This is a genomic window from Tepiditoga spiralis (genome assembly GCF_014701195.1).
Classification (GTDB): Bacteria; Thermotogota; Thermotogae; order Petrotogales; family Petrotogaceae; genus Tepiditoga; species Tepiditoga spiralis.
In genome coordinates this window covers 683187-798529 of sequence record NZ_AP018712.1, presented here as the reverse complement: position 1 = coordinate 798529, position 115343 = coordinate 683187, and the positions used below count along the sequence as shown (strand labels likewise).

The 115343-nt window shown below is 26.7% G+C and carries 96 protein-coding genes, 7 tRNA genes, 4 pseudogenes, 1 CRISPR repeat array and 1 riboswitch (1 of these 109 only partly in view); of the genes and pseudogenes, 69 read left to right on the top strand and 38 right to left on the bottom strand.

Going from position 1 to position 115343, the window contains the following annotated elements:
• Positions 1-117 precede the first annotated feature (117 nt).
• A CRISPR array of direct repeats spans positions 118-3211; the repeat unit is 30 nt; unit sequence GTCCTTATCTATCCTTAGAGGGTTAAAAAC.
• A gap of 341 nt (positions 3212-3552) precedes the next feature.
• The 5 genes from IGS63_RS03625 (at position 3553) to IGS63_RS03605 (ending at position 9090) form a co-directional block, all read left to right on the top strand.
• The gene (locus IGS63_RS03625) at positions 3553-5079 is read left to right on the top strand and encodes an ATP-binding protein (protein WP_190615652.1); all 1527 of its coding nucleotides are present in this window, start codon (positions 3553-3555) and stop codon (positions 5077-5079) included.
• Between the two features lie 166 nt (positions 5080-5245).
• Positions 5246-6091, top strand: a complete 846-nt coding sequence (locus IGS63_RS03620) for a 50S ribosomal protein L11 methyltransferase (protein ID WP_190615651.1) — start codon at positions 5246-5248, stop codon at positions 6089-6091.
• Entirely contained in the window at positions 6058-6585 is a 528-nt protein-coding gene (locus IGS63_RS03615) for a DUF501 domain-containing protein (protein ID WP_190615650.1), read from the top strand. The genes IGS63_RS03620 and IGS63_RS03615 overlap by 34 nt, the downstream gene beginning before the upstream one ends.
• A gap of 1 nt (position 6586) precedes the next feature.
• Positions 6587-8308 carry an excinuclease ABC subunit UvrC gene (gene uvrC, locus IGS63_RS03610; protein WP_190615649.1) on the top strand — a complete coding sequence of 574 codons (1722 nt, stop codon included), beginning with the start codon at positions 6587-6589 and terminating at the stop codon, positions 8306-8308.
• 2 nt (positions 8309-8310) lie between these two features.
• Positions 8311-9090, top strand: a complete 780-nt coding sequence (locus tag IGS63_RS03605; protein WP_190615648.1) for a DUF4895 domain-containing protein — start codon at positions 8311-8313, stop codon at positions 9088-9090.
• A 42-nt stretch (positions 9091-9132) separates the two neighbouring features.
• Here the strand turns inward: IGS63_RS03605 and IGS63_RS03600 are convergent, their stop codons facing one another.
• From IGS63_RS03600 to IGS63_RS03585, 4 genes are read right to left on the bottom strand one after another with little or no spacing between them, the layout of a single operon-like run.
• Positions 9133-10425, bottom strand: coding sequence for an ABC transporter substrate-binding protein (locus IGS63_RS03600; protein WP_190615647.1), 1293 nt, complete (start codon positions 10423-10425; stop codon positions 9133-9135).
• A 19-nt stretch (positions 10426-10444) separates the two neighbouring features.
• Positions 10445-11047 (bottom strand): dephospho-CoA kinase, encoded by a 603-nt coding sequence (gene coaE, locus IGS63_RS03595; protein WP_190615646.1) that lies wholly within the window; start codon positions 11045-11047, stop codon positions 10445-10447.
• Entirely contained in the window at positions 11044-12417 is a 1374-nt protein-coding gene (locus IGS63_RS03590; RefSeq protein WP_190615645.1) for a glucose-6-phosphate isomerase, read from the bottom strand. The genes coaE and IGS63_RS03590 overlap by 4 nt, the downstream gene beginning before the upstream one ends.
• A 22-nt stretch (positions 12418-12439) precedes the next feature.
• Positions 12440-12952, bottom strand: a complete 513-nt coding sequence (locus tag IGS63_RS03585) for an adenine phosphoribosyltransferase (RefSeq protein WP_190615644.1) — start codon at positions 12950-12952, stop codon at positions 12440-12442.
• Positions 12953-13150: 198 nt separating this feature from the next.
• Here IGS63_RS03585 and IGS63_RS03580 point away from each other — a divergent pair, with 198 nt between their 5' ends.
• From IGS63_RS03580 to IGS63_RS03550, 7 genes are all read left to right on the top strand, one after another.
• Entirely contained in the window at positions 13151-14347 is a 1197-nt protein-coding gene (locus IGS63_RS03580) for an MFS transporter (protein WP_190615643.1), read from the top strand.
• A gap of 153 nt (positions 14348-14500) precedes the next feature.
• Positions 14501-14576: transfer RNA gene (locus tag IGS63_RS03575), tRNA-Pro, on the top strand.
• A gap of 9 nt (positions 14577-14585) precedes the next feature.
• Positions 14586-14661, top strand: a tRNA-Gly gene (locus IGS63_RS03570).
• Positions 14662-14671: 10 nt separating this feature from the next.
• Positions 14672-14748: transfer RNA gene (locus tag IGS63_RS03565), tRNA-Arg, on the top strand.
• Positions 14749-14787: 39 nt separating this feature from the next.
• Positions 14788-14863, top strand: a tRNA-His gene (locus IGS63_RS03560).
• Between the two features lie 214 nt (positions 14864-15077).
• Positions 15078-17909 carry a hypothetical protein gene (locus tag IGS63_RS03555; RefSeq protein WP_190615642.1) on the top strand — a complete coding sequence of 944 codons (2832 nt, stop codon included), beginning with the start codon at positions 15078-15080 and terminating at the stop codon, positions 17907-17909.
• Positions 17910-18010: 101 nt separating this feature from the next.
• Positions 18011-18559 carry an acetate uptake transporter gene (locus tag IGS63_RS03550; protein WP_190615641.1) on the top strand — a complete coding sequence of 183 codons (549 nt, stop codon included), beginning with the start codon at positions 18011-18013 and terminating at the stop codon, positions 18557-18559.
• 28 nt (positions 18560-18587) lie between these two features.
• Here the strand turns inward: IGS63_RS03550 and galE are convergent, their stop codons facing one another.
• Entirely contained in the window at positions 18588-19595 is a 1008-nt protein-coding gene (gene galE, locus IGS63_RS03545; protein WP_190615640.1) for a UDP-glucose 4-epimerase GalE, read from the bottom strand.
• A 107-nt stretch (positions 19596-19702) separates the two neighbouring features.
• Here galE and IGS63_RS03540 point away from each other — a divergent pair, with 107 nt between their 5' ends.
• Positions 19703-20413, top strand: a complete 711-nt coding sequence (locus tag IGS63_RS03540; protein WP_190615639.1) for a tetratricopeptide repeat protein — start codon at positions 19703-19705, stop codon at positions 20411-20413.
• A gap of 436 nt (positions 20414-20849) precedes the next feature.
• Here IGS63_RS03540 and IGS63_RS03535 read toward each other — a convergent pair whose 3' ends face one another.
• Complete coding sequence (locus IGS63_RS03535; RefSeq protein WP_190615638.1) at positions 20850-21587, bottom strand: hypothetical protein; 738 nt, start codon at positions 21585-21587, stop codon at positions 20850-20852.
• Positions 21588-21803: 216 nt separating this feature from the next.
• Between IGS63_RS03535 and rpmE the strand changes: the two genes are divergently transcribed.
• From rpmE to IGS63_RS03480, 11 genes are all read left to right on the top strand, one after another.
• The gene (gene rpmE, locus IGS63_RS03530) at positions 21804-22019 is read left to right on the top strand and encodes a 50S ribosomal protein L31 (RefSeq protein WP_190615637.1); all 216 of its coding nucleotides are present in this window, start codon (positions 21804-21806) and stop codon (positions 22017-22019) included.
• A 186-nt stretch (positions 22020-22205) separates the two neighbouring features.
• On the top strand, positions 22206-22571 hold the full coding sequence (locus tag IGS63_RS03525; protein ID WP_198423078.1) for a S1 RNA-binding domain-containing protein: 366 nt from the start codon (positions 22206-22208) through the stop codon (positions 22569-22571).
• A gap of 99 nt (positions 22572-22670) precedes the next feature.
• Positions 22671-23936, top strand: coding sequence for a histidine--tRNA ligase (gene hisS / locus IGS63_RS03520; RefSeq protein ID WP_190615636.1), 1266 nt, complete (start codon positions 22671-22673; stop codon positions 23934-23936).
• A 10-nt stretch (positions 23937-23946) separates the two neighbouring features.
• On the top strand, positions 23947-24783 hold the full coding sequence (locus tag IGS63_RS03515; protein WP_190615635.1) for a hypothetical protein: 837 nt from the start codon (positions 23947-23949) through the stop codon (positions 24781-24783).
• 10 nt (positions 24784-24793) lie between these two features.
• Positions 24794-26059: a DegT/DnrJ/EryC1/StrS family aminotransferase gene (locus IGS63_RS03510; RefSeq protein WP_190615634.1), complete on the top strand. Its 1266-nt coding sequence runs from the start codon at positions 24794-24796 to the stop codon at positions 26057-26059.
• On the top strand, positions 26037-27887 hold the full coding sequence (locus IGS63_RS03505; RefSeq protein WP_190615633.1) for a nucleoside-diphosphate sugar epimerase/dehydratase: 1851 nt from the start codon (positions 26037-26039) through the stop codon (positions 27885-27887). Before IGS63_RS03510 ends, IGS63_RS03505 begins: the two co-directional genes overlap by 23 nt.
• A 4-nt stretch (positions 27888-27891) precedes the next feature.
• Complete coding sequence (locus IGS63_RS03500) at positions 27892-28797, top strand: glycosyltransferase family 4 protein (protein WP_190615632.1); 906 nt, start codon at positions 27892-27894, stop codon at positions 28795-28797.
• 10 nt (positions 28798-28807) lie between these two features.
• Complete coding sequence (locus tag IGS63_RS03495) at positions 28808-30019, top strand: hypothetical protein (protein ID WP_190615631.1); 1212 nt, start codon at positions 28808-28810, stop codon at positions 30017-30019.
• 48 nt (positions 30020-30067) lie between these two features.
• Positions 30068-30670, top strand: coding sequence for a hypothetical protein (locus tag IGS63_RS03490; protein ID WP_190615630.1), 603 nt, complete (start codon positions 30068-30070; stop codon positions 30668-30670).
• Between the two features lie 12 nt (positions 30671-30682).
• Positions 30683-31114, top strand: coding sequence for a flagellar export chaperone FliS (gene fliS / locus IGS63_RS03485; RefSeq protein WP_190615629.1), 432 nt, complete (start codon positions 30683-30685; stop codon positions 31112-31114).
• Between the two features lie 49 nt (positions 31115-31163).
• Positions 31164-32861: an LVIVD repeat-containing protein gene (locus tag IGS63_RS03480; RefSeq protein WP_190615628.1), complete on the top strand. Its 1698-nt coding sequence runs from the start codon at positions 31164-31166 to the stop codon at positions 32859-32861.
• Positions 32862-32883: 22 nt separating this feature from the next.
• Here the strand turns inward: IGS63_RS03480 and IGS63_RS03475 are convergent, their stop codons facing one another.
• Genes IGS63_RS03475 through IGS63_RS03465 form a run of 3 tightly spaced genes read right to left on the bottom strand, consistent with a single transcriptional unit; the run spans position 32884 to position 34144 of the window.
• A complete protein-coding gene (locus IGS63_RS03475; RefSeq protein WP_190615627.1) occupies positions 32884-33270 on the bottom strand; it encodes a hypothetical protein in 387 nt (128 codons plus the stop codon).
• Positions 33263-33490, bottom strand: coding sequence for a YdbC family protein (locus IGS63_RS03470; protein WP_190615626.1), 228 nt, complete (start codon positions 33488-33490; stop codon positions 33263-33265). The genes IGS63_RS03475 and IGS63_RS03470 overlap by 8 nt, the downstream gene beginning before the upstream one ends.
• A gap of 6 nt (positions 33491-33496) precedes the next feature.
• Entirely contained in the window at positions 33497-34144 is a 648-nt protein-coding gene (locus IGS63_RS03465; protein WP_190615625.1) for a class I SAM-dependent methyltransferase, read from the bottom strand.
• A 158-nt stretch (positions 34145-34302) separates the two neighbouring features.
• Here IGS63_RS03465 and IGS63_RS03460 point away from each other — a divergent pair, with 158 nt between their 5' ends.
• From IGS63_RS03460 to IGS63_RS03440, 5 genes are read left to right on the top strand one after another with little or no spacing between them, the layout of a single operon-like run.
• A complete protein-coding gene (locus IGS63_RS03460; protein WP_190615624.1) occupies positions 34303-34962 on the top strand; it encodes an HAD family hydrolase in 660 nt (219 codons plus the stop codon).
• Positions 34962-35651, top strand: a complete 690-nt coding sequence (locus IGS63_RS03455) for a hypothetical protein (RefSeq protein ID WP_190615623.1) — start codon at positions 34962-34964, stop codon at positions 35649-35651. Before IGS63_RS03460 ends, IGS63_RS03455 begins: the two co-directional genes overlap by 1 nt.
• A complete protein-coding gene (locus IGS63_RS03450; RefSeq protein ID WP_190615622.1) occupies positions 35651-36217 on the top strand; it encodes a thymidine kinase in 567 nt (188 codons plus the stop codon). The genes IGS63_RS03455 and IGS63_RS03450 overlap by 1 nt, the downstream gene beginning before the upstream one ends.
• Positions 36210-36758: a macro domain-containing protein gene (locus IGS63_RS03445; protein ID WP_190615621.1), complete on the top strand. Its 549-nt coding sequence runs from the start codon at positions 36210-36212 to the stop codon at positions 36756-36758. The genes IGS63_RS03450 and IGS63_RS03445 overlap by 8 nt, the downstream gene beginning before the upstream one ends.
• Positions 36759-37850 carry a hypothetical protein gene (locus IGS63_RS03440; protein ID WP_190615620.1) on the top strand — a complete coding sequence of 364 codons (1092 nt, stop codon included), beginning with the start codon at positions 36759-36761 and terminating at the stop codon, positions 37848-37850.
• 36 nt (positions 37851-37886) lie between these two features.
• On the opposite strand, the gene IGS63_RS03435 is transcribed toward IGS63_RS03440, so the two are convergent.
• From IGS63_RS03435 to IGS63_RS03425, 3 genes are all read right to left on the bottom strand, one after another.
• On the bottom strand, positions 37887-38987 hold the full coding sequence (locus IGS63_RS03435) for an aspartate-alanine antiporter-like transporter (RefSeq protein WP_269777952.1): 1101 nt from the start codon (positions 38985-38987) through the stop codon (positions 37887-37889).
• Between the two features lie 100 nt (positions 38988-39087).
• The gene (locus tag IGS63_RS03430; RefSeq protein ID WP_190615619.1) at positions 39088-39924 is read right to left on the bottom strand and encodes a succinate--CoA ligase subunit alpha; all 837 of its coding nucleotides are present in this window, start codon (positions 39922-39924) and stop codon (positions 39088-39090) included.
• Positions 39921-40928 (bottom strand): ATP-grasp domain-containing protein, encoded by a 1008-nt coding sequence (locus IGS63_RS03425; protein ID WP_190615618.1) that lies wholly within the window; start codon positions 40926-40928, stop codon positions 39921-39923. Before IGS63_RS03425 ends, IGS63_RS03430 begins: the two co-directional genes overlap by 4 nt.
• 54 nt (positions 40929-40982) lie before the next feature.
• Positions 40983-41156, bottom strand: a riboswitch (cobalamin riboswitch).
• Positions 41157-41412: 256 nt separating this feature from the next.
• On the opposite strand from IGS63_RS03425, the gene IGS63_RS03420 reads away from it, so the two are divergent.
• Complete coding sequence (locus IGS63_RS03420) at positions 41413-43833, top strand: ATP-dependent Clp protease ATP-binding subunit (RefSeq protein ID WP_190615617.1); 2421 nt, start codon at positions 41413-41415, stop codon at positions 43831-43833.
• A 27-nt stretch (positions 43834-43860) separates the two neighbouring features.
• On the opposite strand, the gene IGS63_RS03415 is transcribed toward IGS63_RS03420, so the two are convergent.
• The gene (locus tag IGS63_RS03415; protein WP_190615616.1) at positions 43861-45456 is read right to left on the bottom strand and encodes a hypothetical protein; all 1596 of its coding nucleotides are present in this window, start codon (positions 45454-45456) and stop codon (positions 43861-43863) included.
• A gap of 244 nt (positions 45457-45700) precedes the next feature.
• Between IGS63_RS03415 and IGS63_RS03410 the strand changes: the two genes are divergently transcribed.
• Together IGS63_RS03410 and IGS63_RS03405 are read left to right on the top strand one after the other, a co-directional pair.
• On the top strand, positions 45701-45949 hold the full coding sequence (locus tag IGS63_RS03410) for a hypothetical protein (RefSeq protein WP_190615615.1): 249 nt from the start codon (positions 45701-45703) through the stop codon (positions 45947-45949).
• Positions 45946-47307, top strand: a complete 1362-nt coding sequence (locus tag IGS63_RS03405; protein WP_190615614.1) for an SUMF1/EgtB/PvdO family nonheme iron enzyme — start codon at positions 45946-45948, stop codon at positions 47305-47307. Before IGS63_RS03410 ends, IGS63_RS03405 begins: the two co-directional genes overlap by 4 nt.
• A gap of 17 nt (positions 47308-47324) precedes the next feature.
• On the opposite strand, the gene IGS63_RS03400 is transcribed toward IGS63_RS03405, so the two are convergent.
• The 8 genes from IGS63_RS03400 to fabF form a co-directional block, all read right to left on the bottom strand.
• A complete protein-coding gene (locus tag IGS63_RS03400; protein ID WP_190615613.1) occupies positions 47325-47765 on the bottom strand; it encodes an OsmC family protein in 441 nt (146 codons plus the stop codon).
• A 333-nt stretch (positions 47766-48098) separates the two neighbouring features.
• A complete protein-coding gene (locus tag IGS63_RS03395) occupies positions 48099-48956 on the bottom strand; it encodes a DUF4382 domain-containing protein (RefSeq protein ID WP_190615612.1) in 858 nt (285 codons plus the stop codon).
• Positions 48957-49061: 105 nt separating this feature from the next.
• Positions 49062-49940 carry an ACP S-malonyltransferase gene (fabD, locus tag IGS63_RS03390; protein WP_190615611.1) on the bottom strand — a complete coding sequence of 293 codons (879 nt, stop codon included), beginning with the start codon at positions 49938-49940 and terminating at the stop codon, positions 49062-49064.
• Positions 49940-50860, bottom strand: a complete 921-nt coding sequence (locus IGS63_RS03385) for a nitronate monooxygenase (protein WP_190615610.1) — start codon at positions 50858-50860, stop codon at positions 49940-49942. The genes fabD and IGS63_RS03385 overlap by 1 nt, the downstream gene beginning before the upstream one ends.
• A complete protein-coding gene (locus IGS63_RS03380) occupies positions 50841-51728 on the bottom strand; it encodes a 3-oxoacyl-ACP synthase III family protein (RefSeq protein ID WP_190615609.1) in 888 nt (295 codons plus the stop codon). Before IGS63_RS03380 ends, IGS63_RS03385 begins: the two co-directional genes overlap by 20 nt.
• A gap of 12 nt (positions 51729-51740) precedes the next feature.
• Entirely contained in the window at positions 51741-52157 is a 417-nt protein-coding gene (gene fabZ / locus IGS63_RS03375) for a 3-hydroxyacyl-ACP dehydratase FabZ (RefSeq protein WP_190615608.1), read from the bottom strand.
• Between the two features lie 12 nt (positions 52158-52169).
• Entirely contained in the window at positions 52170-53012 is an 843-nt protein-coding gene (locus IGS63_RS03370; RefSeq protein ID WP_190615607.1) for a DegV family protein, read from the bottom strand.
• The gene (gene fabF, locus IGS63_RS03365; protein WP_190615606.1) at positions 53012-54247 is read right to left on the bottom strand and encodes a beta-ketoacyl-ACP synthase II; all 1236 of its coding nucleotides are present in this window, start codon (positions 54245-54247) and stop codon (positions 53012-53014) included. The genes IGS63_RS03370 and fabF overlap by 1 nt, the downstream gene beginning before the upstream one ends.
• A gap of 175 nt (positions 54248-54422) precedes the next feature.
• Here fabF and IGS63_RS03360 point away from each other — a divergent pair, with 175 nt between their 5' ends.
• Complete coding sequence (locus IGS63_RS03360; protein ID WP_190615605.1) at positions 54423-55832, top strand: basic amino acid/polyamine antiporter; 1410 nt, start codon at positions 54423-54425, stop codon at positions 55830-55832.
• Between the two features lie 45 nt (positions 55833-55877).
• Here IGS63_RS03360 and IGS63_RS03355 read toward each other — a convergent pair whose 3' ends face one another.
• A complete protein-coding gene (locus IGS63_RS03355) occupies positions 55878-56873 on the bottom strand; it encodes an Rpn family recombination-promoting nuclease/putative transposase (protein ID WP_190615604.1) in 996 nt (331 codons plus the stop codon).
• Positions 56874-57040: 167 nt separating this feature from the next.
• On the opposite strand from IGS63_RS03355, the gene sufC reads away from it, so the two are divergent.
• The 7 genes and pseudogenes from sufC (at position 57041) to IGS63_RS03320 (ending at position 63119) form a co-directional block, all read left to right on the top strand.
• Positions 57041-57796 carry a Fe-S cluster assembly ATPase SufC gene (gene sufC / locus IGS63_RS03350; protein WP_190615603.1) on the top strand — a complete coding sequence of 252 codons (756 nt, stop codon included), beginning with the start codon at positions 57041-57043 and terminating at the stop codon, positions 57794-57796.
• Positions 57797-57800: 4 nt separating this feature from the next.
• Positions 57801-59207: a Fe-S cluster assembly protein SufB gene (gene sufB / locus IGS63_RS03345; protein ID WP_269777947.1), complete on the top strand. Its 1407-nt coding sequence runs from the start codon at positions 57801-57803 to the stop codon at positions 59205-59207.
• A gap of 12 nt (positions 59208-59219) precedes the next feature.
• Entirely contained in the window at positions 59220-60407 is a 1188-nt protein-coding gene (gene sufD, locus IGS63_RS03340) for a Fe-S cluster assembly protein SufD (protein WP_190615602.1), read from the top strand.
• Positions 60385-61581 (top strand): SufS family cysteine desulfurase, encoded by a 1197-nt coding sequence (locus IGS63_RS03335; RefSeq protein ID WP_190615601.1) that lies wholly within the window; start codon positions 60385-60387, stop codon positions 61579-61581. Before sufD ends, IGS63_RS03335 begins: the two co-directional genes overlap by 23 nt.
• 4 nt (positions 61582-61585) lie before the next feature.
• The gene (sufU, locus tag IGS63_RS03330; protein WP_190615600.1) at positions 61586-62020 is read left to right on the top strand and encodes a Fe-S cluster assembly sulfur transfer protein SufU; all 435 of its coding nucleotides are present in this window, start codon (positions 61586-61588) and stop codon (positions 62018-62020) included.
• Positions 62016-62387 (top strand): annotated as a pseudogene (locus IGS63_RS03325) (CoA-binding protein). Before sufU ends, IGS63_RS03325 begins: the two are co-directional and overlap by 5 nt.
• 147 nt (positions 62388-62534) lie before the next feature.
• Complete coding sequence (locus IGS63_RS03320; protein WP_190615599.1) at positions 62535-63119, top strand: hypothetical protein; 585 nt, start codon at positions 62535-62537, stop codon at positions 63117-63119.
• A 31-nt stretch (positions 63120-63150) separates the two neighbouring features.
• On the opposite strand, the gene rpoD is transcribed toward IGS63_RS03320, so the two are convergent.
• Positions 63151-64386, bottom strand: a complete 1236-nt coding sequence (rpoD, locus tag IGS63_RS03315) for an RNA polymerase sigma factor RpoD (protein WP_190615598.1) — start codon at positions 64384-64386, stop codon at positions 63151-63153.
• 184 nt (positions 64387-64570) lie between these two features.
• Here rpoD and IGS63_RS03310 point away from each other — a divergent pair.
• Both IGS63_RS03310 and IGS63_RS03305 read left to right on the top strand, forming a co-directional pair.
• Positions 64571-64644 (top strand) — tRNA-Gln (locus IGS63_RS03310).
• A gap of 39 nt (positions 64645-64683) precedes the next feature.
• Positions 64684-64758: transfer RNA gene (locus IGS63_RS03305), tRNA-Gly, on the top strand.
• 22 nt (positions 64759-64780) lie between these two features.
• On the opposite strand, the gene IGS63_RS03300 is transcribed toward IGS63_RS03305, so the two are convergent.
• On the bottom strand, positions 64781-65560 hold the full coding sequence (locus IGS63_RS03300) for a type I phosphomannose isomerase catalytic subunit (RefSeq protein WP_190615597.1): 780 nt from the start codon (positions 65558-65560) through the stop codon (positions 64781-64783).
• Between the two features lie 78 nt (positions 65561-65638).
• On the opposite strand from IGS63_RS03300, the gene IGS63_RS03295 reads away from it, so the two are divergent.
• The 8 genes and pseudogenes from IGS63_RS03295 (at position 65639) to IGS63_RS03245 (ending at position 76441) form a co-directional block, all read left to right on the top strand.
• A complete protein-coding gene (locus IGS63_RS03295; RefSeq protein ID WP_232521289.1) occupies positions 65639-66658 on the top strand; it encodes a mannose-1-phosphate guanylyltransferase in 1020 nt (339 codons plus the stop codon).
• Between the two features lie 213 nt (positions 66659-66871).
• The gene (locus IGS63_RS11680; RefSeq protein ID WP_198423076.1) at positions 66872-70636 is read left to right on the top strand and encodes a beta-alanine-activating enzyme beta-propeller domain-containing protein; all 3765 of its coding nucleotides are present in this window, start codon (positions 66872-66874) and stop codon (positions 70634-70636) included.
• Positions 70637-70874: 238 nt separating this feature from the next.
• The gene (locus IGS63_RS03275) at positions 70875-71114 is read left to right on the top strand and encodes a hypothetical protein (RefSeq protein WP_190615596.1); all 240 of its coding nucleotides are present in this window, start codon (positions 70875-70877) and stop codon (positions 71112-71114) included.
• A pseudogene (locus tag IGS63_RS11725) lies at positions 71063-71769 on the top strand (IS256 family transposase); the annotation flags it as partial. The gene IGS63_RS03275 and the pseudogene IGS63_RS11725, both read left to right, overlap by 52 nt.
• Positions 71770-71825: 56 nt before the next feature.
• Positions 71826-72182 (top strand): annotated as a pseudogene (locus tag IGS63_RS03260) (transposase); the annotation flags it as partial.
• A 79-nt stretch (positions 72183-72261) separates the two neighbouring features.
• Positions 72262-73479: an IS256 family transposase gene (locus tag IGS63_RS03255; protein ID WP_190613348.1), complete on the top strand. Its 1218-nt coding sequence runs from the start codon at positions 72262-72264 to the stop codon at positions 73477-73479.
• A 245-nt stretch (positions 73480-73724) separates the two neighbouring features.
• Positions 73725-74273: pseudogene (locus IGS63_RS03250) on the top strand (transposase); the annotation flags it as partial.
• A gap of 380 nt (positions 74274-74653) precedes the next feature.
• Positions 74654-76441, top strand: coding sequence for an AAA family ATPase (locus tag IGS63_RS03245; RefSeq protein WP_190615593.1), 1788 nt, complete (start codon positions 74654-74656; stop codon positions 76439-76441).
• 93 nt (positions 76442-76534) lie between these two features.
• On the opposite strand, the gene murJ is transcribed toward IGS63_RS03245, so the two are convergent.
• Genes murJ through IGS63_RS03230 form a run of 3 tightly spaced genes read right to left on the bottom strand, consistent with a single transcriptional unit; the run spans position 76535 to position 79670 of the window.
• A complete protein-coding gene (gene murJ, locus IGS63_RS03240; RefSeq protein WP_190615592.1) occupies positions 76535-78037 on the bottom strand; it encodes a murein biosynthesis integral membrane protein MurJ in 1503 nt (500 codons plus the stop codon).
• 38 nt (positions 78038-78075) lie between these two features.
• Entirely contained in the window at positions 78076-78705 is a 630-nt protein-coding gene (gene upp / locus IGS63_RS03235; protein ID WP_190615591.1) for a uracil phosphoribosyltransferase, read from the bottom strand.
• The gene (locus IGS63_RS03230; RefSeq protein ID WP_190615590.1) at positions 78702-79670 is read right to left on the bottom strand and encodes a glycosyltransferase; all 969 of its coding nucleotides are present in this window, start codon (positions 79668-79670) and stop codon (positions 78702-78704) included. Before IGS63_RS03230 ends, upp begins: the two co-directional genes overlap by 4 nt.
• 102 nt (positions 79671-79772) lie before the next feature.
• On the opposite strand from IGS63_RS03230, the gene murB reads away from it, so the two are divergent.
• The 4 genes from murB to IGS63_RS03210 all read left to right on the top strand — a co-directional run bounded on the left by murB (position 79773) and on the right by IGS63_RS03210 (position 86562).
• Positions 79773-80654, top strand: coding sequence for a UDP-N-acetylmuramate dehydrogenase (murB, locus tag IGS63_RS03225; RefSeq protein WP_232521287.1), 882 nt, complete (start codon positions 79773-79775; stop codon positions 80652-80654).
• Between the two features lie 221 nt (positions 80655-80875).
• A complete protein-coding gene (gene malE / locus IGS63_RS03220) occupies positions 80876-82078 on the top strand; it encodes a maltose/maltodextrin ABC transporter substrate-binding protein MalE (RefSeq protein ID WP_190615588.1) in 1203 nt (400 codons plus the stop codon).
• Positions 82079-82234: 156 nt separating this feature from the next.
• Positions 82235-83956 carry an ABC transporter permease subunit gene (locus IGS63_RS03215; RefSeq protein ID WP_190615587.1) on the top strand — a complete coding sequence of 574 codons (1722 nt, stop codon included), beginning with the start codon at positions 82235-82237 and terminating at the stop codon, positions 83954-83956.
• Positions 83956-86562, top strand: coding sequence for a sugar ABC transporter permease (locus IGS63_RS03210; RefSeq protein ID WP_190615586.1), 2607 nt, complete (start codon positions 83956-83958; stop codon positions 86560-86562). Before IGS63_RS03215 ends, IGS63_RS03210 begins: the two co-directional genes overlap by 1 nt.
• A 41-nt stretch (positions 86563-86603) precedes the next feature.
• On the opposite strand, the gene IGS63_RS03205 is transcribed toward IGS63_RS03210, so the two are convergent.
• The 3 genes from IGS63_RS03205 to IGS63_RS03195 are packed head-to-tail and all read right to left on the bottom strand — an operon-like array spanning position 86604 to position 89196.
• A complete protein-coding gene (locus IGS63_RS03205; protein ID WP_190615585.1) occupies positions 86604-87299 on the bottom strand; it encodes a LytR/AlgR family response regulator transcription factor in 696 nt (231 codons plus the stop codon).
• Positions 87300-87302: 3 nt separating this feature from the next.
• The gene (locus tag IGS63_RS03200; protein WP_190615584.1) at positions 87303-88925 is read right to left on the bottom strand and encodes a LytS/YhcK type 5TM receptor domain-containing protein; all 1623 of its coding nucleotides are present in this window, start codon (positions 88923-88925) and stop codon (positions 87303-87305) included.
• Entirely contained in the window at positions 88912-89196 is a 285-nt protein-coding gene (locus tag IGS63_RS03195) for a hypothetical protein (protein ID WP_190615583.1), read from the bottom strand. Before IGS63_RS03195 ends, IGS63_RS03200 begins: the two co-directional genes overlap by 14 nt.
• Before the next feature lie 122 nt (positions 89197-89318).
• Here IGS63_RS03195 and IGS63_RS03190 point away from each other — a divergent pair, with 122 nt between their 5' ends.
• Positions 89319-91346 (top strand): alpha-amylase family glycosyl hydrolase, encoded by a 2028-nt coding sequence (locus IGS63_RS03190; protein ID WP_190615582.1) that lies wholly within the window; start codon positions 89319-89321, stop codon positions 91344-91346.
• Positions 91343-91990: a 2-phosphosulfolactate phosphatase gene (locus IGS63_RS03185; RefSeq protein WP_190615581.1), complete on the top strand. Its 648-nt coding sequence runs from the start codon at positions 91343-91345 to the stop codon at positions 91988-91990. Before IGS63_RS03190 ends, IGS63_RS03185 begins: the two co-directional genes overlap by 4 nt.
• A gap of 25 nt (positions 91991-92015) precedes the next feature.
• Here the strand turns inward: IGS63_RS03185 and deoD are convergent, their stop codons facing one another.
• The 4 genes from deoD to IGS63_RS03165 all read right to left on the bottom strand — a co-directional run bounded on the left by deoD (position 92016) and on the right by IGS63_RS03165 (position 95311).
• Complete coding sequence (deoD, locus tag IGS63_RS03180; protein ID WP_420856921.1) at positions 92016-92726, bottom strand: purine-nucleoside phosphorylase; 711 nt, start codon at positions 92724-92726, stop codon at positions 92016-92018.
• Between the two features lie 108 nt (positions 92727-92834).
• Positions 92835-93770 carry an ABC transporter ATP-binding protein gene (locus IGS63_RS03175; RefSeq protein WP_190615580.1) on the bottom strand — a complete coding sequence of 312 codons (936 nt, stop codon included), beginning with the start codon at positions 93768-93770 and terminating at the stop codon, positions 92835-92837.
• 10 nt (positions 93771-93780) lie between these two features.
• Entirely contained in the window at positions 93781-94548 is a 768-nt protein-coding gene (locus tag IGS63_RS03170; protein WP_190615579.1) for an ABC transporter permease, read from the bottom strand.
• Between the two features lies 1 nt (position 94549).
• Positions 94550-95311 (bottom strand): ABC transporter permease, encoded by a 762-nt coding sequence (locus IGS63_RS03165; RefSeq protein WP_190615578.1) that lies wholly within the window; start codon positions 95309-95311, stop codon positions 94550-94552.
• Between the two features lie 303 nt (positions 95312-95614).
• Here IGS63_RS03165 and IGS63_RS03160 point away from each other — a divergent pair, with 303 nt between their 5' ends.
• Both IGS63_RS03160 and IGS63_RS03155 read left to right on the top strand, forming a co-directional pair.
• The gene (locus IGS63_RS03160) at positions 95615-97348 is read left to right on the top strand and encodes a Na+/H+ antiporter NhaC family protein (RefSeq protein ID WP_190615577.1); all 1734 of its coding nucleotides are present in this window, start codon (positions 95615-95617) and stop codon (positions 97346-97348) included.
• Positions 97349-97614: 266 nt separating this feature from the next.
• The gene (locus IGS63_RS03155; protein WP_190615576.1) at positions 97615-98994 is read left to right on the top strand and encodes a pyruvate carboxylase subunit B; all 1380 of its coding nucleotides are present in this window, start codon (positions 97615-97617) and stop codon (positions 98992-98994) included.
• 86 nt (positions 98995-99080) lie between these two features.
• Here IGS63_RS03155 and IGS63_RS03150 read toward each other — a convergent pair.
• Positions 99081-99155 (bottom strand) — tRNA-Asn (locus tag IGS63_RS03150).
• 74 nt (positions 99156-99229) lie between these two features.
• Positions 99230-101104 (bottom strand): sensor histidine kinase, encoded by a 1875-nt coding sequence (locus tag IGS63_RS03145; protein ID WP_190615575.1) that lies wholly within the window; start codon positions 101102-101104, stop codon positions 99230-99232.
• Between the two features lie 36 nt (positions 101105-101140).
• Between IGS63_RS03145 and IGS63_RS03140 the strand changes: the two genes are divergently transcribed.
• The 10 genes from IGS63_RS03140 to IGS63_RS03095 all read left to right on the top strand — a co-directional run bounded on the left by IGS63_RS03140 (position 101141) and on the right by IGS63_RS03095 (position 112416).
• Positions 101141-101881, top strand: coding sequence for a threonine/serine exporter family protein (locus IGS63_RS03140; protein WP_190615574.1), 741 nt, complete (start codon positions 101141-101143; stop codon positions 101879-101881).
• 4 nt (positions 101882-101885) lie between these two features.
• Complete coding sequence (locus IGS63_RS03135; protein ID WP_190615573.1) at positions 101886-102350, top strand: threonine/serine exporter family protein; 465 nt, start codon at positions 101886-101888, stop codon at positions 102348-102350.
• A 13-nt stretch (positions 102351-102363) separates the two neighbouring features.
• Entirely contained in the window at positions 102364-104976 is a 2613-nt protein-coding gene (locus IGS63_RS03130) for a valine--tRNA ligase (protein WP_190616091.1), read from the top strand.
• Positions 104973-106277: a bifunctional folylpolyglutamate synthase/dihydrofolate synthase gene (locus tag IGS63_RS03125; RefSeq protein ID WP_190615572.1), complete on the top strand. Its 1305-nt coding sequence runs from the start codon at positions 104973-104975 to the stop codon at positions 106275-106277. The genes IGS63_RS03130 and IGS63_RS03125 overlap by 4 nt, the downstream gene beginning before the upstream one ends.
• On the top strand, positions 106271-106828 hold the full coding sequence (gene ruvA, locus IGS63_RS03120) for a Holliday junction branch migration protein RuvA (RefSeq protein WP_190615571.1): 558 nt from the start codon (positions 106271-106273) through the stop codon (positions 106826-106828). The genes IGS63_RS03125 and ruvA overlap by 7 nt, the downstream gene beginning before the upstream one ends.
• 83 nt (positions 106829-106911) lie before the next feature.
• Positions 106912-108252 carry a bifunctional UDP-N-acetylglucosamine diphosphorylase/glucosamine-1-phosphate N-acetyltransferase GlmU gene (gene glmU / locus IGS63_RS03115; RefSeq protein WP_190615570.1) on the top strand — a complete coding sequence of 447 codons (1341 nt, stop codon included), beginning with the start codon at positions 106912-106914 and terminating at the stop codon, positions 108250-108252.
• A gap of 5 nt (positions 108253-108257) precedes the next feature.
• Positions 108258-109205, top strand: a complete 948-nt coding sequence (locus tag IGS63_RS03110) for a ribose-phosphate pyrophosphokinase (RefSeq protein ID WP_198423073.1) — start codon at positions 108258-108260, stop codon at positions 109203-109205.
• A 43-nt stretch (positions 109206-109248) separates the two neighbouring features.
• Positions 109249-109848 (top strand): 50S ribosomal protein L25, encoded by a 600-nt coding sequence (locus tag IGS63_RS03105; RefSeq protein WP_190615569.1) that lies wholly within the window; start codon positions 109249-109251, stop codon positions 109846-109848.
• Positions 109849-109851: 3 nt separating this feature from the next.
• Positions 109852-110427 carry an aminoacyl-tRNA hydrolase gene (pth, locus tag IGS63_RS03100; RefSeq protein ID WP_190615568.1) on the top strand — a complete coding sequence of 192 codons (576 nt, stop codon included), beginning with the start codon at positions 109852-109854 and terminating at the stop codon, positions 110425-110427.
• Positions 110428-110544: 117 nt separating this feature from the next.
• Positions 110545-112416 (top strand): sensor histidine kinase, encoded by a 1872-nt coding sequence (locus IGS63_RS03095; protein WP_190615567.1) that lies wholly within the window; start codon positions 110545-110547, stop codon positions 112414-112416.
• Positions 112417-112444: 28 nt separating this feature from the next.
• Here IGS63_RS03095 and IGS63_RS03090 read toward each other — a convergent pair whose 3' ends face one another.
• Positions 112445-114163, bottom strand: coding sequence for a transcriptional regulator (locus IGS63_RS03090; RefSeq protein ID WP_190615566.1), 1719 nt, complete (start codon positions 114161-114163; stop codon positions 112445-112447).
• 199 nt (positions 114164-114362) lie between these two features.
• Between IGS63_RS03090 and tmk the strand changes: the two genes are divergently transcribed.
• Positions 114363-115040 carry a dTMP kinase gene (tmk, locus tag IGS63_RS03085; protein WP_190615565.1) on the top strand — a complete coding sequence of 226 codons (678 nt, stop codon included), beginning with the start codon at positions 114363-114365 and terminating at the stop codon, positions 115038-115040.
• Between the two features lie 15 nt (positions 115041-115055).
• On the opposite strand, the gene IGS63_RS03080 is transcribed toward tmk, so the two are convergent.
• A protein-coding gene (locus IGS63_RS03080; RefSeq protein WP_190615564.1) for an S-layer homology domain-containing protein crosses the window boundary here: on the bottom strand, positions 115056-115343 show its end. 642 nt of this gene lie beyond the right edge of the window; 288 of the gene's 930 nt are visible here — the last part of the coding sequence; the start codon falls outside the window, past its right edge; its stop codon occupies positions 115056-115058.

Sequence of the window (115343 nt, the reverse complement as noted above, 5' to 3'; positions counted from 1 at the left end):
AAGATTTTTTTGTAATATTAAGTTTCTTTTTTGTAATAAAAAAATGTAGTATTATTTGACACCAAAAATTTGGTGTGTTATAATTTTAATGCATATTTTAAAAGAAATATAGTTACTGTCCTTATCTATCCTTAGAGGGTTAAAAACTCGAATACTAAATAATAAATAGCATTATTATCTTTTTGTCCTTATCTATCCTTAGAGGGTTAAAAACGTTATTAGCAGAACTAAACTGCTTATCATCCATACTAGTCCTTATCTATCCTTAGAGGGTTAAAAACTCTTTTCGTAACTATTCATTTCAAGCATGTTCTATAAATAGTCCTTATCTATCCTTAGAGGGTTAAAAACCATTTCACTTTTATTAAGTATTTGTTACTGGTTATTGTCCTTATCTATCCTTAGAGGGTTAAAAACTTCGAAAATCTTTTTTTTATTTTCTTCTTTTGAAATAATTGTCCTTATCTATCCTTAGAGGGTTAAAAACTAAAATCGCTGTATGAGGCTATAAAGGGCTTAGAATTGTCCTTATCTATCCTTAGAGGGTTAAAAACAGGAACTGCACCTCTTGGAGCAATTCTTGGTGGAACAAGTCCTTATCTATCCTTAGAGGGTTAAAAACTTAAAATTTTCAAAATTTATATATGAAAATTCTACATCGTCCTTATCTATCCTTAGAGGGTTAAAAACAAAAACTTTTAAAGGTGGATGATTTAAATGTATAAAGGTCCTTATCTATCCTTAGAGGGTTAAAAACTTTTCTCCTCTATATTTTTAATTATAACATGTTTTGGTCCTTATCTATCCTTAGAGGGTTAAAAACATGCGGTACTATCTTTCATTTCAATTGCTTTTAAATTCGTCCTTATCTATCCTTAGAGGGTTAAAAACTGATTACTTAGTGAATTAACTTTGTTGTTAAATACTTGTCCTTATCTATCCTTAGAGGGTTAAAAACCATTGGATTGTAAAATAAATCTTCTGCTACATGTTCTAATGTCCTTATCTATCCTTAGAGGGTTAAAAACCATTTTGATGACTGAAGAAACATCCCAATTTCCGATTGGGTCCTTATCTATCCTTAGAGGGTTAAAAACTCCTTTATGAATATTTATCATTAATGTATCCATTTTTGTCCTTATCTATCCTTAGAGGGTTAAAAACTAACTATTTTGGAGATTAGCAACTATCTTATTAGCAATAGTCCTTATCTATCCTTAGAGGGTTAAAAACTGGGAAGTATTTAATAGATGCAGTTGAAATCTTCCCATGTCCTTATCTATCCTTAGAGGGTTAAAAACCAAAATTTGATGTACCAATACAAATTAATTTTGAATGGGTCCTTATCTATCCTTAGAGGGTTAAAAACTCTCTTTTTTGTAATTGTTCTTCTAAGTGTACTTTTGGTCCTTATCTATCCTTAGAGGGTTAAAAACTATACCAATAAGAGAATCATCAACTTTAAACATTTTTTGTCCTTATCTATCCTTAGAGGGTTAAAAACTAAAATGAATTTTGTTGTCATGCATTCCATTTCTTTGGTCCTTATCTATCCTTAGAGGGTTAAAAACTTTTTAAATTTTTTTATAGTGCTTGTCAAAATGTATGCACGTCCTTATCTATCCTTAGAGGGTTAAAAACTTAATAAATAACGGTATAATAAAAACAAGGTTGGAAATTGTCCTTATCTATCCTTAGAGGGTTAAAAACTTCTCTATTTTAAAAGTAACTATCGTATAACTTTTTTTTGTCCTTATCTATCCTTAGAGGGTTAAAAACTTATAAACCCTTTGCATTCGTGTAAATGTGTTTCTGTGTCCTTATCTATCCTTAGAGGGTTAAAAACTTTGCTTTGGCAAGAGCGTATGTTCCTAGGAACACAAGTCCTTATCTATCCTTAGAGGGTTAAAAACTCAATATCAAAGTAAGTTTGAGCACTATTTATAATTTGTCCTTATCTATCCTTAGAGGGTTAAAAACAAACTTCTTCTGGAATTTGTTGATGAGACCAGAAAATATCGTCCTTATCTATCCTTAGAGGGTTAAAAACAATATATGTATTGGAAAAGTACTATAAATTTAAATTTGTCCTTATCTATCCTTAGAGGGTTAAAAACTTTTAATAAAGCTACCATATCAAGTATTTCCTTTTTGTCCTTATCTATCCTTAGAGGGTTAAAAACTTTGCAAACATAAAACTCATATATTCAACTTTACTAACATGTCCTTATCTATCCTTAGAGGGTTAAAAACTTTGCCCAAGCTTGGGCATAACGGCTATTGCCGTTATACGTCCTTATCTATCCTTAGAGGGTTAAAAACTTTTTAAAATTTTTTATAACTGCAGAGGATATTATTGTCCTTATCTATCCTTAGAGGGTTAAAAACTTTTTTAGCCTCCTTTTTTTTATCTTCCTCATCTAAGAGAGTCCTTATCTATCCTTAGAGGGTTAAAAACACTCTTCCATGGTTTCAGCATTTGCCGTATATTCGCTACGTCCTTATCTATCCTTAGAGGGTTAAAAACTAATAATCTCCGGCTCCAAAATAATTTCCGTTGCAGTAAGTCCTTATCTATCCTTAGAGGGTTAAAAACATTATTTAACATGTTGTAAGGTAACTTTTTCAATGTTTCGTCCTTATCTATCCTTAGAGGGTTAAAAACAAAATATTTTGTTGTTTGTTTATTTAGAGTAAAATTTTGTCCTTATCTATCCTTAGAGGGTTAAAAACTTGGGGAAATATTCCCCCGTTTCCAAACGTAGTACTCAAGTCCTTATCTATCCTTAGAGGGTTAAAAACTAAGGTGTAATTGCCTTACCTCTTAATGTAGATACAGTCCTTATCTATCCTTAGAGGGTTAAAAACTTGTGCGTTTTGCATAATTTGTTGTTTTTCAACTTCGTCCTTATCTATCCTTAGAGGGTTAAAAACTTCAGTAACCCCTAATTGGTTTGCTGACACGTTTATATTAGTCCTTATCTATCCTTAGAGGGTTAAAAACTCATATTTACTACTACGTTTTAATAAAGCTACCATATCAGTCCTTATCTATCCTTAGAGGGTTAAAAACCTCCTGTTGTCATTTTAAACTCTGCGTCTTTTGTTAGATTGTCCTTATCTATCCTTAGAGGGTTAAAAACAAAATATTTTGTTGTTTGTTTATTTAGAGTAAAATTTTGTCCTTATCTATCCTTAGAGGGTTAAAAATTCATTTTTTATTTTTGGTAAAATTTCTTCTCTAAAAAAACTTTCTTAAAATAAAAAAAGGGAATGATAACTTATGAATTTAAAAGATGTTGTTATAGTTTTAGAATTGTTATTTGCTGTGTGGTTAACAATTCATTTTAACTTAAATATTTTTACGTTTATTTTTTTATTGTGTTTTTTATATTACTTCACTTTACCTGTTTTATTTATTTTTTTAGTTTTGTTTTTTGCAATATTTTTTTAAAATGGTTAACACTTTTTTTGTGAAAAAAATATATATAGAATATTCTTTTATTAGAGATTATGATATAATAAAATGAATAAAGATTAGAGGTGATAAAGATGAAAAAACTACCAATAGGAGTACAAGACTTTAAAGAATTAATAACAGATTATATATACATAGATAAAACAAAATATTTATATGAATTAATAACAAGTGGAAAATTTTATTTTTTATCTCGACCAAGAAGATTTGGAAAGAGTTTAACGATATCAACACTGTACTATCTATTTAAAGGAGAAAAAGACTTATTTAAAGGAACATACATATACGACAAATGGGAGTTCAAAGAGTATCCAGTAATAAGGATAAACCTTTTAGATGTAGCAACAGATAATGTGGAAAGAATGAAAGAAAGTCTAACAAAGATAATAAAATTAGAAGGAAAGCGAAATGGAATAGAAATAACAGAAACAGACTATAAGTTTGCATTCAATGAACTAATAATAAAACTATCCCAAAAAGAAAGAGTAGTAATATTAGTAGATGAATATGAAAAACCAATATTAGACAATATAAACAACAAAGAAAAAGCAGAAAAGTATAGAGAAATATTGAGAGACTTTTATGTGAGCATAAAATCAAAAGATGAATACATAAAGTTTGTATTCATGACAGGAATAACAAAGTTCACAAAAACAGGAGTATTTTCTGCATTGAACAACTTAAATGATATATCGTTGAATAAAAAATACGCACAGATGTTGGGGTATACACAAGAAGAGTTAGAAAGTAACTTTAAAGAGCACATAAAAGAAACAGCAATTGAAATGAAGATGGAAGAAAAAGAGTTATTAAAAAACTTAAAGATGTACTACAATGGATTTTCATTTGATGGAGAAGATAGTGTATACAATCCATTTTCAATATTAAGATTTTTTAATGAAAGAAAGTTTCAAAACTATTGGTTTGAAAGTGGATCACCATCATTCTTGTACGAATACATAAAAGGGAAGAAGATAAGATATGAAGACTTAGTGAAGTATCCAGTGAGCGAACTCGATTTTTCAACACGAGAAATAGAAGAAGCAAATGCAAGTATATTCTTTACACAAGCAGGATACTTGACCTTTAAAGGAATAAAAAGATTAGGATTGAGGGAAAAGTACATATTAGACTATCCAAATATAGAAGTAAAGAACAGCTTTTCAAAGATAATATTAGAAGCAAACTATGGAATAAGAGAAATAGAACAAATAGAAACCACAATATATGAAAGAATATATGAAAAAGACATAGAAGGAATAATAAAAGAAATAAAAAGAATAATAAGTGCAATACCATACAACTTGCATAAAAAAGAAGAAAGCTACTATCACTCATTGATATACACAATACTTGCATCAGCGGGACTGAACGTAACAGCAGAAGAATTAACGAACTTAGGAAGAAGCGATATAGTAATAGAGGAAGACACTATATACATAATGGAAATAAAGATAGACAAAAGTGCAGAAAAGGCTTTGAATCAAATAAAAGAAATGAAGTACTATGAAAAGTACAAAGGGAAAGAAATTTACATAATAGGAATAAACATAAACTCAGAAAAGAGAAATATAAACGAATACAAAATAGAAAAAATATAATCCCTGTAGCTTTGGGATTATATCTTTTTATAAATAAATTTTTGCTTAAAAATGCTAATATTAATATTAATATTAATAATAAAAAATTAGAAATAAAGTTTGATTAATAGCAAATTTTTCTGTATAATTCTTTTATACATAACTATAATGTGCATGGAGGGAAAAAATGAAAATGAAATTTCATGAGTACATATTTTTGTTAAATAAAGAAATGGAAGATAGCATAATAGATGAATTTTTAACAAGAAACTTTGATGAATATTTTATAGATTATCAAGTTGATGAAAAGTTAATAACACTCAAATTTTATATGTCTTATGATAATCCAGATGAAGAGTTATTAAAAATAATAATAGAAAAATTTAATCTTGAGATACTCAGCCATAAGATAGTAGAAGAAAAAAATTGGTTAAAGGTTTGGTTAGATACTTTGAGCCCATTTGAATTTGTTGAAGGTGTTTGGGTAAATCCATTTCCAGAAAAAAAATTAAAAAAAGATATTGTAATAAATATAATTCCCGGAACAGCATTTGGAACGGGGCTTCATAATACAACAAAGCTTGCTGGTAGAATGTTACAAAAAACTGATTGTTTCCAAAAAGATATTCTTGATGTTGGTTGTGGAACTGGAATTTTATCAATTTTATCTAAAAAACTTGGAGCGAATAAAGTTGTTGGCGTTGATTATGATCCTTTAGCTGTTGAAAAAGCCCATGAAACTTTAGAAATAAATGATGTTAATGTGGAAATAAAACAATCTGATTATTTGTCTAATGTAGATGGAAAATTTGATATATTAGTTTCAAATATGGTGGCAGAAATATTGATGGGATTGTTAAAAGATAATAAATTTGATGATGTGTTAAAAGATAATTCTTTTGTAATTTTAACTGGAATAATGAATGAAAAAGAACAAATGGTAAAGGATGAAGCAAAAAAACACAATCTTTATCCTGTTGAACGAATGGAGGAAGATATATGGGTAGGTTTGAAATTTCAGAAAAAGATTTGAGTGTAATAGAAAAACAATTAAATAGAAAAATAATAAATGATATAAAGGTTGTAAAAAGATGTTCATATGGATATCCACAGGTAATAAAAAATTATCCATTAAAAGATAAAAAACCATTTCCAACATTGCATTGGTTAAGTTGTCCATTTTTAATAGAACAAGTATCTAAAATAGAAGAAGTTCATTCAATAAAGTTATTTGAAAAAGAGTTGATGGAAGATAAAACCCTTCAAGAAAAAATGGATAAAGCACATAATCAAGAAATAAAAGAAAGATTAGAAATATTAGAAAATGAAATAACAAGTTTACCAGAAAATATGCAGAAAAAATTAAAAACAGTTGGAATAGGTGGAATACAAAATTTTAAAACTATCAAATGCTTGCACTTACATTTAGCTTCATATCTTGGTGGAATAGATAATCCAATTGGAAAAAAAGTTTGGGATAGCTTAAATGAAAAGGAGTGTAGTAACTGCATTTGTGGGAGAGAGTAGTATGCTTGAAAGAGAAGTTTTAAAAGATGTGCCAAATAAACCTGGTGTGTATATATATAAAAATAAAAAAGAAAAAATTATTTATGTTGGAAAGGCTAAAAACTTAAAAAAAAGAGTGAGTTCATACTTTAATAAATCCAATCAATTAAAATCAGAAAAAGTTTTTAATATAATGAAATATGCTGAAACAATAGATTATATAGTAACAACGAGTGAAGAAGAAGCATTAATTCTTGAAGGGAATTTAATATTTGAATACAAACCAAAGTACAATGTTTTATTAAAGGATACTAAGGTTTATCCATACATATTAGTTACAAATGAAAAGTATCCAACTTTAAAATATGTAAGAAATAAGAGTGAAAGAGGAAAGTATTTTGGGCCGTACTCAAACGTATATTTTGTAAAATCAGTAATAGAAGTATTGCAAAGAGTTTATGGTATAAGAAATTGTGAAAGAAATGTTGAAAAAAAGAGTAAACCATGTTTTTTATATCATTTGGGAATGTGTTATGGTCCATGTTATAAGGAAGTAGATTTTCAAGAGTATCAAAAAAGTGTTGGAAAAGTAATAAAATTTTTAAATGGAGATGTTGAATCAGTAAAAAAATATCTTGAAGAAGCAATGAAAAAATATGCTAAAGTACTTAATTTTGAAAGAGCTGCTCAAATGAGGGATACATTATTTAAATTAGATAAATTATTTATACCTCTTGGAGTTGAATTTAAAACAAGTAAAAATGTTGATATAATAATGTATGAAGACCCTATATATGTATTGTTGAGAGTAAGAAGAGGGTATTTGATATCAAAGTTAACCTTTACGTTGAGCGATGAAATTAATGAGTTTTTAAAACAGTTTTATATAGTTAGAAAAAATCAATTGCCAATAGAAATAATGACTATGTACGATGAAAGTATAAATGAAAGTGTATTAGATCTTTTGAAAAAACATGGTTTAAAAAGAATTACAACAATAAATAAAAATAATAATATATTTAAGATAGCATTTAAAAATTTAGAAGAAGAAATAAAGAGATATACAAATCTTGGAAATATTTTAAAGCAAGCAAAAGAAATATTATCATTGAAAAAAATACCACAAAAAATAGAAGGAATAGATATTTCGCATCTTCAAGGAATGTATACAGTGGCTTCTTTAATAAGTTTTGAAGATGGAAAACCAAATAAAAATAATTATAGAAGATATAGACTTGATGAATTTAAAGAACCAAATGACTTTGAAAGTATAAGAACTGTAATAAAACGAAGATATTCAAAGCATGAACTTCCTGATTTGTTATTTATAGATGGAGGAAAGGGGCAAGTAAACTCTGCAGTTGAAGCATTAAATGAAATTGGTTTTACTTTAAATGATGTTGATGTTGTTGGAATAGCAAAAGAAGATGAAAGAATAGTATTTCCAGGGGATTTTAATGACTTACACTTACCACTTGATCACCCTGTTTTAAGACTTTTAATATATATGAGAGATGAAACTCATAGGTTTGCAATAGGATTTAATAGAAAGCTTAGAAGTAAAAGGTTTGAAAAAACAAAATTAGATGAAATAGAAGGTATAGGCCCAAAGAGAAAAAAACTTTTAATTCAAGAGTTTGGAGGATTAACTGGCATAAAAAATGCAACAGTAGAAGAAATAGATAAAATAATAAAAAATAAAAAGCTTTCAATGAGAATAAAAGAAAGTTTTGGAGGAAAGTAAAAATGGATGAGTTAATAAAAGAGTGTGTCAGTCATTTAAAAAATAATAAAGGAAAATTAGCAGATGAGTTTCAACACCTTGTTTATATAACAGTTCATGATAAAGATGATAAGTTTCCGTATATTACTTATTATATTGATGAAGAAGGGCGTTATTTAAAGGTTTTTGGTCCAGATTCTCCTAAATCTGTAATGAGTACTATGTTTAATATTGTTTCTAAAAATACAGAAAAAATAGAAAAAGATTATGTGAATATAGCTGAAAATTATGGTATAAGTGTAAAAACTGAAATTATAGGTGGAATATGTCAATCACCTTTTAAAGTATATGCTTATAAACTAGAGGGTAACGAAACTTTAATAAAAAAACTTACTTTTTCTGAAAAAATACGTGGTGAAAGGTACTTTTCACTGTATAAGTATATGACTGAAGAAAAGGTTAACTTTATAGTAAAAAATTATAAAAAGTGGAATTCTAATGTGTTTTTTTATCCATTTAATGGAGAAGTAAATATAGTATTTTTAATGCCTAAAAAATATAGTTTTTCTCAAAAAGCTTTGGCAACAGAGATTGGATCAATATTCAAAGATAAAATTATTTTAAAGTATGAAAATATACAAAAAACATACAAAGATCCAGCAATGAAGATAAATCAAAGAATACTATCGATTTTTAAAGTAAAAGTAGAAGATATTTTAAAGTATAATTTTTTGGAGTTATATGTGGATTTTATTAAAAAAATAGATAAAATAATTGAGGATATTGAAAATATTAATTTTTAATAAAAAAACCGGTTGTTTATACAACCGGTTTTTTGTTCTTGTTTATTTTGCTAATTCATTGGTTTCATCTAACATAGTTTTTAATGATGTAATCATTCTGTTGTAAGCTTCTTCAGCACCAAATTGATCGTTTAAATAATTAGTAAAGATGCTTCCGAATTCTTTTCTTATATCATACCATGCAGCTGGTTTAGGATCTGCAACAGCTGTTTTAAGAGTATTTAAAGCTATTACTGGTTTTTCATCATTTGCTACATATTTTTTCCATTGTTCTGTTTCAACAACATCTTTTCTAACAGGAACGTAACCAGAATTTATTGCCCAATAAGCTTGATTGATTGGATCTAACCAATATTTCATGAATCTCCAAGCTGCGTCACTTTGAGCTTTTGTTCCCCAATTAAACATGATTAAATCTGTACCAGCAATTGGTGAATGTGGTTTTCCATCAACTGATGGCAAGTAAGCCCAATTCCAGCCATGTTTTCCTCTTGATGATTTATCAACATATTTTTTTCCAGCTATTGTACCCATGTAAGCTGCTATTTGTCCTGATCCAAATGGATCATTTAAATATCCACCTTGCATTATTGCTAAATCGTTTGCTTTTATATTATGAAGCATTTCAAGAGTTTTTATTGTTAAATCTTTATCTAAAACTATTTTGTATTGTCCATTTCCTGCATAATCTAAAACTTTTCCATTCATTCCATACAAGAAAGTTTGAAAATCATCAACAGTTGTTCTAATACCTATACCATATTGATCGATTTGACCATCGCCATCAATATCTTCATTTAAAGTGTTTAAAGTATCCATAAAGTCTTCATATGTTTTTGGTGGTTCTATACCATATAAGTCAAATAAGTCTGTGTTGTAATAGTAGACATAGGTTGATTTATTGAATGGAATAGCATATATTTTATCTCCCCACATTGTCATATCTTTAAATACATCATAAACTTGCGTATCCCAAACTTTTTTCATTTGTGGATCGTCTAAGATATAACCATTTAAATCTTGAATAACTTTTGAAAATAAAAATTTTGCTGTCCAGTTAGAATAAGATTGTGCAATAACTGGAAGACCATCTTTAGATCCTTGGTTGTAAGCTGTTATAGTAGAAAGTAACTTTTGGTTTAATGCACCATAATTTCCAACGTAAATAGGTTTGATTTCAATATCTGGGTTTTCCTTGTTGAAATTTTCAACTAAAGTTTCTAAAGTTTCACCAAGTCCTCCACCCATAGCATGCCAGAATTCCAAAACTACTTTATCGGAAAAGGCAATAGATACTACCAATAATGCTAATAAAACTACCAATAACTTTTTCACCAACTACACCTCCCTGAATTTAATTTAATATGTTGGCAACAATTTTTTTTAAGGTTTGTTTGTCACAATCATTAATAATTTTATAATCAAAAAATTCAAATAACATATTTTTTTGTGATTTAACAATACTTTGTGCTGTATTTAAAGGTAAGTGCCTGTTTTCTACAAGTCTTTTTATTCGTAATTCTTTGGGGGCAGTTACATAGATTATTTTATTACACAATTTACTTAATCCTATTTCATTTAATAAAGCAGCGTCAATTACTATTATATCATATTTTTTTAATAAAATTTTTATATTATTTTTAATTTCATTAAAAATAACGGGATGAACTATGGCATTAAGTTTTTTTAAATTTTCTTTATTAGAAAAGACTAATTGTCCCAATTTTTTTCTGGAAATATTTTTTTGTAATAATTCTTTTTCAGATATTTCTCTATAACATTCAAATATATCACTTCCAAAAACTTTTTTCAACTCTTGTTTAACAAAAGAAAGGGTGAGTACGTAGTGTCCCACCCTATCAACATCAATTATTTCAACATTTTTATAATTTTCTTTTATTATGTTAGAAACAGTAGACTTTCCAGAACCAGCTGGTCCAGTAAGTCCTATTATCATATTATAACCTTCTTTTTTTCACTTAACTTTTTATTGACATCACTTGCCATTTCTTCATAACCTTTTCTTCCCATTAAAGCATAAGTTACTTTTTTACCCAATTCAACACCAGGTTGATCATAAGGGTTTATTTCTAGTAAACTTCCCATAACTGCGGTTGAAAACTCATACATAAATAGGAATTGACCTATATTATATGCATTTATTGCAGGGAATATTATTTTCATATTTGGTCTATTGTGTTCAACCAAAGCATATTCAGTACCAGTTAATTCTGTATTTAATAGTTCAGAAAGTTTCTTTCCTCCAAGGTATTTTAATGCTTCAATATCTGAATGAATTGAAGGAATAGTTATATCTCTTTCAAAGTTTTCTAATTTTAAGAAAGTAATAATCTTATCATTAGGTCCTTCATTGTACAATTGAACTTGTGAATGTTGATCTGTTGCACCAAGTGCTTTTATAGGTGTTTGTCCAACATTTACAACTTCACCTTTTAAATTAACTTTTTTTCCAATGCTTTCTGCCCAAAGTTGACGATACCAATCTGCAAGTAGATATAATCTATTTGAATAAGGCATCATTACAGACATAGAAAATCCTTTTTTATTTAAAATAAAGTGTATTAAAGCATTTAATGCAGCAGGATTTTCCCATACATTTTTATTATTTAGTATTTTTTGCATATCTCTTGCACCATTAAATAAATCAATTATATCAATATTTCCAGCCATAGCAGAGAGTAAGCCAACAGGAGTTAAAACGCTAAATCTTCCTCCAACATTTTGAGGTATTTCTAAAGTTCTAATATCTTCTTCAATAGCTATTTTTCTTAAAACTCCATTTTCTGGATCGGTTGTAAATAAAAGATGTTTTGATGGATTTAATCCATAAGTATCTATTAATCCTCTTGCTATTAAATAGTTAGACATGGCTTCAGCGGTTGTTCCAGATTTTGATATTACATTAAATAAAGTTGTTTTTGGATTTATTTGATCTAAAATTGAAGAAACAAAATCAGGATCAACATTATCAATAATAAAAACTTTAGGAGATTTTCTTTCTTCTTTACTCATAGAGTTGTAGTTTAATGGGTTTAAAGCAGTTTGTAAAGCTTGATTTCCAAGAGCTGAACCACCAATTCCAAGAATAACAACACTTTCAAATTTTTGAACCCAATTTTTAATATCTAAAACACTATCGGTCCATTTTCTTGTAAAAGGAACATCTAAAAATCCTGGTTTTTCTTCAAAAATATTTTCTATTATTTTTGTTATTTCTTCTTTGTAATCATCTATTTCAGCTTCTGTAACCCCGGAATTTACATTAGGCTTAAATAAATTTGTAAAATCAAACTTTATACCTTTCATAAATAATCCCTCCCTCATAAATTTAATATTCTATTAAAGAACCTACTTTTATATCATTTAATTTTTCTCTTGGATTTAAGAAACTCAATTCAGCAAAATTATAAACACCTTCTACTATTCCGCCAGCTTTTTTAACTAATTCTACAATGGCAGCGGTTGTTCCGCCTGTTGCAAGAACATCATCAACGATAATGACTCTTTCGCCTTTTTCAATAGCATCAATATGCATTTCTAAGGTGGCACTTCCATATTCCAAATCATATGATGCGCTTATTTTTTTATAAGGAAGTTTTCCAGGTTTTCTAACAGGAACAAATTTTTTCCCCATTTTATAAGCAAGTGGTGCAGCAAAAATAAAGCCTCTTGCTTCTGGACCAATTATAGTATCAAAGTTCCAATCTTTAATATCTTCTATCATACCATCTATAACAAATTTGAATACTTCAGGGTTACTAAGTACAGGGGTTATATCTTTAAAAATAATACCTTCTTTTGGAAAGTCTTTTACGTCTCTTACATATTTTTTTACATCCATAATTTTTCCTCCTTAAACTTTTTATACTATAAATTTTATCACAAAAATATTATATTTTGTTTATAAAAAAATTTGTTGATTTGATTCTAAAATTTTTTTCAACAAAGTTTACAAAAAGATAATAAAAATTAAATAGTTATTATCTTTGTATATATGCTATAATAAAGTTAGCTATCCTAATTAAAATGAGGTGATGAAATGCCTAAAAGAATGAAGAATATACTTTGGTATTCGTTTTTAAGTAGTGCATCTTGGAATATGTATCAAATAATTTTTAATTTATATTTAAGAGATTTAAATATGGATAATGTTTTTATAAGTGGATTGATGTCTTTACAACTATGGGGATCAGCAATACTTGGAATGATATTGGGTATGTTTGGAGATAAGTATGGAAGAAAAAAAATGCTTTTAATAACTTCATATATTTCAGGATTAGTTATTTTAATAAGAGCAATTTTTCCATTTGAAACATTGTTATTGTGGTTAGCCTTTTTTAATGGAGGTTTGTTTGCATCACGAATGATACTATTAAATACTTTTATAGTAGAAGTTACAGATCATAGTAACAGAGCAAAAGCCTTTGGATATAATTTTGGAATAATGATGGGTAGCGGTTTAATAGGTAATATGATTGGTGGAGTTATGGGAGATACTTTTGGATTAAAAAACACATTGATAGTTTCATCTATAATATATATACTTTCAACAACTACATTATTAAAAGTTGGAGATGTTAAAATAAAAAAGAAACAAAAATTTTCAGAATTATTTAATTTTAAAACTATACCTAAAAATGAACTTCATATATTAAAGGGATATTTATTATCAACATTTTTAATAGGATTTGGTGCAGGACTATTCATACATTTTGGAAATTTAATTTTTAAAGATTTGTTTTCTATGTCACCTACAATGATAGGAGTAGCTATTTCTATAGCTCAGGTTGGAACAGCATTGGGATCTTTTGCTTCTCCATATCTCTCTAAAAAATTTGGACCACTTGAGTATACATTGTTTTTACAATTTTTAGTTGTTCCATTAATTCTTGCATTTGCATTTGTTAGAGAACCATATATTTTTACAGGATTATATGCTTTAAGATTTTCATTTATGAATATGACTATTCCAGTTATTACAACTCTTGTTATGTCGAATCTTCCTTCAGATAAAATAACAACAATAAATAGTTTGAATAATCTTTTAAATAATTCAACGAGAGCAATAGCTACTGCAATGTTTGGATTTATTGTTGGAACTACTAATGGATATAGAAATTTGTTTTTAATAAGTACAGTTTTTTATCTTTTGAATTTTTTTGTTTATTTGAAATTTTTTTATCCATTAAGAAAAGAGAAAAAAACTTTGAATTTATATAAAATAAAAAAAGGATAAAAAATCTTATTTTATTGATTAAATAAGTGTTTTTTTGATTTTATAAAAATAACAAATAAAAACAGTCACTTAAAGTTAACGAATTTTATAAGAATTTGAAAAAAATAACTGTTGACAAAGTACCTAAACTGTGATATTATATATTCCGTAAGACGGAGCGTAGCGCAGCCGGTAGCGCGCCGGTCTTGGGAACCGGAGGTCGCTGGTTCGATCCCAGTCGCTCCGACCACATGAACATGCGGCAATAGCTCAATTGGTAGAGTATCGGCCTTCCAAGCCGAGGGTTGCGAGTTCGAGTCTCGTTTGCCGCTCCATAAAAAGTACGGGCCTATAGCTCAACAGGATAGAGCATCGGATTTCTAATCCGGGGGTTGGGAGTTCGAGCCTCTCTAGGCCCGCCACTTTTTATATTTTTTACATTAATTTGTAAATTATGAATGGTGGCTATAGTTCAGTTGGTAGAACATCGGACTGTGACTCCGAATGTCGTGGGTTCAAATCCCACTAGCCACCCCAAAAAGACGCTTAAAAGCGTCTTTTTTTTATTAAAATTCATAAAAAAAATACTCCTTTCGGAGTATAAAATGGGGATTTATTTATTTCAAAGGGGGATTACACTAATATTATAAAAAACTAAACTTAAAGTTTGCTTATAAATAGCTTAGATTTTTCTTAAATTAATAAATTTTTGATATAATGAAAAAAACACAAAGAAGGAGTTTGAAAATAATTGGAATTAAAAAAAGAATTTTTGCATGATTTTTCTACTCATTTTGAAGATGTTATAAAAATACAAAATGCCGATGATATAAAAGAGTTAGTTAATGAATATGTTATTACAGATAACATAAAGAAAAATTTAGTAAAATTTTTTAATAATTTTAATAAAAGAGTATCTGGAACTTGGGTTTCAGGTTTTTTTGGTTCTGGTAAATCGAATTTTGCAAAAATAATTTATAATATTTTTTTAAATAATGGAGTTTTTAAAAAGTTATTTTTAGAAAAAGTTAAAAATATGAAAGATCTTTATACATTAGTGGATAAAATAGAAGATGATGTATTGGCAGTTGCAATAGATCTTTCGACATTTGCAGGAAGCAATAAAAAAATAAGTGATATTTTATTAATTGAATTTTTAAAAAATATAGGATATGGTGGAAAATTAGAATGGAATGAATTTCAAAAAGATTTATTTGATTTTATAAAAAAAGATAGTATGGAATTAATAAATACAGACGAGTTATCAGATATTATAGAAGAATATTTAAAGAGCAGTTTGAATATTAAATATAAAAGAGTAATTTTTATTTTAGATGAAGTAGAACATTTTATTACAGGAAATAATGAAAGAATATTAGAGTTACAAGGGTTGCTTCATTCTTTTGATAAGTATAAAAACGTACATTTATTAGCAATTTCTCAAAGTTCATTAAATGACGATAAATTCTCTATTATAAAAGATAGATTTAAAACTAAGTTAGAATTAACTGCTGAAGATATAGAATATATAGTTTTAGAAAGATTTTTAAAAAAGAAAGATGAAAATTATTTTAAGGTTATTTATAAAGAAAATTCAATAGATATACTTTTAAATACTCTTGATAAATTTGAATCTTTTAATGAAAATGATGTTGAAGAATCTTCAAAGTTGTTTGCAAAGTTTTATCCTTTTTATCCTGAAACTATAAAGTTAATAACAGAAATATATGAAAATTCAGATCTTGAAAAGAGAAATATACTTTATATCTTTAATTCTATTTTAAATAAAGAATGGAAAGTAGGAGATATAATTTCAATATATGAATTTTATGATTTTATAGTTGATTTTCCTTTGAAAGAAAATGATTTAATGAAAATAAACTTATTAAAAATCTTAAAATTGACAGAAAAAACAACAACTTTTAAAAATGGAATTAAAACAATTGAACTGTTTAAATTATTAACTAATTCAATTAAATATAAAAATAACAAAAAAGAAGTTGAAGAAAAATTAAATGAATTAAAAGATGAAAATATTGTTTATAAAAATGGAGACATTTGGAAATTGTTGTCTAAAAAACAAAAAGAAGTTTTAAAAATAGTAAAAAAAATGTATGAAGAAAAAGAATTTTTTAGAAATAGAAAAAAGAATTTAAAAAAATTAATATCAAAATCATTACCAAATGATTTGTCATTTAAAATAAATGAAGTTCAAAGAACATTTAATATTTTAATAGATGGAGAAGAAGTAAAGAAAACAAAAGATACTGAAATACGAATTAATATAATAACTAAAAAAGAAGATATAAAAAAAATATCAATAGAAGATAAGTATACTGCTTATGTAATGATAAATATAAACTTTCAAAAAGATTTAGAAGAGTATACTGCTTTGAAAATGGCTGAAAATTTTGAAAAAGATGAGTATTTAGAGATTTTAATTTCAGATTTAGAAAAGAGAATTTTAAAGAAGATAAAAGATGCTTTAAATGATTCAAAAATATTTTATTATAGATATGGAGAAAAAAAGATAAAAAATTTTAATGAATTCATAAAGAAGTTCGTTAAAAACGAAATGTTTGAAACTATATATACTTCTTTTATAAATTTTAAAATAAAAGAAGAAGACATAAAAAAAGTATTTATAACAGATAAAAGGAAGTTATTGCAGTATAATATTGAAAATATTGAGATTCCAGAAGGAGAAATAAAAAACATATGTGAAGAGTTAAAAAAATCTCCATATGGTTGGAAAGAAATAACTACTATATTTATAATTTCAGTACTATATAAATTAGGAAAAATAGAAATAATAGGAGATACAAAATCTATTGAAAGAAAAGCGTCTATTGCTTATTTAAAAAAAATGAGTATAAAAAAAATAAAAGAAAAAGAGCTTAATATTAAGGAATTATCAGCTTTAATTTATAAATTAAAAAGTTTGGGGATAATAGAAAAAAATAATCATATGGTAGAGAGTATAGATGAAATATCTTATTATCTTAATAATTTTTTTATAAAAGAAACAAAAAGAATACTAATAATAAAAAATCATCTTATGAAGTATAGTTCTAATAAAAAAATTATAGAAAAAACAGAAGAATACATTAAATATTTTTCAAACTTGAACTCTAAATTGTCAGAAGAATTAAATATGAAAATAACAGCTTTAAGGTATATATTAAATAATTTTGAAGAATTTAAAAGTAAGTTCTTAGAGTTAAAAAAATATGAAAAGAAAATTAGTCTTTTTGAAAAAGAAAAAGATAAATATAATTTATTTTTAGAAAATCTCATATACGAAAAAAATAGTGTAATAAATGATGAACAAATAATTAAAATAATAAAAAAAGCAGAAGCTTTAAATTTTCATAAAAATGATATAGATTACTTTGGCTTTTTTAAAAATGAGTGCCTAGTTTTATGGAGAGAATATAGAGATATTTATGAAAAAAAAATAATGGAATTAGATAAATTAAATGAAGAAATTTTTGAAAGAAAAAGATTAGAGGAACTTGAAATTTCTATAAAAAATAAAACTTATACATGGCTTTTGCTTTTAGAACATTTTCTCAAAAAATAATTAAACTTAAATAAAAAGATACACAAAGCAACAAATATTTAATTTAAAGTATAGACTCAATGAGTAAAATGAATTGAAAAAAACTTTGGGAGGGAAAATTTATGAATAAAAAAGCAAATCCAGCTCCATTAGGATTAATGGGATTTGGAATGACTACGGTTTTGTTAAACTTACATAATGCAGGATTTTTAAAATTAAGTGTAGTTATAATATCTATGGGAATTTTTTATGGTGGATTGGCACAGGTAATTGCTGGTATAATGGAATTTAAAAATGAAAATACATTTGGAGCATTGGCCTTTACATCTTACGGATTATTTTGGCTTTCTTTAGTTGGAATATGGACTTTGAATGGTATAAATATGGGTCCTTTAGCTGACGCAAAATCAGTAGCTTGGTACTTATTGTTATGGGGAATTTTTACTTTATATATGTTTATTGGAACACTAAAACAAAATAAAACTAATCAAGTTATCTTTGGTTCTTTAACAATCTTATTTTTCTTATTAGCTGCTGGAGATTTTACAGGAATATCAGTTATAAAGACGATTGCTGGATATGAAGGTATTTTCTGTGGATTTTCTGCAATTTATGGAGCTATGGCACAAACATTAAATGAAGTATACAATAAAAAAGTTTTACCATTATAATTAAAAAAAGCATCGTAAGATGCTTTTTTTAATATCCTTTTGGATTGTTTTTCTGCCAATTCCAAGAATCTCTACACATATCTTCGAGATTTTTTTCTGCTTTCCATCCAAGTTCTTTTAATGCTTTTTCTGGATTAGCATAACATTTATCTATATCTCCAGGGCGTCTTTTTGTTATTATATAAGGTATTTTTATATTATTTGCTTTTTCAAAACTTTTAACAACATCTAAAACACTGTATCCAGTTCCAGTTCCTAAATTGTAAGCATCTATTCCTTTTGTTTTCATTATTTTTTCAAGAGCTTTTAAATGTCCTTTTGCTAAATCAACAACGTGTATATAATCTCTTACACCAGTTCCATCATGAGTGTTGTAGTCATTTCCAAATACACTCAACTTTTCTCTTTTACCAACAGCAACTTGAGTTATATAAGGCATTAAATTATTAGGTATTCCATTTGGATCTTCTCCTATCCTTCCACTTTCATGCGCTCCTATTGGATTAAAATATCTTAAAAGTGCGATACTCCAATCATTATCTGAAATATATAAGTCTCTTAATATTTCTTCGATCATTAACTTTGTTCTTCCATAAGGGTTTGTTGCATGTAAAGGGAAATCTTCAGAAATAGGTACTGATTCAGGATCACCATAAACAGTTGCAGAAGAACTAAAAACCATTTTTTTTACATTATATTTTTGCATTACTTCATTTAAGATAAGTGTTCCAGTTATATTATTATGATAGTACTTTAAAGGTATAGCAACTGATTCTCCAACTGCTTTTAAACCTGCAAAATGTATGACTGCTTCTATATTATTTTCTTCAAATACTTTTTCTAATTCGGTTTTATTTAAAATATCGGTATGATAAAACTTTAAAGTTTTTCCTGTAATTTGTTCAACTCTGTTTAAAGATTCTTTTTTACTGTTAGAAAGATTATCTACAACTACAATATCATAACCAGCATTTAAAAATTCAACACATGTATGACTTCCAATGTAACCAGCTCCACCTGTTATAAGTATAGACATAATTTCACATCCTTTTGTATTTTTTTACTGATAGTACAATAGTATTATACAGTAAAATCGTAAAAAGAGTGTAAATTATGATAAAATATTTTTAAGGGGGTGGATTTATGAAAAAAATTTTTATAAGTTTATTTTTTATTATTTTAGTGAGTTTAAATTTTACACAAGATTATCAAAAACTATTTTTACATGCAAACAGTATTAGAAGTGTTGAAGAAATGAATTCTTTAATAAGAATTCTAAATACTGCTACTAAAACTTCTGAAAATCTTTCAATACTCTGTCAATCTTTAACTGAATTAGCAAATTGGGGTATAAAAGATGAATCTGAAAGAATTAAAACATATGAAAAAGCAATAGAATATGGGAAAAAAGCAGTTAAGCTAAATCCGAAGAGTTATTATGCGAATTATGTAACGGGAACTGCAATTGGAAGGTTGGCTCAATTTAAAGGAATAATAGAGAGTTTATTTATGCTTGGTGATTTTGATAAATATTTAAAGAAAGCATTGGAATTGAATCCAAATTATAGTTATACATATATAGCTCTTGGTATGAGATATAGAGATGTTCCTTGGCCATTAAATAATATGAATAAATCTGAAGAATATTTAAAAAAAGCATTGGAATTAAATCCAAAATATTCAAATATTCATTACGAACTTGGTATTTTATATGAAAAAATAAATAAAAAAGATTTAGCAAAAAAAGAATTTGAAAAAGTTTTAACAATGGATTTTCATCCAGATTGGATTGCACAAGGAAAAGAAACTATTGAACTGGTAAAATTAGAGTTAAAAAAATTAAATGAAAATTAATTAAGAGAGATGAACATTAAGTTCATCTCTTTATTATTAAATAATGTTTTCGAAGTATGCAATAATATTTCTTTTATTTCTTTAAAATAAAAATAGACATAGCACTCCACTATTTACAAACAATTTACCAAAAAATTAGTTTTTTTAGTATTGACATGCAGTAAAGACCACGGATTATACTATAAATGAAAATAAAAATAAAACAACTTAAACGGAGGCGATGTCAATGATTAAAAAAATTAAAAACACATTATTTGGAACAAAAGTAAACTTAGTAAATGAAGAAAGATTAAATAAAGAAACTATTTTTGCATACGAATACAAAATCTTTTTTTAAAAAGATATAATCTCCCCCATAAATAAAGAATCGACATAAGTCGATTCTTTATTATTTTATACAAATAAAAATATTTTAAGTATAATTGAAACTTTATGATTATTTTAAGTAAATTGGATTACGTATTCCACCAAAGGACCAATTGTAAGGGTGTGGAACATTTATTATTTTGTTTGTATTTATACAATTATTAACTTCATCTTTTAAATCATTTGTACAGCCGTTTATTATTAATAAAGGTTTGTAGATAGTTATTCTTGAGATAAAATCATTTTTTAATTCATTAAATAATGATTTCCATAAATTATTTCTTAAGTTTTTATTTAATTTTTTAGTAAAACTTCCTAAAGATGCTTGATATTGAACGGGATTAACTAAAAGTATTGGTGATTTTTCTATAATGTTTGTTTTTTTTAGTAAGTCTTCAATTGTTAGATATTTTAAGGTTTTTGAGCTGTTCCTATCTTTAAACTTTTCTATTGCTCTACCAGTTGCACCTTGTGCTGGAGCTATTGGAATAAAGTTGTTTTTTTGATATTCATCTTTATGAGGTGATTCTAATAATAAAATTATTGAGTTTTTAATGTCAAGTGGAATTTTTTTATCATTAAATTTAGAATTAAAGTCTGAGGTTTTGTTATTAATAACGCCTTTTTCTGGAATATAATTGTATCGCCAAACATCTTGAACCTTTTTATCTTTAGTAAATAGCTTTAAATTTAATTCGTTTTTTTTAACTAAGTTTTTATCCAATAGTTCTTTGTATTCTTGTGAGTTTACATCAAAAAAAATTTCTTTCATTTTATTATTTATTTCTATGTAAGTTTTTATAGTCATATATACTTCCTTTCAAAACTTTAATTTTTTTAAATTCTAACATATTTTTATATAATATACAATATAATTGGTAAAAGTTATTTGTTATATAGTTCAATATAGTGAATGATAAGTTAATTTAATATTAATTAATATTTTTAGCCTTGACACTATAAAAACGAATATGCTATAATAGCAGGGAAATAAAACTAAATATACAAGAGGTGGATTGAAGCTATGAAAAAAGGAATACATCCTGAAATGAAGTTAATAACTGTTAAATGCGCATGTGGTGCAGAACACAAAATTTATTCTACAGTTGAAAACATGAGACTTGATGTGTGTTCAAAATGTCATCCTTTCTATAAAGGTGAAACAGGAGCACAAATACTCGATACTGAAGGTAGAGTACAAAGATTCAAGAACAAGTATAAAAAGTTCCTTGAAAACTAAATAAAAAAAATAAAAAGTTTTTAAAGCATCTGATCCTTGCATTTTCTTTAAGAAATTTTCAGATGCTTAATAATAATTATTTTTTCGGAGGTGAATACCGTAGCCTGGACCCGGGCCGCCATTGGCGAAATCACGGCTTAGCAAGGTTCATGTGAGAAATTCTTTTTGAAAGGGCTGGTTATATAAGTGAGTGAAGGTATAGTTCAGGGCACTGTTGTTAAGGTAAAAGTAGTTGATATTAAAAAATTCGGAGCATTTGTCAAAGTAGAAAACAGTGGCGAGGATGGTTTTGTACATATATCTAAGGTTTCAAAAAATTATGTAAAGAACATCACTGACTTTTTAGAAGTTGGAAAAGTTGTTGAAGGTAAGGTTATAGGCAAAACAAAAGATGGAAAACTTGAAATTTCATTAAAAGATATAAAAAATGATGCGCCTGTAAAAGATGACAACTTTGAAAAAAGACTTTCTATGTTCTTAAAGGACAGCGATAGAAAAATTTCAGAGTTTAGAAGATCTAGAGATAAAAAAAGAGGCGGAAAAAAGAGATAAAAAACAATCAAGGAGCCAAAGGCTCCTTTTTGTTTATATATATTTATGGTAAAATAGTTTGAAGAGAAATAGTTTTTTTAAAAATAGGAGGAATTTAAGTTGGCTAAATATAATAGAATAAAAGGAACTCAAGATATATATGGAGAAGAAATGAAGTATTGGAGTTATATTGAAGAAACAGCAAAAAAAGTATTAAAAAAGTATGCTTTTAATGAAGTTAGAACTCCTATAATTGAAAATACAAAGTTAATTTTAAGGGGAGTTGGTGAAACAACTGATGTAGTTCAAAAAGAAATGTATACTTTTGAAGATAAAGGTGGAAGATCTATAACATTAAGACCAGAAGGAACTGCACCAATAGTTAGAGCTTATGTTGAAAATTCAATGTCTTCTTTTGGATCTCCAACGAAGATATTTTATATGGGTCCAATGTTTAGATATGAAAAACCTCAAGCTGGAAGATATAGACAGTTTCATCAAATAGGTGCTGAAATTTTTGGTGCCAACACACCAATGGCTGATGCTGAAATTATAAGTATGAATTATGATTTTTTAAGAGAACTTGGATTAAAAAACTTTAAAATAAAAATAAATAGTATAGGTTGTGAAAATTGTAGAGCAGAATATAAAAATGCTTTAAAAGAATTTTATGAACCTCTTCTTCCTCAATTATGTGAAGATTGTAATAAACGTTTTAATACAAATATAATGAGACTTTTAGATTGTAAAAAAGATCTTGATAAGTCAAAAAATGCTCCTTCAATATTAGATTATTTAGATGAAGGATGTAAAGAGCATTTTGATAAACTAAAAGAATATTTAGACGAATTTAAAATTCCTTATGAAGTAGATTCGAGGATAGTTAGAGGATTAGATTATTATAACAGAACGGCTTTTGAAATAGAACACCCAATGCTTGGATCACAATCTGCAATAGGTGGTGGTGGAAGGTATGATGGATTAGTCAGTGAAATTGGTGGAAAAGAAACACCATCAGTTGGAATGGCTTTTGGATTAGAAAGATTAGTATTAGCATTGAAAGCAGAAAAAGTAGAAATACCTGAAAATGATGAAATAGATGTTTATATAATTTATTCTGGAGAAGGTACCCAAAAAGAAGCAATAAAAATAGCTAAAGATTTACGTGAAAAAAATTTAAAAATATTTTTAAATATTTCAAAAAGAAATTTTGGTGGTCAAATGAAGCATGCAAACAAATTAAATTCAAAATTTGCTGTTATAATAGGCGAAGATGAAGTAAAAAATAATATTGTTTCTTTTAAGGATTTAAAAACTGGTGAACAAATACAAGTTGAAAAAGGTTGGTTTATAAATTTAATTACAGAAAAATTAGAAAACAAGTGAGGAAAAAAATATGATTTTGTTAAAACCGTTCATTATTTTAATAGCATTAATATTTTGGTATATACCTTATTTACAATTTATAGGTATGGCAATAATACTTTTTGTTTATCATACGTTAATAAAAAATAGAAATGAACATATAAAGAAAATGAAAGAAATTTATAATGCAAATAATTGGGATTTTCCAATTAAAAATATAAAAATGAGTTATATACCATTTATTTTATACATTATTTCGGCACTTGTTATAGCTTTTTTGAGTATAGATATGACAAATCAACTTATTGATATCAATCCTTCGGAATACTCAAAAATAGTAGAAACTTATCCTTTATGGAAATCTATAACTTTTATAATTTCACTTACAGTTACATGGATTTCTTATGTTTTTATGATAAATGGAATAGTAAAAGATCAATGGCATATGCAAGAATCAGAACTACATAATAAAATAATAAAAAGTAGATTTATAAGACTACGCGAAGGAAATGTAGCTATGATTTTTAGAATAATAACACTGAATTTTTATGAATGGTTACTTTTGTTTAATCTTATAAGGGAAACTGATATGTGTTATATTGCAAATGGTACTGCAAGTGGAGATTATACTAAGTATGTACAAATTCCAAAAGAAGAAATAAAGGAAGACATAAATACTTTAATAGATAATTTATATATTAAAATAACAAATGAAATAGAAAAATTAAATGAAGATGAAAAATATAGTAAAATTTTTTCAGAAGTAACCGCTTTAAAAAAAGAAACTGCAAAAAAAATATTACAAAGATTATTTGATGAAGAAAAGATAAATAAAGAAGATTATGATAGAATAAAAACTTTTATATAGGGGGCGCACTGTGTTTGTTCCTTTATCAAAACCATATATAACCAACGATGAAAAAAAATATGTAAACAATGTTTTAGATTCAAACTATTTAGCACTTGGTCCGTACTTAAAAAAATTTGAAGAAAGCTTTATTGAATTTACAAAATCAAAGTATTGTGTAGGGGTAAACAGTGGTACATCAGCATTACAGTTGATACTTAAGGCAACTGGTTTTACTAAAAATAATGGAATGATAGTAACGCCATTTACCTTTATATCTTCTTCAAATGTAGCAATTTATGAAAATGGACATCCAGTGTTTGTTGATATTGATCCATATACTTATAACATATCTATTGAAGAGTTAAAAAAATTAATAAAAAATGGAAATAAGATAACAAAAGTCCCATACAATGAGATAAAATCATTTATGGGAGTTGACATTTTTGGACAACCTATAGATTGGGATGAAGTTTATAAAATTCTTCCAAATAATATTGATATAATAGAAGATTCTTGTGAAGCTCTTGGTTCTGAGTACAAAGGGAAAAAAACGGGAACTTTTGGAATTGCAGGAACCTTTGCATTTTACCCAAACAAACAAATAACAACAGGTGAAGGTGGCGTAATAATAACAAATAATGAAGAAATAAGTAAACTATGCCGTTCAATGGCTAATCAAGGTCGTGGAGATTCAATGGAATGGCTTGAACATGTTAGGATTGGCTATAATTATCGTTTAGATGAAATGTCAGCTGCTATGGGATATGCTCAAATGAAAAAAATAAATGAAATTTTATTACTTCGTGAAAAAGTAGCTGATAATTATCATAATTTATTTAAAGATGAAAGTAGAATTATTTTGCCAAAAATAGAAAAATATACAACAAAAATGAGCTGGTTTGTTTATGTTATAAGATTAGATTTAAACTGGATTTCTAAGTTTATAAAAATACCTAATTGGGTTAAAGAATTTAAAGTGTCAGAAAAAATAGATAAAGAAGAATGGAAAAAACTAATTTATAAAATAAAAGAAATACATAAATTATTTTTAAAGAAGTTAAATGAAAAAGGCGTTCAAAGCAAAAATTACTTTAGTCCAGTTCATTTACAACCGTTTTATAAGGAATTATATGGATATGAATATGGTGATTATCCAATAACAGAATTAATATCTTCGTTGACTGTTGCCATTCCTTTTTATTCTAATATATCTATTCAAGAACAAGAATATGTTGTTTTAAAAATAAAAGAAGTTTTGGAGGAGATTGAAAATGAAATATCTTACAAGGCGTAAGATTATACTATCTTTAGTTGATATTTCAATATTTTTTATTTCTTATATATTATCATTAGTATTGAGATTTCAATTTAATATGAATGAAATGGATAAATATTTTTCTTCTATTTTAATTTTACCTTTTATAATGATACTTGTATATTATTTATTTGGGGTTTATAATTCGATTTGGAGATTTGCAAAATTAACTGATTTAATGGTTGTTTTTAATAGTAGTATTATAGGTTTTTTATCTTCTTTTGTTTTTGTGGAACTTTTAAGAAGGTATGTTACTGATTTTTTCCTTTTACCGTTTAGTATTTCAGCAATGACAGCACTAATAGGAACTTTTTTAATTGTATGGAGTAGAATTTTTTGGTTTGCTAAAAGTAATGGATACTTTAAAAAGAAAAACATAAGTTCAAAAAACATACTTATAATTGGTGCTGGAGAAGCTGGAACAGAGATTTTAAATGAATTTGAAAGGCATCCGGAATTTGGTATTGTTAGAGGATTTCTTGATGATGATAAAAATAAAATAGGAAGAAGTATACATGGTTATAGAGTTTATGATGATACATCAAATATTATGAAATACGTAAAGGAACTTGAAATAAATGAGATAATCATTTCGATTCCAAGTGCTTCTTCAAAAGAAATAAAACAAATTTTTAATAAAATAGATAATAAAAAAGTTTTGGTAAAAACTCTTCCAAGTTTTTATGAAATATTAAGTAATAAGCTTTCTTTAGGATTTTTAAGAGATGTAGAAATATCAGATTTATTGGGAAGAAAAGAAGTAAATGTTGATTTTAATCAAATAAAAGAATATATAAATAAAAAAAATATATTAATTACTGGAGCTGGAGGAAGTATTGGTTCTGAAATATGTAGACAAGTTTGCGCCTTAAACCCAAAAACATTATATATCTTGGGTCGTGGAGAAAATAGTATTTTTAAAATAAAAAGAGAGTTAGTAGAAAGATTTCCTGAATTAAAAATAGAAGATATAATATGTGATATAACAAATAAAGAAAGAATGGAAAGTGTTTTTAAAAAATTTAAATTTGATGTTGTTTTTCATGCTGCAGCCCATAAACATGTTTTTCTTATGGAAGAAAATCCAACAGAGGCTTTTAGAGTAAATTCACTTGGAACATATGAACTTGCTAAACTTGCAGATAAATATGATGTAAAGAAATTTATATTTATATCTACTGATAAAGCCATAAATCCAACTTCAATAATGGGAACGTCTAAAAGATTTGGAGAAATTTTAATAAAGAGTGTTGCAAAAAATTCAAAAACAAACTTTGGTATTGTAAGATTTGGAAATGTACTCGGAAGTCGTGGAAGTGTTGTTCCAATATTTAAAGAACAGATAAAAAAAGGTGGACCTGTTACTGTAACTCACCCAAAAATGAAAAGATATTTTATGACTATTCCAGAAGCGGTTGCACTTGTTATTCAAAGCGGAAACTTTGCAAAAAATGGAGAAGTTTTTGTATTGGATATGGAAGAACCTGTTTTAATAGATCATCTTGCAAGAGAGTTAATAAGGCTTTCTGGATATGTTCCCGATCAAGATATTGAAATAGTTTATACCGGTACAAAACCGGGAGAAAAACTTTATGAAGAATTATTTTTAAATGAAGAAGATTATGAAAAAACACAAAATAAGAGAATATATATAGCAAGAAATTCAACTGTATTAAAAGATACTGAAGGATTAGTAATAGAACTTTTAAAGTCAATAAAAAATGATGATTTGGATATGCTACAAACTTTAATAAAAAAGTATATTCCAGATTCAACGGCAGTCATAAGAAAAAATATAGCGAGGTAATAATATGTATGCTTTATCTATGATATTTGCAATAATTTTAACACCTTTAATGATACTCATAGCAAAGAAAGCTAATATAGTTGATAATCCAGATGAAAACTTAAAAACGCATAAAAAATCAATACCCTATTTGGGAGGAGTTGCAGTTTTATTTTCTATAATCCCGTTTTTTATTTTTAATATTTCTTATATACTTCCAGCTGTATTAATAACTTTTTTAGGGCTTTGGGATGATATAAAGAATGTTAATTCTAAAGTAAGATTAATTTTGGAATTTATTTTAATGGGAATTACTATATATATGATTTATGGTTATATTCATATTGTGTATTTTTTTCTATTAATGATTACTGGAGTTGCAATAATAAATTCAGTAAATATGATAGATGGTATGGATGGAGTTTGTTCTGGAATAACCGCAATAGCTTTAACCTTTTTTGCTATACTTGGAGATAATAGTTTATATTATATAGTTTTTGCATTAATAGGTTTTTTAATTTATAATAAATATCCTGCTAAGATATTTTTAGGTGATGCAGGGTCTTATTTACTTGGATTTACATTGTTTTATTCAATAACGAGTTTAACTCAAAAACATGGAAATGGAGGATATTTTATATCTTTAATAATAGGAGGAGTTTTTGCAACTGATTTCTCTTTTGCGATATTAAGAAGAATTTTAAATAAAAAATCACCATTTTCTGGAGATAGAGAACATATATATGATAAGTTAAATAGAAGATTTAATTCTTCTGTACCGTTAACAGTCTTTGTTTTATATTTAATTTCTATAACATATGGTTTAATATCTCTGTTTTCTTGGAATTTTCCAATTTATGGTGCTATAATTTCAATAGTAACATTTTTAATACTTGGAAAAATATTAAATCTTTATGGATATGATAAGTGAGGTGTAAGTGTTGGCCGTTTACAAGAAAAAAAACGGAGATTACTTTGAAATTAAACCGAATTTTATAAAAAAAATACTATTTAATCAAAATAAAAGCTCAGATTCTGATATATTAGAAAAATATAGTTTTGAAGTAAGCTTAAAAACTGGAGATTATGTATGGTATGATAATGAATTTAATCTTGAAAAAAATACAGAATTCGATAAATTAAAGATAAATATGGAATACATTCCATTTATCTTAACTTTAACTAGAATAAATTCATTTCTTGAATCAGACAAAAAAAATATGGTTTCAGTACTTTCTACAGAATTAGATCATCAAACTCAAAATATAATAGATATGGAATCTTTGATTTATTCTTTGAATGAAAGTACAGATATTACTTTTTTATATTTAAAAAAAGATGGAAGATATATTGAGCATCATTTATTATTTTCTTCTTATGATTATCAGAATTACTTTGATTTATTTGTAAAATTTACTAAAAAACAACTTTTAGATTTTTATAAATCTTTATTAAAAGAACTTAATTCATTTAGAAGTTCTATTTTACCAGAAATAATAGATAAATTAACAAAAGAATATGGTGAAGCTTCTAATGCAAAAGAAGTTTCATATAACTATTTAATTAATAAAAAAGATGAGATATTTAATATTTATGATGTTAATTTGAAAAGAATATTGGAAATAGATAATGCTAGTGATGAATTAAAAGAGTATATAAATTATTTAAAATTTTTAAAGACTCGTGAAACAAGAGAGGAAGATTTCATTTCTCCAGAGGTAGAGTTAGATTTTATTATAGAAGATATGGATGAAATTGAAGATAAAATGAAGGAAATATTTGATGAAAACTTTGATGAAGAAGAAGATTTTATAGAATTATTTGATGAATTATTGTCTGGAAACTCAAAAAGTATACAATTTGAAATAAAAGACGCTTTAGATGAATTAAAAATGTTTAAAGATGATGTAGAAAAAGAAGATGTAGAAAAAGAAATTTTATTAAAATTAATTAATTACTTTGGAAAAGATATGATATTAAATCAATTTGAAAAGCTTTCTAAATTATTTGAGTTTTTGAATTTGGAAGAAGATTTTATAAACATTTATAATGTATCAGAAGATAAAAAAATAAATGAATATAAACAATGGTATAGGAACTTATTTAATGATTCAAAGAATATAGGAAAAAAGGTAAGTAAGTTTAAGTATTAAAGGTTTTTAGTCGATATATTAAAGACTAAAAAGGGAGGTTGCAGTGCATTGAATATAAATGTAGAATTAAGAGGAATAAAAAATGAAACACTGAGTGTAGAGCCCGAAAAATTTCAATCTTTTAATGATATGATTACAGAATATACAAATGAAACAGAAGGAATTCTAACTTATTTAAAGATAAATGATAAAGAAATTCCAATTTCGTATATATCAGAGCTTCAAAATGCTCATTTTGAAGGTGGAGAAAATATAGTATTAGAATTTAAACCAAAAAAAGATGTTTTAATGACATTGTGTGATGAAGCTTTAGTTTATTTGAATAAAGTAAAGGAAAATTCAGAATCTTTTTCAAAAGAGTTGCTTTTAAATACACAAGAAGGTCAAAAAATGCTTTCAGCTTTATCAGAAGGATTTCAGTCACTCCTTAAAATAATTGAACAAATAGAAATATTTTCAAATAAAAAGATATACTCAGATGAAGATATTGAAAAAATAAAAAAGGTAATAGAATCAATGTTTAAAGCACAAGAAGAAAAAGACACTTTGGAACTTTCGGATATTGTTGATTTTGATTTTGAAGAAATATTAAAATTATTTGAAGAAATATTTGAAGAAGGAAAAAGATTACTTAATGAAAGTTTTAATTAAGAGGTGATTTAAATGTATAATCAAAACAACAATACTTATTTTGAAAATACAGTAAGAACTGCTACTCCTGCTAAGCTCGTTGAAATGCTTTATTCAAATGCTGTTGAAAGACTTGAAAAATCTAAAACAATGATAAAAGAAAAAAATTTTACTGAAGCAAATAAACAAATAATAAGAGTTGAAGATATAATAAATGAATTAAATGTTTCATTGGATATGGAAGTTGGTGGAGAAGTATCAAAAAATTTAAGATCTTTATATAATTATATGTATAGAAGACTTTTAGAAGCAAATGTAAAAAAAGATATTGAAATAATTGAAGAAGTACAAGGTCTTATAAAAGATTTATTGGATACTTGGAAGGAAGCAATGAAAAAATCTGTTAATACACTTAAAGAAATGAGTGCAAATACAAACAAATCAAAATTTGATATACAAACTTAATAATGAACGGGAGTTATCCCGTTCATTTTTTAAAGAAAGGAGTTATAAAATGAAAAAAAACTTTTTAGAAATAGTAGTATTTTATTTGATATCTTTTTTGATTATATATACAGCTTTTAATACTATAAAAACAGATGAAATTATTTTAAAAACAAATGTAAAGAATAGTGAAAGTATAAAAAAAACAACAAATTATGAATATGTTGGTAAAGAAACTGCTGTAATAAGTGGTGGATATAGTGGGATTTATTTATTTAGTTTAAAGGATAATAAGATAATAAAACAAATAAATACTGGAAACTATGTAAATTCCATAAAAATAATTGGAAGTACGTTGTATTTAACAGATAAAGATGGATTAAAGATATACAACATAAATAAAAATTCAATAACCTTATTAAATGAATACAATACTTTTGGAGATGCTTTAAGCTTGCTCGTTGATAAAAATCAAATTTATGTTGGTGATGGTAAAAATGGTATTGTTGTATTTGAACTTAAACCTGGTGGATTTTTGCGTTTGAAAAAACATATAAAAATAAATGGAATAGTTACTTCTATGACTAAGTATAAAAATAATCTTTTTGTAGTTGGTCCAAAAATTGGAATAAAAATATTTAATGAAAAGTTTAATGAGGTTGGAAGTTTTACAAAGTTATTTTCTCCAATACAAATATTGGCAAATGATGGAAAGTTATATCTTTTAGATAGATTTTTGGGATTTTATACCTTTAATATAGAAAGTTTTTTTGAAAATAAAGTTGAGTTTAAAGCTATATCTTATTCAATAAATTCTTTTGCATTTTATAATAATATAATTTATTTTGCAGCTTCAGATGGAATATATACTTTAGATAATAAAATGAAAAAAATAATAAGTGGTGATTTTTCAAATACGAAAATAAAAATTTTTGATGATTATATGTATTTAACAAGGTATGATAAAGGTTTACAAATATATGACTTAAATACTTTAAAATTAATTGAACAGTACAATAAAATGGATTCAGTTTACTTATTAAAAGGAATAAATGATTTGTTTTTTGCAGTAGATGATAAAAAAATATATTATATGGATAAAAATTTTAATATACTAAAAAAAGAAGAATTAAATGGAAAAATTATTAAAACAAATAAAAATATTTTTCTTTTAAATGATGATAAAATAATAGATTTATACAATAAAAAAACATATGAAGTTTCAGCTTTGAATATTTTAGATTTGAATGAAACTTATTATGTAAATAAAGAAGGAGCTTTTAAATTAAAGGATAATAGTAAAGTATTAGAAAATTTAGTTTCAAATATATTATTAATTAATAAAAAATATTATTATGTTAAAAACAAAAAAATATATTTAAATAATAAAATAATGTATGAATCTAATAAAAGAATAATAGAAAGTTTTTATAATGAAGGTATTTATATTCTTACAGAGGATGGTATAGATGAGTTAAATTTACAATTCAAGATTGAAAAGTCTTACAATACAGAAACTAAGGTAGATAAAATTCTTTTTTCAAAAGATAAAATTTTTATTTCTATACAAGATAAATTAATTGTATTAAATAAAGAATTAAAAAAAATAAAAGAGATAAACTTTAAATTGCCAATTTCTGATATAGAATACTATAATAATAAAGTTTATATATCTCTTTTATATGAAGGTATTTATATTTATGATTCTGATTTTAAAATGATAAAAAAAGTAGATACGTTTAACGCAATAGATATAGAAACATTTTAATGAGTTAGTTTTAACTAACTCATTAAAATTTTAAATTGCTTTTATTTAGTTCATTTTTAATATCAGAAAAAAATTTTTCAAAAGAGTTTTCATTTAAGTATCTTCCAACTTTTTTACCATACATCATCTTTAAATCAATAAATTTTTGAAGAGATAAGTTTAATTTATTTAGTTTATAATCTAAGTTTAAAGAAATTTTTTTTACTAAAAAAAACAAAGGCATTGAAAGAGACACAAAAATAAAAGATATAACATATGTTTTTAAGTATAGAAATAAAAAAATAAAGGATAAAAATAAAAAATAGCTTATTAAAATAGTATTTTTAGTAAATAAGTATATGTATATATTTTTATTAATTTTTTCTAATATTTTAGGATATTCTGTTGAAAAAAATTCATTTTCATTCATTGAAATCCATTCCATTTAAAATATCTTTTAACTTTATTAATTCTTCCTTAGTTAAAGTTATTCCCTTACTCATTTTTGATTCATCAGGAGACCATTCTCTAATATCATACTTTGCCTCTCTTTCATTCCAGCTTACTTTTTTTAATTGTTTAGCCCACCCTTTTGAAGATTCTGATAATGTTCCGAATGTTTCTATTATTTCAAATTTTAATTCTGCCATTTAAAATCACCTCACATTAAATATTGAATACTTTTTATTATCTGTAAATAATAAATTTAAACCAGTTTTTTTTGATATTATTTTCATGGTATTTTCGGTAAAAAACGAAATATGAGTTGAATCTTTTTTATAATACCATTTATGAAAATCTTCTACACTTTTAGGATGAAAAGATGTCATTATAGCTAAAATACCATATTTATTTAAAAGATTTTTAAATAAATTAAAATATTTCATAGGATACTTTAAATGTTCTATTACTTCTGTGCATGTAATTAAATCATATTTCTTTCCAATATATACTTTTTTTGGAGCATAAAATAAATCATATATATCCATTTTAAAATTATAATCCTTTTCTAAAATCATTGAAAGAACTGGTGATGGACCACTACCAAAATCTAAACCATCTTTTCCTTTTACATATTTTAAAACAGAAGTATCTAAGAATTTTTTAAAGTAATTAACATATTTTATATCATCAATTGAATTGTTGTGATAATTATATCTATTTTTTTCTTCAGTTATTGAGAGAATAGATTCTTCAGCTTTTGAAATAAATTCACAGTTTGAACAGTAATAGTAATATGATTTCATTTGCTCATCATAAAATTCTTCTGTTTTATTTCCACAAATCTTACAAGTGTTGTTCATTATAACTCTCCTTAGTTTTAGGATACTATAATTATTTTACCATAAAGATTAAGTTTTATAGTAAAGAAGAATAAAATTGTAAAATAAAAAAATAATTTAATATGGTATAATTTAATAAAAAAAGAAATGATTATATATAATATTTTTTGAGGTGATATATGAAAGATTATGTGGCGTTTTTTGACATGGATCATACTATTTTAACAACATATGCTGGAAGACTTTATTTTAAAAATTTTTACAATGAAGGTTATATAAATAGATGGGAAATTTTAAAATTAGTTCCATATCCTTTTTTATATAAGTTAGGTTTGATAAATATGGAAAAAATAACAAGGAAAGTTTCAAAAAAATATAAAGGAATGAATAGAAAAGAAATATTTGATTTTGCTGAAGAAACTTATCAAAAATTGGTAAAATCTTATATAAGGCAAAGTATGCTTGATGAAATAGAATTTCATAAGAAAAATAATGGAAACTTAGTTATAATATCTGCTTCTCCAAGAAATTTATGTCAACCAATTAAAGATAATTTAGGATTTGATGATTTAATATGTACTGAACTTGAATTTAAAGATGACATTTTTACAGGTAATTTAGGAGTTTATTGTTATGAAGAAAACAAAGTTACTCTTGCAGAAAATTATTGTAAGAAAAATGGATATACTTTAAAAAATGCTTATTTTTATTCTGATTCTATAACTGACATGCCATTACTTGAAAAGGTTAAGTATCCAGTTTGTGTTGGACCCGATAAAAAGTTAAAAAAAATGGCTTTAAAAAGAAATTGGAAAATATTGGATGGAGATAAAAAATAATGCCTGATTTGTTAACACATATAATTTTTGGAAATAGAATGTACAAAGACATAAAAAATCATAAAATGTTTAATTTGGGTTTAATGGGTCCAGATCCATTTTTTTATGTTGTAAAAGACAAAAATTATAAAAATGCAGGAGATAAGTTACACAATGTCAAATATATGGATTTTTTAAAAGAATTAAATAAAATAAGCCCAGATTATGCAATGGGATATTTTTTACACATGTTTTTAGACGAACAGTTTCATCCTAAGATTTTTGAAGTGGCTGGGAGTGGTAGAAAACATAAAAAATTCGAAGTTTTAATGGATGCTGTATATGTTAGAAAGTATTTAAATAAAAGTTTTAAAAAACTCGATATTTTGAGTTTATTTCCAAATAAACTCGATGTAGATTTTATAGTAACTTATGATGAACTTTTAATGGATTTTTATGAAATAAATAGTAGTTTTAAAGTTGCACATGAAAACTTTATTAAAGTTATAAAGTTATTGTATAATCATTACTCTTTAAAATCAATTATTGTGTATTTACTTGCACTTGTTACTTTTGGAAAAATTAATTATACTAATATTTATTATTTTAAAGAACCAAATGAAAGTATTTTAAACAAATGCGGATTTGATAAACTTTGGGAAAAAGCAGAAAAAGAATTCATAAAGATAAATGAAAGGGGAATATTTTAATGAAAACAGGGAAGCTTGTAGTTATTGTTGGACCAATGTATTCTGGAAAAACTTCTGAATTAATACAGTTTGTAGAAATATATTCATTAGGTAAAAAAAAATTTAAAGCATTTAAACCTGTAATAGATGATAGATATGATGATACGCATATAGTTTCTCATACAAATACAAAAGTAAAAGCTTTCCCTATAACAAATCCAGAAGAAATTAAAAATAAAATAAGTGGTGATGAAAGCGCAGTTTTTATAGATGAAATACAATTTTTTTCTGAAAATTTAGCAGAAGTAATTCAAGAATTAATATTTAATGGAATAGATGTTTATTGTTCGGGTTTGGATTTAACCTATAAAAATAATCCATTTAAAACAACATCCCTTATAATGTCTTATGCAGATGAAGTTATAAAAAAGAAAGCTGTTTGTCATGAATGTGGTGAATATGCAGGAACAATTTCGTATAAAATAGTTGAAAATGGTGGAGAAATAGATGTTGGTGGTTTTGATAAGTATATAGCAGTTTGTAGAAACTGTTATGTTAAATTAAAAGGGGGGAATAGTTATGAATGAAACACTAAAGCTCATTAAATTTAAAAATTTTTATGTTGAAATTGTTAAAGGCGATATAACAATAGAAAAAACCGATGCAATAGTGAATGCTGCAAATGAGATGCTTCAACATGGTGGAGGTCTTGCTCGGCTCATAGCACAAAAGGGTGGAATAATTGTAGAAAGGGAATCAAATGATTTTATTAATAGTTATGGAGAATTAGAAGTTGGAGATGTTGCAGTTACTACTGGAGGAAACTTACCCGCAAAACATATAATACATGCAGTTGGTCCTGTATGGTTTGGTGGAAACAAAGATGAAAAAAAATTACTCTTCAATGCAATTACTAATTCTTTAAAAAAGGCAGAAGATATGAATTTAACTTCAATAGCATTACCTGCAGTTAGTTGTGGGATTTTTAGATATCCAGTTGAATTGGCAGTTCCTGTGTATAAAGAAGCTTGTGAAGAATTCGACAAAACTAATCCTAAATCATTAAAAACAATTAGATTTATAGTATTTGATGAAGGATATGATAAGGTGTTTTTGGAGGTCTTTTAAATGAAAAAGATGATATATTTAATTTTAATTTTTGTAATGTTAGGGCTGAGTTCGTGTATAAAAATTGATATAAAACTTCCAGATGATACTAACTTTTCTGATTTAACCGTAAATCAAAGAGATAACTTTATAAGATATATTTATACAGCATACAATAAAGGTGCTGGTTATGATTTTGATAAACTTAAAAGTTATGCTGATGATGCTAATTATAAATATGATGACAATGTCTTAGCATTTTATAAGTATTTAGTTGGAGAGTATACATTAAATGATATAAAAACAAGAGTACCGTTCGATGGAACGGACAAGCACTATGATGAAAGAATAATTACTTATATAAAGTCCATAATAACTCGTTTTCAAACAGACGTAAATAATACAACAAGTACAAATTGGTTTATTGGTACTTTTAATGAAAAAGTACCTTCAATGCCTTCAAAGTATAATTCATCATTTAATTATTTGAATCCTGAATTAACAACAGCTTATGATAAAAGAACTGAATTAATAAATAGAGTTTATGATCTTTTAAAGTATTATTATGGTTCAGATAGTGTTTATTTATTTGGGGAATGGTTTAAAGAATATTTTCCAACAAAATCTTTAAGTGATACAGAATTAAAAGAGTATGCAACGTATCTTGTAGACTGTGCAAATGCTTATACAAATACAAATTTAACATTAAATAGAAAACAATCTACTACTTCTACTTTTTATAAAGAAAAAGTCATTATAAAGGATGTACCAGTTGAACTTTTACTTGCAACCTCGATTCAAGAATCAAGATTGTTTCCAGGCTCTTTTAGAGCAGAAGTAATAAATGATAATATATATGCTGTTTCTTTTGGATTAACTCATACACTTATAGATGCAGATTTTCTATATTTATCAGATTCTAATCAAGATATAGGAGATGATTCAAAAGGGGAAAGAAATTTTGATTTACTTTCTTATTGGTATTTTGGGAACAATAGAAATGAAGAAACATACTTTTCTGATTGGGATTTAATGACTGTAAGAGGTTCATTTTTGTATGCAAGCACATTTTTAGAATTAATATATCAAAAGTATATATCATTTATAAAATAAAAAAAGTTGTAGAGATTTCTCTACAACTTTTTTGAATTAATTATTTAAAAGAATGACGAAAATAACCATTCCAATTAAAGCAAAAGGATAAGTTGCTCCATATCCTGCAGTTACATCATCACTTTTTGTTGAGTCTATTGCAGCACCAAGACCAGGAGTACTGGTCATTCCTCCGCAAAGGGCGCCAGAAAGCATGATCCAATTCATTTTAAATACATATCTGCCAAATAAAAATCCTATTAATAGTGATAAAAAACCTATTATAAAAGCAGAGATTATATATAATATGCCTTTTGAATTTAAAGAATTTATAGAAGTATAGCCATATCTTAATCCAACGGAACTTAAAAAAATTAAGAGTCCTAATTCTTTTATATTTTTTAAGATATATGTATTCATATTGAAGTTCATTCCTAAAAATTGTTTTAAATTTCCAAAGAATAAAGAACTCATTAAAACTCCTCCCGTTATTCCAAAACTAAATTTGACAACTCCAAAATTAAATTTTATTTTCCCTATAATAATTCCAATTATAATAATTAATGAAAAAGCTATAAAATCAAAGTTTTTTTCATTGTATTGAGTTTCTTTAACATCATTTTTTAAATTTTGTAGTTCTTTTTCAATGTTTATTTTAAATATTTTTGGTAGTAAATACATTGATAAAACTACTACTAGAACTCCTGGTATATATCCAAGGGCATAACCATATCCTACTTGTGTTTCATGAAATTTAGAAGTTTCAAGTGCAGAAGCAAAACCTGGTGAACTTGTTAAAGCACCAGTAAAAATACCACTAAAAATATATTTGTTTGCATTAAATAATTTTTTTAATATAGTGGTGAAAAACATTCCAGAGGAAGTTATTAAGAATCCTAAAAATATAAATTTTAAACCATATTTTTTTATTACATGTATTATGTCTTTTGATGCAAGTAATCCTACTGATGATATGAATAGTATCAAAGAAAAAGAAAAAAAGTTTTTTGAAATTAGACCATTTGTATTTATTTTATTAAATAAATCAGTGTTTTTTTCTATTATAGTTGTTGTTAACCACCCAATAAAAAATCCACTAAATAAAACACCAGAAGTTCCAAGTTTTGTGATTTTTCCAAGTATTAATCCAGTTAAAATTGATAAAAATAGTAAAAAAAATGGATTTAAAAATAAAATTTTTATCTACCTCCATAAAAAAATTTTAATAAAAAGGGGAATTATTCCCCTTTTTATTAATTTATACTAACTCGGGTATAGATTTTGAAACAGGAATTCCCATTTGAAATAATTTTTCTTCTTTATATTCAATACTACCTTCAAAACCTTCTATTATTGCACCTGCATGTCCCATACGTTTTCCTTTTGGTGCAGTTCTTCCGGCAAAAAATACTTTTATTTTTCCATTATATTGTTTATTTAAAGCATATTCTATTCCTGTTATTTCATCATTTCCTCCAACTTCACCTATTATTATTACTTTTTTTATGTTATTATCTATAATATAATCAAAAGCTTCAGCAATAGATGTTCCAATTATTGGATCACCACCCAAGCCAATAGCAACTTTAACTCCTGTTGAATACATAGAAATATAATTTGAAACCTCATACATTAATGTTCCACTTCTTGATATGATAGCAGTATCACCAGCTTTGAATGCCCTTTCTGGCATTATTCCTATTTTAGATATATTTGTTAATATCATTCCTGGACAGTTTGGTCCTATTATAATTATGTTCTTTGCTTTTGCATACTTATATACTTCAAGCATATCATGTTGAGGGATATGTTCTGTAATTATAATAATCTTTTTAATTCCATTATTTATTGCATCTAAAATAGCTTCTCTTGCAAATTTAGCAGGTACAAATATTATGCTTGTATCAGCATGATAGATTTCAACAGCTTTCTTTACAGAATTAACTACAGGTACATTATGAACAAAATTTATATTAGTATTTTTAGATGTTCCACAAACTATATTTGTTCCATATTCTTTCATTTTTTTTGTATGAAAACTTCCTGATTTTCCTGTTATTCCTTGTACACAAACCTTTTCGTTTCCTGTAATCATACTCTTTCACCTTCTTTTATCATACTATACATATCTTCATAAAATGGTATATTATTTTCTATTAATATTTTTTTTGCTTTTTTCTCATTCGTTCCTGTTAATCTTATAAATAGCTTTATATCTTTGTTTTTTTTAGTAAAGTTAACTATAGCATTAGCTATTACATCACATTCTGTTATTCCGCCAAAAATATTCATTACTATTTTTTTAATACCTTCGTTTTTTAATAGTTCAAGAGCCATTATTGTATTTTCTTCATTTGCTCCTCCACCTAAATCTAAAAAGTTTGCAGGAGTTCCACCGTACATCTTAACAGTATCCATAGTTGCCATAACTATTCCTGCACCGCATCCTATTATTCCTGTATCTCCATTTAATTTTACATAATGAAATGGATATTGAGTTTCTTCTTCAAATTCTTGTGCCCACTTTTGCCTATAAATTGCATTGTCATCTAAATGAAAAACAGCATCAAGAGCACAAATACTTCCATCTTTTAACTCTGCAAGTGGATTTATTTCTAATAAGGTTAAATCTTTTTCTCTGAAAATTTTTCTTAACTTTGGTAAAATATTTTTTATTTTAACTGGAAGCTTATCTATAATGCTTTCAAAATTTCCGGTTATTAAACTCTCTGAATCTTCTATGTCTATTCCGCCATCTTTAGAAAATCCTATTATTATGTCCTTTTGTGTTCTATCTAAAATTAAGGATAAATAATATTCTTTTTTTATTTCTTTTTTTTCTTCAATTAAAACTCCGTAAGGCTTTTCTCCTTTTATCTTTTTTTCTAAAAGTAAACTTAGTTTTTTCTTAAAATCATTACATTCATCTGAAAATAAAATTCCACCCGCTTTCATTCTTCCACCAACTAGTACTTGTGATTTTAAAACACAAGGTAAAATATTGCACTGTACTTCTTTTTCTCTTGTTAAAAAAGATTTTGGAACTTTAATACCATTTTTAGAAAGGATTTCCTTTCCAACAAATTCATGAATTTTCATAAATAACCTCCTTTTTTATATAAAAACCCTTCTCACCTCTCCCGCGAGAGTGAGAATATCTTAGAATTGAAGGCAGGTCTCCCGACTTCCGGATCATTCTAATAACTACGCCTTCCCGATTTTATCAGTGGCATTTTGTAGTGTTCGTTCTCGGTTACGGTGGCGGGGCCGTAATGGAGTTTCACCATTTTCCCTTTTAATAAAAAAACCAACAATTCCGTGGGTTATTTACTTTTCAAAGTATATTATATCACTTTGAAAAAAATTTCATAGTTTTTTTATCTTATTAAAAAAACAATTAAATCTATTTGTTTTTAATTAATGTAAAAAATCATAATTCTTTCAAAAAAATTCAAAATATAAAAAATTAAATTTTTTACTCATTAATTATCAGAATATTGTTACGATTGCTTAACCGAAATAATAAAAGTAAATGATATAATAAGATTGAAAATGAAATATGTTATGGAAAGGAGGAATTGATATGAGATTTAACCCAGAAGATTTTTCAGAAAAAGCACTATCAGCAATACAAGAAGCTAATTTATTAGCTCAGGGAAACACAAATAATGTTGTTACTCCAGATCATTTGGCACTTGCAATAATAGAAACGAAAGAACCAAAAATAGCTGATGTTTTTTACAAAAACAATATATATCATGTTGAAAATCAATTAAAAAATTATATTCATAGTCAAAATGGAATGTATTCAAGTAATTCAAATCAAATTTATTTATCAAATGAAGTAGCAGGCGTTTTTAATACTGCAAAGATAGAATCAAATAAACTTGGATTAAAAAAAGTTACACTTTTGGTGCTGTTAATGGCAATATTAATGGAAGGGAATTCTTATTCTGCTAAAATATTAAATGAGTCAACAGATAAAGAAAAAATAGAAGAAGTTATAAAAAAGTATATTGAAAATGGTGAAGATGAAGAAATGAATGAAAGTGAAGATGATCCATTAAAAAAATATACAGTAAACTTAAATCAAAGGGCAAAAGCTGGTAAACTCATGCCTGTTATAGGAAGAGACGATGAAATTTATAGAATGATAGAAATTTTATCAAGAAAAGCAAAAAATAATCCGGTATTAATAGGAGATCCTGGAGTAGGTAAAACAGCTATAGTTGAAGGATTAGCTCAAAATATTGTTAAAGGATTTGCACCAAAATTTTTAAAAAATAAAACTATTCTTCAATTAGACCTAGCAAGATTAATTGCTGGTTCTAAGTTTAGAGGTGAATTTGAAGAAAGATTAAAAAATGTTATAGATGAAGTTATGAAAAAACAAAATGAAGTAATATTATTTATAGATGAACTTCATACTATAATAGGTTCTGGTGCTGTTGAAGGAGGTTCAATGGATGCAGCTAATATCTTAAAGCCAGCTCTTGCAAGAGGGGAAATAAAAGTAATTGGAGCTACAACTATGGAAGAGTATAGAAAGTATATAGAAAAAGATAAAGCCCTTGCAAGAAGATTTCAGCCTGTAACTATTGAAGAACCATCAGAAGAAGAAGCAATACAAATTTTAAATGGATTAAAAGAAAGTTATGAAAAACATCATGGAGTAGAAATAACTCAAGAAGCAATAAATGCAGCTGTTAAACTTTCTTCAAGATATTTAAATGACAGATTTTTACCAGATAAATCGATAGATTTGATAGATGAAGCATGTGCCAAGGTAAAGTTAGCATATAGTGAATCAAGTGCAAGTTTAGATCAAATGTTAGATAATAAATCAAAATTAGAAGAAAAAATTAATGATCTAACACTAAATGGTAAATATGAAGAAGCTGCTAAGGTAAAGATAGAATTATTGGACTTAGAAAAGAATATAGAAAAAGAAAAAAAGAGAGAAAATTCAGAAATATCTAACATTGTAAATGAAGAAATAATTGCACAAATAATAGAAAAATGGACTGGAATACCCGTTACTAAGATATTGAGTGATGAAAGAAAAAAATTAATAAATCTTGAAAGTGAAATTCATAAAAGAGTAATAGGTCAGGAAGAAGCAGTTGAACTAATTGCTCAAACAATAAGAAAATCAAGAGCAGGTTTTAAAAATCCAAAAAGGCCAAATGGTTCATTTTTATTTTTAGGTCCTACTGGAGTTGGAAAAACTGAGATTGCTAAAACAATTGCTGAAATCCTTTTTAATACTGAAGAAGCATTAATAAGATTAGATATGAGTGAATATATGGAAAAATTTAGTGTTTCAAGATTAATAGGTTCACCTCCAGGATACGTTGGTTATGATCAAGGTGGTCAACTGACGGAGGCTGTAAGGAGAAAGCCATATTCAGTTATACTATTTGATGAAATAGAAAAAGCTCATCCTGATGTTTATAATATATTACTTCAAGTTTTGGATGATGGTATTTTAACTGATGGTAAAGGAAATAAGGTTGATTTTAGAAATACAATAATAATATTAACTTCTAATATAGGATCAGAACAAATAATAAAGTCAAGGCATGCTTTGGGGTTTGTTGAAGATGCTAAAGAGAATTACAAAGATATGAAAAATGAAGTGATGAAATCAGTAGAAAAATTCTTCAAACCAGAATTTATAAACAGGTTAGATGAAATTATTGTATTTCATCCTTTATCAAAAGAAAATTTAAAAAATATAATTAAAATTCAATTAAAAGATGTACAAAATAGAGTATCAGAAAATGGAATGAATTTAGAAGTTAGTGAAAAAGCCGTTGAGTATTTACTTGAAAAAGGATACAATCCAATATATGGTGCAAGACCTTTAAGAAGAGTAATTGAGAAAGAATTGGAAACACCTTTAGCTTTTAAAATAATCAATGGCAATTTTGTTGAAGGAGATAATATTATTGTTGATTTTGAAGAAGATAAATTAATATTTAAAAAACAAGTGCAAAGCTAAGCTTTGCACTTGTTTTTTTTTTTTTTTTTAATTGGATTCATTTGTTTCAGATGAATTTGTTGAAGTTTCGGTAGGGGTTAATTCATCTGGTGAATTAAAATCATTTATAATTTTTTCAATATTTTCTTTTGAAAAAAAGTTAGGAGTTCTAGAAGATAAAATAAAATAATCTTTTAATTTTACTGAAAAAATTAAGTCATTATTATCTCTTGTTATTAAAGAAAACATATCTGGCAATAGATACAAGTATTCATCATCTAAATTTTTAAAGAGAGAGCTAAATATTATTCCTATAGTATATCTTATAATATCAGGGCTTACTTTAAGGTTCAAATCAGTAAATTCGAAGTTTGATTTTAATTTTAAAAAATTACAATATAAATTAGTTTTAGTTATTACATTTTTTTCTTTTGTTTCAATATATAAGTTGAATTCTCCATATGGCAATGAATTATATAATTCTTTTAAGATTTCTAAAGGCGTTTTTACTATTATTTCATTAACTTTTATTGAAAGTATTTTTTTATTCAAATCATAATCTAATAAATAAGTTAACTTATTTTTTTTGAATACTTCGTTATTTTCTATTGATAGTTTATTTAATAATATATCTGTAAAATCTTTATTTTTCCTATTTAAAAATATAGGATTATTTTCAAAATCATATATATTAAAACTTTCTTTTAATAAAAATTTTAGTTGGTTTAAGTCTTCATCTATATTTTTTGTTATTTTCTCTGGATCAAAGATATTAGTTTTAAAAATATCTTTTAAACTCAACCAATTTTCTTCACCATCATTTTTTGCAAATACTTTTAAATAGTTGTTTATTATGTCAAAAGCATCTGTATTACCTTCAGGATCTAAATTTGCTATTTCGTTGAACATAGAAGAGAATTGTTCAAATGCCTTTTTATTTAAGTATTTTTTCATTATATCATTAAAATTTTCTTCATTGTCTTGATTTAAAACTTTGTCTAAATCATTTAAAAATTCATTATTTGATGGTTTTTCATTGGTTAAAGAAGTTAAAAGACTTAATAACTTAAAATCTCTATAATCAAAACTTATAGGTTCATTATAAATATCTGTATCATTTGAGAATAATTTTTTTTGAAATTGAATGGCAGCTTCATTTGATAAGTTCACTTTTATATTTTTAATATTTTTTATGACATTTAAATTTTCTTTTAAAGATAATAACAATTTATCAAAACCAGTTTCTTGTATTATTGTAAAAGGATCTTCTTTTTTCTCTGGTGTTTTTAAATGATAATTATTATCAGTGCTATCTTCTGTATTCTCATTATAATCATCATCATAATATTCGTGATCATAGTTGTCATCAAAGTCATCATCATAAATATCTTCATCATCGTTGTTTTCAAAAGAATAAGTTAAACTTGAAATTAATGTATCATAATTATTGAAATTATATAATTTGATAATTATTTCAGCAGCATTTGCTCCTATATCATATTGATCATGTTCAAGAGCAATACTTATTTTTTGTTCTGTTGAAAGATCAAAATTTTTAATATCAAATGATACACTGGCAATACTTAAAATTGAAAAGAGAATAAATAGTAATACAAATGTTTTTTTTGCTAAAGTTTTTTTCACTTTTTTTACCTCCTCATACTTATATATTTAAATCATACCTTTATTTTTTTAAAAAAACAAAAAAAATAAGTTAAATTTTACAAAAAAATATTCTAAATTTAATATATATTTTTCTTTCTTCTGTGAAAAAATTTTTTAATCATATGATATAATAGATATATCATATGAAATATAAAAGTAAAGATTAATTAATATTTAGAATTTTTTGAAATTAATAAATAAAGGTATGAGGAGGCATTAAAAAGTGAATAAGTTTTTATTTCTAATGATTTTAATTTTAATTCTTTTTGTAGGTTGTACAGAGATTAAAACACCACCACCTGCAATTGAGAAAATAGGAGACAAAATCATAAAAGAAAATGAAGAATTAAATTTTATAGTTAAAGTAAAAAGTATTGAAAAAGATAATTTAATATATAATGTTGAAAATACTCCTAAAGGAGCTATTTTCAATGGAAACCAGATTATACTCAAAGTGGAAAGTATGATGTGAAGTTTAGTGTAACAGATGGGATTAATACAACTTATCAAAATGTGAAAATAATAGTTAAAGAAGTAGATAACCCACCACAAATAGAAGAAATAAAAGATATAGTAATAAAAGAAGGAGAAAAAATAGAATTTACAGTAAATGCTACGGATGTTGATGGAGATAGTTTAAAAGTAACGGCAAAAAACCTTCCTGAAGGTGCAACATTTAATTCTATTACCAGAAAGTTTGAATGGATACCAACATATGAACAAGCAGGAGAATACAATGTAATATTCAAGGTAACAGATGGAATAACAGAAGTAAGCAAAGAAGTAAAGATAGTAGTTGAAGAAGTAGATAATTCACCAGTAATTGATGAAATAATAAATACAACAATTAATGAAGGAAACATTTTGACATTTACAATAAGTGCTACAGACCAAGATGATGATATACTAACCTATTGGGCAGAAAATCTTCCAGTAGGAGCTGATTTTGGAGAAGAAACACATAAATTCACTTGGAAACCATATTATACACAATCAGGACAATATAGTATAACCTTTAATGTAAGTGATGGAATTATTACAACATCAAAAACAATTGTTTTAAATGTTTTAGAATCAGAAGAACCTACTACTACAAAAAATAGTATGGTAGAAATAAAAAATGGTTCATTTGAAATGGGAAATGGTGAAACTTCTAAACCAATTCATACAGTAATTTTAAATTATGACTTTTATATTGGGAGATATGAAACAACTTTCAATGAATATGATAAATTTTGTGAAGACACAGGTAAAAATAAACCACAATATAGTGGAAATAGAAATAATTATCCTGTAATATATATTTCTTGGACTGATGCAAATGAATATTGTAATTGGCTTTCAGATAAAGAAGGGCTTCCAAAATCTTATGATAGCTTGGGTAATTTTATAGATGAAAAAGGAAGTATTACTACTGATCTAGCAAAAACATATGGTTATAGATTACCAACGGAAGCAGAATGGGAATATGCTGCAAAAGGAAATGAAAATTATCTTTATTCTGGAAGTGATAATATAGATGATGTAGCTTGGTATTCTGGAAATTCAGATTCAAAAACTCATGAAGTTGGTCAAAAAATGCCTAATAATTTTGGGATATACGATATGAGTGGAAATGTTTGGGAATTAGTGAGTGATTATTATGGTTCTTATAGTAGTTCATTAGAAATAAATCCTTATAATATAGACTCTACATCTGGAAATCGTATAAGACGTGGTGGAAGCTATAACTTTGGTGCAGGAGATGCACAAGTTACTGGAAGAAAATCTATTTCAATTACAGATTATGGCCCTAATTTAGGATTTAGAATAGTTAGAACTAAAAAATAAAACGAGCTTAGCTCGTTTTATTTTTTAATTATTGAAAGATTAATGGGAGTTGTATTTTGAATATTATCACTTACAGGACATCTTTTTTCAACAATATCAAGCCATTTATTTAATGTTTCATTGTCGGCATCAGTTTCAACATTTACTTTAATATTCATTTGTGAATATCCAGGTCTAACATTATTGGCTTTACCCATAAAACCTCTTGGATCTAATTCACCTTCTACTTCAAATTCAAGATTTTCAATTTTTATTCCCATTTCATTAGCAACCATATGACCAGTTACATTTAAACATCCAGCAAGTGCTGCTGCAAGATATTCAACAGGATTAGGTCCTTCATCGGTACCCCCCATATGTTCTGGTTCATCTATTATTAATTTGAAATCTCTTGATTCTATAACAGTTTTTGTATGACTTGCTCTTCTTGCTTTTATGCTAAATTTTGCTTTTCCCATTAAAAACACCTCCATTAGTTATACGTAGTATGGGTACAATTTAATTGTAGGCTTTAAAGGTGAAAATGTCAATTTCATGAGAGTAACATTAAATTAAGTATATATATCTATTGTTGCTATTAAAAAAAATATATTTCTATTTAACAACAACAATTACTCTATATTTCACAAAGTTTTGGGGTTAATTAGACTAATTTAGACTTGTTTAAGTAAGCAATATAAATGATTATAAATTTACATTTTTTATCAAATGAATGTTAAATTTCACTATCTTTTCATATAATTTTTTTACATAATAAAAAAGGTTGCTTTTGCAACCTTTTTGAATTAAAATTACCAAATAGAAACATTTTCAAGATTATTTATTGTAGTAGTTGGTACATTTGTGATTTGATTAGATTTAACTTCAATGTTTGAAATACCACCAAGAAGACTAAGAGTTCCATCGGTAGTAAATTTTGCAAAAACAAGATCATAAGTGCCTGCAGAAAGATAATGAAGTTCAAAAGTTCCATTATCTCTAAGTCTAGAGCTGTTTATTGCAGAAGAAAATTCAATATCTGAAGTGTTATAAGAGTTATTAGAATAAGCAAAAACTGTTGTATCAGTAGAAGCATCTGTTATTTGTCCTTTAATGACACCAGCTTGATTATTCACAATTAGTCTTATTGTTGGTTGAAGTTTGTATAAACCATTTCCTATTAAATTTAATGATTTTCGCACATCAAAGTCTGCTGTAATTTCAATTTGTCCATTTACTGGAATTGTAGCTCCTCCAGAAATTGTTGCTTTGTATCCAGTAGTATCACCAGAAGGAATAGATAATGTGGTTGTCGAATCATTTGAAAACTTAATAAAACTTTTATTAGTGTCTAAGAAAAATCTTATTTGGTTTATTTTTCCTGCTGGTAAATTAAAGTTCCCCATAATTTTTGCATCACCATTTGTGAATTCTAATAAGTTAAAAAGTTTTTCTTCTTTTAAATCGAGTTTTGTCCAACCAGTGTCTCCTGTACTCATTGAGTAACTAATACCTGTTACATCAATATAAACGCCTTTGATATTAGCTCCATCTATTGGAGAATCTGTAATACTTAATTTTACTGTTCCAGTATTAGATAAAAGGTTTGTACAACTGTAGAATATAAACAATGAAATAACTAATAAAAATATAAGATATATCTTTTTCATAGAAACACCTCCTTTTGAATTGATATATTAATATTGTATCTCTTTGAGATAAAAATAAAAAAATTTTCGATAAACATATAAAAAAAACCACTAAAGTGGTTTTTTTTATATGTTTATTAACTCTACACCTTTAACTATTCTTTTTATGAGACCAGTTAATACTTTTCCAGGGCCAGCTTCTATGAATTTATCAACTCCATTGTTGTTCATGTTTATAACTGAATCTACCCATCTAACTGGAGAAGTTATTTGCTTTATAATATTTTCTTTTATTATATTTGGATCATTTTCATATTTAGCAGTAACATTTTGAACTATTGGTATAGATGGTGTTTTAAATTCAACTTTATCAACTTCAATTTGTAATTTTTCAGCAGCATTTGATATTAATGGAGAGTGGAAAGGTCCACTAACTTTCAATTGAACTACTTTTTTTGCACCATTTTCTTTTAAAAAAGTCATAGCTTCTAAAACTTCTTTTGTTTCTCCACTTATTACAGTTTGTACAGAAGAATTGAAGTTTGCTGGAACAACATTTTCAAAACCTCTTAAAAGATCTTTTATTTTTTCTGGATTCATACCAAGAATTGCAGCCATTGTTCCTTGACCAGGAGGACAAGCTTGACTCATATATAGTCCTCTTAAATGTACTAATCTTACTGCATCTTCAAAGTTTAAAACTCCAGAAGCAACTAAAGCAGTCCATTCCCCAAGTGAATGACCAGCAACAACATCTGGTAAGATTTCTTTTTTTTCTATTAAGTATCTATGGTATATATAACCAATTGTAAGTAATGCTGGTTGAGCATTTTGTGTTAAAGTTAATTTTTCTAAATCATCTCCAAAAATTATACTTTCAAGATCATATTCCAAAGTATCATTTGCTTTTTTTAAATAAATTTTGTATTCTGGATTTTCTTTTAGAATTTCACTACCCATTCCAAGAGTTTGTGAACCTTGACCAGGAAAAACAAATGCTTTCATTATTTCACCTCCAGTTTTTCTTCTAATCCTTTATTCAATTCTATTATTATATTTTTAACAGGTTTTATTGATTCAATTAAACCACAAGATTGTCCTGCCATGAAAGAACCTTCTTCTTTATTTCCTTCTATGAAGGCTTTTCTTAAGCTTCCAACCATCATTTTTTCAGCTTCTTCAGGAGATGCCATTTCAAGTTCTTTTATTTTTTTTGCAAACTTTGTTTTGATTACTCTTGCAGGATGTCCTATTTTTGAACCAGTAACTACTGCATCTCTTATACCTGATTTTACAACTAAATCTTTATAAGTTTGATGTGCTTCACATTCTGGTGTTGCGATAAATCTCGTTCCCATTTGTATTCCTTCAGCACCAAGCATAAATGTTGCTGCTGCTGTTGTTGAATCTGCAATTCCACCAGCTGCAATTAGAGGTACTTTTAACATCTTTGCAAGTTTTGAAATTAATACTAAAGTAGAAACATCTCCGATGTGACCACCACATTCCATTCCTTCACCTATTATAGCATCTACACCGTTTCTTTCTAATCTTATTGCAAGATTTTCTGAGGCAACAACAGCCATTACTTTTATTCCATTTTCTTTTAATTTTTTAATATATTTTCCGGGATTTCCTGCTCCAAAAATTACTACAGGAACTTTTTCAGATAAAACTAATTTTATTAATTCTTCTACATATGGATTTAATAACATTATATTTACTGCAAAAGGTTTGTTTGTTTGACTTTTTACTATATCTATATGTTGTTTTAAAATTTCAGGAGTCATACTTCCTGATCCAATAGTACCTAATCCACCAGCATTTGAAACAGCAGCAGCTAAAGTACCTGTACCAACCCATGCCATTCCACCTTCAATTATAGGGTACTCTATATCAAGAAGTTCAGTTATTCGAGTCTTCATTAAAACACCTCCAAGTTATTCCACTGGCAGTCATTCCACCACCAACTGATACTAAAATATGATTTTTTAAAGAAAATGATTTGTTTCCATAGTACTTATAAAGTGCAAGTGGTATACTTGCCGCACCAGTGTTACCTGTTTCTTCTATATAGTTCAAAAATTTAACTCCTGAAAATTGTTTGGATACAGAGTTTAAAATTCTTCCATTTGCTTGATGTGGAACAATTAACTTTGTTTTTGAAGTTAAAAATTTTTTTATTATTTCATTCATATTCTTAACTGCAAATCTATATACAGTTTTTCCATTCATTTCAATTTTCTTATCTTTATTTACATTCAAAGCAGGATAAAGTGAATAATCATAATTAGTTTTATGTTCATAATCATAATTTTCTGTTTCAACAACCATTGCAATTGCTGCATCTGAAAAAAGAATGGCAGTATTTATATCATTTTTATCTGTAAGATCTGATAATTTTTCAGAGATGATTATTAAAACTCTTTTAGCCAATTTTTCTTTCATCATTATTTCTGCTGTATGTACTGCTGTTATAAAACCAACAAATCCATTTGAAATATCTATTCCATATTTTGCTGTTTTTATATTTAATGCTTTAAAAGCGCTAACATAATTTGGAACATAATGCGGACCAATAGATGAAGCAAATAAAACGGCATCTACACCATTTAAGTCTAAATTTTTAGAAGCTTTTATTCCCATATCTAATATTGAAGTATTTGATAAAAATCTTTTTTTTATATTTGTTCTTTTATATATCCATTCTGTAGAAACATTAAATCTCTCAGAAAGCATTTCATTTGTTAAGATATTTTCAGGAATATAAGCTCCAATTTGAAGAACTTTCATATTTTCACCTGCTTATTTTTTTATACCGACCATTATTTCTGCTTTTGTACAAACTTTTCCTTCACATTTTACAATTCCTTTTAATTTATATACTCCGGCTTTTTCAGCCATTACCTCTAATTCGTAAGTTATTGTATCTCCAGGTCTAACTTCTTTTTTAAATCTACATTTGTCAATACCTATAAATAAAGGAACAACATCTTCTTTTAAGTCTTTCATAAATAAGAGTCCAGCGGTTTGAGCTAAACCTTCTATTTGTAAAACTCCAGGCATTATTGGATATTTTGGGAAATGGCCTTGAAAAAAAGGTTCATTTATTGTTACATTTTTTAATGCTATTATTTTATTTTCTTCTATTGATAATACTTTATCTACAAGTAAAAAAGGGTATCTATGAGGTAAAATTTTCATAATTTCGTCTATATTCAATTAAACTTCCTCCTATTCAAAATGTGTTATTATACCTACAGAGTTTGGACCTAAGTGAGTTCCTATTATAATGTCTAAATAGCTTATATTTATTATATCTTCACTTATTTTTCGGGAGATTAGCATATCTTTTAAATCTCCAGCTAATTTTAGATTACCAGTATGAATTAAAGATATTTTTTTTAATTTACCAGAAAAATCAAAACTTCTTTCTATCATTTCATTAAAAAGATTTTTGTTTCCACGTAAACTTCTTACAGCACTCAATTCACCATTTTCAAGAGTTATTAATGGTTTTAAATTTAATAGGCTACCCATTAATGCTTTTGCTTTTCCAATTCTACCACCTTTATAAAGATAATTTAAGTCTCCAACACTAAAGAAAACTTTTGTTTTTTTATAAAAATTTTTTGCATATTCTATTATCTGTTTTGTTGAGTATTGATTTTTATCTATTATATTTTTAATTTCTATTGCTAAGTAACCTAATCCCCAGCTTGTTGTTTTTGAATCGATTACATGTATTTTTTCACTGTCAATAAGTTTTGCAGCCAATGTAGCAGAATTGTAGGTTCCACTCAATTTTGAGGATATATGTAACGATATTATTTCATCATATTTATTTATCATGTTTTTATAAATTGATTCAAAGTCTGCAACAGATGGTTGAGATGTGTGTGGAATATAAACTGATTTTTTTATTTCATCATAAAATTTTGTTTGGCAAACATCAGATGCCCGAACATATTTGTTATTTCTTATAACATATAAAGAAACACAGCCTATACCAAGTTCGTTTATTAATTTGTTTGGAATATTTGAAGTGTTATCTACTACTATTCCAATTCTTCCCATTAATTATCCTCCTTAACAAAGAGTATACTTGCATTATGTCCACCAAAGCCAAATGCATTTTTTAAAATTTTTTTAACTTTTCCGTTTTTTGTTTTTAAAGTTATATTTAAATCTTCAAATTTTCCATCTATATTTTGGATAGTTGGCATACCATGTATGAATTCTTCATTTGATTGAAGTATTACTGCTATTAATTCTATAGCTCCAGCAGCTCCAAGATTATGTCCTATGTGTCCTTTTGTTGACTGAACAAGTAATTTTTCTGTGTGAGAACCAAAGACTTGTTTTATTGCTTTTATTTCTGAAACATCACCAACAGGAGTACTTGTACCATGACAATTTATCATATCTATATCTTCAGGTTTAGCATTAGCAGTTTTTAAAGCCATTTCCATTGCCTTTACAGCACCAGCACCTTCTGGATCAGTTGCGCTTATATGATAACCATCACCACTTAGACCAAATCCATCTATATATCCATATATTTTTGCTCCACGTGCTTTTGCATGTTCTTCGGATTCTAAAATTAAAATTCCAGATCCTTCACCCATGACAAAACCATCTCTATCTTTATCAAAAGGTCTTGACGCAGTTTTAGGATCGTCATTTCTTGTTGAAAGTGCTTGCATATTTGCAAATGCAGCTATTGGCATAGGGCTTATTACTGCTTCTGAACCACCAGTTACAGCTACATTAATATATCCATGTTTTATTAACATTGCTGAATTTGCTATTGCATTTAATGATGAAGCACAAGCGCTTACTGTTGAAAAGTTAGGTCCTTTTAATTTGTGTTCTATTGCTACAGCACCAGAAACCATGTCTGGAATCATCATTGGAATCAAAAATGGGCTAACCATTTTTGCTCCTTTTTTTGAAAATTTTTCAAATTCCGAAAATAAAGTTTTAAATCCACCAATTCCAGAACCTATAATTACAGCTGTATTTTCTTTCCAATCATCATTTTTAAATTTTGCATCTTCAATAGCTTCTTTAGATGCAACTAATGCAAGTTGTAAAAATCTATCATATCTTTTTGCGACCTTTTTATCCATATAATTTTTTGGTTCAAAATTTTTTATTTCACTAGCAATTTTAACTTTGTGATCTGATGTATCAAATTGAGTTATCATGTCTATGCCAACAACATCATTTTTTAAACTCTCTGAAAATTCTTTTGTGTTTTTTGCTATTGAATTTATTGTTCCTATACCAGTTACTGCAACTCTATTCATATGAATCCTCCTTAATTTTTTTAAGTTTTGTATAATCAAAAATAATTAAGCAACATCGTGCCAAAAAATGAATTTTTATATTTTTATGTGAAAAATTTAATAAAAGTATTAGTAAAAGTAAAGTTAAATTAATATAATTACATTATCACACAAATCACATTTTGGAGGTGGAGTTATGAGTAACAATAAAGTTTTAGGATTATTTGCATTAATAACTCTTGTTATTGGTTCTATGATTGGTGCTGGAATTTTTAATTCGCCCGCAGATTTAGGAAGTGTGGCAAATCCAGGAGCAATATTTATTGGTTGGGCTATTACAGGATTTGGAGTTTTTTCGTTAGCCATGGTTTTTTATTTCTTGACTATGAAAAAACCAGAACTTGAAGGTGGAATTTACACATATGCACGTGAACAATTTGGAGAATTTATTGGATTTAATGCTGCTTGGGGATATTGGTGGGCAGCTTTATTAGCTAATATAGCTTTTTTTGCTGTGATAATGAAAATATTAAGTGGGTATTTTCCAATACTTGAAACAAATAAAATATATGCTTTTATATTTTCAAGTATAATATTGTGGATATATCATTTTTTAATAATTAGTGGTATAAAAACTGCAGGTATTACAAATGCTGTTTTAACAATATTAAAGCTAATACCCCTTTTTATAGTCGCAATATTTTCTTTATTTGCATTTAAACCAGATTTAGTAAAAGAATTTTTCTTTTCAACAACATTAGCTTCAACTGGAGAATATTCTTCAATATGGCATCAAATAAATAATAGTTTTGGAACAATGCTTTGGTCATTTGTTGGTATTGAAGGTGCAGTTGTTTTATCAAATAAAGCAAAATCTAAAAAAGATATTGGAAAGGCTACAATAATAGGATTTTTAATTACTTTATTTGTTTATGTTAGTGTATCAACTTTAACAATGGGAATAGTTCCTGTAAAAGAATTAGTAAGTTCAACTTCACCACTTGGAACAGTTTTAAAAGAATTAATAGGTCCTTTTGGAAAGTATTTATTAGATTTTGGATTTTTAATATCTGTTTTTGGAGCACTTTTAAGTTGGTTACTATTAACTTCTGAAATACCTTTTATTGCATCAAAAACAGATAATGTTTTTACTAAAAATTTTTCAAAACAAAATGAACATGCAACTCCTATATTTTCTTTAACAATAACAAATATTTTAACACAAATATTTTTATTGTTTTTAATGTCAAAAACATTGCAAGGTGTATATAATACAATTTTTTATATTTCTACTACAACATTACTATTACCTTATTTAACTTCTTCTATATTTGGAGCAAATGTTGCTTTTAAAGAAAAAAGTGGAATCTTTAAATTCTTTTCAATAGTTGCTATTATATACACAATTTGGGTAATTTATGCTGTTGGAATTGTTTATGTTTTGACGGCTATAGTTATTTATGCAACTGGGATTTTTATTTATCCTAAAGCCAAAAAAGAAAGAAATTTAAATTTAACTAAAAATGAAAAGTTATCTTATTTTATAATGGATTCAATAGCAGTTATTGTTATAATTATGGTTATATTTGGAAAGTTATCAGTTTAAAAAACAAGTGCACAATGTGCACTTGTTTTTATGCAAAATTTAATACTATTTAATTTTGTTTTTTAAGGTTTCAATTGTTAAATCAAAAATGTTAGATATTATTTCATCTAATTTTTCAATGGATAATGTATCTAATTTTGGTATTAAGTTATCCATTTTATTCCCAAATTTCTTTTTTAAAAGTTTTTTTGAAATTATTAATTTTTCTTGTTTTATGCCTTGCTCAATGCCTTTTCCAATACCTTGTTCAATACCTTGTTCAATACCTTGTTCAATACCTTGTTCAATACCTTGTTCAATACCCTTTTTTAACCCTTTTTGAAAACCTTTTTTCATTCCAACTTCTTCTGCATATAGTTGTTGATCTATCTTATCCATTAATTCCTTTTCTCTTGCTTCATATAATTCTTTTGCTATTCTATCTGAATTTATAAATTCTAATACAGTCATTGCTTTTTTAATTTCTTTATTCTTCATGGTTATCACCTCCATGTTTGTATTTTCTGGTTCTTTTAAGAACAATAACCATTCAATTAATTTATCATTTAAGTTTGCTTCTTCTGTTTCTATTTTTGGTAGTTCAACAAAATGTACTTCCATTACATCGGTTAATTCTGTATTTTCTTTTATGTCTTTTAATCTATATATGCTATGGTATTTTTTTGTTTTTAATAAATTAAAGTTTAAAATGTTTATTGTTATTGTTCTTTCTAAACTTATATAGCTCTTGCCTTTTTTTAATTGTTCTGTATACATTTTTCCCCAATAATATAAAGTTCTCTTTATCATATTTTTTTCATTTATTAATTGTACTTCAATATTTACATATGTTCCATTATCTAATTTTGCTTTTATATCCAATATGGATAACTTATCATTTATTGCAGTTTTTTCTGTGTATGGATTTAATATATCTAAACTCTCTATTTTTTTATTTTCTTCTTTTAATAAAGCATTTAAAAAATCTATTAATATGTCTTTGTTTTTTTCACTTCCAAATATTACTTTAAATGCAAAGTCTACTAATGGATTTATATTCATTTGTCCACCTCCCTTTTATACTCTTATTATATCATATTTATGTATAATTAAAAAAATATTTTCTTAATTTAAACTTAACTAAAAAAGTCGGTTTTAGTCTTGACTAAAACATGACAAAAATGGTAGTATTTAAATGTAAATAAGATAAAAAAAGGAGGAATTGTTTTATGAATACAATATTAGAGATAAAAAACTTAAAAGCAAAGACTGTAGATGATGGAACACTCATATTAAAAGGAGTTAATTTAAAAATAAATGAAGGTGAAATTCATGCTATAATGGGACCAAATGGTTCAGGAAAATCAACACTTTCAAATGTTATTATGGGAAGTCCAAAGTATGAAGTTGTTGAAGGAGATATTTTATTTAAAGGAAAATCTATATTAGGCTTGAGTACAGATCAAAGGGCAAAGTTAGGTTTGTTTATGTCTTTTCAATCCCCAGAATCTGTTGATGGAGTTAAGATGAGACAGTTTTTATTGAATTCTTATAGAAATATAAATACAGAAGACGAAATAACTGCTTTAAAATTAAATAAAAAAATATTAAATTTTTCTGACACTGTAAAGTTAAATAAAGACTTTTTAAATAGATATGTAAATACAGGTTTTTCGGGTGGAGAAAGAAAAAAGAGTGAAATACTTCAAATGGGTTTATTAAATCCAAGCCTTTCAATATTAGATGAAATTGATTCTGGTCTTGATGTTGATGCTTTAAAAATAGTTTCTGAATCTATAAATAAATTTAAAACAGAAAAAATGGGGATATTAATGATAACTCATTATCAAAGAATATTAAATTATGTAACACCAGATTTTGTTCACGTATATGCAAATGGTACGATAGTAAAAACTGGAGATGCAACATTAGCTAAAGAAGTTGAAGAAAATGGGTATGCATTTTTAGAAACTGTTGAGGAGTGATATTATGACAGATTTTAATATGGAAGAACTTTTAATAGATCAGAGTAGATTTGACTTTAGAAATCCTGAGGTTTATGCTTATAAATCATTGCCTGGATTGAATAAAAAAATAATAGAAGAAATGACATTTCAAAAAGAACAGCCAAAATGGTTGTTGGAAAAAAGACTAAAAGCATTAGAAATTTTTAAAACTATAAAAGATCCAAATTTTGGTGTAGATGTTTCTGGACTTGATTTAAATAAAATAATTGCTTATATAAAGCCTAAAGGAAAAAAGAGTAATACTTGGGAAGAAGTTCCAGATGAAATAAAAGATACTTTTGAAAAATTAGGGATTCCAGAAGCAGAAAGAAAAGCATTGGCTGGAGTTGGAGCTCAATATGATTCAGAAGTTGTTTATCAACACGTTCAAGATGATCTTAAAAAACTTGGAGTTATTTTTATGGATATGGAAAGTGCAGTAAAAAAGTATCCTGATTTAGTTAAACAGTATTTTATGAAGGCTGTTCCACCAACAGATCATAAATATGCTGCTTTACATGGTGCAATTTGGAGTGGTGGAACATTTTTATATGTTCCTAAGGGTGTAAAAGTACCATTACCTCTACAAGCTTACTTTAGAATGAATAATCCTGGAATGGGACAACTTGAACACACTATAATAGTTGCAGATGAAGGAGCAGAAGTTTCATTTATAGAGGGTTGTTCTGCACCTTTTTATAATACAACAAATATACATGCTGGAATGGTTGAAATATATGTTAGACGTGGAGCAAGAGTTAAGTATGTAACTATACAAAACTGGAGTAAAAATACATATAATTTGAATACTAAAAGAGCCATGGTTGAAGAAGATGGAATAATGGAATGGGTTTCAGGATCTTTGGGAAGTTATAAAACAATGATATATCCTTCATCAATTTTAATTGGTAGGGGAGCTAAAACAGAAATAAAAGCTATAACTTATGCTGGTGCAAATCAACATATGGATGCTGGATCAAAAGTTTTAATGCTTGCTCCTCATACAAGTGCAACTGTTGATGCAAGAAGTATTTCAGTTGCAGGTGGATGGTCTTTTTATAGAGGGTGGTTAAAAGTAAATGAAAAAGCAAGAGGGGCTAAAGCTTCCGTTGAATGTCAAGCTTTGATGCTTGATAACGAATCTAAGAGTGATACAGTTCCTTTAATAGAGGTTTATAATGATGATGCGGATGTTGGACATGAAGCTAAAATAGGAAGAATAAAACAAGAACAAATATACTATTTAATGACAAGAGGTTTATCAGAGGCAGAAGCAAAGGCAATGGTTGTTAGAGGCTTTGTTGAACCATTTTCTAAAGAACTTCCTATTGAGTATGCAATAGAATTGAATAGACTTCTTAATTTAGAAGTAGAATCTTCAATAGGATGAGGAGTTGATAATATGAAAACAATATTTGAAAAACCAATAAATATGGTACACAAAAATTTTAAAGGTATAGAACCTGAACCAAAACAAATAAAATCTGAAAATGATTATAATGAAACTGAACTACAAATGGCAATAGAATATACTGAAAATGAAGATATGAAAAAGTATAGAAAAATAAAATTTGAAGCATATAAAAAATGGGACTTTCCAATATGGAAAAGAGCAAGGTTAAAAGGTTATGATCCTTTAAAATACACACCATGTAAGTCTCAAATTGATAATATAGATGAAGAAGGCCTTGAAATTTTAAGTAAGTATGGATTTGAAGGAGCACATAGAAAATATCTTTTAATGGCTGAAACATTTTATAATACTGGTTATTATATTAAAACTAATGAAAATGAAATAGCTGAAACAAAAGTAATACAATACAATACAGAAACATCTGTTTATGAAAATACAGTATTTAATATAAAAAAGAATTCAAAACTTACAGTAGTTAGGGTTTTTAAAACAAAAAGTGATATCTTTAGAACAACAGCTTTAAAAGGTAGACTTGAAGAAAATTCAGAATTGACAATAATAAATGTAAATATCTTAAATGATGAAAATATAAGTATTGATAATGCAATGTTTGATATCGGAAAAAATGCAAAGATAAAAGTTTTTGATTTGAATATTGGCGGAAAATTAGCTGTTCCTCATTATATATTTAGATTATCTGAAAAAAATGGTCAAGCTGAAATGAAGCCTTATTTTCTAGGAAATAATGAAACAATAATAGATATGCTTTACTTGATGAAATTTTATGCACCAGATACTATTGGTAAAATATATGGAAAAGGTGCACTAAAAGATAAATCAAAGGTTATTTTTAGAGGTTTTTTAGATTTAAAAAAAGGAGCAAAAGAAGCAACTGCAGATGAATCAGAATATACTCTTTTACTTTCACCAAAAGCAAAAGCAGAAGCAATACCAAGTCTTTTAGTAGATGAAAATGAAGTAAATGCTGCTCATGCTGCAAGTGTTGGAACAATCGAAGAAGATAAATTATATTATTTAATGACGCGTGGTTTTTCAAAAGATGAAGCAAAAAAATTAATATCTTTTGGTATATTTGAACCAGTAATAGAAGAAATAGAAAAGTATCATCCTTCAACGGCAGAGGTGATTACAAATGTTATTAAAAGTAAGATCTGATTTTGATTCTTTATCAAAAAAAGTAAATGGAAAAGATTTAATATACTTTGATAGTGCAGCAACGACTCTAAAACCAAATAGAGTCGTTGAGGCAATTGAAGATTATTATAAAAATCACAATTCTAATGTTCATAGATCTCCACATACACTTGCAGGAGAAGCTACAACTATGTATGAAGATGCAAGAGATGCAGTTGCAAACTTTATAAATGCAAAAAGAGAAGAAGTAATATTTACAAAAGGAACAACAGAATCCTTAAATTCTCTTGCTTATTCTCTTTCTAAAGATTTAAATGGAGAAGTATTAATAAGCACATTAGAACATCATGCAAACTTTGTTCCTTGGCAGCAATTATTTGATAATGTTATATATTATGATGCTGAGAATGGAGTTTTTAATGAAGAAAAATATTTAAAATTAGTAAATAAAAATACTTCATTAATTTCTATAACGGGTCAATCAAATGTTACTGGACAAGAAATAAATATAAAAAATTTAGTACTTAAAATAAGAAAAATAAACAAAGATGTTATAATTGTATTAGATGGAGCTCAACTAATTCCACATTCAAAAATAGATGTAAAAGAACTCGATATTGACTTTTTAGCCTTTTCAGGACATAAAATGTTAGGTCCAATGGGAATAGGAGTTTTGTATGGTAAAAAATATATTTTAGAAAAAATGAAGCCTTTTTTATATGGTGGAGAAATGATAGATCAGGTTTCAATAGAAAAAACAACCTTTAATGTTTTACCTTATAAGTTTGAAGCAGGAACGCCAAATGTTGGTGGAGCAATAGGGTTAGCAGAAGCAATAAAATATTTAGAAAGTTTAAATGTGAATGAAGTATATAGTCATATAAAAGAGTTAACATCTTATGCAATAAAAAAATTATCTGAACTTGATTTTTTAGATGTTTATGGAACAAAAGATACAAATCATAACTCATTGATATCTTTTAATGTGAAAAATGTACACCCACATGATGTTGCAAACTTGTTGAATGATCTTTATGGAATAGCAATAAGAAGTGGACACCATTGTGCACAACCGTTAATGAAAAATTTAAACGTACATTCTACTTGTAGAGCAAGTTTTTATATATACAATACATTGGAAGAAATAGATGTTTTGATAGAGGGCTTGAAAAAAGTAAATAAAATTTTGGGGTGATACTATGTCTATTGAAGATTTATATACAGATATAATCTTAGATTATGCAAAAAATAAAAAATTTAAAAAAGAAATAAAAAATGCTTGGCATGAACATGGTAAAAACTTATCTTGTGGTGATGAATTAGAACTGTATGTAAAATTAGAAGATGGTGTAATAAAAGATGCATCTTACACAGGTCATGGTTGTATAGTAAGTCAAGCTTCTGCATCCATAATGTGTGAAAGTATAAAAGGGAAAAAACTTTCAGAAGCAAAAAAAATAGTACAAAATGTTTTAAATATGGCACAAGGAAATGAATACAATGAAGAAGTTGTTGGAGATATAGAAATATTTGAAGATATTTCTAATTATCCAATGAGAGTAAAATGTTTTACTTTATCGTGGCATACATTTGATACAGTTTTAAAAAATGCGGAGGTGAAAAAAGATGATTAATTTAACAAATATAAAAAAAATAGCACTTATTGGTGCTTCAAATAATGAAGAAAAATATGGATATAAGATAATGAAAAATCTAATAAAAAAAGGATTTGAAATGTATCCAGTAAATCCAAAAGATGAAGAAGTTGTAGGAGTTAAAGCTTATAAAAAAATCTCTGATTTACCTAAAGATGTTCAACTCATTGTTTTTGTTGTTCCAGCAAAAATTGGTATAAACTCTGCAAAAGAAGCCTATGAAAGTGGTTTTAAAAAATTATGATTCCAACCAGGAGCTGAATCAGAAGAGATAAAAAAATACGTTGAATCTATAGATGTTGAATATTCTTTTATAGATTGTATAATGGTTGAAACTAATATATAAAGATCAATACTTTAAATTCAAGTAAATGTAGAATTATATTGTTACTATATTGTAATTCGTATTTATTGAATAGGTTACAATACACTTTTCATTAGATTATATTAATGGTAAAATTTGGGTGTAATAAAAAATTTGGAGGTGATTTTTATGAAGAAAGTTATTTTAGTAGTATTTGCTTTGGCAATGGCAATTGGTATTTTTGCTGCAGATCCAATAAATTTTAACTATAACGGAAATGATTGGGTATCTAATGGTAATGTAGATAAAACAGCAAATGTAAGTATCAGCGTTTATCAATGGATTTATGCAAATGTTCAAGGAAATAGTCTTACAATTACAAAACCAGGAGAATTAAAAGATCAAAAAATTGTAGATTTTGTAGTTGCATCAAATGACGAAGTTGTTATGAACATAGATACAAACATTGATGATATTGAAGGATTAGATATAACAAGACTTCAATTTTGGCACAAAAATGTTCAAACAGGTAATGTTTATACAAAAGATTATGGAAAAACAATAGATAGAATAGTTTATAAACCAAGAATTATAGATAATGGTGATGGAACATATAAATTTGATGAATTTGCATTAAACGCTGATTTTGATGTTGCTTTAACTTTAAAAGCAGCTGGTGGAAACAAAAATCCAAATGCAGATGATTCTGTATCTACACAAGATCCATACATTTTAAATGTTAATTTCCATTTTGAACCAACAACAACATTTTAAATAATAAAAAAAACGGCTTATGCCGTTTTTTTTATCCATCAACAATATCTTTTAATTGAGAACTTCTACTTGGATGTCTTAACTTTCTTAAAGCTTTAGTTTCAATTTGTCTTATTCTTTCTCGAGTTACATTAAAAAATTGTCCAACTTCTTCAAGAGTTTTTTGTTTTCCGTCTAAAAATCCATATCTCATCTTTAATACTAAAGCTTCTTTAGGATGAAGTGTATCCAATATTTCTTCTAATTTTTCTTTTAATATCATTTGTTGTGCAACCTCTTCAGGGGTTAAATCTTCAGAGCCAACAAAATCTCCAGTTTCTGATTCATCATCATCGCCATTTCCACTTGAAATAGGGGAATTTAAAGATATTATATCTTTTGCACTTATTAAAATTTCATTTATTTTTTCTACACTTTTATCCATTAAAACACTTAGTTCTTCATTACTTGGATATTCACCATTTTTTTGAAGATATTCTCTTATTAATTTATTCATTCTATTTATAGTTTCAACCATGTGAACAGGTATTCTTATAGTTCTTGCTTGGTCGGCAATTGCTCTTGTTATTGCTTGCCTTATCCACCAAGTTGCATAAGTAGAAAACTTGAACCCTTTTCTCCAGTCAAATTTTTTAACTGCTTTTATTAAACCAATATTTCCTTCTTGAATTAAATCTAAAAAAGATAAGCCACGTCCAGTATATCTTTTTGCTATACTTATAACAAGCCTTAAGTTTGCCTTTATTAATTCATCTCTTGCGTGTTTATCACCTTTTTGTGCTCTTCTTGCAAGCTGCCTTTCGCGTGCTGTTGAAAGTAGATTAACCTTACTTATTTCCTTTAAATAAATTTTTATAGGATCTCCCAGAGAGATATTATCATACATTTTTAATTCAACATTTTCTAAAATTTTTAATTCTTCATCTTCTTCAGTATTTTCAATTTCTTCGTCTTCAGGAACATTTATATCTTCTACAATGGATATACCGCTTTTTTCTAATTCAAAGTATATTTTTTCAATAAATTCACTACTAATTTCATCAGCAAAATTTGCTGGAATTGTTTCATCTATGTCGGAATAAGTTAAAATATTTTTATTTTTTTTTGCTTTTGTTTTTAAAGACTTTATTATTTTATTTATATCTTTAATTTTTTTGTTTTTTTTATGAACTTTAATGACCATTTCTCCATCTGATTCTTCCAATTGTTCGAGATTAATTTGTTGAAGTTCACTCATTATTTTCTTTTCATCGATTTTTTTCCCCATAAAACATCCCCTTCCTTTTCCCGATAATTTATTACTCATAATTTAGACACTTTAAATGTTAAATTTGTTCAATTTTTTCATAAAATATATTTAAAGTAAAAAAAATAAAATAAAATTGAAAAGCTTGAATTATTGACAAATTATTGACACTTTTTTCTTTTTGTGTTATAATCAAATACGTTATTGGGGGATCGTCTAACGGCAGGACATCGGACTCTGACTCCGAGAGTGGAGGTTCGAAACCTCCTCCCCCAGCCACTTAACCGTTCCACCAAATGGAGCGGTTTTAATTTATCTGCGGATGTAGCTCAGTGGTAGAGCACCTGCTTCCCAAGCAGGGGGGCGCGGGTTCGAACCCCGTCTTCCGCTCCAAAAATAAAGTGGATTACCCACTTTATTTTTTTACTTCAAACCATTGACCTGTGAATTTATGTTTAATATTCTCAGGTAAAACAAGTGTTGTGAAATCTTTTAAACTAACATATACTCCAAAACCTTCTTTTTCAACATTTTCAATTATATTAAAATTAAAGTATTTACTTTCAAAACCATTTGACTTTCTTGAAATTGAATAATTGCTTTCAACATTTTCTAAAACTTTTATTGCTTTATCAATATGTATTTCTCTTTTTCTTCCCCAATCGTACAATCTATAAGTAATGTTAGAGCTCTGTTGAACTTCAAGAATCATACTATTTGGCCCGAGTGTATGAATTGTTCCAGCGGGAATAAAAGCAATATCATTTTTATTCATTTCATACTCTTTTAAATTCCAATCATTATTTTTTAAACTATCAATTATTTTTTTGTTTTCATTAGAAATCTTTAATCTTCCATTGTCTTTTAAAAAAAACCAAGCTTCTGTTTTTCCATTTTCTTCATTTTCCAATTTTTTTGCCATAGTATCATTTGGATGCAATTGTACAGACAACCATTTTGATGTATATATTAATTTTATTAATAATTTAAAGTTTGGAAATATTTCACTAGCCTTACCATAAACTTCTTTTGAATTTAACCCACTTAAAATACTTTCATTTTTTTTATAAGGTGAATAAAGCCAGATTTCACCAAGTGGAGTTTCGGAGTTGTAATTAAATAGATTATTTAATTCATTATTTCCCCAGACTTTTTCAGAAAGTATAGGTTTAGTTATTAATACCTCATTTATCAATAAATTCACCACCTTTTACATTATATTTTACCATAAATATGATAAAATATATAAGTATGAAAATAAAAAATTAGGAGTGTGGTAAAAATAAAAGCAATAATTCTTGCAGGAGGATCAGGTGAAAGATTTTGGCCTCTATCTAATTCAAAAACACCAAAACAATTTTTAAAAATTTTTTCAAACAAATCATTAATTAGAGAAACATATGAAAGATTAGTATTAAAACTCGATCCAAAAGATATTTTTGTAATTACTGCTGAAAAACATTTTGATTTAACAAAAAAAGAACTACCAGAACTTCCTGAAGAAAATATAATTTTAGAACCAATTCCAAGAAATACAGCACCTGCATGTACATTAGCAACACTTGTAGCAGATAAAAATGAAGTGGTATTTATTTTACCAGCTGACCATTATATTCCAGATGTAGAAAATTTCTGGAAAACAATTTTTAAAGCAGTAAATGCAGCAAAAGAATACGATGGATTATTTACACTTGGAATAAAACCAACGAGACCAGAAACAGGATATGGATATATTGAATCAAAAAATGAAGTTGAAGAAAATATCTTTAAAGTAAAAGCCTTTAGAGAAAAACCAAACGTTGAAACTGCAATTGATTTTATAAAAAAAGGAAACTTTTATTGGAATAGTGGTATGTTCATATGGAAAAAAGATGTGTTTTTTGAAGAAATGGAAAAGTATAATTCAAACATAATAAAAAAATTAAAAGATGTAGATCCAAGAAATATTGAAAAATTGAGAAAAATAATGCCAGAAGTTGAAAAAATTTCAATAGACTATGCTCTAATGGAAAAATCAAAAAAAGTTTATACTATAAAATCAAATTTTTCATGGTCAGATGTTGGAAACTGGCTTTCAGTTCGTGAATTAAAAGGCTATTCAGATGAAAATGAAAACGTAAAAGTTGTAGAAGGAAAAAACATTTATGTTAGTTCAAAAAAGTTTGTTGGTGTAATTGGACTTTCAAATATAGTAGTCGTTGAAACAGACAATGGTATACTCGTTGCAAATGAAGAAAAGGTGCAAAAAGTTAGAGAAATTGTTTCAGAATTAAAAGAAAAAGGAAAATTTTAAATAAACTGAAAAAATATACACAAATTATATCTTCAAAGTAGGTAAAAAACACAAAACTACTTTGGAGATATTTTTTTATTTAAATAAAAAATGATATAATAAAAAGGATTTATTTATAATATATTGTTTAATATTTTAATTATGTAAAATATTAAAAAAATAAAACAAAAATTAAATAAATTTGATATATTAATTGAGAAAAAAGGAGGAAGCATGAAAAGAATGAGGAAGATAATATTAATAATGATAATAACATTAATAATATTTCAAATGAATGGCTGTTCAGCAGAAAAAGAAGAAATAAAGCAGCCAAAAAAGCCTCCTTATGTAAAAATAGAAGGAATAAAAAGTAAAGAGCAAAAGATAGATTATATTTATAATATAAAAAGATATGAAGTAACGTTTGAAGAATATGATAAATACTGTGAAGAAACAGGAGCAGAAAAACCAAAAGATGAAGGATGGGGAAGAGGGAAAAGACCAGTAATAAACGTAAGCTGGTATGATGCGATAAAGTACTGTAATTGGAAGAGTGAAAAAGAAGGGTTGCCAAAAGCATACGATGAAGAAGGAAACTTATTAGATAATTATGGAAAGGAAACAACAGACCCATTAAAAGCAAAAGGATACAGACTACCAACAGAAGCAGAATGGGAATATGCAGCGCGAGGAGGAAAGGAAAGCAAAGGATATGAATACTCAGGATCAAATGATATAGACGAAGTGGCATGGTATTGGAATAATACAAAAGAAACGCAAGAAGTAGGAACAAAAAAGCCAAATGAATTAGGAATATACGACATGAGCGGAAACGTGTGGGAATGGTGTACAGATTGGTATGAAAAAGATGAAAAAGTAATAAAAGGTGGAAGTTGGAATGATGAAAAAGAAATATTGAGTATAGATTATAAAAATGAATATGAACCAGATATAAAGAGAAGTTTTTTAGGATTTAGAGTAGTAAAAGTAAATTATTATAAACCAAAAATAGAAGAAATAGGAGACAAAGAAATAAACGAAGGAAAAAAGTTAGAATTTGAAGTAAAAGGAACAGACGAAGATGGAGATGAATTAAAATATGAAGCAAAAGGAATGCTGGAAGGAGCAAAATTTAAAGGAAATAAATTTGAATGGAGACCAACATATGAACAAAGTGGAAACTACAAAGTAATCTTTAAAGTGACAGATGGAATAACAGATGTATATAAGAAAGTAAATATAATAGTAAAAAACAAAAATAGAAAACCAAAAATAAAAGAAATAGGAGACAAAGAAATAAACGAAGGAGACAAAATAGAAATAGAAATAAAAGGAACGGACGAAGATGGAGATGAATTAAAATATGAAGCAAAAGGGATGCCGGAAGGAGCAAAATTTAAAGGAAATAAATTTGAATGGAGACCAACATATGAACAAAGTGGAAAATACGAAGTAACCTTTAAAGTGACAGATGGAGTAATAGATGTATATAAGAAAGTAAATATAATAGTAAAAAACAAAAACACAAAACCAAAAATAAAAGAAATAGGAGACAAAGAAATAAACGAAGGAGACAAAATAGAAATAGAAATAAAAGGAACGGACGAAGATGGAGATGAATTAAAATATGAAGCAAAAGGGATGCCAGAAGGAGCAAAATTTAAAGGAAATAAATTTGAATGGAAACCAACATATGAACAAAGTGGAAAATACGAAGTAACCTTTAAAGTGACAGATGGAGTAACAGATGTATATAAGAAAGTAAATATAATGGTAAAAGATAAAATGACATACATAAAAAAAGGAACTTTTAAAATGGGAAGTAATAATGGATATAGTGATGAAAAACCATCACACAAAGTAGAATTGACGTATAAATTTTTAATTGGAAACTACGAAGTGACGTTTGAAGAATATGATAAATACTGTGAAGAAACTGGAGTAAAAAAACCAAATGATGAAGGATGGGGAAGAGGAAAAAGACCTGTAATAAATGTAATTTGGTATGATGCAATAAAGTACTGTAATTGGAAGAGTAAAAAAGAAGGATTACCAGTAGCATATGACAGTAATGGAAATTTATTGGATGAAAATGGAAACAAAACAACAGACTTATCAAAAGTAGCAGGATATAGACTACCAACAGAAGCAGAATGGGAGTATGCAGCACGAGGAGGAATGCAAAGCAAAGGAAATAAATATGCAGGAAGTAATACAGTAGGAGATGTAGCATGGCATTCAAATAATTCATTGGGTAAAACACATGAAGCAGGAACAAAAAAATCAAATGAATTAGGAATATACGACATGAGTGGGAATGTATGGGAATGGTGTAATGATTGGTATGATGAAAATTATTATACAAACTCACCACAAACAAACCCATACAACAGTGTAGAAAGTGGATATAAAGTAATAAGAGGAGGAAGTTGGCATACAAAATCAAAAGATACAAAAGTTTCAAGTAGAAATAAAATCATAAAAAATTATAAGTATAATGATGTAGGATTTAGAATAGTAAAAACAGGAATAGTAATTTCTTTAATAAGTCCAAGGAATTATGAGATAGTAAATGAAGATAAAATAAAACTAAAATGGAATGTAGTAAATGACGATAGAAGAAAATTCATGTATGATGTATACTTTGGAACAGAAAAAGAAAACTTATTAAAAGTATCAGAAGATCAAAAAGAAAACAGCTATAATTTAGGAGAACGGAAAGAAAAAGGGATATATTATTGGAAAGTAAAGATAAAATCAAATAAAGGTGAAACATTTGAAACGCAAATATACCATTTTTATGTAGGTGGAGGAATACTCAAGTGGAAGTATGAAACAGGGAATAATGTATATTCCAGTCCAACAATAGGGAGAGATGGAACGATATACGTAGGGAGTGAAGATGGAAACGTATATGCAATAAAACAAAATGGAACATTAAAATGGAAGTATGAAATAAAAGGCTGGTTTTCATTTAAAAAAGGCGTAAACTCCAGTCCAGCAATAGGAGCGGACGGAACGGTATACGTAGGAAGTGAAGATGGAAACGTATATGCAATAAAACAAGATGGAATATTAAAATGGAAGTATAAAACTGGAGGTAGAGTAAACTCCAGTCCAGCAATAGGGAGAGATGGAACGATATACGTAGGGAGTGAAGATGGAAACGTATATGCGATAAAACAAGATGGAACATTAAAATGGAAGTATGAAATAAAAGGCTGGTTTTCATTTAAAAAAGGCGTAAACTCCAGTCCAGCAATAGGAGCGGACGGAACGGTATACGTAGGAAGTGAAGATGGAAACGTATATGCAATAAAACAAGATGGAACATTGAAGTGGTCATATGAAACAAAAGGTAGAGTAAACTCCAGTCCAGCAATAGGGAGAGATAGAACGATATACGTAGGAAGTGAAGATGGAAACGTATATGCAATAAAACAAGATGGAACATTGAAGTGGTCATATGAAACAAAAGGTAGAGTAAACTCCAGTCCAGCAATAGGGAGAGATAGAACGATATACGTAGGAAGTGAAGATGGAAACGTATATGCAATAAAACAAGATGGAACATTGAAGTGGTCATATGAAACAAAAGGTAGAGTAAACTCCAGTCCAGCAATAGGGAGAGATAGAACGATATACGTAGGAAGTGAAGATGGAAACGTATATGCAATAAAACAAGATGGAACATTGAAGTGGTCATATGAAACAAAAGGTAGAGTAAACTCCAGTTCGGCAATAGGGAGAGATGGAACGATATACGTAGGAAGTGAAGATGGAAACGTATATGCAATAAAACAAGATGGAACATTAAAGTGGTTATATGAAACAAAAGGTAGTATAAACTCCAGTCTAACAATAGGAGAGGACGGAATGATATATGTGGGGAGTGCCGATAACAAAGTATACGCGATAACCTCAGAGAGTAAAGGAGTTGCAGAATCTGCATGGCCAATTTTTAGACAAAACCTAAAACACACAGGAAGAAAAAAATGAGGTTTATAAATAAAAGAAATTGCTGAAAACACGAAAAGAAAGGGATTATACGTATTATTAACCATATGGATTAAAGCAAATAAATGAAAAAAATGGGAGTGTAAAATAAAGTGTGTAAGTATAAAAACTTATGCACTTTATTTTTAGTGAACCCAACATGAAGGAAAATAAAATAAAATAAAATAATTATTATTCTCCTACACAATTATGATAAAATAGAAAAAAAGGAAGTGAAAAAATGAGAAGAAAAAGAAATCTAAAAAGAGAAAAAATAGTAAGAGATTTTATAAAAGAATTTAAGATAGAAACAGCAGAAGAAGCACAAGAACAGGTATCAAAAAGAGACCATAAAAAAATTTGTGTAAATAAAAAAATAAAACCTTCTTCTTGGGATGGTAAAATAAAACCAGGAAGGAGGTTTTTAAAATGGAAAGAAGGAAAAAAGAAGAAAAAGAAGAAAGCAACATTGAAAAATTAGCAAGATTAATAGCAAGGGATCCAGAGGTAAACACAATAAAAGATGTATATGAAAAGATAAAAGAATTAGTGGGACCGTTAATACAAGGGATGTTAGAAGCAGAATTAGAAGATGAATTAGGTTATGGGAAATACGATAAAGAAAACAAGAAAACAGATAATTCTAGAAATGGGTACAGTTCAAAAAGAGTAAGAACAAGTGTTGGAGAAATGGAATTAAAAATACCTAGAGATAGAAAAGGTGAATATGAGCCATAGTACCAAAGTATAAAAAAGATATCTCAGATATTGAAGGTAGAATAATAGGTATGTACGGTTTAGGATTAAGCACAAAAGATATAGTAAAGAACGTAGAGGACATATATGGTGTAGAATTATCAGCGGAAATGATAAGTAAAATAACTAATAAAATATTACCTGAAATCAGAGAATGGCAAAGCAGACCTTTAGAAGAAATATATACTTTTATGTTTATGGATGGAATAGTGTTTAAAGTAAAAGATGATGGTGAAATAATAAAAAAGACTGCATATGTTGTACTTGGTGTAAATATAGATGGATTTAAAGAAGTACTTGGTATATATATAGGTGAAATAGAATCATCAAAATTTTGGTTAAGAGTATTAAATGATTTAAAAAATAGAGGAATAAAAGAGGGAGTGTAAAATAAAGTGTGTAAGTATAAAAACTTATGCACTTTATTTTACACTCCCTATCAATGTACGCAAAAGGTATGAGTCAAAGAGATATTTCTTCTACTATTAAAGATATTTATGGATTTGAAATCTCTCATGAAACTGTAAGTAAAATAACTGATAATATTTTACCAAAATTACAAGAGTGGCAAAATAGACCTTTAAAAAAACTTTATACTTTTGTTTTTGTTGATTGTATGTATGTTACTATTAGAAAAGATTATGAAGTTAAAAATTATGCTTTATATACTGCTTTAGCTTATGATGCTAATGGCGTTAAAGATATTTTAGGTATTTGGCTTAATGAATCTGAAAGTAAACACAAATGGATGCAAATTTTTGATGAATTAAAAGCTAGAGGTGTTGAAGATATTGAGAGTGTAAAATATTAAGTGTATAAGGAAAAAAAGATACAGATCTGGTGGTAAAATAAAACCAGAGGAGGTACGAAAAATGGGAAATGTACTACAGGAAATAATAAAGGAAATGGTAAGAAAAGGAGAAATCCGAACAATAAAGGATATAAAGGAATTAACAAAATCACTGACAGGAAATCTGATCCAGGAAGTACTGGAAGCGGAACTCGAAGACGAGCTGGGCTATGGAAAGTATGACAGAGAAAAGAAAAATACAGAAAATTCAAGAAATGGCTACAGGAAGAAGAATTTAAAGAGTAGTAGCGGTATGATAGAATTAATGGTACCTCGAGACAGAAAGGGAGAATATGAACCCAAAATAGTTCCAAAGTATTCGAATGATATTTCAGAGATAGAGGAAAAAATAATAAGTTTGTACGCAAGAGGAATGACCACCAGGGATATATCTGATCAGATAATGGATTTGTACGGATTTGAAGTATCAGCTGAACTGGTGAGCAAAATAACAAATAAGCTTATGCCATTAATAAAAGACTGGCAAGAAAGGCCATTACACGAAATATACACCTTCGTTTTCTTGGATGCAATATACTTCAACGTTAGAGAGGACGGAAGGATAGTAAAGAAGGCTGCTTATGTAATAATAGGTGTTGACATAGATGGAATTAAAGATGTGCTCGGGATATATGTTGGTGAAGTAGAAAGTGCCAAGTTTTGGATGGGAGTACTTAACAACCTCAAAAACAGAGGAGTTAAGGACATACTTGTAGCTTCAATAGATGGTCTTTCTGGATTCGAGCAGGCTATAAATGCAACCTTCCCGCAAACTATGATACAAAGGTGCATAATCCACCAGATTAGAAACACCCTGAAATATGTTCCTCACAAGGACAGGAAAGAGTTCGCAAAGGACTTAAAGACAATCTATACAGCACTGGATGAAAAGACAGGCTATGATAATCTAACCAATGTAATAAACAAATGGGGAGACAAGTATTACGCTTCATTGAGGAGCTGGGAGAAAAATTGGCACCTATTATCCACCTTCTTTCAGTTCTCAGACGGGGTAAGGAAGATTATGTACACCACGAACATCATAGAGTCACTTAACAGGCAATTCAGGAAGGCTACCAAGACCAAATCAATATTCCCTAATGACGATGCTGTCCTTAAAAGTTTATACCTTACTACCAAAAACGTGACAAAAAAATGGACAGCACGGTTTCACAACTGGAACGCTGTTATTTCCGAACTGGCCATCCTTTTCGAGGAACGTCTTAAAGACTACCTCTGAAAGTAGCTTGTAATCCTAAAAAACTTAATATTTTACACTCTCGGGAGATGGGTTGTCGCCCTTTCAGTCATTGCAGTTTTTTACTGTAAAAGGTTGGTTTTACCAATTTTGCCTTATTTAATTCATACTATTCAGGAACATTTTTTTCATTTTCTAATAACTACATTTTTTTAAGATTTTTGTCGTTGTTTTCCAATATTTATATGCTACCAGATATATCTAATACACACTAATCTTTACAGACTCAAGATATTTTTTTTATTTCTATGGATGGTGTTTCTGGTCTTGAAGATGGCGCTAAATCTATTTTTCCTAATGTTATTGTTCAAAGATGTATTGTTCATCTTATTCGTAATTCTTTAAAGTATATTCCATCTAAATTCTATAAATCTTTTACCTCTAGTATTAAAAAATTTTATACTGCTCCTAATCTTAAAACTGCTCAATCAGAATTTGAACTTTTTAAAGTTGCTTGGTCTCAATATCCTGGAGCTGTTTCTGTTTGGAAAAGAAAATTCCATTTTGTTGAACAATTATTTTATTTTGGCAGTGCTGTTAGAAAAATCATGTATACTACTAATCCTATTGAGTCTGTTAACTCTTCTTTTAGAAAAGTTGTAAAAAAAGGTGCATTCCCTAATGAAAAGGCTCTCTTTAAATTGATTTTTTTACGTATTAATGAACTTTATTCTAAATGGAATTCTAGACCTGTTCCTAACTGGGCTCTTGTTAGAAATCAACTTGATACTGACCCCAGATTTCAGTCTCGTTTTCGTTACTTTTCTGATTTTTAATTTACTATTTACACATTTTTCTTGACATTCCCTCAATTATTCGGAAAGTGCCCTTAGAATCGGAAAGTGCCCTTAGAAGGGGCGAGTCCGGAGGACGGAGGGATGTGGTTTGTTGTTATATTATGTTAATTGGTATATAGATATTTAGAAAGCCCCACATCCCTCCGAAAAAGCCTCGTCCCCTCAAGGGGACAATTATAAACCATAGAGTAGAGAAAAAAATTAATAAAAATTATATATAACTGAATGCTTGATTTCTAAATTATAAAGGAATCAAGAATTTTAAATCTTTTCTTATTAAGAATTAATGTGTTTTTTTATATTTTAAAGTAATTTTGATATAATAGTATATAAAGAATTAGAAATGAGGAGATGATTCTATGAAACGATTGCCAATAGGAAGAAGTGACTTTAAATCATTAATAGAAGACAATATGTATTTTGTAGATAAAAGTTTGTTAATCAAAGAAGTTATTGAAAGTGGCGATGTTTTATTAATAACAAGACCAAGAAGGTTTGGGAAAACTCTTAGCCAATCCATGATGAAGTACTTTTTTGATATTACTCAAAATAATGAACACCTCTTTAAAGATTTAAAGATATATAAAGAAAAAAAGATAATAGAAAAACATTTAAATAAACATCCTGTTATATACATCACCTTTAAAGATTTAAAATCTAATAACTTAAAAAAGATGCATGCTTTATTAACAATGGAACTTTCAAGATTATATACAAAACATGAATATGTTTTAAAAGTATTAAATAAAAGAGAAAAAGCTGTATTCAATAAAATAATGGATAGAGAAGCTTTAGATGCTGATTATGAAAACTGTATAAGAAGTTTATCTGAATATATGGAAAGATACTATGGTAAAAAGGTAATAATATTAATAGATGAATACGATACTCCAATTCAACAAGCTTACTTACACGGATACTATGATGAAATAATATCTTTAATAGGTAACTTATTTGGCATGGCATTAAAAGATAACGTATATCTTGAAAAAGCAGTTCTTACTGGTATAACAAGAGTTTCTAAAGAAAGTATCTTTACTGGTGTGAATAACTTAAAGGTTTCTACTGTATTGAATGAACTATTCAATGATAAGTATGGATTAACTAAAGAAGAAGTAGAAGAAACATTGAAGTATTATGAACTTGAATATGAAGAAAGTGAAGTTATAGATTGGTACAATGGTTATAACTTTGGTGGTGTTGAAATTTACAATCCTTTTTCTATAATAAACTTAGTAGATGAAAAAAAGATAAGACCATATTGGATGAATACTAGTGGGAACTACTTAGTTAAACAATTAATAAAACAAGGAAGTGCTGAATTAAAAGATAAAATAGAAAAACTAATAAATGGTGAAGAAATTGAAAGTACAATAAATGAAACCATGGTTTATGGTGACCTAAATAATAACTTAGAAGAGTCTGTATGGACATTATTTTTGTTTAGTGGTTACTTAAAATGGACAAAAAATATAAATCATGATTATGAAAGATATACATTAAAGATACCAAATAAAGAAGTAAAAATATTTTACAATAAGACTGTAGTATCAATGCTTGAAGAAGAAAGAATAAAGTTTGATAATATGTTATTAAATCTAAAAGTAGGAAGAATAAAAACATTTACAGACCAATTTAAAGATTTAACGATGAATACATTGAGTTACTTTGACGTTAGCGGAAAGGAACCAGAAAGGTTTTATCATGGATTAATACTTGGAATGAGTGTTGGTTTGAAAGAAAAGTACATAATAAAGAGTAATAGAGAAACAGGACTTGGAAGAGCTGATGTTATATTAATACCAAAAGATAAAACAGATAAAGGAATAATTATTGAGTTTAAAAAGTACAATAGAGATGAAGATAAAAGTTTAAAAGACAGTGCACAAAATGGACTAAAACAAATAAATGAAAAGAAGTATGAAGAAGAAATAAAAAGTTATGGAATAAACGATATAATAAAAGTTTCAATAGCTTTTGACAAAAAAGAGGTTGAAATCGTTAGTAATTTGGATAAAGGTATTGAATTAACTCCAGAAGAAAAAATAGCAAAAGAACTATTAAAAAATGGAGTTGATATAGAAATTATTTCTAAAACAACAAATTTGTCTATTGAAAAAATTAAAAATATACATGGTCAATTATAATTTGTATGATTTGAATAATTAGAAAGTATGGAGTCAAATGAAAAATAAAGTATTAAGTAATAAAAACAACCACACTTCATTATGTGGTTGTTTTTATTTAGAGCTTGATATTTTTTTTAGAAAAATATTTATTACTTGATGCATGTTTTTGATTCTTAAGAGATAGGCAAATCCAAAGTATAATAGAGTACTTATGAAAATTTGTATTAATAGTAATATTTTAGAATTAAATATGGTTTGAGTCGATAGTATGAAAGCTCCCATTAAAGAGGAGGCTATTGTTATCTTTATTATTTCTAAAATTGTGTTTAATTTTATATGTTGTATAGATGGAATCATTGAAATAATCATTCCTAAAGCTCCAGAAAGAGATGTTGCAAGTGCAATTCCATAAATTCCTGTTTTTATATAAAAAATAAAGATTAAGTTCAATGAAGCATTTACTATTAGCATTATTATTGAAATTATAGTTGGTAATTTTGTGTTTAATTTTGAGTGATAGGTTCTTACAAAGATACTGTAAAGAGAGTAAAAAGGTAGTCCGATTGCGTACATTGCAAGTGTTTTTCCTGTTATGATCGTATCTGCTTGTGTAAAGTTTCCATGTTGATAAATCAATCCAATTAGTCCATTACTCAATAAAAATAATCCAACTGCAGATGGAATTGTTAAGAATGCTATTATTTCTATGCTATCTTTTAAATGTTTTGAATAAAGTATTTCATCTTTTAAATGAACTGCTTTGGATAGTTTTGGTAAAAGAGAATTAGCTACACTTACTGCAAAGATTCCTAAAGGTAATTGATACAATCTTGAAGCATATTGTATGGTAGAAACTCCACCGGTTCCAGTCCAAGTTGCTATATTTTGATCGACTAATGTATTTAATGTGGTTACTGCAACTCCAAGGAGTGCTGGCCCAAATAAGATACTTATTTCTTTTACATATTTTTTTTCAAATTCAAAGGTTATAGAGTAACCTGTTTTTTTTAATGATGGAATAACAAATAAAAATTGAAATAATCCACCAAGAGTAAATCCTATTACTGGACCAAGTATTTTTGGTAGAAATAAAAAAGAAAAAAAGATTCCCATTATAGTTGTTATATTAGTCAATGCTGGTGCAACAGCAGGTGTGAAAAACACTTTTTTAGTATTTAAAACTCCAGAAATTATTGCCCAAAGAGAAATAAAAATTATAAAGGGATAAGTTATCTTCATTAAATTTGATGAAAGATTTAAAGCATCTTTGGATAATCCAGATCCAAGTAAAAATGCTAAATCTTTTGAAAAAAACAAAACAAAGATGTATATAATAGATGTGGAAAATAGCATTAACCAAATGGTGGTACTTAAAAATTTTTGTGATTCTTTTTTTCCTTTTCTTGAAAACAAGGGTATGAATGCAGATGAAAGAGCTCCTTCTGCAAATATTCTTCTTAAAAAGAATGGAAGCATTATTGCAATGGTATAAGCATCAAAAGCTTCACTTCTACCAAAGTAATGAGCAAAGGCTGCATCTCTTACCAACCCCAATAACCTACTGATTAAAGTAGCAATTCCAAATAAAATAGAATGTGTTAAAAGTTCCGACATGATCTTCCTCCAAAATTAAAAGGTCGGAATAACCGACCTTATTTTGTTCTAAATAATCTATCTCCTGCATCTCCAAGTCCTGGAATGATATATGCTTTATCATTTAATTTTTCATCGAGTGCTGCAGTATAAATTTCTATATCTGGATATTTATCTAAGACTTCTTTTACTCCCTCAGGAGAAGAAATTAAAGACATGACGGTTATATTTTTTCCATTATTTTTTTTGACTATTTCTATTGCTGCATTCATTGAATGACCTGTTGCAAGCATAGGATCTATTATATATATGTGGTGATTTTCTGTAAATTCTGGAAACTTAGAGTAGTATTCAACAGGTTCAAGTGTTTTTGGATCTCTAAACAATCCCAAGAATCCAACACTTGCATTTGGAACTAATTCCATAATTCCATCGAGCATGCCAAGACCAGCTCTTAAAATTGGAACTATTGTTATTTTTTTATCATCAACAGCATAACCAGTTGTTTTTTGAATAGGTGTTTCAACATCGTATTCATTTAAAGGTAATTTTCTTGAAGCTTCATAGGTTAATAATAATGTTATTTCATTTAAGAGTTCTCTAAACTCCTTTGGACCTGTATCCTTATTTCTCATAATAGATAATTTATGTTTTATCAATGGATGTTCAACTACATGAAGATTTTTCATTTAGACACCTCCGACTTTATTTTAAAATTTTTTATTAAAGATATTAGTGTTCCAAATCCATATGAAATATGTAATATTGGAAAGATGATGAGTAAAAATAAATTTTTTTCTTTTAAAGAGAATAACACATCAAGTAAAATATAAAATGCCATTGGTATTAACAAAATATTTCTAATTATATTTATAGAAAACAAGGATAAAAATAATATTAAAAACAAAACAAAAAACATTGGAATAAAATGTCGAAAAGAAATACCATGAGGTGTTAATTTTAAAGTTATGAAGTTCCAGTAACCATTATCAAAGTTTTTTTTGATGAACTTTAATAATGAATTTGGAGCAAGATATTTATTTTCAATTGGGAGCATGATGATTTTTATACCGTTTTTTCTAAATCTATAATTCAATTCTATATCTTGATTTCTTAAAAGTCTTTCATCGAAGAGTCCATATTTTTCAAATAATTCTTTTCTGTATGCAGCATAAGCAACTGTATCTACTTCTTGTTCAGTATTGAATACACGGTGTTTTGCTCCAACACCAAAGATACAAGAGTAAGAATCAGCAAAGCTCTTTGCAAGTAAAGTTTCTTTTGAAGGCGTTCCTTTAGATACACCTCCAACAATTCCAATATCTTTGTGTATATCTAAGTATTCTTTTATGCTTTTTATGTAATTGTTATTGTATTTTGTATGAGCTCCTGCTATCATTATATAATCAGAAGATGAGTTTTTAATTCCCATGTTCAATCCATGTGGTGTGTACATTTGTTTATTTTGTAAAACTTTTAAATTTTTAAAGTTATTTTCTTGAGTTTTTAAGTATTCATAAGTTCCATCATTAGACATTCCATCTACAATTATTATTTCGTCTGGAACATAACTTTGTTCATAAAAGGAATCAAGAACACTTTTGATATTTTTTATTTCATTTCTACAAATCATAATAACAGAAAGACTGCTCATCACTTCACCTCGAAAAAATCTTTATTTTATTATACCATAATTTGTTAAATACATGAATAAGATGATGTATAATATAAAAAAACAATAAAAAAGGAGATGAATATGAATTTAATAAAAGATCTTTATTTAAATGGATGCGATGTAAAAAAAAATGAGCCATTAAAAAATCATACTAACTTTAGAGTTGGTGGAAAAGTTTCATATTTTATAGAACCAAGAACTAAAGAAAGTTTTATTTACGCATTAAAAAAATTAAAAAATGAAGAATATAAAATAATTGGTGGTGGTGCAAATATAATTGCAAAGGATGAATTTCATGATTTTTTTGTTTTATCCACAAAAAATCTAAGTAATTATAAATTAAAAGGTGAAAAAATAATTGCAGAGTGTGGTGTATCTATTACTAGATTATCAAAGATTTCATGTGAAAATAATTTATCTGGATTAGAATTTGCAAGCGGTATACCTGGTAGTTTGGGTGGAGCTATTTTTATGAATGCTGGTGCATATGGTGGAGAGTTTAAAGATGTTGTTGAAAGTGTAGAAATTTTTGATGTGAATGAAGAAAAAATAAAAACTTTTTCTAGAGAAGATATGAAGTTTGATTATAGAAGTTCTATTGTAAAAAATCTTAAAATAATAGTTCTTTCAGCTGTTTTAAAGTTAAATATAGGAAATAATGTAGAAGAAAAAACAAAAGAATTATTAGAAAAAAGATGGGAACGTCAACCTCTTGATATGCCATCAGCAGGAAGTATATTTAAAAGACCTAAACCAGATTTTTATGTTGGAACAACAATAGAAAAATTGGGGTTAAAAGGTTTTTCAATAGGTGATGCACAAATTTCAGAAAAACATGCAGGATTTATTGTAAATAAAGGTAATGCTACCTTTGAAGATATTTTAAACTTAATAAAATTAGTAAAAAATAAGGTAAAAATACTTTATAATATGAATTTAGAAGTTGAACCAGAAATATGGTAATTGAGAGTTTTAAGCTCTCAATTTTTTTATATAAAAATAATGCTAAAAAAAGCTAAAAATAAAGAATTATCAAGATTTTTATTTATATTTAAAATTAAATATAAATATTTAGTCTTTATTAGGTTTCATAATTGAAAAAATAAGAAATTTTTATGTTATAATTTCTATATACAAAACGTTTTCATCGTAATCAAATTATTAATAAGGGGGTAAGAAAAAAGATGAAAAAAACATTATTATTGGCACTCGTAGTAATTTTTTCAGTTCTTTCAGTTTTTTCAGAATCAATTGTTATATGGGCATCTGAAAAACAAGTTGATTTTATGAAAAAGATAGGAGCACAGTTTACAAAGGATACAGGTATAAATGTTGATGTTCAATTCGTTAACTTTGGAGATATAAAATCAAAATTTTTAACTGCTTCACAAGCAGGAGAAGGACCAGATATTATTGTTGGTGCACACGATTGGGTTGGAGAATTAGTAAAAAATGGACTTTTAGATCCACTTCCAACATCTGCAATAGAAATGGATAAGTATGCTCAATCAGGAATAAATGCTTTTACTGTAAATGGAAAATTATATGGTCTTCCATATGCAATAGAAGCAGTAGCATTAATATATAATAAAGACTATGTTGAAACAGCACCAAAAACTATTGATGATTTATTAAAAACAGCAAAAGAATATACAACAGATGAAACATTAGGTTTTGTATATGATGTTAACAACTTTTATTTTACATATGGTTTCTTAAAAGGTTTTGGCGGATACGTATTTAATTGGTCAAAAGAAAATGGATATGATGTTCATGATATAGGTTTAAACAATGAAGGCGCAATAAAAGGTGGAAACTTAATAAAAAAATTCATGGATGATGGAATAATACCAGCTGGAGCAAATTATAATACTATGGATTCTATGTTTAAAGATGGACTTGCAGCAATGATAATTAATGGTCCTTGGTCATTAAAAGGCTATATTGATGCAGGTATTGATTTTGGTGTATTGCCTTTAACAGAATTAGAACTTGAACCAGGTAAAACAGCAAAACCATTTGTTGGAGTACAAGGTTTAATGGTAAATGCAAAATCAAAGAATAAAGCACTTGCTAAAGAATTTGTTATAAATTATTTGGCTACAAAAGAAGGTATTTACAACTTCTATGTTGCAGATCCAAGACTTCCTGCAAGAAATGACGTACTTGATATAATTAAAGAAAAAGGTGGTCCTATTCCAGAAAATATAGTTGAAGAATTCATTAAAAGTGCTGCAGGTGGAGAACCAATGCCTAATGTTCCTGAAATGGGTATGGTATGGTCACCAATGGCAGATGCTTTAAATAATATAACCTCTGGTAATCAATCTCCAGAACAAGCTTTAAATGATGCAGTTTCTAAAATTAAGTCATCTATGTCTAAGTAAGAGGCTGAGTAAGAATAAAAATCATTTAAATAATTTTGAAAAAATATGGGAAGGGAGAAATCTCTTCCCTTTTCAAAATAATATTTTTATTAGTGATTTTTATAATAAAAATTATTAATAAAAGTATAATTAAAAATTTTTTAGGGAGGGTATTTTATGAAAAAATTTTTAAAGTTTCTTATGTGGGGCGGAGTGGCAATATTGAACGCTATACTCGTTTGGTTTACCTTCATGCTCTTTGCATTGGGAAATTATTCTCTTGCAGTTACATTGGGAGTATTTGTTGCGATAGCTGATTGGGCTATTTTTTCAAAAAAAGGATATCCATATAGATATACAATTGCTGCATTATTTTTCTTATTTGTGTTAACTATATATCCTATGTATTACACAATTCAAATTGCTTTTACTAATTATGGAACTGGTCATTTGTTTAGTAGAGATCAAGCAATTGAAACTTTATTGACAGATACAAGATTCTTGTATTCGCCAAATAATGCTGAAATTTATGATTTTAAAATTTTTGTTAAGTACGATGAACAGTATAAACCTACAGAAGATTTTTTAGTTTTATTGTATAATAAAGAAAAGAGTTTTCTTGCTAAAAAACCACAAAATATTCAATATGATGCTAAAGGAAATGTTAAGTATGCTGAATCAGAGCTTATGCCTTTAAAAAATGATGTTTTTGATGAAACATATAAAATAATAAAAAATAAAGAAGGAAAAATAATAGCTATTGATAATGGAAAAATAAAGTATACGTATTTTTATGGATTTGATGATCCAAGTGTTTCTTCAAATTCTGCCTATTATAATTCGGTTATAAGACAAAAATATTTAAAAGTTATTAATTTAAAAAATGGTAAAAAGAGTTTTAGATTATCGAGTGATTATGTTTATAGAAAATTTTCAGAATCATATCGTGTTTATGAAGCAATTTCAAAAACAAATATAATTGAAGGAAGAAAGGTTACTAAGACACAAATATTAAATACATTAACAAATACAATATTAGAAGATAAAGATGGAGCTTTTTGGGATTATGATAAAAATGGAGTTTCAACGAGATTAATTGGTTATGTTGAAGGTGTTGGTGCATATAACTTTAAAAAGATATTGACAGATCCTAAAATTGCAGGACCATTTTTCAAAATTTTTGTTTGGACTTTCACATATGCAATATTGAGTGTTATCTTTAGCTTTATAATTGGATTGGCACTAGCACTTGCATTAAATGATAAAAATATGAAAGGAAGAATGATTTATAGAACTTTATTAATAATTCCATGGGCAATTCCAGTTTTTATCTCTGTTTTGGTTTGGAGAAACGGCTTTTTTAATGAAACTTATGGAATAATAAATAAAATATTTCTTGCAAAACTTGGGTTAGAACCAATAAAGTGGTTAAATGATCCATTTTGGGCAAAAATATCTATATTAATAGTAAATACATGGCTTGGATTTCCATACATGATGACGGTAACTCTTGGAGCTCTTCAAAGTATTCCTGGAGAACTTTATGAAGCTTCATCAATAGATGGAGCAACTAAGTGGAAGCAATTTTCAAAGATAACTATGCCACTTTTAATGGTTTCTGTAGCTCCACTCTTAGTTATGTCATTTGCATTTAATTTTAATAATTTTGTTGGTATTTACTTATTAACAGGAGGAGGACCAGCTTTACCAAATTCAAATACATCAGCAGGTGCTACTGATATCCTCATTTCATTTACATACAAATTAGCTTTTGAAGGAAGAAAAGGTCAAGACTTTGGTTTTGCGAGTGCAATAGCAATAATTATCTTTGGTATTGTATCTATAATAAGTTATTTTAATTTTAAATTTTCAAAGGCTTTTGAAGAGGTGAGTAGATAATGGCTATGATACAAAAAAAGAATTATTTTTTAAGGCATATAATAATGATTATAGTAGTTTTAATTATATTGTTTCCTATAATTTGGGTTGTTTCAACATCTGTTAGAAGAGACAATGCAGCTTTTAGTTCTAAATTATTTTCAAACAGATTAACAATGAGAAATTATACTGAATTACTTTTCCCAAAACCTACGGTTCCAGAATTAATAAAAGATTTAAATGATGTTACTGCGTATATAGATGAATATAACTCTTATACCACAGAACAAGCAATAAAAAGATCAAATGAAGATATAAATAAGTTATTTAATTATTTGGATATGTCAAAAGAAAATTTAAATAATGTTGAAAAAAACTATGAAAGTGTTCTTTCAACCTTTATTGAAGAAAAAGAAAGTATTTTGAAAGATTTAAATGAAATTAGAGAAACTGATTTTGCTTACTTTAATAAAAAACTTTCTGATTTGAATAAAAAATTGAATGAATATGGATATAATTTAGAAACATCAAAATTAGATACTTTAATAAAAAATTATTTGAGTCAAAGAAAAAAAACTTATGAATTTTTAATACAATATAAAGGAAACAATGATAAGTATTATTCTGAAACAGAAAGTTTATTGTTTAAAGTTCCATTAAAAACAACTTTATGGAAGATAAAAACTTATAGAAAATGGAAAAGAGAAGAAAATACTGATTTTATTAATAATATTGGAACAGAAGTATCTAATTTAGAAAGTTCATGGAAAAAAGTTGATTCTGAAATAAAAATATTAAGTAATAAAATAAATACTTTTGTTCAAGAAAAATTTGGAATTACACTAAAAACTATTTCAGATAATGAAGAAAAAATTAAAAATTATGAAACTATACAATCTAAATTAAAGAATGAATTAAACAATACAGAAGTTTCTTTGAATAAAATAAAAGTAAAAGTAAAAGCTATAACAGATGTTTATTTCTTAAATAAATCAAAAATAAAAGCAGCATATGATGTAATTAAGAGTACAGAATTTAAAGGTGGAGAACTTCCTAAAACAGGATCAGATGGCAATTTTTATTTACTTGTTCAAAAATATAAAGATATACTTCCAGATATTTATTCAAGTGCAAAAAATATTGATTCTTTAAATAAAAATGGATTTGTTGAAACAGTAAAATTGTATGATGAGATATTTAATTTTTTATATAGCAATTTTTCAGGAATATATAGTTTAAGAAATAATGAAACAGTTATGCCAGCTTATGAAACATTAAAATCATCTGCAGAAAAAATGGCTATTTCTTTATCAGAAATAAAGATGATAATAAATCAATATAAAGATAATTATGAAAATAAACTAGAACTTATTTCTATGGATAATAAGTTAACAAATGAAATAAATAAAGCATCTAATGAAAATGAAGTGTTAAAAGAAAATGAAAAAGATAAATTAGATTTTGTTAATGAAATACAAGAACTACCAAATTTGATTTTTGTAAAAGATTTTACAAATGAAAATATAAAAACATTGAATGAAGCATATTATTATTCAATATTTTTAAAATCAAAATTTTATTCAAAGTATATTCCAGAAAGAAATAAGTACTTTTTATTTTCTGCTTATAATAATTTAAAAGAATCAAAAAATAGATTTTTATCAGGAAAAGAAAAAATGGAAACTTTAATATCAAAAATGAGTGTTCAATTAACTTTTTTAAAGAATAATATAAAAAATATAGTGAAGCTTAATTATGGTGGAAATGTTACAAATATAAAATCTATTGAAATTATGACAGATTTATACAATACTAAGTATGGGAATGCAAATGCTGATTTATCAAGAGCTTCAAGAATAGTAAGTGATTTTTCTGAAAAATTAAAATATGGAAATTTAAAGTCAATATTGAAAAAAATAGATAAGTATTTGTATAATTTTTCAATGGATTGGAAGAAATGGTTAAGAAAACCATTTGTAAGATGGATGTTAAACTCAATAATAGTTGCAGGATTAACAGCATTTTTAACAGTTTTAATGACTTCAATGGCAGCATATCCATTTTCAAGAATGCGTTTTGTAGGAAGAAAACAAGGATTATTATTTTTAATGATAATACAAATGTTTCCGGCAATAATGTCAATGGTAGCGTTGTATAAAACATTAAAGTTTATAGGAGATTATAATCCATTTATTGGATTGGATACGATTGGCGGATTGATTTTTGTTTATCTTGGTGGAATAGCATACAATATGTGGCTTTTTAAAGGGTATTATGATACAATTCCTGATTCTTTAGAAGAATCAGCGATGATAGATGGAGCAACAAGATTGCAAACATTTTGGAAAATAGTTTTTCCATTATCACTACCAATAATATCCGTAGTAACAATATTGGCGTTTATGGGTATATTTAATGAATTTTTACTTGCTAATATAATATTACAAAGAGAAGAAATTTATACATATGCACTTGGTTTAAGATCATTTACAACAGGACCATTTGAAACGGAATGGGGAATGTTTACAGCAGCGTCTATGATAGGGATGCTTCCAATGGTAACATTATTCCTTGTTATGCAAAAGTGGATAGTTGGAGGATTAACTCAAGGTTCAGTAAAAGGATAATAAAAATGGTTTAGCAAATGCTAAACCATTTTTATTATATATCAAAGATTTAACCTTTTTTTTAAATTTTCGACGTATGTTTTTGAAACATGAACTTTTTCTCCAGTATTAAGAGTAACAAACCATGATTTTCCAATTAAATGCCCAAATTTAATAATTTTCTCAATATTTACTGCATATGATTTGTGAACTCGTAAAATTTTATTTTTTGTTATACTTTCAATTTCCGAAATTTTATATTTATATACTTCTGATTTTCCTTTATTATGATAAACTATTAAAGTTTTATCAAAGGATTCAAAGTATTTTATATCATTTAAATCAATAAATTCAATTCCTTCATCATTTTTTACTGGTAATTTTTCTATTGACTTAAATTTTAATTCTTTTTGTAATTTTTCAACAGTTTTTGAAAAACGTTCAATAGAAACTGGTTTTAAAAGATAATCAAAGATATTTAATTCAAAAGCTTTTATAGAATATTCTGTATAAGCACTTATTATTATAATTTTTGTATCAAAATTTTTAATAATATCTGCAAATTCAGTACCTTTTAAACCAGGCATTTCAATATCTGTAAATATTATGTCTGGTTGTATTTTATACAATTCTTTTAGAGCTTGAGTAGCACTTTGAAATTCTTTTACAACCTCAAATAAATCAAAGTTTAATAATAAATCTTTTAAAGCTTCTCTTGCATATTTTTCATCATCAATTATTATAGTTTTTAATTTCATAATTTATCCCCCAACATCAATAGTTACAACCATTCCAGAAAAAAGAAAAGAACTTGTATTTATCTTTACTTTATTATGATAAATATTTTCATACCTTTTTCTTATTGATTTTATTCCAAATCCCTCTTTATTAGAATTACTTCCTTTACCATTATCTTTTATTATTATTTTAAATCCATTACTTTTTTGAGTTATAGTAATACTTATTTTTAATTTTTTGTCAGGAATCATACCATGTTTTAAAGAATTTTCAACTAAAGGTTGAAGAGTAAAAGCTGGTAATTGCATGGAATCTTCTGCGTTTATTTTAAAGTCAAATTCAATCATGTCTTCATATCTAACCCTCATTATATCAATGTAATTATCTAAAATATTTAATTCTTTTTTAAGGTCTATAAGAGGTTTTTCAATATCTACATTGTTTCTTAAAAAGTTACCCAAAGAATAACATAATTCCTTTACTTTTAAAGGTTCTTTATCGGATAGATAACTTATTGTATTTAAAACATTGAATATCATATGAGGATTTGTTTTCATTAATAAGTCTCTATATCGCATTTCTTCCATTTCAGAACGTATATTATTTGCTCTATGGATTTTTAATTGTAAAGATATAAAATCACCTATTAACTTGGCAACGGTTATTTGAGAATCACTAATAAAATTACTTTTATTTTTAATAAATTCTAATAAAATATTTTCATCTTTTAATGGTATAAAAATACCAGAGAAAAATTTCAAATTATTAGAATTAATTTTTTCTTGTTTTCCATTTTTTAAATAATGTATCTTTTGTTTTTTTAATATAGTTTTTTCAAACTCCGAGATTTTAATATTTCTTTTTATTTCTCCATAAGAACTTATTACTTTATTATCTTTTATGATGAAAAAATCAGTAAACATTGTGTTTTTAATGGTTTCTTTTGAAAAAGATTGTAAAAATTCTTCTTTCATTCCATTTATTAAAAAAGTAGATTTTTCAAAAATCTTAAAAATAGAAATAACTGCTTTACTTTGAAGAAGTTCATTTTCCTTTAAGAGTGAATAATAAATGGAAGAAAGCAAAAAAACTCCAAGTGAATTGCTTAAAACCATTGGAGGCATAAACTTTGTTGAAATTTCAAAAGCCAATTCTTTTGGAGAAACAATTAAATAAACTAAAAAAAGATGATAAATTTCTGCAGTTGCTGTGAAAAAAATAGAAGAGATGGGGTTAAAAATTTCCTCCCCAAATTTTTCGGAATAAATACCTGCTATTATACCTATTGAAATAGTAGCAAGAGAACATGGTACATTTGTTATACCACCCATAAAAAATCTGTGAGTTCCACTAATTAAGCCTGCAATTAATCCACCAGGTATTCCAGCAATAAATCCAGCAAAAATAACTCCCATATCTCTATAATTAGTTATGGCAGTTTTATAAGAAATTCCAAGCAATGTTCCAACTATACCTATTAATCCACCAGAAATTCCTATGAAAATATTAATTTTTAATTTTTTCTCATGATCTTTTATAAATAATTTTTTTGTATAAGGTAATCTTAAAACAATATAAATAAGTAAGACAATAAGACCAGTTCTTTCAAGCATTTTCAGGATAAATGATTCATTAACAAGGATCAAACATCATCGCCCTTTCGCCAAATTCATTTAAATCACTTAAAAAAGAATTATTTAAAGACTTAAAGTATTCTTTTGCAGATTTGGATGGTTTTTTAACTATTTTAACTTCTATATAATCATTTTCTTTTAACATTTCAGCGGCTTTTTTGACTGGTTCTCTTCCAATAAAAAGGACAACTTTTTTAGCAAACCCTTTTTTAAAATGTTCTGAAATACTTCTTATATCAACAACACCAACATAATCACCATAAAAAACAGCACAGTTATACATATCTCACCTCCCTTTACATTATATCATTAAAAGTAAAAAAATTTTTTACTAATAAAAATTAATATAGTATGTTATAATTGTAATATGTAAAACGTTTTCAAAAAAATAAAGGAGGCTTGAAAATGGATAATTTAAAAGGTATTTATTCATTTTTAGTAAAAAAAATAAAAGATGGTAAAACAAATTATGCAGTTCCAAAAAGATGGATGCCAGATAATTATGAAGGAAATATTAAATTAAGAGGTAGAAAATTTTTTGTAAATCCTTATGAATATTTTTCAGAAATTATAGAAACAATTTTAAAAAATTCAAATGAGAGTGAAAAATATAATAAACCGTTGTCCTTTATAAAAAAAGAACAAACTCCAAATTGGATTAAAAGTTCAATATTTTATGGAGCTCATGTGAGGTCAACTTCTGCATATATACATACAGAATCACATTTATTTGAATCAATAGATTCAGAAGGATATACAGAAGGTGGAACATTTTTAAAAATGATAGCATTATTACCTTATTTAAAACAATTTAATGTAGAGTGTATATATCTTTTACCTATAACTCAATCTAGTAATAAGTTTAAAAAAGGTGAAGTTGGATCTCCTTATTCAGTTAAAGATTTTTTTAAGGTTGAAAAAGATTTTCATGATACACTTTTAGAAGATGAGTTTAATCCAAATGATGAATTTGCAGCATTTGTTGAAGCAGCTCATAGATTAAATATTAGAGTTGTTTTAGACTTTGTTCCTCGTACAGCTGCAAGAGATAATAATCTTATATTAGAGCATCCAGAATGGTTTTATTGGATTGATTCTAAAGAAAAAAATAAATTTAAACCACCTTATTTAAAAACATTAAAATTTGAACAACCAGCATTAGAAAATTTAGAAATATTATATAATGATGAAGCTGTAAAACAACATTTGAAAAAATTTAAATTTGATCCAAAAACACAAGATCCAAATAAATGGGAAAATTTTGTGATGAAAAACAAGAACAATGAAAATTTTTTAGATGAAATAGAAAAAGAATTTGGAGTAATAACTGTTCCAGGATTTTCAGACTGGATAAATGATCCACAACCAACGTGGGATGACGTTACATTTTTAAGATTATATATGTCACATCCAGAAACAGCAGAAAAATACTTATCAAAAGATCAGCCACCATATGTTTTATTTGATGTTGTAAAAGCAAGTAAGTTTCCAGGAAAAGAAAAAAATGTTGAACTTTGGAATACTATTGCAAACATAATGCCATTTTACCAAAAAAATTTTGGAATAGATGGAGCAAGATTGGATATGGGACATGCTTTACCTAAAGAATTAGAACATATGATTATAGAAAATGCAAAAAAATATGATCCATCATTTGCAATAATAGCAGAGGAATTGAATATGGATAACCATATAAAAGCTAAAGATAGTGGTTATGATGGTATTTTAGGGAACTCGTGGTGGACTGAACCACGCTATAAAGAAGGCTGGTTAAAAAAGGTAGTTTCAGATATTATGGTTAATATATCCTTGCCTGCATTTGCAACATCCGAAACGCCGGATTCTCCAAGAGCAGTTACAAGAGATGGAAAAGAATTATTTTCAAAAATGAGTGGTGTATTAAATACGTTTATGCCAAATGGAATAACATTTATAAATTCTGGGTATGAAATATTTGAAAAACAACCAATGAATACGGGTCTTGATTTTGATAATCCAATAGAACAAAAATTTGAGAACTTAAAACCAACAGATCAATTTTATGGTAAATTAGCTTTCTTTGATTGGTATGCTCTTCATTGGAACGTTGATCATCATATGGTTAAACTTTTGAAATTATTGGGGAAGATAAAAGAAGAACACAAAAATTTATTATTAAAATCTGAAAATTATAAGTTTATAGATTTTGGTAATGATGCATTTGTAATGTTTTGGTGGAATGGAGAAGAAGGAATTGTTATACCAGTAAATTTAAATAAAGAACATCCATTTTATTTTGATATAAACCTTGGATATTATACTTGGCGCGGATACCATAAAGTTAAAACTTTAATTGAAAACTATAGACGTGGTGAAAGTGAATGGGAAGTTCAAGATGGAACACTCAAAGTTGGAATTAATCCATTTGAAGCAAGAGTATTTTTAATAAAATGATAAATGTTTATACAACTTATCTTGAAAACATTGAAAAACATGATATATATGTTCTCATAGATACATTAAGGGCAACTTCTACAATAAGTACACTATTGCATTGTAAAATAAAATCTTTAGAAATAGTAGAGAGTTTAGAAAAAGCTTTTTTAAAGAAAAATAAAATATTAATAGGTGAAAGAAATGCACAAAAAATAAAAGGTTTTGATTATTCTAATTCACCTGTAGAAATATTAAAAAACAAGGAAAAATTAAATGGAAAAGAAATTGTTTTAACAACTACAAATGGGGCAAAAGCATTTAATAAAATAAGTTCAATGGGAAAAGTTATTCCATTGAGTTTATTGAATTTAAATTCAGTGTATGAATATGTAAAAGATTATACAGATATAGGTATTGTATGTTCTGGTTCAAATGGAGTTAGTTCATTAGAAGATTTATACACAGCTGGTTTGTTTTTAAGGAATTTTAAAGATGTAGATTTAAATGATGGAGCAAAAATAGCTTTAAGTATAGCTAATTTAAGTGTAGAAGAAATAAAAAATTCAGATCATGCAAGAACAATGAAGAGATTAAATTTAAATGAGGATATAAAGTTTTGTTTTAAATTAAATGTATTTAATGAAGTTATTATAATGGAATAAAAAAAGACACCTGTGGTGTCTTTTTTTATTCTGCCATTTCTAAAGCAATTTCCATCATTTTTGTAAAAGATAATTGCCTTTCTTCGCTGCTTGTTGCTTCATGTGTAACTAAACTATCTGAAACAGTCAATAAACAAGCTGCATTTTTACCAGTGCTTTTTGCATTTGCAAATAAAGCAAAAGATTCCATTTCAACAGCCATACAACCATACTTTTTATTTATTTCTTTAAATACTTCAAAGTTTTCTCTATAGAAAACGTCTGAAGAGTGAATTCTACCTTCTTTTATCTCTATTTTTAAATTTTTTGCAGCAGTTCTTAATTGTTCATTTAATTTTTCTGATGGTTCAATAATATCACTTTCATATCCACTTTGACATTTTGCAAATGTTGATTCGCTGTATGCTTCATCAACTAAAATAACATCGTATAAGTTTAATTCATCAGTATAAGCTCCACATGAACCAACTCTTATAATGTTTTCAACATCATAAAATTTAAATAGCTCATAAGAATAAATTCCTATGCTTGCCATTCCCATTCCACTTCCCATAACACTTATTCTTTTACCTTTATAAGTTCCTGTGTATCCATACATGTTTCTTACTGAGTTAAATAAAACAGGATTTTCAAGGAATTTTTCTGCAATAAACTTAGCTCTCAATGGGTCTCCAGGCATAATAACAGTTTTTGCAATAGTATTTTTATCCTTTACTTCAATGTGTGGTGTAGGAATCATCATATACCAACCTCCTAAAGATTAAAATAATAATATCAATATTAATTATACATTTTGAATAATTAATTTTAATTAATATAAATTTAATTTTAATATATTTTTTGATTATTTATATATTTCTTTTATTATTTCTTCAATTCCGGGTTCAGTTACTTTAAAATCTTCTACTTCATAATTTTTAAATATTTTTTCAGCTATTTTTGCAACGCCATCTGATTTTATATTTAAAGTTATTTCTTTTTTTTCTTTTAGATATTCACCATTCAATTCTTTTATCAATTTAAAGTCTTTTGGTGGTGATTTTAAAAATATTTTCATTGTGGTGGGCATGTCAGTTATGTTTTTTAAATTGTTTACATCTCCTTTATAAACAATATTACCTTTGTTTAATACTAAAACTTCATTACAAAGAGTTTCTATATCCTTCAAATCATGTGTTGTTAAAAAAATAGTTTTGCCTTTTTCATTTAACTCTTTTAAAAAGTTATTTACGTTTTCTTTTGAAATAATATCTAAGCCTATTGTAGGTTCATCTAAAAAGAGTATATCAGGATCATGAATCATACAAGCTCCTACTTCTGCTCTCATTCTTTGCCCTAAACTCAACTGTCTAACTGGATGATATAGTATTTCGCTTAAGTTTAATTTTTCTATTAAGTATTCTAAGTTATTTTTAAAGTCTTTTACTTTGAATATATCTTTTAATAAGTTGTATGTTTCTATTACTGGTAAATCCCACCACATCTGTGTTTTTTGACCAAAAACAACGCCTATATTTTTAACATACTTTTTTCTGTCTTTCCAAGGACAAAAATTATCAATTTTTACATTTCCTGAATCCGGTTCCATAATTCCAGTTAAGATCTTTATTGTAGTTGATTTTCCAGCTCCGTTTGGACCAATGTATCCTAAAAATTCACCTTTTTTTATTTTTAAATTTATTCCATTGAGAGCCAGTATTTCTTTTTTTTCTCTTTTAAATTTTTTTCTTTTATAAATTGTATAGCTTTTTTTTAAGTTTTCTACTGTTATATATTCCATTTATTCCTCCTCAACTTCCAGTACTGGTATATTTTTTTAAACCCATTTTCCATATGAAATACGTGACTGGTATTAAAAACAAAGTACCTAAAACTGGAGAAAATAAAGCAAAACTATTTTTTGTTTTTCCAAGTAAATAAGAAACTGGATAGTATCCAACTGTAGCAATCGGTATAAAGAAAGTTAAAATGCTTCTTAAAATAGATCCATATATATTAATAGGGTAAGATGAAGCTGTTCGTGTTGAATAAAATGCAAGAATTATAATATCACTGTTTTTTATAGTCCAAAAAGCTATTGCAGCAAGAATCAAATTTATTTCAAAAGTTATTACTATAGAAAAAAATATGAGAATTGGATACATGTAAATAGAAGTAATATTCAAGTTCGAAAGACCCCAACTTCCAACTAAAATTGCTTGTAAAAAAACACCTATACGTTTTAATTCAAATTTTTGAAGAAACAACTGTTTTATTGGCGAAATTGGACGAGTCAATAAAGTATCAAATTTTCCACTTATTATTAATTCTTCAAATTTATTTATTCCTTCTCCAAACAATCTAAAAATTCCCCATCCTGCTTCAACTATAGAATAAAGAACTGCAACTTCATATATATTCCAACCAGCAATTTCTTTGAAATTCATCAATACTATTGCTAACATTAAAAAATCACTAAAAATAACAATTCCACTTATTGTTGAATCTACAATAAAATTAAATCTGTATTCAAGCTGTGATTTTATGCTTGCCTTTAACATACTTTTAAATAAATTCATATCAACCTCCCTGTATTTTTAAATTCTTACTCAATTTTTCAGTGAGAATGTATGCCGTTATTCCAAGTGTTATTATCCAAAAAGATTGTATAAAAAATGCAAAACTAAAAGATATTTTTCCTAAATAAACACTTCCTGGAATATAACTGGTACAAGCAAAAGGCAAAAATGGAACTATTTGTTTTAAAATTCCAGGGAAATATTCAGCTGGTAAAAAATAACCTCCAAAAATATTCATGAAAAAGTAATAAAGTCCTTGTGCTCCTGTATAACTTATAAACTTCATACTCCAAAGTCCTATAAAATAATTGAGAAAAAATGCAACGAGAAAAGCATTAAAGAGAGTTATAAAATAAGGAATGATTCTATTTGAAGAGGGTAGTTCAGCATGTAAGAGTAATATACTGAATGTGTATATGGGAATTGATCTAAAAAGGAAATTATAAATTGTGTGCCCAAATACTTCAAAAAAACTACCGTACATTATTCCATAAGGTTTTAATAGTTCAAATGCAATAGTACCTTCACGCATTTTTTGTGGAATATAACAACCATAAGGTAAAAACATTGTTAGCCAAAGAGCTGATTGATTTACCATAACATAAGTTGTCATTTCCGATGATTTTGTTAATGATTTCCAAATACTAACATAAATGTATCCAAAGATAAAACTTCCAAAATTGTTAATTATATGATTCAACAAATAAGTTTTATCTTTTAAAAATACTTTTTTGGAAATAGATAATCCTTTAAATATAATCACCTCCAATTTATTAATAATAATAGTAGTAATAAACACCGTGAAGAGTGGGCTTTTTAAGTTTATCATAATTTTTTATTGAATGCAAGTAAGTTCTAAATAATAATAAATTAAATTTTTTTCTTAGAATTATTGTTTCTATAATTGTTTAATAAGATTAATTTATATTAGATATGATTATTTCAAATAATAAAATTTTTTTTTTTTAAATTTTATGGTATAATGGTAAATATAATATTACGTTTTGTTTCTGAAGGTTAATAATATAAAAGTAATAATATATACATCACATAGAGGGGGGAAAGTATGAAAAAAAGTAAAAGAAACCTTATTATCACAGTTTTTACTATGATTTTTTTAATGCTTTCGGTTTCTATTTTTGCTGCCGGAGGAGATTCACAAAAGTTTGATTATGGCGCTCTATCTTTAATACCGCCTATAGTTGCAATTGCTTTAGCCTTTTTAACAAAAGAAGTTATTTTATCGTTGGCTTTGGGAGTTTTTTCTGGTGCATTAATTTCAACCTTTGCAACTTCATCATCAGGATTTTTCTTAAAGATTGTAGAAAGTTATACTAATACCATATCTTATCCAGTAAAGGCTTTGGGTGATGAATGGCATGCAGGTATATTAATTTTTACAGTTGCAATTGGTGGTATGGTAGCAATAATTTCTAAAATGGGTGGAACAAGAGCTATTGCTAATGCTTTAGCAAAAAAAGCAAAAACAGCAAGAAGTGCTCAAAATGTAACATGGTTAATGGGAATAGTTATTTTCTTTGATGATTATGCAAATACACTCATTGTTGGACCAACTATGAGACCTTTAGCAGATAAGATGAAAGTATCAAGGGAAAAATTATCTTATATTGTAGATTCAACTGCAGCACCTGTTGCTGGAATGGCTCTTATTTCAACATGGATAGGTTATGAACTTGGTTTAATAGGAGATTCTTTTAAAGCGGCAAATTTGACAGATATAAATGCTTATTCTGTATTTATAAATACAATTCCATATAGATTATATTCAATTTTTGCAATTGTAATGGTATTCTTAGTTGGATTTATGCTAAGAGACTTTGGACCAATGTATAAAGCTGAAAAGAGAGCAAGATTAACTGGAAAATTGCTTTCTGATGGAGCTACACCATTATCTTCTGCAGATTTTGAAAAAGGAAATGAAAAAAAAGATATTCCTTTAAGAATGTCAAATGCTTTAGTTCCTATAATAACATTAGTTGTATTTGCTTTTATAGGATTATGGTATTCAGGTGGAGGTCTTGAAAAACCATTTACATTAATTGGTATAAGAGATGCATTTGGTGATGCAGATGCTTCAGTTTCTTTAATTTGGGCTGCTATTCTTGCCGGTATAGTTGCAATGGTTATGGGGATAAGTCAAAAAATCTTAACCTTACATGAAGCATTTGAAGCTTGGGTTGAAGGTGCAAAATCATTAATGATTACAGCTATAATTTTAACTCTTGCTTGGTCAATAGGTTCTGTTACTGAAACATTGGGAACAGCTCCTTACTTAGTAAAGGTTGTATCAGGTTCATTACCAGGGTGGTTATTACCTACTTTAGTTTATATAATGTCAAGTATAGTTGCATTTTCAACAGGCACATCATGGGGAACAATGGCTATTATGATGCCTCTTGCAATTCCTCTTGCAACTCATTATTCTGGTGGAGCATTAACTCCTATTGTTTATGCAACATTGGGTTCAGTATTAACTGGATCTATATTTGGAGATCATTGTTCTCCAATATCAGATACAACAATAATGTCATCTATGGCATCATCAGCAGATCATATGGATCATGTTAAAACACAAATTCCTTATGCATTATTTATTGCTGGTTTAACAATAGTAGTTGGAACAATACCTATTGGACTTGGTTTACCAGTTTGGATTTCATTTATTTTAGGTGTTATTGGTATTTGGGCAACATTAAAATTCTTTGGAAAGAGTACAAAACTAGAGGATTTACAAGCAGAAGAAGGAATAAAAGTAAATGCACAATTAGAAGAAGAATAAAATTAATAAAAAAACGGAGTCTTAATAATAGACTTCGTTTTTTATTTTATAAAGAAGCAATAACAAAAAATAAAACTACTCCAGTAATTAATCCTAATATTAAAGAGAAAAATATTTTTAAAAATGATTTCATTGATTTCACCTCGAATTATATATGTAATTCAATTACAATTGTATCACATTTAATATAACAGTAAAAAGAACAACATTGTTAATAATTTAATAGATGTTATAATTATACTGAAATGAAATTAGGAGGTGTAGTTATGCCATATGTTGTTGATACAACTTTGAGGGATGGACAACAGTCACTTATAGCAACAAGGATGAAGACAAAAGAGTTTGAAGATAAGTTGGAAATTTTTGATCAAGTTGGATATCATTCAATGGAAGTATGGGGTGGAGCAACTTATGATTCTTGTATAAGATATTTAAATGAAGACCCATGGGAAAGATTAAAAACAATAAGAAAAAAGTTAAAAAACACTAAAATACAAATGCTTTTAAGAGGACAAAATATATTAGGATATAGACATTACCCTGATGAAGTTCTTGAACTTTTTATAAAAAAAATGGCTGATTATGGAGTTGATATAGTTAGAATTTTTGATGCTTTAAATGATATAAGAAACTTAGAAAAAGCAATTGAGTATACAAAAAAGTATAAGATGCATGCACAAGGTGCTATTTCATATACTGTTAGTCCAGTTCACAATGTGGATTTTTATTTAAAATATGCAGAAAAACTTGTTAAATGTGGAGTTGATTCAATAGCAATAAAAGATATGGCAGGACTTCTTGAGCCTCATGTTGCCGTTGAATTAGTAAAAAAATTAAAAGAAAAATTTGATATTCCAATAGAATTACATACACATAATACAACGGGACTTGGTTCTTTGTCTTGTTATGCTGCATCAGAAGCTGGTATTGATGGATTAAATTTAGCATTGAGCCCTTTTGCAAATGGAACTTCACAACCAGCTGTTGAACCATTTAATCAAGCTTTAAAATTAGGATTAAATAATGAAAAGATTCTTGAACTTACAGAGTATTTTTGGAAGGTTAGAAAAAATCATGAAGAAAATGATATGAAAATGACCTCTATAAATGCACAAATTCTTGATTCTCAAATACCAGGTGGAATGCTTTCAAACTTAGTTTCTCAATTAAAGGCTCAAAAAGCAGAAGATAGACTCGATGAAGTTTTAAAAGAAGTTCCAGCTGTTAGAAAAGAACTTGGCTATCCGCCATTAGTAACTCCAACGAGTCAAATTGTTGGTGTTCAAGCAACATTAAATGTTTTAACTGGGGAAAGATATAAAATGATAACTAACGAAGTTAAGAATTATCTTAAAGGAATGTATGGAAGATCACCAGCTCCCGTAGATGAAGAAATATTTAAAAAAGCTTTAGGAAATGAAAAACCAATAGATCATAGACCAGCCGATGATTTAGAACCTGTACTTAAAAAGGCAAGAAGTGAAATGGGACTTTTAGCTCAAACAGACGAAGATTTGCTCACTTATGTTTTGTTTGGCGAAGTAGGAAAGAAATTTTTAAAAGATAAATATGAAAAAAGTTTAGGTGTAGATTTAAATATAGCTAAAGAATATGAAGATGAAGAAAGTTCAATTTATCCAGTATAAAACAAAGATGGTATAAATACCATCTTTGTTTTTATTAAAAAATATTTATAATAAATAAAAAAGGTATGCATATTGCATACCTTTAATGGCTCCGGCTGAGGGATTCGAACCCCCGACCTAATGGTTAACAGCCATCCGCTCTACCGCTGAGCTAAGCCGGAACATCTCGTTCTTACGGTAAAGATTATAACACTACTTTCAAAAAAATTCAAGTAACTTGTTTGTAAATTTTTTATTAAAAAATCTTGTACAAAAATAAGTTGTGTAATTCTTCTAAATATTCTTTTGAAAAACCCATACTTTTATTTTTCAAATCAAATAAAATATTGCTCAATGTGTTTAAGTTGTTTGATTTTGTATAAGTATATAAGGTATTTAGTTTTTCTTTAAATAATTTTAAATTTGTAGTATTTATTATTTCTCTTATATCTTTTTCTAAATTTAATTGTATATTTTCAAGTTTTTTCTTTGAAATGGAAAGATTTTTAAAGTCTTTTTCAATAGATAAATTTTTTATCTTTTTTAAAGTTAATTCTGTTGGAATTTCAAGATTTACTATTGTTCCTATTTTTTTTGATTTGAATTTTATTTTTCCATCCATAACTTTTATATAAAAATTAGAAATACTAAGTCCCATGCCCATTCCTTCGGTAGTTCTTGTAAGAAAGTGTTCTGATTGAAAAAAATCTTCAAATATTATATCTATTTCATCTGCTTTTATTCCTTTTCCTGTATCTTCTATTGAAAAGTATAAGTTTTTTTCATCATTTTCTATAGTAAAGTTTATTTCTCCTTTTTCAGTAAATTTTAAAGCGTTATCTAATAGTTCAATTAAAACTTTTTCTATTTTTATTTTGTCCAAAAATTGTGTATTTAAATTTTCTAATTTAAATGATAAATTGAACTTTATGTTTTTTTTAGAACATTCAGATTCGTATATTGAAGCTATCTTTAATATGGTCGTTTTTAAATTAAAATTTTCTAAATTAAGTTTTATATTTTCTGGTTCTGTTTCTATTTTAGATCGTTCAAAGAGTTTTTCGAATTTTTTTAATAAATCAGAAGAACTCTTTCTTACTGTATTTAAAATTTCTATATCTTTTTCATCATTTAATTTTAGTTTTAAATATTCTGTAAAACCTAATATTGAATGAAGTGGAGTTTTTATTTCATGAGATAGTGTTTTTAAAACATTGCTTTTAAATTCAGAAGCTTTTTTTGCATTTTCTTCTGATTGTTTTAAATCTAAGATAGTTACTCTTAGTTGTTTGTATAAAGCATTAAATTCATTACTTAAAATTTTAAATTCATCATCTTCTTCATAAATAATTTCAGAACTTTTTTTAGTTTTTATATTCTTTATACCCGTTATTAATGTGTTTATTGGTTTTTCTATAGATCTTTGAACAAATATACTGTTGGTTTTGTTAATTATAATAATTATTAAGAGAAATGTAAAAGCTGCTATTGCTATATATGTTGTATATGTATCTATTATTTTTGAGTTTATTAATACAAAAAAATCTATTCCATATTCTTTTCCTAATTTAACATTGTATCTTTCTGTTTTAGTTTTTAAAACTATAGTATCTTCATTTAAATTTTTATTTATTAAAGAGTTAAAAATAATATTTTGAGGTAAAACAAATCCTTCGGATGTTTTTAAAATTACAATAAAATCATTAGCTTTATTTTTTATATTCAAGTATTTAACTATTTTATTTAAGTTTATACCTATTAAATATTTAGTATTGTAATTATATGAAAAATAAATATATTGGTCATCTTTATCTTTTATAATTCCTTTATGTGGAATAAAATTAATTGTTTTATTATGAAATTCAAATTTTCCATTACCATAAATGGAATCTATTAATTTAAAATTTTTTATTCCATATTTTTTATACATTAAAAATTCTGAATTTATTGTTTCTTGTATATTTTTCATAAAATATTTTTTAGTATTGAAAATTGTGTCTAAGTTATTCATAATGTAAACATTTATTATGTAATATGAAACAAGATAAGCTGATAAAATTAATGAAATAGAATATATAATAAAGTTGATATTTATAATTTTTATAATTTTATTAGAAAATGTTTTTTTCATCTTAGTTGCTCCTTTACTCGAAATGGAGGTTTTATTGTGCATATACAAAGAATTTCAGATATTTTTATGGAAATAGCCAAGTCTCTTTATTATTATGGTGAAAGTTCTACAGAAATTGAAGATAGTTTATTTAAAATAGCTAAAACTTATGGTTTAGATGTTCAAGTTGCTGCAATGGGAACGGTTATTCATATTACTCTCATAGCTCCAAAAGGAGAAACAATATCAAGAATAGAAAGAGTTAATGATATTGATATAAATTTTTCAAAATTAGAATTATGGGAACAGTTGATTAGGAGAATAATAAATGAAAAAAGACCATTATATAAGGTAAAAAAGGATATTATTAAAATAAAAAATATAAATGAACATACTAAAACTTCAATTCCATTATTAATTATATCAGTTTTTATTGTATCTTTTTCATTTTGTATTTTATTTAAAGGAAATTTTATTGATTCGATTGTATCTGGTATTTCTGGAGTGAGTTCTTTTATAATTATTTTTAAAATAAAAAATAGAATTTTTAAAGATTTTATGGCTGGTTTTTTATTACATACATTTATATCAATTCAAAGTATTTTTTTTAATATTAATTTATTTCCATCACTTGCTGGAGCATTAATGGTTTTTGTTCCTGGCCTTCTTTTAACTAATGGTATATTGGAAATAGGAGAAAGAAATTTAGTTTCTGGTGGTTCTAAACTTTTAGAATCAATGTTTATACTTGGGGCACTTGTTATGGGAGCTATTAGTTCATCTATTATTTGGAGATGATTGTATGATTATTAGAATAATATTTTCATATTTTGCAACTGGTGCATTTTCAATATTGTTTAAAACGCCAGCAAAGTATGTACCTTTATCAGCATTATCTGGAATGATAGGCTGGAGTGTTTATGAAGTATCAAATGCTTATTTTAGTATTGAGGTTGCTTTTGTTTTATCAGCATTTATTGCTGGTTTTGTTTCAATTTTATTCTCAAATCTTTTTTTAGTTAATTCTAAAATATTTATGATTCCAGCTGTAATACCTCTTGTGCCTGGAGCACCAGCTTTTTTTTCAATTCAAAAATTTATTGAAAAAGATTATAATCAAGCTATTAATTTTGCTTATGCAACATTTGTTGCTGCGTTTGGAATAGTAATAGGATTATCTATGGCAACATATATCTTTTCTTTCTTCAATGATTTTTTTGACAGAAAGAGGATTTTAAAGTATAATAACAGTATAAAAAACAAATAAATAAGGGGGAAAAATCATGGATATAGGAAATAGATATACACCACACGAATTAGAGAAAAAGTGGTATTCGACATGGAATGAAAAAGAAACGTTTAAACCAAAAGAAGGAAATGATACATTTAGTATAGTTATTCCTCCACCAAATATAACTGGAAAATTACATGTTGGACATGCTTTAAATATGACTCTTCAAGATGTTTTAACAAGATATAATAGAATGAAAGGTCTTTCTACTTTGTGGCTTCCTGGTGAAGATCATGCAGGAATTGCAACACAGCATGTTGTTGAAAAATTTTTAAGGGAATCAGAAGGTAAAAGAAGAGAAGAGTATGGAAGAGAAGAATTTGTTGACAGAGTTTGGGATTGGGCAAATGAATATAAAGACCATATAAGAGGTCAAATTAAAGCTATGGGAGCTTCAGTTGATTGGTCAAGAGAAAGGTTTACATTGGATGAAGGATTAAACAAAGCAGTTAGAAAGGTTTTTGTAGAGTTATACAATGAAGGATTAATTTATAAGGGGAAGTATATAGTAAATTGGTGTCCAAGTTGTGGAACTGTTCTTGCTGATGATGAAGTTGAACATGAAGATGAAAATGGTAAGTTTTATCATATAAAATATTATTTTGAAAATTCTGATGAATATGTAATAATAGCAACCACAAGACCAGAAACAATGCTTGGAGATGTTGCCGTTGCTGTTCATCCATCTGATGAAAGATATAAAGATATAGTTGGTAAAAATTTAATTTTACCTCTTGTAAATAAAAAAATACCTATAATTTCTGATCCATATGTTGATCCTAAGTTTGGTACTGGTATGGTAAAGATAACTCCAGCTCACGATCCTAATGATTATCAAGTTGGATTAAGACATAATCTTGAAAGAATACAAGTAATGGATGAAAGTGCAAAGATGACAGAAGATTGTGGTAAATATGCTGGTATGGATAGATATGAAGCAAGAAAAGAAATAGTTAAAGACTTAGAAGAATTGAATTTACTTGAAAAAATTGAAGATCACAAACATGCTGTTGGGCATTGTTATAGGTGCCATACTACTGTTGAACCATTTTTAATGGATCAATGGTTTGTAAAAATGGAACCTTTAGCAAAAAAAGCTATTGAAGCTGTTGAAAAAGAAGAAATAAAGTTTCATCCACCAAGATGGAAGAAAGTTTATTTGAATTGGATGAGTGAAATAAGAGATTGGTGTATTTCAAGACAATTATGGTGGGGTCATAGAATACCAGTTTGGTACTGTGAAGACTGTGGACATATTAATGTTTCTGAAAATGAAGTTCATAAATGTGAAAAATGTGGAAGTACCAATTTAAAACAAGATGAAGATGTTTTAGATACATGGTTTAGTTCAGCACTTTGGCCATTTTCAACATTGGGTTGGCCAGAAAATACAAAAGATTTAGAAAAATTTTATCCAACGAGTACACTTGTTACTGGTTTTGACATAATATTTTTCTGGGTTGCAAGAATGATAATCATGGGAGAAAAGTTTATGAATGATAAACCTTTTTCTGATGTGTACATAACTCCACTTGTTAGAGATAAACAAGGAAGAAAAATGTCAAAGTCATTGGGAAATGGATTAGATCCACTTGAAGTTATTGAAAAGTATGGAACAGATCCTATGAGATTTACTCTTTCTATACTTGCAGCACAAGGAAAAGATATTAAGTTAGATATTAAAGCATTTGAACCTTACTCAAAGTTTGCAAATAAAATATGGAATGCAACAAGATTTGTTCTTTTGAATATGAATGATTTTGAAGAAATTGAATTAAAAGATGAAATGCTTGCAATTGAAGATAAATGGATTTTTACAAAACTTTCAAAGGCTGTAAAAGAAGTGTCAAAAGCTATTGAAGAGTATAATTTCAACATAGGGGCTAAAACTATGTATGAATTTTTCTGGAATGAATTTTGTGACTGGTACATAGAATCAGTAAAAGATAGATTAAAAGATGATAATTCTAAGAGAGTTGCACAAAATGTCCTTGTTAAAGTTTTAGATAATGCTTTGAAGTTGTTGCATCCATTTATGCCATACATAACAGAAGAGTTGTGGCAGAGTTTACCTATAGAACACAGTAGTGAAATGATAATAACTTCATCATGGCCTATATTTGAAAAGTCTTATGAGATAGAAGAAAGTAATTTTGAAAAAATAATGCAAGTTGTAAGAGGAATAAGAAATGTAAAAACTGAAATGAATATAGCAATAATAAAAAAAGTTGAAGTTAAGTTCAAAGCTACAAATGATAATTTTATGAAAAAATCGGATTCAATGATAAAAAAACTTGGGTTTGTTTCAAATATAGAAAAAGTTTCAGATAAACCAAATGGAACAGCAACTGCTTATGTAGATGATGATATGGAAGTTTATGTTGTTGTTGGTGATTTAATAGATATTGAAGCTGAAAGTGCAAGACTTGAAAAGAAAATAGGTAAATTAAATAAAGAGGTTCAAAAATTCGAAAAGAAACTTTCAAATAAAAATTTTGTTGAAAAAGCATCAGCAGATGTTGTTGAAGAAACAAAAGAAAAATTAAATGATGCAAAAGTACAGTTAGAAAAGGTTGAAAAACTTTATGGAGAATTAAAATGAAAGAGTTTAAAGAATTAGTTGAATTTTTATATGGTAAAAAAGCAGGGAGTACTAAAATAAAACTAGGTCTTGAGAGAATAAAAAAATTTTGTGAGATTTTAGATAATCCACAAAATTCCTATAAGGTAATACATGTTGCTGGAACGAATGGAAAAGGAAGTGTTACAAAAGCACTTTCTACCATTTTAAAAGAGCAAGGATATAAGGTGGGCACCTTTATTTCTCCTCATTTAGTTGATATAAATGAAAGAATAAGAATAAATGGAAAAAATATAAGTAATGAAGATTTTGTTCAATTATATAAAGAAATAGAACCATACATTGAAAGAATAGAATCTGGAAATAATGAAATGTCTCCTTCGTTTTTTGAAATAATTACAGCAATGGCATTTCAATACTTTAAAAATGAAAAAGTGGATATAGCAATAGTAGAAGTAGGCCTTGGTGGAAGGTTAGATTCAACAAATGTAGTTGAATCTGATGTTGCAGTTATAACAACTATAGCAAAAGATCATACCAAAATATTGGGAGAAAGTCTTGAAGAAATAGCTCATGAAAAAGCTGGGATAATAAAGAATAATTCTATGTTGGTAATTGGAGACATTTCTGAAAGTCCTCGTGATGTAATAATAAGAAAGGCTGAGATTGTTGGAGCTAAAGCTGTAAAAGTTTTGGGAAAACATTTTAACTTTAAAAATACGAGATATAGTTTAAATTGGAATTCCATGGATTTTAAATATGAAGATAAGAGTTTAAATGAATTAATATTTAGATGTAATGGAGCTTATCAACCTCATAATATATCGGTGGCACTTGCTGCTACATATGCTTTTGCAGAAAAAAATAAAATAAATATTAATGAAGAAAAATTAAGGAAAGCAGTAAAAAATTTTATATGGGAAGGTCGCTTTGAATTAATAGAAAAAAATAATAAAAAAATAATACTTGAAGGTGCACACAATATGGCAGGAATTGAGATGTTTGAAAAAACAATAAATATGTATATGCCATTTGCAAAAAAAGTTGCACTTATTGGAATTTTAGATGATAAAGATTTTGAAGAAATGGTAAAAAGAATAGGTCCTCTTTTTAGTGAAATAATAGTTACTACAGTTACGAGTACAAGAAGTGAAAATCCAGAATTGGTTTATGAATCTATAAAAAAATATAATTCAAATGTTAGATTTGTAAAAGATCCAATTGAGGCTTATGAAAAGTTATTAAAAAAAGATGCTGATTATTATTTTGTTACAGGATCTTTATATCTTATTGGTGAAATAAGAGGACATATAGTATGTTAAAAAAGATTAGAGGAAAAATTGTAAGTATAGGAGAAGAAAATATAAGTATAGAAGTAGGGCCTTTTACATTAGAGGCCTTTCCTTCTTTTAGGATTTTAAAAGATCTTGAAACTGAACAAGAATACAATTTTGAAGCTTCTTTTGAAATGAGTGAATGGAATATGGCTCTTTATGTTTTTAAAGATATAGATGAAAGGAATGTTTTTGAAAGTTTAAAAAAGGTATCTAAAATAGGTCCTAAAACTGCAGCAAGGATTGTAAGATCAACTGATGCAGAAGCAATAAGTGCAATGATAGGAAGTGGAGATATAAGCGGATTATCAAAATTACCAGGTATTGGTAAAAAAACAGCAGAAAGAATAGCTTCAGAGTTGAAAGGAAAGTTTGAAGGAATTGAAATAAAAAATGATTTGTCAGATGCAATAGAAGCCTTAGAAGCTCTTGGATATGAAAGATTCAAAATAATGAGATTTTTAAAAAATAATGATGTTTCAAATATGCCTGTTGAAGAAATAATAAAAATTGGATTGGCTAAACTATCTAAAAAATGATTAAAGATAATTTAACAAGTAATGATAAATAAATTTAACAACTATTAAAGGTAATAATGTTAAAATGATTGTGGGGGTGTAATTTGAAAACTTTAATATTGGCTGCAGGAAAGGGTACAAGAATGAAATCGAAGTATCCAAAGGTTATGCACAAAGTTATGGGAATACCTATGTTGAATTGGGTAATTGATAGAGCAAATGAAGTTTCAGAAGATGTTGGAGTTGTTCTTGGACATGGAATTGAAATGGTTAAAGAGATTGTACCAAATAATATAAAAATATTTGAACAAATTGGTATGAAAGGAACTGGTCATGCTGTTATGGCAGCAGAAGAATTTTTGGAAGGAGATAACACATTAATTCTTTATGGAGATGTTCCTTTAATTAGTAATAAAACTTTAAATAATTTATTGAGTAAACATAAAAATGAAGATAATGATGCAACTTTACTAACTATAAAATTAAAAAATCCCTTTGGATATGGAAGAGTTATAAGAGAAAATAATAAATTTAAAAAAATAGTTGAACATAAAGATGCAAATGAAAAAGAGTTAATTATAAATGAAATAAATACAGGAATAGCAATATATAAAACAGAAAAATTGAGAGAAGCTTTGAAAAAAATAAATACAAATAATGCACAAGGTGAGTATTATTTAACAGATACATTTTTATACTTTAATAAAGTTGGAATATTTGAAACTAATGATGAATTTGAAGTATCGGGAATAAATGATAGAGTTCAGCTTTCAATAATAGAAAATGAAGCAAGGAAAAGACATTTGAAAAATTTAATGAAATCAGGAGTAACGATAATAGATCCATCTTCTACATATATTGATTATGGAGTTAAAATAGGTCAAGATACAATAATTCATCCACAAACTTATATATATGGGAAAACAATAATTGGAAATGAATGTGAAATAGGACCTATGACAAGGGTAAAAGATTGTACTATAATGAATAATGTAAAAGTTTTAAGATCTGAATGTGAAGGAGCAGAAATATATAATGATGTTTCAGTTGGTCCATTTACTCGTTTGAGAACAGGAGCCGTTTTAAAAAGTAAGGTTAAAATAGGTAATTTTGTAGAAATAAAAAAGAGTACACTTGAAGAAGGTGTAAAGGCAGGACATTTAACGTATCTTGGAGATGCTCATATTGGGGAAAAAACAAATATAGGTGCAGGAACAATAACTTGTAATTATGATGGTAAAAATAAATTTAAAACAAGTATAGGAAAAAATGCTTTTATTGGAAGTAATGCATCTTTAGTTGCGCCAGTTAAAATAGGAGAAAATGTTATAACGGCAGCTGGTTCTGTTATAACTGAAGATGTTCCAGATAATTCTCTTGCTTTTGGAAGAGCAAGACAAATTGTAAAAAAGGATTGGGTTCTCAAAAAGATGAAGGGAGAGTAAAAAACATGGCTATTGTTGGTAACTCTGAAATGAAAGTCTTTACGGGTAATTCAAATTTACCCCTTGCACAAAAGATAGTTGAATATATTGGTACAAGATTGGGTGATTGTCAAGTTTCTCATTTTGCTGATGGAGAAGTTAATGTAAAAATAAATGAAACAGTTAGAGGTTATGATGTTTATGTTATACAATCTGTTTCTGATCCCGTAAATGATAACTTAATGGAATTATTGGTAATGATAGATGCATTAAAAAGGGCATCTGCTGGTTCTATAACAATAATAATTCCATACTATGGTTATGCAAGACAAGATAGAAAAGCAAAAGGTAGAGATCCGATTACGGCAAAATTAGTTGCTAATCTTTTAACAGTTGCAGGAGCCAATAGAGTTGCAACAATAGACCTTCATGCCGAACAAATACAAGGTTTTTTTGATATACCTGTTGATAATTTATGGAGTTTTCCTGTTTTTGCAAATTATTTTAAGGAAAACGAAGATTTATCTGATTATATAGTAGTATCTCCAGATGTTGGTGGTGTAAAAAGAGCTAGAAAGTTTGCTGAAAAATTAGGTGTTCCGTTAGCAATTTTAGATAAAAGAAGACCAAAAGACAATGTTGCTGAAATAATGCATGTTATAGGAGAAGTTGAAGGGAAAAGATGTATTTTATTTGATGATATAATAGATACTGGTGGATCAATTGTTGGAGCAACAGAAGCATTGATAAAAAACGGTGCAAAAACTGTAACCGCTTGTGCCACTCATGGAATTTTTTCTAAAACAGCAAAAGAAAAGTTACAAAATTCAAAATTAGACAAAGTTATCGTTACAGACACGATATATCATAAGGAGTTGCCAGAAAAATTTGAAGTTTTATCTGTTGCACCGATGTTTGGTGAAGCAGTTGTAAGAATAAGAAAAAATTTATCAGTAAGTATACTTTTTAGATAATAAGTTCATTAGAACAAATATAAAATAAAAGGAGTTGAAGACGATGGCTAGAACAAGAGTTCTTGAAGTAGTCGAAAGAGATTTAAAGAAAAAAGCAAATGTATTGAGAAGTGAAGGTATTATACCAGCAGAAGTTTATGGACCTGGTATAGAAAATAACAGACATATTGGTGTAAATTCAAGAAATTTTGAAAGTATTGTAAGTACAGTAAAAGAAACAACATTGGTTACTTTAAAAGATGAATCAGGAAATGAAGTTGAAGCTTTTGTAAAAACACTTCAAAGACATAAGGTTTCAGATAAAGTTATCCATATTGATTTTTATGTACCAGTAAAAGGTCATAAAATGCATCTTCACATACCTCTAAACTTTGTTGGAGAATGTATTGGTTTATCAAGAGGTGGAAGACTTGAAGTAAGTTATCATGAACTTCCAGTTGAAATCTTGCCAAAAGATATAGTTGAAACAATAGATGTTGATATTACAAACTTAAATGTTCATGATCATATTACAGCAGCAGATATAGCTAAACTTCTTCCAGAAGAAACAAAAATTATCTTAGATCCAGAAGATTTAATTGTTTCAGTAGTACCTAAAGTAATTGAAGAAGAAGTATCAGAGGAAGCAGAGGAAGAAGCTTAATAAATGAAAAAAATAATTATTGGATTGGGAAATCCAGGACCACGTTATGTCTTTACAAGACATAACGTGGGCTTTTTATCAATAGATAGATTTTATGAAATCAATAAAAAATTTATTGATTTTAGAGAAGTTTCTGGAAGAACATTTGAAGGATATGAAAGTTCAAAATATCTTCTTGTAAAGCCGACGACTTTTATGAATTTAAGTGGTCAAGTTTTTATTGAACTTTCAAGAAAGTATGGGCGTATAAATAATACAGATATAGTACTGATTTATGATGATGTTTCACTTGATTTTGGAAAGATAAGGATAAGAAAAACAGGATCAGCTGGGGGTCATAATGGAGTTAAATCAATAATTGCTTCACTTGGAACTCAAGAATTTTTAAGAATAAGAGTTGGTGTTGATAAAAAACCAGAGTATATGAAACTATCTGATTATGTTTTATCTCAGTTTAAAAATGATGAATTATCGGTTATGAATAAAATTTTAGATCCAGTTTCTAATATAATAGAAATGTTAGTTGATAATAAAGTTGATGAAGCAATGAATAAATACAATGGAGAAGTATTTTTATAATATTTCTCCATTGTATTTTATTTTATAAAATATTTGATTTTTTATAAAAATTAGTGTAAAATTTAAATATAAGTTCTTTTATATAAGTATAAAAATTATAATAATGAGGATAGATAAATGAAAAAATTTTTATTTGTTTTATCATTAATAATATTGAATATTTTAACGATTTCAAAACAGATAAATATAAAATATTTTGATATGAAATGGGGAGATTCGCCATATATTAATGGTGAATTTTCTTATATGAATTCTAATGATAATTGGAAAAAATTTAAATACGAAGGGAATACAATAGAAGATAAAAAAGATAATTTTTTGTGGCTTAGATATAAGTTACCGGATGAAAATCTTGAAGGAAAATCATTTTTCTTTTCCTCAATAGTGGGGTACTTGGAAATTTATTGTAATAACAAACTTTTGTATAGAATGATAAATTTAAATACATTAAATAAAAATAAATATTATGGATATCCAGCTGATTTAATACCATTAAAACAAGAGTATAGAAATAAATATTTATATATTAGAATGTATTCTGATAAAAAAGATATAGGATTTATTGGAGAAATAGAAATTGATGATACAATTAATTTATATAAAAAAGAAAAAATAAAAAATATAGATTTTTTATTTTTAGGTGTTTTTTTTACTGTTTTAGGTTTTTTAATATTATTTTTTTCAATATCTTTTAAAAAGAAGGAAAGAAAATCAATAATATCTTTAGCTATATTAATGTTGTCCAGTGGTATATGGAATTTTGAACATCCTTCAATAGCTTATATGAACTTTTTACCTCCAAATATATGGGCAGAATTTTTTGAATATGCAATTATAACGTTACCAATTGGAATGTTTATGTTTTATGAGGCGACATTTGAAAAACATTATAAGAAACTTTCAAGAAGTATGTGGAATATTAATCTTATGTACGTTTGTATAATAGGTTTTTTAGATTTTATAAATAAAATTTTTATAAAAAGTACAGTAAACATACTTTTTTCTACAAGATCTTTATTTTATATTCTTTTTTTTATAGAAGTTTTTGTTATTATTTTTATTTCTTTTAAAGAAATTTTTTATGGGAACAAGGAAGCAAGATTTTACACTATAGGAATTTTATCAGTTATTGGTAGTTCTTTTTATGAAATATTAGGTGAAAGAAGAATGTTTGTTTTTTGGAAGAGACCATTGATGCAATGGGGATTGTTTGTTTTTATAATTTTAGTTATAAAGATAATATTTAATTCACGTGAAAAAGAAAAGAAAATGATAAAGCAATACAGTAAAGAATTAAAGGAGAAGAATATACAATTAAAAGATGCAAATGCAATAAAATTAAATTTTATTGCAAAGATGTCTCATGAATTAAAAACACCTTTAAATGGAGTTTTAGGGTTTACAAAGATGCTTTTAGATGAAACTTTTGGTGAATTAAATGAAAAACAAAAAAATATAATAAAAACAATATATTTGAGTGGAAAACAAATGAATACTTTAGTAAATGAGACAATGATATTTTCAAGAATTAAAAGAGATAAAATAACTTTAAATAAACAAAATATAAAATTACATTATCTTGTTGAAAGAATAATAGATACTCATAAATTGAATTTGAAAAAGAATATTGAGATAATAAATTCTGTAGATAAAGATTGTTTAGTTTATGGTGATGAAATAAGAGTTTATCAAATAATAAATAACTTAATTGGAAATGCTATAAAGTTTACTCAAAGTGGTTATGTGATGATAGAAAGTATTGATAAAGAAAAATATTATGAAATAAATGTAGAAGATACAGGAATAGGTATTCCAGAAAAAGAAATAAATGATATTTTTAATGAATTTAAACAATTAAAAAATACAAATACGGGTCTTGGTTTAGGACTTGCAATAGTAAAGTATTTAGTAAAGATGCATGGTGGAAGTATAAGAGCTGAAAATACTAACAGAGGATCTAAATTTATATTTACGCTTCCTAAAAAATAAAAGAACATTTATATGTTCTTTTATTTTTTTAAATGTAATTTAATATAAAATTTATATCTTCAATAGTTAAGGTATTTTTTAAAGAATATTCGAAAAAAATACATGTTTTTATATAATTCATAATTGTAGTGTTTTTTATTTCAATGAAAGTATGAGTATTCAATATTTTTTTAGCAAGTTCGATTATAACAGCATTTTTTATTTTTTCTTCATGAATAGATTTTAAGATAAGTTCTAAATTTTCATATTTTTTTAAATCAAATAAATTTAGAATTAATGATTCTTTTAAATAATTATTTTCATTTACTTTTAATATGTATAATGATTTTTTTAAATATTTATTAGAGAGTGTTGGCGCTATGTCTTTAATTTTTACAGAAACATTTCCCATAGTTATAGCTTTTACTTTTATATCATTTATTTTATTTATAAAATTGTAGGTTTTTCTTAAGTCAGTATTTGCATAAAAAATTGCTAAATTTGATAAGACTAGATCTTTGTATTTTTCTTCTTTTATAGTATTTAATATTTTAATAGCATCTTCAATGTTATTTAATTTTATTTCTGTTAAACATAAATCCTCTAAAGCAAAATCTCTTGAATTTTGATTTTCTATAGAGTTTGCGGAGTTTAAAGAAATATTCATAAATGTGTTTCCTATATTAATTTTTTCTTTATTAAACATATAAATAGAAATTTCTTTAAAGAGTAAGTATTTTATATAATTATTTTTTATTTCATAAGCTATATCAAGACTATTTACAAATAAATCATTGTTTAAAAAATCCAAGGCTATATTTTTAAAAGCTTTATCTCTTTCATAGTCATTTTTTATTAGCTTTGTTTTCCAATAAGCTTTAGAAAGATAATATTTGTAATTTTCATTATTTTGTTTTAAATAAAAGATTCCAATATGATTTAAAGCCAATGATTTATCAGATTCATCTTCTATAAAATTTAAAAATTCTAAAGCTTTATCAACATTGTTATTATTTAATAGTATATCAATAATTTTTTCTAAAGTAAGATCTTTTATAAAATCTATATCAATTAAGTTAACAATTTCCAAAGTTTTATTTATGTCAATATTTAAATATTCGATAGCTATTTTTTGATAAACATAGTATCTTGATATTTCACGTTTTATTTTTTTTGAAAATTTTAAAGATTCTTCATACTGCTTCTTTTGCAATAAATAAATAGAAATAAATTCATAAATAGAGTCCCTTATTTCATTGTTTTCAATATCTTTTAAGTATTTTAAAGAAATATTTAAAAAATTTTCATTAAAATATGAGGTAGCTGGAAGCGTTATATTTAAAAAATTTTCATTATTTATGGAAAAAGAATTATTTAAAATCTTTTTAGAAAGTGGAAAGTTTTTATACTTATTTATTATTAAGTTTGATTCTAAAAGATATAAATTTTTAATAAATTTATTATTTTTAATTTCTTTTATTTTTAAAATATTTTTAATTAACTTTGGATAATATTTAGCATACTCCCATGCTTTATATCCATAAAAGGTTATTTTTCCATTTTCTAAATTGGTAGACATCTTTGTTGTTTTAGAAGAAAGAATTTTAGATAATTCAGAAATAGTTTTTTGATGGAATGCAAGAGTTTCTTCTAATGATTCAAATTTGTCAGCTTTATTAAAAAAATAAATTGCATTATTAAATTCCTTTGATGTAAAAGAAATTAATGAATATAAAATTAAAATAAAGGTTAATAGCAATCTTTTCATTTTTAATCTCCTTATTGTTTAATGTAGTTTATTTAAATTAAATAAAAACTAATAATTTATCTTTCAATTTTATTATACTATATTTATTTATTATGTAAAAGTCAAAATAAAAAATTTGTTTTTTATTATTAAAAATAAATTTTATCATATTTAATACAATTATAGTATAATGAATGTACTATATAAAAGAGGTGAATTTATGGGGATAATAGTAATAGAAGGTGCAGATGGTGCTGGAAAATCAACTCAAATAGAGTTATTAATTAATTACTTTAAAAAAAATGAAATTAAATATAAGTTTATACATTTTCCTGTTATGGAAGATTCTTTTAGTGGAAAAACAATATCAAAATTTTTACGTGGAGAGTTTGGTGGAGTAAAAGAGGTCAATCCTTACTTTGTTTCAATACTTTATGCAATGAATAGAAATGAATATAAAGATCAAATATTAAATTGGATAAAAAATGGTTATACCATTTTATTAGATAGATATGTTTATTCTAATATAGCTTTTCAATGTGCAAAAATTAAAGATAAAAATAAAAAAGAAGAATTAAAAAAATGGTTGTTAGAAATGGAGTTTGAGTATTATAATTTACCTAAACCAAATTTAACAATTTATTTGGATGTTCCAGAAAATATTTTAATAAAAAGATTAAATTCTAAAAGAAGTGGAGAAGATAGAAATTATTTAAATGGAAGTGAGGATATACACGAAAAAGATTTTGAGTTGCAAAAGAATGTTATAAATGAGTACTTAATGTTAGTAAAAGAAGATGATACATTTTATAAAGTGGAAACTTATGAAAAAGATAAGCATTTGACTCCACATGAAATTTATGAAAAAATAATAAAAATAATAAAAAGTGCGAATTAAAATTCGCACTTTTTATTATTTCATAAAGGCAACAACAGCTATTGATACTCCAGCTGAAATTAAAACAGATAATAAAATATCCATGAAATCAATACCATTTGAATCAGATTTTTTTGAATTTAATTGTTTTACAGAATCAGCTAAAGCATCTATTTCATTTTTATTTTTTGATGTTAAAGATAAAACAGTGGATAAGTTTGAAGAATTTTGAGATGAAACAGATTCAATTTTTGAAATTTTAGAATCTAACAATTTTATTTTATTTTCATCAGCTTTTAAGTCAACTTTAGCATTTAAAGCAGA

Bases quoted from the DNA above. Each gene is read 5' to 3' on its own strand.
- IGS63_RS03625 (WP_190615652.1), top strand. From the start codon at position 3,553: ATGAAAAAACTACCAATAGGAGTACAAGACTTTAAAGAATTAATAACA.
- IGS63_RS03620 (WP_190615651.1), top strand. From the start codon at position 5,246: ATGAAAATGAAATTTCATGAGTACATATTTTTGTTAAATAAAGAAATG.
- IGS63_RS03615 (WP_190615650.1), top strand. From the start codon at position 6,058: ATGGGTAGGTTTGAAATTTCAGAAAAAGATTTGAGTGTAATAGAAAAA.
- uvrC (WP_190615649.1), top strand. From the start codon at position 6,587: ATGCTTGAAAGAGAAGTTTTAAAAGATGTGCCAAATAAACCTGGTGTG.
- IGS63_RS03605 (WP_190615648.1), top strand. From the start codon at position 8,311: ATGGATGAGTTAATAAAAGAGTGTGTCAGTCATTTAAAAAATAATAAA.
- coaE (WP_190615646.1), bottom strand. From the start codon at position 11,047: ATGATAATAGGACTTACTGGACCAGCTGGTTCTGGAAAGTCTACTGTT.
- IGS63_RS03590 (WP_190615645.1), bottom strand. From the start codon at position 12,417: ATGAAAGGTATAAAGTTTGATTTTACAAATTTATTTAAGCCTAATGTA.
- IGS63_RS03585 (WP_190615644.1), bottom strand. From the start codon at position 12,952: ATGGATGTAAAAAAATATGTAAGAGACGTAAAAGACTTTCCAAAAGAA.
- IGS63_RS03580 (WP_190615643.1), top strand. From the start codon at position 13,151: ATGCCTAAAAGAATGAAGAATATACTTTGGTATTCGTTTTTAAGTAGT.
- IGS63_RS03550 (WP_190615641.1), top strand. From the start codon at position 18,011: ATGAATAAAAAAGCAAATCCAGCTCCATTAGGATTAATGGGATTTGGA.
- galE (WP_190615640.1), bottom strand. From the start codon at position 19,595: ATGTCTATACTTATAACAGGTGGAGCTGGTTACATTGGAAGTCATACA.
- IGS63_RS03540 (WP_190615639.1), top strand. From the start codon at position 19,703: ATGAAAAAAATTTTTATAAGTTTATTTTTTATTATTTTAGTGAGTTTA.
- IGS63_RS03535 (WP_190615638.1), bottom strand. From the start codon at position 21,587: ATGACTATAAAAACTTACATAGAAATAAATAATAAAATGAAAGAAATT.
- rpmE (WP_190615637.1), top strand. From the start codon at position 21,804: ATGAAAAAAGGAATACATCCTGAAATGAAGTTAATAACTGTTAAATGC.
- IGS63_RS03515 (WP_190615635.1), top strand. From the start codon at position 23,947: ATGATTTTGTTAAAACCGTTCATTATTTTAATAGCATTAATATTTTGG.
- IGS63_RS03505 (WP_190615633.1), top strand. From the start codon at position 26,037: ATGAAATATCTTACAAGGCGTAAGATTATACTATCTTTAGTTGATATT.
- IGS63_RS03500 (WP_190615632.1), top strand. From the start codon at position 27,892: ATGTATGCTTTATCTATGATATTTGCAATAATTTTAACACCTTTAATG.
- fliS (WP_190615629.1), top strand. From the start codon at position 30,683: ATGTATAATCAAAACAACAATACTTATTTTGAAAATACAGTAAGAACT.
- IGS63_RS03480 (WP_190615628.1), top strand. From the start codon at position 31,164: ATGAAAAAAAACTTTTTAGAAATAGTAGTATTTTATTTGATATCTTTT.
- IGS63_RS03475 (WP_190615627.1), bottom strand. From the start codon at position 33,270: ATGAATGAAAATGAATTTTTTTCAACAGAATATCCTAAAATATTAGAA.
- IGS63_RS03470 (WP_190615626.1), bottom strand. From the start codon at position 33,490: ATGGCAGAATTAAAATTTGAAATAATAGAAACATTCGGAACATTATCA.
- IGS63_RS03465 (WP_190615625.1), bottom strand. From the start codon at position 34,144: ATGAACAACACTTGTAAGATTTGTGGAAATAAAACAGAAGAATTTTAT.
- IGS63_RS03460 (WP_190615624.1), top strand. From the start codon at position 34,303: ATGAAAGATTATGTGGCGTTTTTTGACATGGATCATACTATTTTAACA.
- IGS63_RS03455 (WP_190615623.1), top strand. From the start codon at position 34,962: ATGCCTGATTTGTTAACACATATAATTTTTGGAAATAGAATGTACAAA.
- IGS63_RS03450 (WP_190615622.1), top strand. From the start codon at position 35,651: ATGAAAACAGGGAAGCTTGTAGTTATTGTTGGACCAATGTATTCTGGA.
- IGS63_RS03445 (WP_190615621.1), top strand. From the start codon at position 36,210: ATGAATGAAACACTAAAGCTCATTAAATTTAAAAATTTTTATGTTGAA.
- IGS63_RS03440 (WP_190615620.1), top strand. From the start codon at position 36,759: ATGAAAAAGATGATATATTTAATTTTAATTTTTGTAATGTTAGGGCTG.
- IGS63_RS03430 (WP_190615619.1), bottom strand. From the start codon at position 39,924: ATGATTACAGGAAACGAAAAGGTTTGTGTACAAGGAATAACAGGAAAA.
- IGS63_RS03425 (WP_190615618.1), bottom strand. From the start codon at position 40,928: ATGAAAATTCATGAATTTGTTGGAAAGGAAATCCTTTCTAAAAATGGT.
- IGS63_RS03420 (WP_190615617.1), top strand. From the start codon at position 41,413: ATGAGATTTAACCCAGAAGATTTTTCAGAAAAAGCACTATCAGCAATA.
- IGS63_RS03400 (WP_190615613.1), bottom strand. From the start codon at position 47,765: ATGGGAAAAGCAAAATTTAGCATAAAAGCAAGAAGAGCAAGTCATACA.
- IGS63_RS03395 (WP_190615612.1), bottom strand. From the start codon at position 48,956: ATGAAAAAGATATATCTTATATTTTTATTAGTTATTTCATTGTTTATA.
- fabD (WP_190615611.1), bottom strand. From the start codon at position 49,940: ATGAAAGCATTTGTTTTTCCTGGTCAAGGTTCACAAACTCTTGGAATG.
- IGS63_RS03385 (WP_190615610.1), bottom strand. From the start codon at position 50,860: ATGAAGACTCGAATAACTGAACTTCTTGATATAGAGTACCCTATAATT.
- IGS63_RS03380 (WP_190615609.1), bottom strand. From the start codon at position 51,728: ATGAAAGTTCTTCAAATTGGAGCTTATATTCCTGAAAATATCTTAACA.
- IGS63_RS03370 (WP_190615607.1), bottom strand. From the start codon at position 53,012: ATGGGAAGAATTGGAATAGTAGTAGATAACACTTCAAATATTCCAAAC.
- fabF (WP_190615606.1), bottom strand. From the start codon at position 54,247: ATGAATAGAGTTGCAGTAACTGGTATAGGAACAATAAATTCAATAGCA.
- IGS63_RS03360 (WP_190615605.1), top strand. From the start codon at position 54,423: ATGAGTAACAATAAAGTTTTAGGATTATTTGCATTAATAACTCTTGTT.
- IGS63_RS03355 (WP_190615604.1), bottom strand. From the start codon at position 56,873: ATGAATATAAATCCATTAGTAGACTTTGCATTTAAAGTAATATTTGGA.
- sufC (WP_190615603.1), top strand. From the start codon at position 57,041: ATGAATACAATATTAGAGATAAAAAACTTAAAAGCAAAGACTGTAGAT.
- sufB (WP_269777947.1), top strand. From the start codon at position 57,801: ATGACAGATTTTAATATGGAAGAACTTTTAATAGATCAGAGTAGATTT.
- sufD (WP_190615602.1), top strand. From the start codon at position 59,220: ATGAAAACAATATTTGAAAAACCAATAAATATGGTACACAAAAATTTT.
- IGS63_RS03335 (WP_190615601.1), top strand. From the start codon at position 60,385: ATGTTATTAAAAGTAAGATCTGATTTTGATTCTTTATCAAAAAAAGTA.
- sufU (WP_190615600.1), top strand. From the start codon at position 61,586: ATGTCTATTGAAGATTTATATACAGATATAATCTTAGATTATGCAAAA.
- IGS63_RS03320 (WP_190615599.1), top strand. From the start codon at position 62,535: ATGAAGAAAGTTATTTTAGTAGTATTTGCTTTGGCAATGGCAATTGGT.
- rpoD (WP_190615598.1), bottom strand. From the start codon at position 64,386: ATGGGGAAAAAAATCGATGAAAAGAAAATAATGAGTGAACTTCAACAA.
- IGS63_RS11680 (WP_198423076.1), top strand. From the start codon at position 66,872: ATGAAAAGAATGAGGAAGATAATATTAATAATGATAATAACATTAATA.
- IGS63_RS03275 (WP_190615596.1), top strand. From the start codon at position 70,875: ATGAGAAGAAAAAGAAATCTAAAAAGAGAAAAAATAGTAAGAGATTTT.
- IGS63_RS03255 (WP_190613348.1), top strand. From the start codon at position 72,262: ATGGGAAATGTACTACAGGAAATAATAAAGGAAATGGTAAGAAAAGGA.
- IGS63_RS03245 (WP_190615593.1), top strand. From the start codon at position 74,654: ATGAAACGATTGCCAATAGGAAGAAGTGACTTTAAATCATTAATAGAA.
- murJ (WP_190615592.1), bottom strand. From the start codon at position 78,037: ATGTCGGAACTTTTAACACATTCTATTTTATTTGGAATTGCTACTTTA.
- upp (WP_190615591.1), bottom strand. From the start codon at position 78,705: ATGAAAAATCTTCATGTAGTTGAACATCCATTGATAAAACATAAATTA.
- IGS63_RS03230 (WP_190615590.1), bottom strand. From the start codon at position 79,670: ATGAGCAGTCTTTCTGTTATTATGATTTGTAGAAATGAAATAAAAAAT.
- murB (WP_232521287.1), top strand. From the start codon at position 79,773: ATGAATTTAATAAAAGATCTTTATTTAAATGGATGCGATGTAAAAAAA.
- malE (WP_190615588.1), top strand. From the start codon at position 80,876: ATGAAAAAAACATTATTATTGGCACTCGTAGTAATTTTTTCAGTTCTT.
- IGS63_RS03215 (WP_190615587.1), top strand. From the start codon at position 82,235: ATGAAAAAATTTTTAAAGTTTCTTATGTGGGGCGGAGTGGCAATATTG.
- IGS63_RS03210 (WP_190615586.1), top strand. From the start codon at position 83,956: ATGGCTATGATACAAAAAAAGAATTATTTTTTAAGGCATATAATAATG.
- IGS63_RS03205 (WP_190615585.1), bottom strand. From the start codon at position 87,299: ATGAAATTAAAAACTATAATAATTGATGATGAAAAATATGCAAGAGAA.
- IGS63_RS03195 (WP_190615583.1), bottom strand. From the start codon at position 89,196: ATGTATAACTGTGCTGTTTTTTATGGTGATTATGTTGGTGTTGTTGAT.
- IGS63_RS03190 (WP_190615582.1), top strand. From the start codon at position 89,319: ATGGATAATTTAAAAGGTATTTATTCATTTTTAGTAAAAAAAATAAAA.
- IGS63_RS03185 (WP_190615581.1), top strand. From the start codon at position 91,343: ATGATAAATGTTTATACAACTTATCTTGAAAACATTGAAAAACATGAT.
- IGS63_RS03175 (WP_190615580.1), bottom strand. From the start codon at position 93,770: ATGGAATATATAACAGTAGAAAACTTAAAAAAAAGCTATACAATTTAT.
- IGS63_RS03170 (WP_190615579.1), bottom strand. From the start codon at position 94,548: ATGAATTTATTTAAAAGTATGTTAAAGGCAAGCATAAAATCACAGCTT.
- IGS63_RS03160 (WP_190615577.1), top strand. From the start codon at position 95,615: ATGAAAAAAAGTAAAAGAAACCTTATTATCACAGTTTTTACTATGATT.
- IGS63_RS03155 (WP_190615576.1), top strand. From the start codon at position 97,615: ATGCCATATGTTGTTGATACAACTTTGAGGGATGGACAACAGTCACTT.
- IGS63_RS03145 (WP_190615575.1), bottom strand. From the start codon at position 101,104: ATGAAAAAAACATTTTCTAATAAAATTATAAAAATTATAAATATCAAC.
- IGS63_RS03135 (WP_190615573.1), top strand. From the start codon at position 101,886: ATGATTATTAGAATAATATTTTCATATTTTGCAACTGGTGCATTTTCA.
- IGS63_RS03125 (WP_190615572.1), top strand. From the start codon at position 104,973: ATGAAAGAGTTTAAAGAATTAGTTGAATTTTTATATGGTAAAAAAGCA.
- ruvA (WP_190615571.1), top strand. From the start codon at position 106,271: ATGTTAAAAAAGATTAGAGGAAAAATTGTAAGTATAGGAGAAGAAAAT.
- IGS63_RS03110 (WP_198423073.1), top strand. From the start codon at position 108,258: ATGGCTATTGTTGGTAACTCTGAAATGAAAGTCTTTACGGGTAATTCA.
- IGS63_RS03105 (WP_190615569.1), top strand. From the start codon at position 109,249: ATGGCTAGAACAAGAGTTCTTGAAGTAGTCGAAAGAGATTTAAAGAAA.
- pth (WP_190615568.1), top strand. From the start codon at position 109,852: ATGAAAAAAATAATTATTGGATTGGGAAATCCAGGACCACGTTATGTC.
- IGS63_RS03095 (WP_190615567.1), top strand. From the start codon at position 110,545: ATGAAAAAATTTTTATTTGTTTTATCATTAATAATATTGAATATTTTA.
- IGS63_RS03090 (WP_190615566.1), bottom strand. From the start codon at position 114,163: ATGAAAAGATTGCTATTAACCTTTATTTTAATTTTATATTCATTAATT.
- tmk (WP_190615565.1), top strand. From the start codon at position 114,363: ATGGGGATAATAGTAATAGAAGGTGCAGATGGTGCTGGAAAATCAACT.